Origin of the sequence: Halocynthiibacter styelae (genome assembly GCF_016123485.1) — a bacterium.
GTDB lineage: Bacteria > Pseudomonadota > Alphaproteobacteria > Rhodobacterales > Rhodobacteraceae > Halocynthiibacter > Halocynthiibacter styelae.
The window spans coordinates 1-115,343 of the sequence record NZ_JADCKQ010000001.1; the positions used below are offsets into that span (position 1 = coordinate 1).

The following is a 115,343-nucleotide window of genomic DNA, read 5'->3' on the forward strand; positions in this document are numbered from 1 at the left end:
CCAGATGTAGGATATGTCTCCAGCCCATTTCTGATTGGGTCCAGTGGCTGAGAAATCCTGATCCAGTAGATTAGGCGCAATATTGAAGCGGTGATTGCTGTCAGTCGTGACTTTATTCTTGCGGGTTCGAACAACCTTGATCCCGTTCTCACGCATCAACCGCCCAACCCGCCGGTGGCCAACCTTTAACCCCAACGCCTGCAATTCCTCGGTCATGCGCGGGCGGCCATAGCTTTGCAGGCTAAGTCGGTGCTGTTCTCGAATATGAGCCAAAAGCACCATATCGTCCCGTTGAGTTTGGCTGACGGGGCGTGTTCTCCAAGCGCGAAAACCACGGGAGCTTACCTGCAAAACACGGCAGAGAAACTCGATTGACCAGATCTTCTTCCAGGTGTCGATAAAAGCAAACCTCATGCTCTTTGACCTGCGAAGAAGATCGTCGCCTTTTTTAACACTTCCCTCTCCTCGCGGAGCAGCCGGTTCTCTTTGCGCAGGCGGGCGTTTTCCTTTTCCACATCTTCATGCGGGCCAGACATCAAATCATCACTCTGGTGTTGCTGAACCCACTTGTTCAAGGTCGAAACCCCAACGCCTAAATCTGATGCAATCTGGGGGCGCGTCAACCCGCTGGTCGTCGCTATGCGAACCGCATCACGTCTGAACTCGTCGCTGTATCTTGGTGCCATGTCTTGTCTCCTTCATTGCGAATATCGCTCGAAAGAGGCCGGAACTAAATCGGGACAAGACCAGTGACAAGGAAGTGGATCAGGATTCCGAAGCGCAGGGCCAGCAGCTTAAAACTATGGAAGAGATCCGCGAATTGGCCAGCGCTTCAAAAAACAAAGAGGAAGGCCCGAAAATCCCCCAGAGCGACTATGCTAAAGCGTTTCGTCAGGCACGACAGGATACATTTGACATGCAGAATTCCAAGGACGTCGATATCGACTAAATCGTGCCAATAGCATCTGTCTTGCCTGTCAGATCACACAAGAAAAATTGCTTATTTTGACCAGAAATGGTATGATATTCACATGAAAGATAAAGACAAAATACCCACTGATACTGACATTGAAAAGATCCGCGAACGACGCCTTGAGGCGATGCATCTGCAGGAAATGGAGGGCAACCCTCTAAGCCCTGAACAAATCGCAATGTTTGAAATGTTTGAGGAAAAACGCTGGACCGAAGAGCAATGTATTGAGCACATCCGTCAACGTGCCCAAAAGCTCGCAAAGCGATCTGCTGCACCAAATGAGTGATCCGGAATATTGCTATCCGCCTGACCACACCGTTCTGCGGAACAAATGGGGGTTGAAGGATGCAGAATTCCTGAACGAAATCGAACGCGAACTGGTCGCCACCCGCACGACGCGCGGCATGCCTGAGGGGGATTTTGACCTGAAGCATCTGCAGGCCATGCATTTTCGGATGTTTCAGGATATCTATGATTGGGCCGGTGAAATCCGGACCGTTGAGATCAACAAAGGCGGCGATCAGTTTCAGTTCAGGCGCTTCATTGAAACCGGCATGGATGATGTTCATCGTCGCGTTGTCGCTGCTGATTATCTGAAAGGCAGCACGCCCGACGCGTTCTCAGAAACCGCTGGAGAGCTGATCGGTGACATCAACCACATCCACCCATTTCGGGAGGGCAACGGCAGAACCCAGATGCAATATCTGAAGCAACTTTCCGAGAAGGCCGGGCATGATATCGACCTGAAATCAATTGACCGCGATGCGTGGATCACAGCCTCCCGCCAATCCCATCAGGCAGATTACACAGGCCTGCAAACCTGTATCAGAGGCGCGCTGAAAACGGAGCCACTGCATTCGCCGAACATCGACCAGAAAGACTACGCAAAATCCCTCCGTCAGGCGCAAAGCGAAACACGCGATATGCAAAAGACGCGGGAACAGGACATCGAATAGATATGCGAAGTTCTATTGGAAACTTCAGCCGGACAATTAAAAGCGATGACCGAGGTATAATATCATCACACATTTCAATTGCATGATACTCTTTGGTATGCCTCTTGTTTGTCTGCGTCAGTCATCAGTGTTCCTGAGTGATTTTCCAGAAATGTCATTTCTTCCCTTTGAAGCTTGATATCTTCGTCAACTGACCAGACGAGAAAACCGCAATAGATCGGCAAGCGTTCATAGCTGGCACGAAAATCTATAGCAGCGTACAAACCTTCTGGGTTTCTATACCACGTGACTTTTGTATTTGTTAGATGGGTAAGTCTGCCATATTTTTCTCGAATTGCTCCCCAATGTCGCGAAAACTCTTCCAGAGATACGCTATTTTTTTGCCGCTCTGTGAACATCGCATAAGCCGCTTCATACTGCTCTACCTCACGAAGCTGAAAATAGGAGTTATGAACCGTAATCGTGCGTTCAATTAGTTCACTTTCAATTTCTTCCTGAGCGAGAGCTACCTGTAGAAACAGTGTAGTCAATACCACCGACAGAGTTGCGAGAAGTCGAATCTGGAACACTTTCATATTTTACTTCTGATTGCTCCTAATCCAAATGATATCATTATCCAAACCACTGCGACCAGAATAGCCATAAGGGTGGGGAAAAACTCCGGCAAAATATAGGCCGAAAGAATGGGCAACGATACTGCAGTAAAAATAAGCAGCTTTGTGTCCCTGAAGAAAAGATTCGCAGCAATACCCGCGATCATTATAAGTGAAAGATATTCGAGGTGGCTATTCTCTCTATAGGCCAGAGTGAGAAGTGATGAAATATGGACCACGGCAACAAGTATCGCCGCAGTCAAACCCCATAGTACCCATTTGAAGGCGTTATTCATGATCAGAGCAACGAGTCGTTTGCTGTATCAAAGATTTCATACGAATTTTGATACCATTCATAGTCTGCAACAAGTTCTGCAGGCCCCTCAATAACGCCTTGTATGAACGCATCTCCCTCTCCAAACGTAACCAGTGAATAGCTATAGTCTTCATCAGTCAGATCATCTGGGGTGTTGTCATATCGTTGGATCATCCGGCCAACATACCCATGTGCTAGAACGTGTTCATTTTCAATTGTATAATTCACAACGATATCAGATTGATTGGGGTTTGGATTTTCGACAACAAAAGAAGATACAAAATTGGTGTTGCCATCCAAAATTGTCAGATTGCCAACATCGTTGACTGTGCCATTGATTGTTGCAGCGCTATCATCACCCGGAGTGGGATTTGCAATTAGGGCATCCTCAAGTGCAGCCAAACCATCGTGGCTAAACCTCAACGCATCATACCCGTTGAGTGGAACGGATACGGAAGAATCGTAGTCATGATAGAACATGCTATCAGTCGAGTATTCCTCTATTCCGGGCTGGACTGGAATTGCGAAGCTAGGCAATCTGTCGGTGTTCGGCTCAATAATCATTAGTCCATCAGTTAAATCTATTCCTGACGAAACTAATACATCACCGCTATTGATCACATCTGCCTCTGCGTAGTTGCCTGCCTCATCAGTGAATACAAATTCATCTGCTGTAGTGCCATTTGCGAGCATCATCGCTTCCGCAATTGTGTGCCCTTCCTGCACCAAAGTTCTTGCTTGGAGGTGGCTCTCAGTAACTTGCAGGGCAGTTTCAATTCTGGCGTGCGTAATAGATACCCCATCATCATATAAGGCTACATGCTCTAAATGGATGTGCGCTTCGGAATAGAAATCGAGCTTTGCCTGTATTTGCTCTGATGACAGATCGGCCCAACCAAGCGATGAAATTATTTCTTGTTGACTGGTATAAGCAGTTTCAAGATTGGCCCCATGCTCAATGATATATTCTTCAGCGATGAGCAGAGTAACTGGCCCGCTGATGCTTGCACTACCGCCAGTAATAATGGCTGTTTCAACATATTGGATGTCCACAATTTCAACACTTGGTTCTGGATTGGACGATCCTCCTGCACCACCAGATGATCCACCTGAAAATGAACCACCATCGCCTCCTTCACCACCATTGCCGATACCACCACCACCAGCTACAATTGTACCAAGGAAAGTAGATCCGTCAGGTAACGTATCCCCTGGGCTATATGTAACGCCATCAATGACCGTTGTGTCGGAACCTCCGTTCCCGCCACCGCCACCTTCTGATGGTGCTCCATAAGAGATTTTATTATTCAATGAAAATAGAAAGTTTCCAAACATAGCGCCCTCGTATGGATTGATCTCTCGCGGGCAAATAGCTGGCTATCAGTTGGCATTGAAAACGTAAATTTTTGCTCACGTCAAGGTAGTATTTTCTTCCTTAAATGTCGGCTGGACACCTTCAACCGCCCACAGTCTTTTTTTATCGTAACAGTTTTTGTGACATTCATTTTTCCGTCTCTGCGGATGTAATGTGCCTGCAAGTGAGGGAAGCTGTCAGCAAGTGTGGGAAGCAAAGTTCGTGGATTAATATTGTGTCCTATCAGACTGATAATCCAGAGCTGCTCACCTGATCTCCATTCACTAAATGTGAGTGGTACTCTGTTTTCAATATGTTTCGCTGCCGTCTGATCATTCAGGAAGGCCCATGTCACAACGCCGTACTGTCCGGATCCTTCAAAAAACTTGTACTGTTTATGACGTATTGGCGGCAATAACATCGTATTGATATCTGCCAGAATGTAGTTGCGGTGAACCGGGCAGACCGACATTGCCTTACACATCGAGGCCAAGGCTTGGTTTTCGTCCATAGTTTTCTCATTTAAATTAGTGGCTTGTATTAAACATCATATAGCGTGCAAAGCGGGCTGACATGTGATGCGGATTTTCGAATCTTTTCATGGGGAGCAAAGGCTGTTTTGTGTCTTCCTGTCTACCGTTAACATGTTGCTAGTTTAGAAGGCCGGTGTGTTTCTCTTGCGGTCAGTAATGTGGATTCGAAGCAGCACAGTGAAAATGTGCTCTTTCCGCAGAGCGCAGATACCCTATGCGGGACCCACGCTCGCTGCGTTCGGAGATAAAAGCTTTACACTAAATGCGGGCGGCCTACGTAATATCGAAGTCGATTCCACGTTGCCGATCTTGTGTCGGGGAGCGGTGAGGTGGTGGGTGATCAGGACTGTGCATTCGCATCATGCCGGAGATATTTGTTGCCAGTATCTGCCGCTCTTTTCGATGCCCTTGCTTTTTCCGGTCAATCTGCACCTGTAGTTGGCGACGTTCTTTCATTTGTTCCCGGATCATAAAGTCGCGTTGCTTCTGATCACGCCGGGCCGCTTGCAGGGCTTCCTGTTCATTGCGTTTCCGGATCGCCTGATGGGCTCCTGTCAGGCGGTCAAACATGCCGCGCAATCCCGTATTCAGGCGGTCAGAGCGTAGTCTTGTTTCCCGAACCCAGCGTTTTTCTTGTCCGGCCTGCAACTTTTGCCTTTCTTCGCGGTGCATCTGTTTCAACTCAGCATGGGCATCGTTCAGGGGCTCCATATCCTTCGCCTGCCGCTCTGTCGCTTGCGCGATATATCCCTGCATCTGCGTGGTCACTTTGGTGCGGATTGTGGATGTTGCCTCAGAAACTGAGGGCAGATCTTCGGATGATTCCAGTTTTGCCCTGACTTCTCTGGATTTCAGGCCTGTCCATTTCGCAATCGAGTGAGGTTTGCCATCAATATCAAGCGCAACAAAGCCACGCCGGTCTCCGCGTGCCAAAAAATACCCGCGCTCTTCCAGCGCATTTCTGAAACCTTGCTGCGTATCGCTGCCCGCCCATGCCTGCTGAAACACCTGCCTGATTTCACGCGGATCAAGCCCCTTCCGCTTTGCCTGCTGCCATTCTTCCAGCGTGAAATTCAGCGGATTTTTATAGCCGTAAGTCGCCAGTCCATCAGGTAATTCCCAGCCATGATCCAGAAACAGATCACGCGATACATCCCGCAGGGCCAGCTTATAGCGCCCCATGTGGATCGCTTTCAGATCTTCAACACCAATGCGCGACCAGACCACATGGGCATGCCTGCGGCCTTCTTTTTCATGTGTGACAATGGCACGGGGCTGCCCCTCCAGACCGAGAGATTTCTCCACGCGATCTGCAGCGTCCAGAAACTCCTGTTCACTGGCGACGTGATCCTGTGGCGGGTTCAGGCTCAGGGAAAACATGAATTTCCGGCACTTGGTTGCTTTTGAAATCGCATGCATTTCAGCAAGCGCACCATGCAGATCGTCTGATGAGAAATCCCGCAGCTCCAGACAGGAGATATGGTCATTGTCGCGCTCATTCATCAGGTGATCAGCCAGAGCCTTCGCGCCGCCACGGTGAGAGGCCTTCAGGATCATGATTTCACCCCCAGCGCGTCCATGATCGTCGTCCGCATCCATGCGATTTCAGCCACCGCGCGTTTCAGATCTTCTTCAAGTTCCGCATCAACGATCAGCGTACCTTGATTCAAGTGTTTAGCGATCTGATTGAGATTATTGGCCTGCCGCGTTTGCCCCAACCGCACGAGCACTTCCGCCAGCAGTTGCTGTTTTGCATCCGGTGCCTTCCGCCGCTGACGATACTTTGGGGCATCTGCGTTCAACACCACCGACTTGATATAAGAGGCCAGCGGCATAGACCCAGCCTGCGCTTCAATCTGAGCGCGTTCATCAGCCGTCAGGCGCAGGGAAAACGGGGCAGGACGCGGGGCTTTGGGGTTGCTCTGCACATTCATGGCCGAGGCCCCCGCAGATGTTGTTTGTGGGGTTTGAGAACCTCATTCCAGTTCTCTAATTCCTCAAACAAAGTGTTCGAACATACTTGCTTTCTGTCCGCCACAAAATCCCATCTGAATGATTGACGTTAAATTTTTTTCAATTCACATATCGCATGTGGGTGCCTTGCATGACATTTTGTCTGCTTTTCCGTGGAAAACCTAACCTCCCCTTTGTCTGGTGTTTCTGGTGCAGATCTGACCGAAACTCATGGGATGGGACTGTCTTTATCGCGCAGGCGCGTTGGAGAATGTGGGGCTGATCCGGGCGTCGGTGTAACCCGCCATGATCGCCCCCCAAACGCAGCCATGCCCACAATCACACCCGCGGTGGCTGTCTTGTTCAGGCTATGAAATCCGAACCTAGTTTTGTCTTGTTGCGACCGCGTCTAATTCAAAACGACAGCTTTCTGACAATGGGGACATCGCTGCAAGTTCGGGCGCTACATTGAAGATCATTAACGCTGAAATATTGGCCTGGGTTTCGCTGATCAGACTTATGGAGAATGTCGTTCGTGTTGCTATTCCTCCTTCATCAAGATCTGCCCCCACAGCCTGCCATGAGTTCGTTCCCGATGATCGCCAACCGCTGTGAAACCCACTGTCCGAGATCAACTGCCCCGGCGTAAATGGCGCCTGAATCTGTCTTAGACCACTGGACAGATAGCGATTGGAAAATGCACCCGCCTGAGGTGTAGCAACCGCGGGGCAGCCCGTCGCCCTTGTGTCTTTCAGTGCGATGCTCCAGTTTCCGGAACTGCCTGACGTGACGGACGCCGTGGAGATTTCAGGAACCTCGGCTTGCTCCAGGGCACAGTGTTGCATCGCGGCGGTTAAATCATCTTCCATCCAGCGTGGCTCGCCTACATAGTTAAAATACAAAGCGGTTTCCGCACCTTCCGGCGCCGCCAGTCCATGGGATCGTTGCACATAGTCCATGGACTGGCCTGTCTCCCCAGTGGTAATCCCTGAATCACCACAGAAGAAATAGGGTGTATTGACTTCCTTACAAGCTACGGGCCCTGGTCTTTGTGCCGTTAAATCCAGTGTCTCGCAGTGACCCGACGGATGCGTTTTCTCATGCTCACGACAGATTTCATTGGCCTGATCGACACCACGCAGCCATTGGCCTGTATTCGCGGTTTCGGTCTTTGCGTTGGGATTGACAATAAGCATCAAAGCGGCCGCATTGGGGCGCACGTCAGCCAGATTAAACAGAAGATTAAGATCATATGTAGAAATTTCCGTCTCAATGCGAACCGCACTTCCACTATAACAGGTATAGTATTCAGCTTTGGCTGGGAGAGTTCCCAAGAGGGTCAGGAATGCGGTGGCCATCATTGGATTTTTCATAATATTCACCTTTCAATCAATGGTCTGGAAGCAGTGAATGGCTTTGGCGCAGCATATCAAAGCCCGCAATGATGGCCTCTGGCGCATCCGATCTGGCGCAGAACTGCCCGCTGTCACCTGCGAGACAGACGGTGTCGGCTGGTGGTGTGCCTTCTGCATGCCAGGTGACTGCATCCCGCCCATCCGCATCAATGGCAATCACGCCACCATTCCCTGCACGCACAGGCGAGCGATAGCGCCACCCTTGCGGGAGCGCAAAGCTGTCGCGGTATTCGGAATTCGCGTAGTAACAGTGTGCCTCAGTACAGGCGGGGGTAAACCCTTCGCCAATGATCGCAGCTTCGCTGTCGGATATTGGGGCTTGTGACCCCGCGCGCCGCATTTCAATGGAAATGCTGGCGTCATCATGGCCAAGGGGCAGGGTTCCCGCAAAGACATCCCCAGACGCATCCACGCTTAACAGACTGGCCAAAGCACCTTGCGGGGTGTCCAGCTGCAACCGGATCATATTGATCCCGCCGGACGGTTTCATGATCACATGTATATCCGCCGTGCCGTCACCGATTTCACCCGCTGCCAGTTGCATCACCGGCCCCGTGGCGCGTGCGCCCTGTGGGAGGTGATCCAGTGACAGGTGCAACCAGGGACGCTGGGTGCTTTCATTGATGATTTCCCATTCCCCCTGGAGTGCGCCGTGTTGTTCATCTGGCGTTTCCGGGATGTCTGAGATCACGCCTTCTGGTGATGTCTGGCCGGCATCTGGCCGCAGCATAATATGCAGAAGTTTCGGATTTTGACGATGGCCCAGAACGGCCTCCCAACTGTCCGTATTTTTCACCGGGCGCATGGCACCGGAATATTCATCAGGATGATTGCCAAGGCTCACCCAGCCATAGGCCGGTGTGCCATCCGCGTTCACCTGCGTTGTGACAGAAATATCGACGTCCTCATCGACAGGGAGGTTGGCCGGATCAAGCGGGGTTCCGATGGTCACGCGCGCCTCGCTGAATTGTTCATTCTGAAGGGAAGATGCAAGATTGACCTGACCGATCTCATTCATTGTTGCGCGATCAACAACTGTCCAGGCCCCGGTAAATACGGGGACAATTTCTGAAGGCGTGCCATCTTCGCCCATGTAAAGAGAATGGTGATCGCGGACCATCAGCTGATTTTTATGGTCGCCGGCACGCAATTCACGCATCCAGGTGTTCATCAGGTTTCGTTGTGCATGCGTATAAGCATTGGCGTTTCTTACAGTGCAGATGCGGTCTGGCTGGCTGACGTCACCGGCCCGGGCTTCGCAATCCAGTATTTCATCAGACATCATTGCTATTGGGTTTACCACGACCCATTCGCCATTGGTCACATTCACCAGTTCCAGACTCAGGCGGCCATTCACAGCCCCTGTTTCCATCAGGCCAAAGTTCTTCAGCACTGGAATATCGGTCAGGCCAAGGGATTCAAAATTGAAGGTGCAGCGTTCGTCATAACAAATATATACGGCGTCCAGGATTGCACGATTTCGTCGTGCGCCGGCATCTGCTGTGGCAGGCAGACCGGCGTGGACGTCTGCGGGCAGGGCCGGGCCTTGTTCAGGGGATATCACAGCGGTGGGCTGCATGAGCGCATGCATTTTCAGCCAGCCCTGCAACAGATCCTGTTGCTGCACCAGCGCCGGATCCGGCATGTTTGTGATACACATCAAATGTGCGGGTTCACCGGTGGCCGTCTCGCCGGTTTCAGCAAGTCCTTTACAGGTGGAATGCCCCAGATGCAGAAGGGATCCTGCCGGATCCGCCATTGACGGGTTTAACTCAAGCGTACCGTTTGAAGCTTCGTGGTGGAATGCCACATAGGGAACACCGCCTTTCAGGACACCACTGCGATGCAATGTAACGCCCTGTAGAACAGGCATTGGAAAGCCGTCTTCAAAACCAGGAATGTGTTGGGAACAAGCCGGGGCGACACAGTCAAACCCGATTTCGGTGGTTTCAAATTCCTCCCAATAGGCGATGTTGTTGGCCATCCCGGGATGTGAATTCCGGTGTTCATCTCTGATGCCCATTGCAGTATCGTCCGAGGTTGTCGCCCTGCGGCCAGTATTGGTATTTGCGGGCGGAGCAACCGCATCTGCGTCATCTTCCTGCACGACGGCGCCCACGTTGATCTGCCCGAGATCAACCAGCTGCTGATCCCCGTTGGCGTCATAATAACTATAGCTCAGGTCATATGCGCCATCGGCATTCGGCAGAGGCAACATCGGACCTGCAGGTGTGTCGAGACTTTGCAGACTAAAGCGGCCCAGTTCGGTGCCGTCCTGGCTGAGGATCAACTGGTTACTCTGATAGACATGCCCCGTAACCGAAACAGGCAACTGACCACCGGTCTGACCATTGCGCACGCCCGTCCAGCCGACTTGCGGCGCCTCAGTAAATTCCACCGGGAACACGGCGATCGGTGCGTCATAACCTTTCTGAACCCGGATCTCGTAGGTTCCGGCACGTTCCGGTGCGACCAGCCAATGGGGGGTGACGCCGATGGGATCACTGCCGAACCGCGTTTCCCAATCGATGCGTTCTTCCGTAGCTGGGTCAATCAATGCGACCGTATAGTCGGCATTTGGCTGAAGTGGTGCCGTCGCGTTCAGGTAAAAGACATTTTCGGTGCCCATGGCATACGGCCCGTTATTGGGCATTGTGAATCCGGTCGCGTGGGCTGTGAAAGGCACATCGATGGTTTCACTTTCATTCGCAGGGCTGACCTCCAGGCTGCCGTGGCCCTCTGCCGATATTGCTTCGATCAGCCAGACGCCATCTGGCAACTCTGTGGGCAGTGCCGTCAGGATTTCAGCCGCATCTTTGCGCGACCCGATGATTATCACATCGCCCGTTTCTGTGTTGGTTGCGCGATAAGTCAACTGACCTGGCCGGGATGTCCCTTCGGTTGTCGAGATCCGGACATTCAGTGAAAAGACACCACTGCTGGCCTCTTGCACCGGTGCCGGGGCTGCGATGTTGCGCAAAGCATTCCCCAGACCATTGGCATCGCCCGCATCAAAATACTGCCCGCCGGTGTTATCGGCCAGACATTGCAACTGCGCGCGCGCTTCGGGATCGGTCACGTCAAAGCCAACCACATGTGCTGTGAAATTCACACCAAGGCGTTCCAATTCGGCGCCAACCGCACATGGATTTGCAGAACAGGTTTCCCGGCCATCCGACACAAGAACCACCGTTGCGCTGTCTTCGGTAAAGCGTAATGTTTCAGCCGCCAGGCGCACGGCATCCGACAGGGGCGTTTTTCCGCGCGGCGTAAGCTGGTTCACAATCTGGCCCAAAGCTGCACTGGACCCGGGCGCAGGTTCTGAGATCAGTTCGATATCTGAACAGTCCCCCTTGCGCCGGTGCCCATAAGCGATCAGGCCGGCATTCACATTGCCTGCGTCCCAATCGGCGGAAATGGTGCTGAAGGCATCACGCGCGATTTCAATTTTCGTGACGCCATCAATCTGCCCCCACATGGACCCGGAGACATCAAAAACGACCATAACATCGGTGTCGGCGGTCTGCGAAAATGCCGGGGGAACCAGGGCGGTGCAAAGACTAAGAGACAGGGGGAATATCGTGCGAAAGCTCAGTGGCATCGTGACCTCATTAAATACGTAACTCAACAAATACTGCATAATAGCATGTACTTGCGGTTTCTCAAAGTGGTGCGGGGAGGTGCGGGCAGCCAGGATTGTCTTGTGGCCCTGGCTGCCCGCACCGTAAATTAGTTCGTCATTTCAAAAGTGATATTAAAATTCTTATAGGTTTCATCATCAATCATGGTGCCTTCCCCGGATGCAGGGCTGGCCTTCAGAATGATGGCGTTTTGGTTCAGCTCATCCGTCATCATCAGGCGAACAGTCAGATCTTCCGGCCCGCCATAAACGGACCGGATTTCTTTGTTCAGATCTCCTCTGGCGCAATCCTCGCCTGCATCAAGCAGCGGGCAAATCGCAGGGAAAGTTCTGAACTGGCCGCTCAGGTTTTCATTGGTATCGTCAAGAATATCCAATGCGATAATCTGTTCGCCCCCGACGGACACAGTCCAGGTGCCCTGCATAGGTCCGCCAGGTTCAGCTTCACGCGTACGACCGATGGGTTCGCTCCCATCAGGTGCGGATGTCATCAAAACACCAATCACAGAGTCGGGGGAGGCAATCGCAAGTTCCGTACAACTGCCGCCATCCGACCGCCGTGTGCATGTTGGTTTCACAACAAAGGCCTGAACATCATCGCAATCGACAGCCATCAGCCCGGTGTCTGACGTGACAGTTTCACCGTCAGACACAACACCAATATAGTGGCTGTTCAGGGGGGATGCGTCACCAATCGCACCGCTGACAATATCGCTGAAAGATCCGTCATCCAGCACCGGCGAAAACGCGACCTCAAGCGCAATATCAAACCCGGTTTCGTTTTTGACGGACATCCCCAGATCACAGCGGTCCAGGGAATAAACGCCAGGGTCTTTCTCTCTGTTGGCCATTGAGGTGATCTCAAAAGTCAGATTTTCCGCGAGTGTCGGGGATGCAATCACTGATAAAACAGCGGCGTATTGGATTGCTTTCTTCAAGCGAACCTCCTGTAGGTACACGTTTTTTAAGGCCGGATTGACCCGAAATTGCAAATCACGACGCCTTGTGTCAATCTAAGGAAAACCATAGGTTTACGACTTTGAACGCGCCAGATTTTGACACGCTCTGTGAATACATACCCCAACAAACCAGTGTTGCAGGGGTATGGAACCTTGCGACTGAATACTATGCCGGCCTTGGCATTGACGGGCTGCTTTATGCGGATTTAAAGCCGCAAAAGCTTACGCTTATGACCAACCTTAGTCAGGATTGGACCACGCATTATACCGACCAGGATTACGTTAAGGTGGATCCGTTCTTCCGGTATTGTTGCAATAGTTATGCTGCATCAGACGTCGGGCGGGATTGCATTCCGCATCACAGCTATATGACCCCGGCTGAAAAGAGATTTATCCTGGATGCGGGTGAAACGGGATTGACGGCGGGCTTTGTCAGCCCATTGCGTGCGAAATCCCAAAATGGTCTGGCCGGGTGGAATTTCCTCAGTAGTTATGGGCGGGCGCATGTTAATAATCTTCGCCACAGGCATGAAAATGAAATGCGCCTGATCGGCCATTTGGTGCATCAGCAGATATCGCAGGTGAACCTGTCCGAAGCCGATGAGGCGGCGCAGTTGACCTCCAGAGAGACTGAGGCGCTTCAGTGGACGGCCCGCGGGTTGCGCACAGATATGATTGCCGCAAAAATGAACCTGCGCCCGGTGACTGTTGAGCTACATCTACGCAACGCCCGTACTAAGCTAGGTGCGAAAACCCGGGATCAGGCCGTGGCCATTGCGCTTGTCGCGGGGCGTATATCTTTGTGATGTATGTGTTGAAACCGGCCGGTGAAATTACATGTCGGGCAGGGCGAGTTTTACCCAGAAATCAACACCATGCGCAATTGTGGCATCATTGAAGTCGTACGACGGATTGTGCAGGGGCATTGCGTGGTTTCCTTCCAGACCGTTCCCCATCAGAATGAAGGCGCCGGGGCGATGTTCCAGAAATTCCGCAAAATCTTCAGAAAAGCCAACGCTGCCATAACTGTCATCTAGCGTCCCAACTGTCCGGGCCGCATTTGCGATGCGCTGTGTGGCGGTCACATCATTGACCAGCGGCCGGAATGATGTGGAATAATCAACGTCGCCCTGTGCGCCCTGGGCGGCACAGACACCTTCGACAATCGCGCGCATCCTCTGTTCAATCGTTGTGGAAACCGCATCTGAAAACCCACGACAATCGCCGCGCAGGGTCACATTGCCGGGCAGGATGTTGCGGGCACCGTCTGTCAGAAATTCAGTCACAGAGATCACCCCATGTTCCGAGGCAGGCAGCGAACGTGAAACAACAGATTGCAATTGCAGGACAATGGCAGATGCCGTCACGATGGGATCAACACCTTTGTCAGGCATAGAAGCATGCCCGCCTTTGCCCTGAATGCGGATTTCAAAGTTATCCTCAAACGCGCAGAAGGGGCCGGGCTGTGTCGCAAAGTGACCCGGGGCCATGCCTGGCATATTGTGCAGACCATAGATCGCCTTCATGGGAAAGCGTTCAAACAATCCGTCACGGATCATCGCTTTGGCGCCGTTTCCGTTTTCCTCATCGGGCTGAAAGATGAAATGAATGGTGCGTTTCAGTGTTGGATCTGCGGCCAGTTTCAGAGCGGCACCCAGCAGCATCGTGCTGTGGCCATCATGACCGCAGCCATGAAATTTGCCTTTTGTGACGGAACGCCAGGGCAGATCATTTGCTTCTTCAATCGGAAGCGCATCCATATCGGCACGAAACCCGATGGCGGTTTCATCCGGGCCACGGTTCAGTGTGGCAACAAGCCCTGAAACGCCCAGACCGCGGGTCACTTTTAGCCCGGCACTTTCAAGTGCTGCGGCGATGCGGTCTGGCGTTCGCGTCAGATCAAAGCCGGTTTCGGGGTGCGCATGCAAATCCCGGCGAAAAGCAGTGAGATCCATCATGACTGAACAGCCCCTTCCGACAGGATGATAAGCGGACGTTCAGCATTTTCCATGAGGCAGGCGCAAAGCCCGGCAGCACCTGATGCAGAGGTCGGAATGCCAAGGCTTTCCGCCTGTTTTACCGCCTCCGCCGCCTGGGCATCGCTGATGGTAACCCAGGCGTCGGCATAGTCCCGCAGCACTTCAAGGGCCAGCATAGACGGCGTTTTGCAATCAAGGCGTCCCATGTCAGACACCGGACCTTCAACCGTCAGAATACGGCCTGCGGCTGCGCTTTCTTTCAGGCAGGGGGCCGCAACAGGTTCGACAACAATGATCTTTGGCTGAACTGTCCAGGTCTCGCGAATGACCGCAGCAACGGCCGCCGCAAGACCGCCGACACCGGCTTGCAGGTAAACATGGGTGGGCCAGGTGCCTGAGGCTTCCAGCGACTGACGCATTTCTTCCGCGATAACGGTGTAACCTTCCATCACAAGGCGGGGTGGTTCAGTATACCCCGGCCAGGATCCATCCGCGAGATGGGTTGCACCGCTGTTTTCCGCGTCTTCAATGGCGGCGGCGACGCTGGCTTCGTAGTCATCGCCGGATCGCACGACTTCCGCGCCTTTGTCTTTCAGGCGCACGGCAAAATCTTCAGGCACGGTATGGGCAAGATGAATACGGGCCTTTGCACCAAAAAGGCGGGCACCTGCCGCAACTGCCATGCCGTGATTGCCGGCACTGGCACAGACAAATGTCATTCCGGAAGCAACATCTTTCACCGCATTGTCCAGGAAGGCTTCGGGCGCGATAGAATGGCCGACCTCTGCTTCGATCAGCCGGGCCACCGCATAGACACCACCCAGCGCCTTAAAGGCCCCAAGGCCCATCCGGTTGGTTTCGTCTTTGATCAGAAGCGAACGCCCCTGAAGCATATGGGACGTCAGGGGGCTGGGTTTATATGCAGGGCAGGCTTTCAGCAGTGAAAGAGCCCGTGAGGCGTCGGGTTTAAAAGCATGTGTCATGCCGAGAACTGTACCAATGCGCTGTGATGAATTATGATCGCTGAAGGGCAATTTGTGGGAAAGTTTCTCACACAGTGGGGGTCAGATATGAATTTTGATCAATATGACAGGATATTGCTGCGCCGGATGCAGCTTGACGCAAAACCAGGTCTTGAAGCCCTGGCCGCAGAAACAGGCTTGTCTGTGGCTTCTGTACAGCGGCGGCTGAAGGCGATGAAAGCGGCCGGGGTGTTGGTGTCGGAAGTTGCGATTGTCGACCCGAAGAAACTGGGGGTCGCCATGAGCTTTGTTGTCATGGTGGAAATGGAACGTGAACGCCAGGACCAGCTGGACGCATTTTCACGCCAGATCCAGGCAGAGCCGATGGTGCAGCAATGCTATTACATCACAGGGGATGCGGATTTTTGCCTGATCTGCACAGCCCGGGATATGGATGACTTTCAGGAACTCACAAAACGTCTGTTCTTTGACAATTCAAATGTGCGCCGTTTCCGGACATCGGTTGTCATGGGGCGTAAGAAAGTCGGGCTGAGAATCCCTGTAGACGACCCGGATGAGATATAGCCCTGTGGAGGGCACTGCAGAATGCAGTGCATCGGCGTGAGAAGCGTTTCACTTTGTATTTTCACTGGAAGTTATGGAGCGGGTGAAGGGAATCGAACCCAAAGCAATGGTGTCGTAAATTTAATCTCATAAAATCAGAGCATTAGAAAAAATTCATTGACCAAATCACCCAAATTTGGTTCACATTTCTGGTTCACATTGGTTCACAAGGCTATCGAAAATGACCGATTTTATCGTCAAACGCGGGCGAAAATATTACTACCGCCGCCGAATACCAATGAGCCTCGTGAGCAAGTATAATGACAAAACGCACTGGCATTTCAGCTTGGCTACTTCTGATCGGGTAACTGCGTTACGGATGGCTCGTGAACACGCTGTTGCGCATGATGCGGAAATATCCGCCGCCGAAACGGGCGGTCATTACCGCGTACATGCACCGGGTATGGTTGGCAAAGTTGCCCGTTCTATGGCGAAGACGGGTAAATATAGCGGTGTCCTCATTCCCGGCATGATGGAGCAAGCCCAGCTAAACCCTGACGCCAAATTCTCCGTAATATTTCAGCGCATGATCGCCGAAAAACCTCTGGCGAAGGCGACAATTGAATCCTTTCAACGCTCATCAGACCGATGGTACCAGATTAACGGTGATGATGATGTGAACTTCATTCAAAGAAAGCACGTCGAGAAATATAAGTCACTCATCATGCAGATGCCGTCCAGACCGCCGCATGAAATTCTTAAAATGTCTGTTTTCGACCAAATAAAGTGGGCTGCGAAGCACCCTGAAAAGGGTGTCTTATCTGCCAGGACAGTCAACAATCATTTGACGGCTATTCGTAGCACCCTGGATTTCGCGTATCGGAAAACCAGCGTGATTGAGGGTGAAGATAATTGGCGTAATCCTGTGTCCGGCTTTAACTTAGAGGTGGATGAGAAAACCGAAGACAATAAAAGAGCGTTCGAAGTGGAGGAAATTCAAGCGATACTGTCGCCGGAATTTTGCAAATACGCCTATACTGACGCACGGTATTGGATACCCGTGTTGGCATTTTACACCGGCGCACGACTTGACGAGATCGCACAAACAACGGTGTCGGAAGTGGGGCGTACCGACGCTGGCTGGTATATCACGATGGCGAATTTGGAAGAGAATACAAGAACATCCAAAAATGGCATAAGTTCCCGAACTGTCCCCCTGCATAATGCCGTAGAAAGACTTGGTTTCGCGCGATTTGTTGCGATGCGGCAGGATGGAGGGCATGAATTCCTGTTCGACCTTGATCATTTCAGAGGCTCTAAAAGAGGCTCCAAAGTCGCTACTGCGTTTCATCGATACTTCCGTTCCAAAGGTGGGGCGATGGATACGACACGCTTATCCATGCACAGCTTTCGGCATAGTTTCCGAGAACTGGGATTTGAATGTATGCCGCAATACGTTGAAGTCATGCAGGGTCATACGTTGAGCGGTGAAAGCCTGCGCCGATACGGAAAACGGATATATCACCGTCATGATGTGATGCGTCGTCACGTCGTTGACAAAATCGACTGGCCAGAAATCACAATAAAGCCGTGGTCCCCCCGGTAATGGTCTGCCCCACTTGAGTGGTCCAATTTGGATGTTAGGTTGACCATGTATAATCCAGGCCCGGCTGCCCACGGCCTGCAAAGTATTTTATTGGTTCACTAATATTGACCCGCGTGAAGGACTCATCCATTGATTGTGACCTGCATTACACCACAACATTAACGGGTCAAATTATGCCAACATACCTCGATGGTCTCTCTGTTCAATTTTACCGTGGCATCGGAGCGAAGACCCAATACATTGCTCCGTTCTCTGAAATGAATTTTTTTGTGGGTGCGAACAACGCGGGTAAGTCAATTATTCTAAACCTAATCAAAGATAGATTGCCCCATCAAGACATGAGGAAACACAAAGCCTTTACGACGGAATCAACCGAAACCTACCGTGGTCAAGAGGAAGGTTCTTTTGATGTAAACCTGGGTCTACACGTGGATACCTTTGTGCAACATGCGGCGGACCTAATTAAATCTGGTGCGGATAGAGAATATAGTAATGGCTACTTCATCGGTGGCGATCCGCGCGACAACCTACCAGATATAAAAAAAATTGCGCCACTGGTTGGTTTTTTGAATGTTGTTTGGTGCGATATCTCTTCATCAAACCCGCGCGGAATATTTCAAAATGAACAAGTTTCGTCTGAGCTTATCCAATGCTTCGGCCATCAAGAATGGAAGGAAATATGTAGGTGCCTCGGGGGCGTTGTTCCGCGTGAGACCAAAGACATTATAAAGGCCGTGCTCACCAGACTGTATTCACAATTGAAGTTTCATTACCCAGAACGCATGCTGATACCCGCCAAGCGGCAATTGGGTGCCGGGTCCGAAGATTTCGATGATCTATCTGGTAAAGGCCTGATCAAACATCTTTCCGAAATTCAAAACCCCGATTTCAATGAGCGCGAACGCAAAAATACCTTTGACAAGATCAACGAGTTTGTTCGTGTGGTGACCGGAAAACCTGACGCATTGCTGGAAGTTCCTAACCATCGGAAACACTTGCTTGTGCATATGGACAACAAGGTACTACCACTGTGGTCATTGGGAACGGGCATTCATGAAGTCATTTTAATTGCCGCGTTTTGCACCATTCACCAACAGAAGATCATGTGTCTTGAGGAACCGGAAATTCATTTACATCCTGTCCTTCAACGTAAATTGATCCGATACCTACAAGACCACACCGAAAACCAGTATTTCATAGCGACACATTCGGCGGCATTTATTGACACGCCGGGCGCGTCCGTTTTTCATGTGCACAATGATGGCGTACAAACCTATGTAAAACCGGCCATTACACAAGGTGATCAGCGAAAGATTTGTGATGAACTAGGTTATCGTGCTTCTGATATTTTACAAGCGAATGCTGTCATTTGGGTCGAGGGGCCTTCTGATCGAATATACATAAAACACTGGTTGAAGGCATTCAATGATCGCTTGGTTGAAGGTGTCCACTATACAATTATGTTTTTTGGGGGCGGATTGATCAGTCATTTAAGTGTGGATGACGACACTGCCATTAGCGATTTCATTAAGCTGCGGGACCTAAACCGGAATATCGCGGTGGTGATTGATAGTGACAAGAATGGATCGAGAGCACGATTGAAACCCGCAGTGCAACGATTAAAACAGGAAATGTCCAAGGACGGTGGTATTGCCTGGATTACCAAAGGTCGCGAAATTGAGAATTACCTACCTCATGATCAATTGCAAAATGCCCTAAAGAAACTTCACCCCAAAGTTTATGGGGCACCATCGAATGGTGGTGCCTATGATCATGCGTTTTACTTTGAACGAAAGGTGAAGAAGTCCGGTGAGGATAACGTATACAAAGTTGGCGACAAAGTTGGCGCTGCAACTATTATATGCAGTTCAACGGATGTTGTAGACTTTGATGTTCTCGACTTGAAGAAGCGGATCAGTGAATTGGCACAAATGATCATACTTGCAAATAATATGGACTGATACCCCTGTCATCTGCACCTACAATTGATGAAATCACTGTTGATACCCGGCGATCAATATTCATATGACTTTATCAAAATCGGTCGTTTGTGATTATCAGAACCTGGTCGCCGTGTGCCTATCATATCGCAGGTTAAATCATTCTCATAAACCCATCTTAAATCGAATCGTGCATCCCGGTATATGGGGGATGAGTTTTGAGACGGAGAGTAGATGAAGATCGGATATGCGCGTGTCAGTACGGGGGAACAGTCGGTTGAGGCACAGGTGGATGCCCTGAAAGCCGCAGGCTGTGAGAAGATATTCCGGGAGGTTGCGTCAGGCGCGAAGAATGACCGCCCGGTTCTGAAACAGGCACTGGATTACCTGCGCAGCGGTGAGGACACTCTGGTCACATATAAACTGGATCGTGTCGCCCGCAGTCTGCCGCATCTGATCGAGATCATGGAACATCTGAAGTCCCGTGATGTGGGGTTCCAGAGTCTGACGGAAGAGATCAACACCAATTCAGCCGGGGGCAAGCTGCTGTTTCATATCATGGGCGCGATTGCCGAGTTCGAACGTGATCTGATCCGGGAACGTACCAATGCCGGACTTCAGGCCGCCCGCAAAGCCGGTCGTGTCGGGGGCCGTCCGCGTGTGATGGATGATCACAAGATCATTGCCGCCCGGTCTCTGCTGGATCAGGGCACACCGGTGAAAGATGTGGCGATGGCGATTGGTGTGTCGGTGCCAACACTGTACCGCTGGCTACCCGGATCAACCCGGTAGGACGTCTTGCGCCTTCCTGGGGAAGTGACTACTGGGGCTGTTCCTGACGTTTCGAACACCTCCCATGATCACCCGCACCTATATTATCCCCGCTGCCCTGACACTCATCCTGGCCTTCAGTCTCTATCAGATGCTGAAGCCGGAACCGGGTGCAATGCAACTGCTGGCAGCGGACATATATGTGGTGGACGGAGACACGATCCGCGTCGGGGATGATAGTATCCGCCTTGATGGTTTTAACACCCCGGAAACCCGCTTTGCTGCATGTGAACGTGAAAGGGCGATGGGCATTGCGGCCCGGGATCGCCTGCAGGACCTGTTGAATACTGCGTCTGAAATTCGCATGGTTCTGACGTTGACCCGCAGCGGTACTCCCGCACGTGACAAATACCGTCGATTGATCGGCAGGTTACTCCTGAATGGACAGGACGTAGCAGATGTCCTGATCACGGAAGGGTACGCTGAACCCTATACAGGTGGACAGCGCCGAAGCTGGTGTCAGGGTTCGGAAACGTCCTGACAGCAAAATGCGGCTGATCTACTCTTGCGCAATACGATGACGAACCCCTATTCTCGCCTTTTATTTGCTGAACATCTGTTTGGGTTCGCCCCGCAAGAGGGAGAGTGGTCCAGTAACCGTGCGAAGCCCCTGGGCTGACCTGAGCGCCTGCGTGCGATCACTGACAGACGTCCTGACTTTTTTCTGCCTGTTGTCGTCTTGCGGTCTATTATTCTTTGCACACCATAACGCTTATCCGGATGAAACATCCAGTAATTGAAGTTGTGTCCATATTCGAGATTGTCCCGTTCACCTGCATATGTTTCACTGAGCCAATCAATATCCAGACGCAGTCTACGCGGTTGCAGGCCACGTCTGCGTTTCCCAAAGACAGTCGGTGTTTTACCTTTAAGGTTACGACCAACACCCCGATGTATTTCGCAGTTTAGGCGACCGTTGGTTATTCCGGGATGCTGATGTGCTTGCATCAACTGCAGTTCTGATTTTGAAAACCACTTCTGGGCATGAGAGTTTTCAATCTGTACCCACATTTTTTTCGGCCCGACACGGTGCAGAAACTTTGCCCACTGAACAATCGCTGCATCCGTGTCAAAACCTTCGATCTCATCGCCACACTGAGGCCCCATAAAGGCACTCTGGACGCGCTGAAGCTGTTTGTCATACTTCTGCCGCCCTTCACCCCGTGATGGCACCTTAAACAGTTCCAGCAGGCTTTTCTGGCTGTAGTCCAGAATGTTCATCAGGGATTCATCAACAGATTTATTTTTATAGATGGGATCGAACCTGATCCGTTGCCAGTCTTGCCGTACCGGAAATGCGTCATGTAACATGGCTTCGAACTTTTCCTGGTGAGGCACCCGTACGAAGAAATGACCGGTCAGGACCCATCCGCCAGCATCCGGAATATGTCCGTGCAGGTCATGCGTCATGTGATGAAACTTCTGCACGCTATACAATTGATCCGGATGACGCAGGTCAGGCTCGTATGAGCCAACCAGAACAACGCCATGTTTTTCGCCACTGAAATTCTTTATCACATTGTTCAGGTCATGGTTGGCCTGATCCAGGGCGTTTTCCAGATCACCTAGGTTTTCACTGAAATCAAAGATAATCGTTAGCAGGTACAGCTCATCCGCAGCAAAGGTATGGAGGTATCTGCCCATCAAAATATCGCTCAGGTTCATGACCCGATCATGGCGTTCGATTGGGCACCACATGACGGGTGATTTTCGCTGATGGGGATGTTGTTGGCAGAGTTCGAAAATCTCTGCCACTTCGGGATCATCCAGGTGTTTTTGCAGGGCGCGATAACTCTTCGTGTATGACGTCAATGCCGTATGAAGATATGGGCTTTCGAGAATATGTCGATGGTCGTCATAGATCAGTGTGGCGCAACCATTTTCGAATACGTTGCGCACCGATAGGCACCTGTCGATGCGGCCATCGGTGGCTTCTTCTCGTTTATCCGCAATTGCTCTGCCCTTCGCTGTAAGGGCAACCTTTCCGTTACTTCGAACCAGGTTCTGGTTCGTCTGATGCACTGGGGTATATTTCTGGCCCACGTTGTCTCCTTTTCTCCTGGGGCAAGGGAAGCTAGGTGGGGTGCGCCACTCGCGCAAGGGTAGCCGCGATGTTCCCCAACACCTCTCCAGGTGCTGGTATTTACAAATCGGGGGCGCTGTTGATTGACTTTAGGCTGACACCAGGAAGATCGAAGACAGACCCTAATGGGACGAAGGTCAGCCCCCAAGTCATAAGAAATAAGGTAAATATGTCTGATATATTGGCTAATGAGGTGTCACATGACCAAAAGACGAACAGTTACAATCAGAAATGTAGATGAGGATGTCCTGGCGCTGCTATCAGAGATCAGGGAGAAGGAACGCCGTCAACTGGCGGCAATTCTGGAAGATTGCGTTCATGCCTACTGGGCGGCGTATTATGACGCTGAGGAATAGCCTTGTGTTGTCCGTGGGTTCCTGCGGGTAGGCCGCCCTCGTTTACCAATGCAGCCATATTACCTGTAATGCGAAGTGAAAATAATTCCCCCCATGATGGATTTTTTCGGCGCAGACCTTCCCCTGTTGGCAGATTCTACCTACGTCAATGTAAAACGATCACGAAAGGAAAGTTCTGAATGCGTAATAAAATCTCCAATGAAAGCCTGACCGTATTGGAAAATCTTGCCACAAACCGTGAGGTCGAAGGCCTGACCGGGTCATCGTACAGGCGCATGGCACTGGAGGTTCTGTTGCAACTTGAGGATATGCCTGATGTCACCTCAGGCGATGATGAAAAATCCTATAGTATCGGGAAGATCAGAGAAACATATCCCAATGCCTATGCATCCTGGTCAGATGAGGATGACGCCAAACTCATCGACCTCCACGAAAAAGGGGTTAAGGAATCTGAAATTGCAACAGAAATGGGTCGCCAGATCAATGCAATCAGAAATCGAGTACTTAAGATCAAAGGCCGCCGGGCACGATGGGGTGGTGCTGCAGCAAAAGCTGCGTGATACAGTCTGCGGGGGACACCGGGGGCAAGCAATCGCCCCCGGTGTCCTGCTATCCGCGCTGGACATCTTTCACTGTCCAACCGGGGTTCCGGCGTGTGGCTTCGTACCGCGCATTGTCAGGAGATTTGGCCCAGATTGTAACCCGCTTCTGATTTGTCTTCTGTACCAGCACCACACTGAATTTCTGATCGCTCATGATGTTCCTTCCATATCTATTATTGCCAGTTGTTGTGGCAGTTCCAGTTCGAATGCATGCAATCCGCCTTCTTCCCCCTGCAGCCACAACTCACGTAATGCCGGAAGGCGCGATGAGACCCATTCACGACGCTCAGGTTCAGACATTGGCAACCATCGCTGTGCCAACCAGCCAGACATCGACATTTCAGGATGGGCTGCGATGACATTCAGTTCTCTGATCATGTCGTCGGTGGTGATCTGTGCTGCATTTTCACGCAACTCCGTATCCAAAGTTTCCCTACCTGCTGCCCCCAGTCCCCAAAAGGCGAAGTATAGTGAAACATGCGTGGCAATGAGAAACAGGATTACATATGCGAGGTCTTCGCTTCTGCTGCCTGCAGCACCATGGCGGATCAGGAAATCAAGGCTTTCCATGTATTCTGACCCGAGCAGAAAACCTTGCTGGATGAGCAGGATGGGTAAACTCCAGAAGAGTTTCCAGATAAACCCCAATCGACTGTTGCCCATGGCAGAGCCGACGAAGAACGTACAGATGGCAATGAAAATTTGTCGGCCTGACAGCAGACCATCCAGGTAAACTTCAAACATTCAGAGTAGGACCCTTATTGGTTATGGTTAAGTTGCTGCGTGTGAGGAGGCAGAAGAAACTTCGGGTTCATTGTCGTCGCGGCTACAACGGCAATGTCCCCGGGCATAGTGCAACCCAAACAGATCATTTGGTGTCACCTGGCCATCGGTCTCCGTCCATAGTGCAACAGCAACCCTCCGGCTGGGGACCACTGTCGCTTCTTTCATTCTCAGGATCGTACTCGCACTGGTGCCACAGCGTTTGGCCAGTTGCCCCAGGGATAGATCATTTCGCTTAAGGTATTCCGTTAAATCCATTTGTTCCTTATTCCGTTATTCGGAACGATTCGCAATATGGTTGTGCTCGGTAACAGCAGGTTCTTTTCAAATGTTCCATGTTGTGGAATGAAGGAGATATGAACACAGATGGATCACATACATTCGGGAAGATTCTTCAGGACGCCCGTGAAACCAAGAACCTGTCACTGGGACAGGCCGCGAAGCTGCTGGGGGTTCCCAAGACCTCTCTGTGGCGGTGGGAGAACAATGAAACCAAGGTGGATGCCCAGCGCCTGGTGGATATCGCAGCGGCTTATGGTCTTTCGGTTTCAGCCATTTTCGAGGGCAAGATCATGACAGCCCCGACGCAAACAGATTTTGACCGGCTGGGCATCGTGGTCGAACATATTGAAGGCATCATTCAGAACCTGAATGCCCGCCCGAAGCCCCAGGCAGTGCGCACAGCCGTGGTTGAGGTTCTGCGACTGGAGACATCCCGCGTTCTGGAAACAAAGGGCAGCACATTCGATCCGTCTCGCTACAACGGGCTGGTGGAAGGAATTTTCGGTACGTCATCATGAATGCAGTTGAGATCGAACAGGCTATCACTGAGCTGGCCGAACTTCCCTTTGATGTGGCAGAGTTCCCCTTCGCCTTTTTGGAATCCTTCGGAAACAAAGCCACGGCGATTAAGAAACTGCGTAGCGGAACGTCCAATAAGTCTGACATCGATGGGGTACTGCAGGCCAACCACATACACCTGAAAACCTGTGATGCGGGACAGGTGCCGCAAACCCTGTCTGATCTCAAAGGCAGCAAGGCGACCCAAACCAAACGCAACAAAGTGCGGTTCCTGCTGGCCACTGATGGTGAAACGTTCGAGGCCGAAGACCTTATCACGGGTGAAACCGTTTCTTGCATCTATGACGATTTCCCAAACCACTTCGTGTTCTTCTGGCCCCTTGCTGGCCTCAGCAAGACCAAACAACTCAGTGAATCTGAGTTTGATGTTCGGGCCACCCTGCGTCTGAACAAGCTTTACACCACTCTGCGGGCAGACAATCCTGACTGGGAAAAGCGCAGCCATGACATGAACCACTTCATGGCGCGGCTGATCTTTCTGTTTTTTGCTGAAGACACCGACATTCTGAACGGTGAAGACCTGTTCACCAACACCATCGAAACCTTGGCCAATGCGGATGGGTCCAACACCCATGAGGTGATCAGCGAACTCTTCCGCGCCATGAACACGGATTATCCTGATCGCGATGCAGCGAACCTGCCACGCTGGGCGACACCGTTTCCTTACGTGAATGGCGGGTTGTTCTCTGGCAGCACCGAGGTGCCAAAGTTCAGTCGCATCGCCCAACGCTATCTCACACATATCGGTCATCTGGACTGGACTAAGATCAACCCCGACATCTTTGGGTCAATGATTCAGGCTGTGGCGGATGAAGAAGAACGTTCCACCCTAGGGATGCACTACACCTCAGTGCCGAATATCCTGAAGGTGCTGAACCCGCTGTTTCTGGACGACCTGCGCGATCATCTGGATCAGGCCGGTGACAATCGTCAAAAGCTAAAGAACCTGCGCACCCGGATGTCGAATATCCGTGTGTTCGACCCGGCCTGTGGATCGGGAAACTTCCTTGTCATCGCATATAAACAGATGCGCGAGGTCGAATTTGAGATCAACAAACGTCGGGGTGAAGCTTTTGACAGATCAGAGATCAGCATCCGCAACTTCCGTGGCATTGAACTGCGGGATTTTTCGGCTGAGATCGCGCGTCTGGCCCTGATCATTGCAGAATACCAATGCGACGTGACTTATCGGGGCCAAAAGGATGCGCTGGCTGATTTCCTTCCCTTGGATCGGGAGAACTGGATCACTTGCGGGAATGCGTTGCGATTGGATTGGTTGAGTATTTGTCCGCCAACCGGGGCGGGCGTGAAAGTCAAATCCGACGATTTGTTTGAAACACCACTGGATCAAGCGGAGATTGATTTCGAGAACCAGGGCGGTGAGACATACATCTGTGGAAACCCACCGTACCAAGGTAGCGTAAATCAAACCGCTGAACAAAAAGAAGATATGAGGCGCATTTTTGCGCCAGTCTTCAAACGATATAAAGACCTTGACTACGTAGCCGCGTTCATGTTGGCGGCTGCAAGATACAATCGACTAACTGGCGCGTCGAGTGCATTGGTGACCACTAACTCGATCGTTCAGGGTGAGCAGGTTGCTATGTTATGGCCATTGATCTTTCAGCAACAGAACAAGGTTAGCTTCGCGCACAAGTCGTTCCTTTGGTCGAATCTTGCAAGTAATCAAGCTGCGGTGACCTGTATTATCGTCGGGCTGACGATCTCTGGCGGAGTGAGAACAATCTTTGATGGTGGAACATCTCGCTCAGTTGAGGTAATCGGCCCTTACCTCATCCCCTCGACAGATCAGATCGTACAGAAGCGATCAAACGCACTGCACAGTCTATCCAAGATGGACTACGGCAATAAACCAACGGACGGGGGCAACTTGATATTGTCCTCTGTGGAAAAAGACGAGCTACTTGAACAATACCCTCACGCTACCGACCTACTTCGAAAATACGTTGGTTCACAGGAGTTCATCAAAGGTATCCATCGTTACTGCCTATGGATAGAAGACCAACAGCTGACCTTTGCGCTGTCAATTCCTGAAATTCAGGCACGCGTTGAGAAAGTAAAATCGTTGAGGTCGCAAAGCCGTGGGACACAAGCTAACAAGGCTGCGGGGTCGCCACATAGGTTTGTCTTCACACCACACACTAGTGAAACTGCTATCATTGTGCCGCAGCACTTTTCAGAACGGCGAGAGTACCTAACTATTGGCTATCATGACGGAAGTCGTGTGGTCATTGCTAACTCAGCATCCGCTATTTACGACGCAAATTTGGTAGATTTTTCTGTTTTATCTTCCGCGCTTCATATGTCGTGGCTTTCGGCTATCGGAGGTAGGTTAAAGTCAGATTATCGATACTCCAACACGCTGGTCTGGAACACCTTCCCCGTTCCCAAGCTGACTGAGAAGAACAAAGCTGATCTGACCCGCTGTGCCGAAGACATCCTCTTGGCCCGTGAGGCGCATTTCCCTGCCACCATCGCAGACCTCTACAAACCCGATGCAATGCCCCAAAACCTCCGCGACGCCCACGAGGCCAACGACGAAGTGCTGGAACGCATCTACATCGGTAGACGCTTCAGAAACGACACCGAACGTCTGGAAAAACTGTTCGATATGTACACCAAAATGACCACGCAGGTGCCGTCATGACTAAAGAATCCCTAACGGTTCTAGACATGAATATGGGATTGCGTGACTCTTTGATCTCGGATCATCAGTTCTTTGTCGATCAGGCCAAGGCTCGTCTTTTTGATCAGTTCAACGATCTCAGTATCCAATCGGAATCACAAAAAATATCGCAGGAAACTTGGGAGCAGATTGAAGGTTTCTATGACCCTGATAAGCATGACTTACTGGAGTTTTCAGAGGTCGCAAATGATCAAGGATATGAGCGTTACAGGTTGTTAAGCGAGATGCGGGATCACACTCGTTTCAGTATTTTGGCTGCGCTATTCCATTCGTTTGAAAAGTCTTTGAAGGATTGGATCGCCCGCGACCTATTCACGGTTTTCAAATCTGAAGGGATTACGCGACGGGTCTGGGGGGCGACGCTTGAGGAATTGTATACCCTGTTGAAAGAAGGCGGGGTGAATGTGCGTGTGTCCCACATTTACAAAGACCTGCGGAATTATCAGTTGATTGTGAATGTCTATAAGCACGGCGAAGGGAGATCGCTGGACGATCTGCGCAATAAAGCGCCCCAATTCATTGTGCCTGACGATGAAGGCGGTTTTCATAGAAACTTCCCATTAGAATTTTTCGATCACAGCTACCTTAGGGTCACTGACGCAGACTTTGATCAGTTGACGGGTGCGATTGCGGAGTTTTGGAAGGAAATGCCGACATACATTCGAACCAGTGATTTTAAGAAGTTCCCGAAGTGGCTGAATGATGCTGCAAAATGACATTTGGAAAGATCGTTACATGACCAAATCAATTCCCTCCGTCTCTGTCACTTACGCCCAAAGCGGGTCTTCCACATCTTCGAATGAACTCGGGATGCGGGCGATGCAGGAACGGGCCTATGAACGCCGTGGTGAACAATATTTGCTGATTAAATCACCTCCCGCATCAGGTAAGTCCCGGGCATTGATGTTTATCGCCCTGGACAAGTTGCACAATCAGGGCCTGAAACAGGCGATTGTTGTAGTGCCCGAAAAATCCATCGGGTCGAGTTTCAACGATGAACCCCTGTCAAAATTCGGGTTCTGGGCGGATTGGTCGGTGGTTCCGAAGTGGAACCTCTGCAATGCGCCCGGCGGCGATGACGGCAAGGTTGGGGCAGTTGGAAACTTCCTGAACAGTGGCGACCAAGTGTTGGTATGCACCCACGCTACTTTCCGTTTTGCAGTTGACCGGTTCGGGGTCGAAGCCTTTGATGACCGTCTGATTGCCATTGACGAATTTCACCATGTCAGCGCCAACCCTGAGAACAAACTGGGTGCGCATCTGGGGGAATTGATTGCCCGTGATAAAGTGCATGTGGTTGCCATGACAGGCAGCTATTTCCGGGGGGATGCAGAGGCCGTTCTGTCACCTGAGGATGAGGCCAGGTTCGATCCGGTGACCTATACCTATTACGAACAACTGAACGGGTATGAGCACCTTAAAACCCTCGATATCGGGTATTTCTTCTATACGGGCAGCTATGCCGAAGACCTGTTGGCTGTCCTGAACCCAGATGAGAAAACCATCCTGCACATCCCCAATGTCAACGCCCGTGAAAGCACTGGCGACAAACACAAAGAAGTTGATGACATCCAACATGCATTGGGGGAATGGCAGGGCACCGATCCAGAGACAGGCTTCCACCTGATCAAAACCCAAAGTGGCAAAGTGATCAAAGTTGCCGACCTAGTCGAGGATGATCCCGCCAAACGGGATAAGGTGTCAGCGGCACTTAAAGACCCTAAGCAGAAGAACAATCGAGATCATGTTGATCTGATCATCGCATTGGGCATGGCCAAGGAAGGTTTCGATTGGATTTGGTGTGAACATGCCCTCACAGTTGGCTATCGCGCCAGCCTGACCGAGATCGTCCAGATCATTGGGCGGGCCACACGGGATGCCAAGGGTAAGACCCATGCCCGCTTCACCAACCTGATCGCTGAGCCTGATGCATCCGAAGGTGCCGTAACAGAGGCCGTGAATGATACACTGAAAGCCATCGCTGCCAGCCTGCTGATGGAACAGGTGCTGGTGCCGAAGTTTAACTTCACCCCTAAGACACCTGCATCTGGTCCTGTCGAGGGGTTTGACTATGGTGAAGGCGGGTATCAGGAAGGCGGTAAAAACGTTGGCTTTAATGAGGACACAGGCCAGTTTCAGATCGAGATCAAAGGTCTGGCTGAGCCCAAATCCGAGAATGCCAAACGCATCTGCGAGAATGATCTGAACGAAGTTATCACCGCCTTCGTACAGGACAAACGATCCATTGAACGTGGATTGTTTGACGAAGAACTGGTGCCTGAGGAAATCACCGTGGTTCGCATGGGGAAGATTATTAAAGATCGATACCCGGACCTTGAAGAAGGCGATGTGGAAGCCGTGCGCCAACGTGCCGTTGCTGCCCTGAACCTGACCCAACAGGCCAAGGCGACAGTTTTGGATGATGAGGGCAGAGAACCAACAACCAATACTGCCCTGATCGATGGTGTGCGTAAGTTTGCAATGGATGTACGTGACCTGGATATCGACCTGATTGATGCGATCAACCCATTCGGTGAAGCATATTCGATCCTGGCAAAATCCATGGATGAAGAAAGCCTGAAACAGGTTGCCGCAGTCATTTCAGCCAAGCGTACCCCAGTCACTCCGGATGAAGCGATCACATGGGCAAAGCGAGCAGCCCAGTTTAAGAAAGACCATGGCAGGGCACCGTCAGTGACCGCCTCCGACCCTTATGAACGCTTGATGGCAGAAGGGGCGACAGCCTTTATGCGGTTCCGAAAGGATGGTCGTTATGAATGATGATCTTGATGCGCTGGCAGGTGAACTGGCCGAGTTTGAAGTTGAAGACAAACCCGTCAAGCGTTCTCCGGTCGAAGAACGCTTGATTGCCGGTTTTGAGGATATCCAACGGTTCGTGGATGACGCTGGCCACCCCCCTCATAACGGTCCTGACAATGACATCTTTGAACGGCTATATGCAGTGCGACTGGAACGCCTGGCCGCAAACACCGCCTATCATGATCTTCTCGAACCACTGGACCATCAGGGATTGCTGAAAGTCCTCAATGCCTCGGATGATGACGATGAACTGGATATGGATGCCTTAGCATCCGAGTTGGAAGACCTTGATGGGCTTACCGATGATATTACCAATATCCGCCATGTACGTCCTGTAGCCGAACGTAAAGCTGCAGAAGATGTCGCCAGCCGCGAACGTTGTCAGGACTTTGAGAAATTCAAACCGATGTTCGAACAGGTGCAGTCTGAACTCACATCAGGTGTTCGTGCAACTCGCGCCTTTGAACGCAAAGCTGAAATCGAAGTAGGGCGTCTTTTTGTACTCAAAGGGCAGAAGGCATATGTCGCTGAGAAAGGTAAAGTCTATGTCAACGATAATGGCATGACCGAAGCACGGCTTCGTGTCATCTTTGACAATGGCACCGAAAGCAATCTGTTGATGCGGTCACTGCAACGTGCCCTGAACGAAGACAAAGCCAGCCGCCGTATCACCGATCCAAGCGCAGGCCCTCTGTTCGCCGACGCCTCCGTTGACGGCGACGAAGCTAGTGGGGTGATCTATGTGTTACGATCAAAATCGAACCTGCCTGTGGTTGCAGAGAAGCAAGACTTACTGCACAAGATCGGAGTCACTGGTGGCAGCGTCGAAAAGCGCATCGCCAATGCCAAACTCGACCCCACGTTTTTGATGGCGGATGTCGAGATCGTAACAACCTACGAGTTGTTCAACATCAACCGTGTGAAGCTGGAAAACCTCCTGCACCGCATTTTTGAAGCTGCAAGACTTGACATTGAAATCAAAGATCGATTTGGCCATCCGGTCACCCCTCGCGAATGGTTCCTAGTACCACTCTTCGCTATCGACGAAGCTGTGGAACGGATCAGGGACGGGTCAATCAAAGGTATGGCTTATGATCCGAAGAGTGCATCCCTGCGGTGAACAGGTGCGACTTACCTTGGTGGGACAACATGATGCCAGTGCGTGATGTTCTGCACACTAATTCAGTGTCCCACTATTCTCTAACCACCTGAAGAATAACATCTATTGCACCCCGCCCCCGGGCACCATCTGCCTTGCACCTCCGAACACACATGCGTTGGATCGCAAGATCAGGCGTGGCTCAATCATAGGCTTTGCATGAAACCGTAGAGTGCATCTCTTCGTTCACGGATGCGGCAACGAGTCGCCGAGAAAACATCCAGCACTTGCTGCTGATTTTCGAAGTCTTGATTTAGATGAATCTCTGTACAACACGCTGGACAAAACTGTATCACAATTCGTAACGAAACTGGTTCACATTTTAGCGCAATACGTGTGATTCACTTCACGTAAGTTGTTGAATTTATTGCATCAATGGGGGTTGGAGCGGGTGAAGGGAATCGAACCCTCGTATTCAGCTTGGGAAGCTGCTGCTCTACCATTGAGCTACACCCGCGTTACCTACGGAGTATGACAGCTACCAGAGAAGGTCAAGTAACCGCTGGCAAAATAAAAGCCCCCGAAACGGGGGCTTTATCTGTGTTATCCGCGACGTCTGCGACGGCGACCACCGCCTTCGCCACCACCGGTGTTGAAGTTCACATCCGGCAGGGTGACATGGGTTCCGAGGATCGGGAAAGGATCGGATGAATTCGGGATCGCACTGGCGTTGACGAAGTGGCTTTGGAAGCTGGGCTCAACTGCGGTTTCGATCTTGATGATATTGCGCACAATTTCCTCAATCTCGCCACGGGCGGCGACGTTCAGAAGTGCGATGCGCGCCCCGGTGCCGGCGGCGTTGCCCGCGCTTGTGACTTTGTCGATTTCGCAATCCGGGATCATACCCAGAACCATTGCGTGTTTCGGGCTGATATGGGCACCAAAGGCACCGGCCAGAACGACGCGATCCACCGTGTCAGTTCCGAATTTATCCATCAGCAGGCGTGCACCGGAATAAAGCGCGGCTTTTGCCATCTGGATCGCACGGATATCAGGGTTGGTGACAGAGATCACCGGGCCGCCATCCGCGGAACCATCCCAAAGCATGTAGGAATTGGTGCGACCATCAAGGAAACAGCGGGGCGTGCCAACTTGTTCGGCGGAGCCAATCAGGCCGGACGCATCCAGGATGCCCGCCATGCGCATTTCGGCCACGGCCTCAATGATGCCGGACCCGCAGATGCCCGAAATGCCGCTGGTGGCGACAGAGTCCGCAAAGCCAGGTTCATCAGACCAGATCTCAGACCCGATCACACGGAAGCGCGGTTCTTTGGTTTCGGGGTTGATTTCCACGCGCTCAATTGCGCCCGGGGCGGCACGCTGACCGGACGAAATCTGTGCGCCTTCAAAGGCCGGACCGGTGGGGGAAGAACAGGCGTAAACCGTATCCTTATTGCCCAGCTGAATTTCCGCATTGGTGCCCACGTCAACCAGAAGAACCAGGTCTTCGGATTTGTCCGGTGCCTCGGACAGGGTCACAGCGGCGGCGTCCGCCCCCACGTGGCCTGCGATAGATGGCAGGATATAGGCGCGGGCGGAGGGGTGGATGGTCAGGCCAAGGGTGGAGGCCCGGACAGACAGGGCTTCGGACGTGCAAAGCGCGAAGGGCGCCTGGCCAAGTTCATATGGATCAATGCCCAGGAAAAGGTGGTGCATTACCGGGTTCATTACAAAGACCACATCCATGATCTGATCTGTGCCGATTTCAGCTTCAATCGCGATCTGGGTGAACAGCGCATTCATACCTTCGCGCACCGCGCGGGTCATTTCGGCAGCGCCGCCTTCGTTCATCATGGAATAGCTGACGCGGCTCATCAGATCTTCGCCAAAGCGGATCTGCGGATTCATAATGCCAGAAGAAGCCACAACTTCGCCGGTGGTCATGTCACACAGATGCGCTGCGATGGTGGTGGACCCAAGGTCAACAGCCAGGCCGTACAGAGGCGTTTCGCTATAACCAGGCCAGACCTGAAGAATGGCAGGTTTCTCTGCGCCGGTGCCTTCTGTGATGCCGGTTGAGACCGCACAGGTGACTTTCCAATCGCCTTTGCGCAGGATCGGTTGCAGGGTTTGCAGAACATGAAGGTCGGCATCTACGCCTTTGATATCGAAGTTTTTCTCAAGCGCCTGACGCAGGCGTTCCAAGTCGCCGGACGGTTCGTGCATATCGGGTTCTTCAACCTCGACATAGTAACGGCGCACGGCGGGATTGATGGTGATGTCGCGGGCTTCGGCACGTTTGCGGACCACCTGACGGTGCACCTGACTGCCGGCGGGCACGTCGATGACAACATCGGACTGAATGGTCGCCTGACACCCCAGACGACGGCCCTTTTGCAGGCCGCGTTTGTCATCATAGCGCTGTTCAACCTTGTTGAACTCAGACAGGGCGTCATCCGCCACGGTCACACCATGTTTCGGGAACTCCCCGAAGGACGGTTCAACCTGACATTTGGAACAAATCCCACGCCCGCCACAGACGGAATCAAGGTCAACACCCAGCTGCCGCGCTGCGGTCAGAACCGGGGTTCCCTCTGGGAAATGTCCGCGTTTGCCGGAAGGGGTGAAAATGACGAGCGGATCATTGGTGTTTTCGGTGGTCATACTGGCCTGCCTGTAAGTCGCGTCTTTGTGCCAGCATACCAGGGCAGGCCGGGACAGACACCCCGCGGGCGGCATAATTCTGGTCGCAAACGGCGTATGAAGCGACTTTATGCAGATTTTGAGGTGCTATAATCCGCAGTTAAGGGTTTGCGATTGCGCAGGTGGCGTTGAACCAGTTGTTTCTGCCGCCGCCCGGATGGGATTGGTCGGGCGCTTCCCGGCATTGCCCCTGATTTGAGGTCGGGGAAAAGCGTATAAATTTCCTGGCGTGCAGCTTCGGGTACGGACTTCATGGCTTCGACACCGGTATACAGGCTTTCTGATGGTGAGCCTTCGGCAAATATGACCTCATGGCTGTCAAACAGAAGGTGGATATATTCAATCTCGCGAACATCCTGATCCAGATATATCCCGGGCAATTCTGTCAGCTTGATTGCGGCGACCAAAACATCATCTGTGCCGAACATGCGCTTTGCAATTGGTGAACTGATCAGCATCCGGTGCTGGCGGGAGACCAGAAGATCACACACAGGCAAGCCATTGCCCATAGCGCCTGCAGTGATACGAACAGGGCACAGATGGGGATGTGCCAGCAGTTCACAGGATGTCAGCTTTCTGCTCCCGATCCATTTCACAGGCTGCAACCCGCCGCCTTCTGTTTTTACAAGATCCCCCGGGATCAGTGTTTCGATACACTGCGGCCCAAACCGGGTTTCGATACGTGTACCAACAGTAAAGCAAGGCAATTGGGGCAGGGAAGCCGGGTCAAGGCCCGTGACATTCGTGTCTTTGACTGTTGTTGTGTAAGTGACCCCGACAGCAGGAATTTCGGACATGGCGATGACGCGGGTATTGTTATCAAGTTCAATACGCCAGACTTCAATGACATGGCCATTTGCGCCGGTATAGGTGGCTGTCCATTCCACATAGCAGGCATCACTGTCGACAAATGCCCCTGTGGCATCTGTGATTGTCGCGATCTGGGTCTGATCATCTGCGGTTTCGTTGGTGTTCGTGTCACCATCCAGCGTGGTGTCATCGTCATCAATAGTAACGGTCAGAAAATTAGCCGGGTCAGTATTTGACGCCACAAAGATGTCGTTCTGGTTTCCGCCCGGGCGGTTGCTGAATGCCGACAAGGGCATCGCCAGAAATGTTGCGATGATCGCCATCTGGATACCTGTAATTTACCGTATATACTGCCCGGGCGCCTTCTGGCGCCTCGTGATTAACAACAGCTTAACATATTCACAGTCATTCTGGCCAGATTAAATCACTGATTGCATTAAGTGATCTGGAAACTGGTTAAGGTGTATCGGGAAAAAAGGATGTTTTTCTGTCTTGTGATCAGATTGCAGATTGACCCTGTTTCCCTGTGCAGATACATCGTGACCATCTGTTGTACACAACAGGCCCGAGTGGCGGAATGGTAGACGCAGGGGATTCAAAATCCCCCGCTGGTAACAGCGTGTGGGTTCGAGTCCCACCTTGGGCACCAAACTTTGTCGGTCAACCCGACGTCAGCCTTGCTCTGTGATCTGTGCTTTGTTTTCCTGTAAAAAACAGGAAGGACAAAATATGCTCAGACGCCGGATTTTCACCGAAGATCATGATGTATTCCGCGCTTCGGTTCAGAAATGGGCAGATACTGAGGTTGCCCCACATGAAGCGCAATGGCGCCGGGACGGGCAAGTCAGCCGGGACGTCTGGAAATCTGCCGGGGCGCAGGGGTATCTCGGGATGTTCATGCCAGAGGAAGTCGGTGGGCTGGGGCTGACGGATTACCGCTATGATCAGATCCTGATCGAAGAACTGACGTGGCGCAGCCCGGGCTTTTTCGTGCCTCTGCACAACCGGATTGTCGCGCCTTATTTCCTGCATGTGGCGAATGACGCACAGAAGGCACGCTTTCTGCCTGGCATCATTTCCGGCGAGACAATCCTTGCGATTGGCATGACGGAACCATCCACCGGGTCTGACCTTGGTGCGATCCGGACAAAGGCTGAGGATAAGGGGGATCATTGGCTGTTGAATGGATCAAAGATATTCATTTCCAATGGGTTGCTGGCGGATGTTGTGGTTGTGGCCGCGCGTACAGATCCGGATAGTCCCCGTGCGATTGGTCTGTTTACCGTTGAACGTGGCATGGAAGGGTTCAGCCGCGGCCAGAAGCTTGAAAAACTGGGATTGCCCAGCCAGGACACGGCGGAACTGTTCTTTGACAATGTGAAAATTCCAAAGGAAAACCAGCTTGGTGGTGCCGCAAATGGGTTCGCCAATATGATGCGCGGCCTTGCGGAAGAACGTCTGACCGGGGCGATCGGGTTTCAGGCCCGGGCCGAACGCGCCTTTGCTGTCACGATGGATTATATCCAGGACCGCAAAGCTTTTGGCCGCCCTGTGGGCACGTTCCAGAATTCACGCTTTGTTATGGCGGGGCTGCGCACGAAACTGGATGCGGCGCAGGCCTTTGTGGATCATTGCGTATTGGAACATCTTGAAGAGGCGCTGAGCGCGGAACTTGCGGCAGAGGTGAAACTTCTGACGTCAGAGGTCGAATGGGAGGTCGTAGACGCCTGCCTGCAGCTGCATGGCGGCAACGGCTATATGCAGGAATATGAAATCTGCCGCCTGTTTGCCGATGCGCGGATTAGCCGGATCTATGCCGGGACCTCTGAAATCATGAAGGAAATCATCGGTCGCGGATTAGGTCTGGATGAACGACGCTGAGGAATTCTGCCCTGCGCTGGCGGTGCAAAATTTAAGCAACATTTCTGTGGTGTGACTGCGCACAAGGGATAACAGAAGAAAGCAAAGGTCTGAGATGAAATCAGAAAATGTGATTGCGCTGGTTACCGGCGGCGCGTCGGGTCTGGGTGAAGCCTGTGTACGCGAAATCGTGGCTGCGGGTGGAAAAGCCCTGGCCGTTGATATGAACGCAGAACGCGGCACGGCGCTGGCAGTTGAGCTTGGGGATGCGGTGATCTTTCATAAAGCCGATGTCACCTCTGAAGACGAGGTGAAAGCCGCCCTGGATGCCTGTGAGGCAACGCATGGGGCAGTTAATGCGCTGGTCAATTGCGCAGGTATTGCGATTGCGGCCAAGACCGTGGGGCGTGATGGTGCGCATCCGCTGAAAAGCTTTGGCATGGTGGTTGATGTGAACCTGAAAGGAACATTCAACACCTGTCGCCTGGCGGCCGAACGCATGCAGCACAACACGCCAGATGCTGACGGCAATACCGGGGTGATTGTGAACACGGCTTCGATCGCTGCATTCGACGGCCAGAAAGGCCAGCCGGCCTATGCCGCGTCCAAAGCAGGCGTTGCGGGTATGACTTTGCCAATGGCACGCGATCTGGCCTCTGTCGGGGTGCGGGTGAATTGTATTGCCCCGGGCCTGTTCCTGACGCCTATGCTTCAGAGCCTGCCGGAAGAGGCGCAGGAAGCGTTGGGAAAACAACCGCTGTTTCCCAAACGTCTGGGCAAACCGTCTGAGGTTGCCGAACTTGCGGTGTTCCTGATCAATCATGCTTATATGAATGGTGAAACAATCCGCGTTGATGGTGGCATTCGCCTGCCGTAATTCACGGATCTGACTGAACAGGGGAAAGGGGCGTGAGGCGCCCCTTTTTTGATGTTTTGGATGGTTGTTGGCATGTCAAAAACATCAATGTGACTGGCTTAAACCTATTTTCATCTTTCTCCCGGATGGTGGCGTTCACCTGGCCTGATGGCTGTCTCTGAATGAACCCGGGAGCAAAGAATGCGGCTTTTCAATTCGATCAAACTGTCTTTTAAATTGCCGTTGGTGATGTTTTCGCTGTGCCTGACATCGCTTTTGCTGATGACCTATATCGCCCTGGAACTTTCAAAGGGATCCCTTGAAAACCTGACAGAAGAACGGCTGAGTTCCCTGCTTGAAGGTCGGGCAAGTCATCTGGAAACCTTTCTTGAAAACGTTGAATTTAACCTGACCGTACAGGCCAGTAATCCGTCGCTTCTGGATGCGGTATTTGGTTTTAAAGGGGGCTGGCGTGAGTTTGAAGATCCGCAGGCTTATCTGCGGGAAACGTGGATCACGAATAATCCGCATGAATTTGGCGAACGCGACAGTCTGGCAGATGCCGGGGATGACAATAATTTCACCCGTACGCATAAGCGCTATCATGGGTTTTTCCGTACGCTAATGGAAAACGTCGGGCTTTATGATGTCATCCTGATCGATACCCAGGGGAACGTCATCTACACGGTTGAAAAAGAAGGTGACTTTGCCACGAATATTCTGGATGGAACTGCGGTAAATCCAAATCTGAAATCCATCTTTGAAACGATGATGTCTGAGGAAAACGCAGAAGCAGGGACGCAGTTCTTCGATTTTCAGATGTATGAAATTTCAGACGCACCCGCCGCTTTTTTCAGTTCGCTTATCAAAAGCCGCAACGGGCGCGTCGCTGCTGTCATGATTTATCAGGTCGGATCAGAACAGATCAATCAGGTGCTTCAGGCCCCGGATGGTCTGGGCGAAACGGGACAAACTTATCTGGTCGGGGAAGATGGCAGTTTACGGTCTGACCAGGTTTCTCCCCATGATGGTCGTGTGCTTGAGACGCGGATTGATACAGCGGCGGTTCAGGCTGTTCTGGCCGGGCAGTCCGGTTCAATTGTGCGGGAAACAGATCAGGGTCTGCTGCATGAAAACTACCTTCCTCTGTCCTTTCACGGGCATAGTTGGGGGCTTATTGCCGCGCAGTCGCAATCCGAATTTTTGCTGCCCTGGCTGGAAATGCGCCAGAACCTGGCCCGCAATGGCTTGATTGCGCTGATTGTTTTTACCGGGATTGCAATTTTCCTGGGCCTCTCTGTCGGACGCCCCCTGGAGAGAATTGATCATGCAATGCGCCGGATTTCTGCATCCAGGTTTGACACGGATGTACCGGCGTCTGACCGTGGTGATGAAATCGGCAGTATTGCCAAAACACTTGAAGAATTTCGCACCTCTCTGGAACTTGCAGCTTCGACCGCTGCAGAAGCACGGGTGAAAGGGACAGCCTTCACAGAATCCTCTGCGGCGATGATGATCCTGAATACCGAAGGTGAAATCGACTATACGAACCGCCAGCTTGTGGATTTCTTCACAACAGAGCGCAAAAATTTCAGCAGCCGGTATGCTGCATTTGACCCGGACGCACTTGTCGGGACGTCCGTAGGGTTACTTTGGGATGATCCCACAGATTTTGAAGCGATCTTGTCTGGCGCGACTGAATTACCGCTTCGGAAGTTCATGGATACAGGTGCGTTGCGACTGTCGGTGTTTGTGAATGCAATTCTTGGCGAGGAAGGCGAAAAAGCAGGTTATGTTGTTGAATGGGAAGACGTGACAACGTTCCAGATGAATGACGCCACCATCAACACTATTGAATCCCACCAGGTGAAAGCGGTGTTTTCTCTGGAAGGAATGTTTGAGACGGCGAATGAATTGTTTGCGCAATCTCTCGGCGAAGACATAAAAGCGTTTGCCGGGCAGCGGATTTCTGATTTACTGACAGTCCGGGAAGAACCCGGCCGGGATATCCTGGCTGAAGCGGCCCAGGGAAATACGGTAGCAGAGAAATTCCTGCTTCGCCTTTCTGAAAGCCAGGACGCATTGATCGAAGGGGTTGTCAGCCCTGTAAAAGATGCCAGTGGAAAAACTTTGCGGATCCTGTTGATCGGGAATGATATCAGTCAGGCACAGGCGGCGATTGAGCAGGCGGAACAGGAACGTTTGCGCATGTCGCAGGCCCAGGGGGAAGTCGTCGACGCTTTACGCAAGGGGCTAGGTCAGCTTGCCGATGGCGTTTTGACCGCCAAGGTCACGGACCGCTTTGATTCTGATTACGAACAGCTGCGGTCTGATTTCAATCTGGCGGCGGGGAACCTGTGTCAGGCCATGCTTGGTGTGGTTGGTAATGCGGACAGTATTCGCTCTGAGGCAACAGATATCAGTACAGCTGCCGAAGACCTGTCACATCGCACGGAAAAACAGGCCGCGACGCTTGAAGAAACCGCCGCAGCGCTTGATCAGATCACATCCAGTGTTCGATCTGCCGCCGAAGCATCTGATCGAACGAATACCGTCGTAAACAGTGCAAAAGAAAGTGCGGAAACCAGCAGCCTCGTGGTGAACGAAGCCGTTGCCGCAATGGGTGAAATTGAAACATCGTCAGAGAAAATCACAAAAATTATCAGTGTGATTGATGACATCGCGTTTCAGACCAACCTGCTTGCACTGAACGCCGGAGTTGAAGCTGCGCGTGCGGGTGAAGCAGGACGTGGGTTTGCCGTTGTTGCGTCTGAAGTGCGTGCGCTGGCGCAAAGATCTTCTGATGCTGCGCATGAAATCAACAATCTGATTTCAGCATCTGGTCAACATGTAAAACGCGGTGCTGAGCTTGTCAGTCAGACCGGTGATGAACTTCAGAAAATAATCCAATCCGTCGGAGATATCTCACATCATGTAGGGGAAATCGCGGTCTCTGCAAAAGAGCAGGCCTCTGGTCTTGCTGAGATCAATACTTCTGTGAATGAGCTTGATAAATTCACCCAGCAAAATGCTGCGATGTTTGAGGAAACCACCGCGGCAAGCCATGCTCTGACGCAAGGCGCAGAAGCTTTGTCTTCCGTTGTTTCACGTTTTGAAACCGGCAATGAGGTTGCGGAAGATACTGACCCCGGCATGTTTCGGAGTGGCCGGCCGGCAGAGGTGACATCAGGCGAAAACGATGTCCCAGTGCCACACCCTGAACCTGTAAGAACTGTGAACCGGCCGGTGACGGAAGGAAGCGCAGCAGTTGATCTGAATTCAATCGCCGCAGAGCCAGAGGACGCACCGGATGGCTGGGAAGAGTTCTGATAACTTACCTGAACAACCAGACCAGAGACGGGAGGGGAAAAATGGTGATCAAGGTATTGATTGTTGATGATTCAAGCGTGATGCGACGCCTGATCCGTCAGGCACTTCTGAAAGATACAAGGCTGGAAGTGGTCGGTGAAGCAAACGATCCGATCGAAGCAAGAAGTGCAATTAAAGTGCATAATCCGGATGTTCTTATTCTGGACATTGAGATGCCGCGCATGAGCGGACTTGAGTTCCTCGAACTTCTGATGCGCTTGCGTCCCATGCCTGTTGTCATGTTTTCCTCACTGGCCCGTAGTAGCCGGGATGCGACGATCAAGGCACTAAGCCTTGGCGCAGTTGATTGTATTGAAAAACCCTCTGCCGAGTCTGGCAACACGCTTGAAAAGCTGCCGGACAGCCTGGTTGCCGCTGCCAGTGCAGATATTGGTGCGTTGAAACGAACGAACAGGGTGTCGCGGCAGGTACAGAGCTTCCATTGGAATTCTAAACCCGTGCTGATTGGGGCCTCTACCGGGGGTGTGGATGCATTGCAGACAGTTTTTTCTGCCTGGCCGGAAAACTGCCCGCCGACCCTGGTGACCCAACATATGCCCGAAAACTTCCTGCGCAGTTTTGCCAATCGTCTTGATGAGCAACTGGAAATGAATGTGCGTGTGGCTGGCAACAATGAGGAAGTGAAACAAGGGGAGATCGTGATCTGCCCGGGAGGCGCTTTCCATCTGGAACTGGTCAGTGCGGTACCGGTTCGGGTGCGCCTTGTTGAAGGAGCCCCGGTCAGCGGTCATCGTCCATCGGTGGATGTCATGATGCGATCTGCGAAGGCTTTTGGGCCCGGATGTGTTGCTGCCATCCTGACAGGTATGGGCCGTGACGGGGCGCAGGGTTTGCTGGAATTGCGGCAAAATGGTGCGGAAACGATTGGTCAGGACGAGATGTCCTCTGTCGTTTACGGAATGCCCCGGGTGGCACAGGATGTTGGGGCGGTCAAAACGCAACTTCCTTTGGATGAAATCGGAGCAGCAATACTGGGGTGTTGCAGCAAGCGATCGCGGGCAAAGACGGGGTGAGTGACAAATCATGAAAAGAAATGAACACCGCCAGCACATTACACAGGGTCAGTTTGTGGTCGCCACGGGACCTGATGCGATCCTGACGACCCTATTGGGCAGTTGTGTTTCCACGTGTCTTTGGGACAGCGTTACAGGGATCGGTGGTATGAATCACATCCTTCTGCCGGATCGGCGCTTTGGTGAAGGTGCGGCACATGGTGAGGGAGTGAATGAAATGGAACTTCTGATCAACGGGTTGATCAAAGCGGGCGCAATCCGCGATCAGTTGAAGGCCAAGATCTTTGGCGGTGCACGTATGATTTCAATGTCTACAGATATTGGTGAAACCAATGCGGCCTTTGCGTTACAGTTTCTGAAAAATGAGGGGATTGAATGTATGGGGGCAAGCACCGGCGGGACAAACGCACGCCAGATTATGTTCTGGCCCGGCACCGGAAAAGCCCTGGTCCGGATCGCTGAGAGCAATCCGGTGGAAGTTGAAAAACCGACTGCACCACGCAATACCGGCGCAGAGATAGAATTGTTCTGAAATCAGTGCTGATACCGATGGAACAGATCAGTGGTTTCCTGAACCACTGAAACGACCTGATTCTTCCGCAGCTTTTCGTATGGCTTTGGATTTATTGACTGTTTCCTGATATTCCGCCTCGGGATCACTGTCAAAAACCACGCCGCCGCCAGCCTGAATATAAAGTTTCTTATCTTTCACCACGGCTGTGCGCAGGGCGATGCACATGTCCATGTCGCCATTGGCTGCGAAATACCCACAGCCACCGCCATAAACGCCACGCTTTTCGGGTTCCAGTTCATCAATGATTTCCATCGCACGCACTTTTGGCGCACCTGACACCGTGCCTGCGGGCATACCTGCGAAGAAGGCGGAAAGCGCATCCTGATCGTCACGCAGTTCACCCACGACATTGGAAACAATGTGCATGACATGTGAATAACGTTCGATAATGAACTCTTCCGTTGGCCGGACAGAGCCGACTTTGGCGACGCGGCCCACATCGTTGCGTCCGAGATCCAGCAGCATCAGATGTTCTGCCAGTTCTTTTTTGTCGGCCAGCAGATCCAGTTCCAGCGCTTTATCTTCTTCCGGTGTCGCGCCACGGGGACGGGTGCCTGCGATGGGGCGGATCGTGATTTCATTGCCAAACACGCGCACCAGAATTTCTGGGCTGGCGCCAACGACCTGGAACCCACCAAAGTTAAAATAGAACATGAAAGGCGACGGATTGGTGCGGCGCAGACTGCGATATAGCGCAAAGGGGGGCAGCGGGAAATCCTGGGTCCAGCGTTGTGCCGGCACAACCTGAAAAATATCACCGGCTTTGATGTATTCTTTGGCCTTGTTCACTGCGTCGAGATAACCGGCATGGGTAAAGTTTGAAGTCAGCGGTCCAAGTTCGGCTTCGCCCCCGAGATCACGGGTTTCGCCGCTGGCCGGACGTTCAAGGTCACGTACAGCGTCCATCACACGTTCCGCCGCCTGGGCATAGGCCGCTTTGGCAGACAGGCCGGAGGTGTTCCAGGTCGGGGAAACAACGATCACGTCGCCTTTCACGCCGTCCAGAACGGCAACCACGGAGGGACGCATCATCATGGCATCGGGCAGACCCAGCGGGTCGGGATTCACATTGGGCAGATGTTCCACATGCCGGATCATGTCATAGCCGAGGAAGCCAAAAAGCCCGGCGGCTGCGGCGGGCAGATCAGCAGGCATTTCAATGCGGCTTTCGGCGATCAGGGCGCGCAAACTGTCCAGCGGGGCCAGCGTTTCCGCAGTGAAACTATCTGCATCATAGCGGGCCTGGCGGTTGATGCGGGCCGTGTCGCCATGGGATTTCCAGATCAGATCAGGTTTCATCCCGACAATGGAATAGCGCCCACGCACTTCGCCACCGGTCACGGATTCCAGCATGAAACTATCGGTCCGCGCACCGGCCAGTTTGATCATCAGGCTGACAGGCGTGTCCAGATCAGCGGCAAGCCGGGCCCAGACAACCTGATTTTCCCCCGCATTCCAGGCTTTTTCAAAATCCGTAAAATCGGGTGTCAGACGCATGTCGGTTGTCCTTGTAAACTTGTGCGCTGGGGGCAGGGCAGCTGCCTTATGCGGCAGCTGCGGGTCTTTTGGTTACGGGATCTGTGTCAGCAGCCCGTTGATCGCGGCCTGGTTGCGGGTTGCACCGGCGGCATTCAGGCGCTCACGGGCCCAGGCTGCATAGGCATCCTGGGCGATGCTTTGTGTCAGCGCAGTCTGAATGCGTTCCTGCAGGGCAATGGTTTCAGGGTTTTCCATATCCGGATCTTTGACGTCGTTTACGAAGACCAGAAAGGTTGAACCGAATTCAGACAGCACAATATGTGTGCCTGCGCCCGTGCCAAATACTGAACGGACCATGTCAGACGGTACTGCATCAATAAAGCTGCGGCGTGTCAGATCGCTTTCGCTCATGCTTTCCAGGCCCAGATCTTCGGCAGTTGCGCCAAGGGCAATCTGCCCGGCAAGTGTTTCGGCATGTGCCGCAAGAACTGTGTCGGTTTCCTGTGTTTCCCAACCCGCGATCACTTTTTCGCGCACCTCATCAATTGGCAGAACAAAGGGTTCGGTGAACCCATCAAGACGCATAGCAAAAATGCCGCCGTCATCCAGGGTCATAACTTCGGGGAAGTCATCCTCGGTCAGGGCCGCCGCCGCTTCGCGGAAATCGACATAGGCGGCGATGCCAGCGCCCTGATCATCCGACCAGGAAATCGTGTTCAGAACCATATCGGTTTCTTCTGCGACGTCTTCCAGGGTTGCACCGCCTGCCAGCAGATCGTCGATGTCCGTTGCCAGCGCTTCGATCACGCGGCGTGCACGATCAGCGGCCAGGTCTTGGCGCAGGATCGGCAGGGCGGTTTCAAAGGTGGTGATGCGTTCTGGCAGAATGCCGTTCATGCGGAAAATCGCAGGGCCGAAGGTGCTGGGCAGGGTACCGGTCACGCCCGGGCCGTCGAGGGCAAAGATCGCTTCTGCCGTTTCAGCGTCCAGATCGGTTGCCAGAACATCGCCCATATCCAGATCAGACAGGTTCAGGCCACGTTCTTCAACCAGCGCATCAAAGGTGATTTCGCCGGATGTAAGGCGGGTTGCGGCAGTGTCTGCGTCTTCCTGTGACCCGAAAACCAGACGTTCCAGCAGGCGACGTTCTGCAACGATGAATTCATCGGCACGGGAATCATAGAGTTCCTGCAAGGCAGTTTCGTCGATTTCCACCGTATCGAACAACATTTCAGGCAGCAGCTGCACAAAGGTAATTTCTTTGGTACGCGGCGTTGTGAAATCGGCAGCGGCATTGGCTTCGTGATAAGCGGCCAGCTGTTCTTCGGTTGGTGTTGCCAGGGGGTCCGGCAGGTCGCCTTCGTCCAGGCGGATCCAGGAAATATCCCGACGCTGTGCTTCGTAGTTCAACAGGGCGTTGACCTGTGCTTCGCCAGCATTCAGGCCAGACACCATCGCAGCCTGCACCAGGGTGCGGGCAATGTCATCCCGGATTGAGTTTTCGTAATCCCGGGTGTTCAGATTGTTGCGCGACAGGGTTTCTTTATAGGCGTCTTCATCAAAGCTGCCGTCAAGCCCGGCAAACGCAGGGGTGCTGATAAGCTGATCCCGTACCTGCACATCACCAGCAGAAATACCCATTTCAGCCGCTTCATTGTCCAGGGCCGCATCAAGCGTCAGACGATCCAGAACCTGTTGATCCAGGGTCTGGCCGTAAATCTGGGTGTAGATTTCGTTTACTGACGCCAGTGTTGCCGGTTGTTGGGTTTCGGCTGCGACCTGACGCAGCTCGCCCTGAAGGGCGTTATAGTATTCCTGAACCGTCACGCTGCGGCTGCCCGCAGTGACAACGGCCTGGGAAGAACCGCCGAAGTTTGACAGACCAAAGCCGCCAAGACCGACGACAAGCATGACGATAATCGCCCAGACAAAGAATTTGGTAATCGGACCGGATTTTGCGCTGGCCATCTGGCTCTCCCTGAAAGTGTTGACGTGTTGTTAGACGCTTGCGCAGCGGGGGGCAAGCCTGTGGGCGGCTGCAGGGCGCTCACATCTGTGAAAGCCCTGTTCTTTTTGGTGGTTGTGGCAGATTTGTGCGCTTATCGCAGGGATTGCAGGCGCTGAAACAGATCACTGATTCCGCCCCGGTCCACATTGGCGAAAGCGATGCGCAGCTGACGTTTGCCTGCTGCGTCGCCTTCGGGGGTGAACATCGTGCCTGGCAAAAGCAGAACACCAGCGTCGCGGACAAGGCGTTTTGCCAGCGCGTCAGAGCTTTCTTCAAACGGGTGTTCTGCCCAGGCGAAATAGGCCCCGCAGCCCAGCAGGCGCCAGCCGTTAAGTTGCGGGAATCCCTCAGTAATTGCGGCGCGACGATCAAGGATTTCAGCGCGTTCCCCAAGCACCCAGTCCGTCAGGTTTTGCAGGCCCCATAGGGCGGCGATCTGGCCAAGCTGATTGGGGCAGATGGCGACGGTATCAAGGAATTTTTCAGCTTCTGCCAGACGGGCCGGGGAGGCAATGAAAGCGCCCACGCGGTGCCCGGTCAGGCGGAAGGCCTTGGAGAAGGAATAAAGATGCACCAGGGTTTTGTCCCAGTCGGGATCCTGAAACAGATCATGGGCGGCAGAGGTCACACCATCGCAACGGCTGTCAAAATCGCGGTAGGTTTCGTCCAGCAATAGGGTTAATCCGTGCCGTTCGCAAAGCGCATAAAACGCACGCAGCAGGTCTGCCGGATATTCCACACCGCCGGGATTGTTGGGGGAGACAAGCGCGATGGCTTTGGTGCGATCCGTGATCAGGGCTTCGGCCTTTGCCGGATTGGGCAGAAGACTATCGCCGGTGGCCAGCGGAACCGCGTGAACGCCCTGCATGTCGCACCACATTTTATGGTTGAAATACCATGGGGTTGGAAGGATGACTTCATCCCCTTCACCGGCAATGGTTGCCAGCACCGCAGCAAAGGCCTGGTTGCAGCCTGATGTAATCGCTACCTGATTATCCGCGATCTGTCCGTCATAGGCCTTTGACCAGCGTGTGGCGACTTCGGCGCGCAGGTCTTCATTGCCAAGGACCGGGCCGTAAAGATGGGCTTCATCAAGGTTAATGGCGGCATGTGCAATGGCTTGACGCAGCGCGAGCGGCGGGGGCGCAACGGGCGCGGCCTGACTGACGTTGATCAGGGGACGGTCATGGGTAAATTCAACGCCGTTCAGCCAGCGGCGGGCCTCCATCACCGGGGGTGAAAATGTGGCGGCCATGCGGGGATTAAGCGGTGAAACCATCGGTGCGTCCTCTGTCATTTTCAGGATTTGTGACAGGCGGGCGCGGGCGGCGCAAGGGGCGGTTTCAGGCGATGCACAAAGCATGCACATGTTATGCACATCTTATGCATATCGCATGCGCGCAGCGTTAAGCGCCAATTAACCTTGTCTGAAGCCAGATCAGCGCGGGATATGCCGCAAGCCATGTCCAGAAAAAACGGTTAAGACCGAAGAAACAGGCGTTGGACAGGTGGAAAAATGCGGCGATGGTCAGGGCAAGATAAAGCGCGGTTGCGTGAAAGAATGCCAGGGGAAAGGTGACTTCAAACAGCATGACCGCCCAGGAGGCTGTGAAGGTCAGGCCCGGTTTATGGGCAAGCGCACGCAGGTTTTCGCTAACGGGGTAGGCAGAGTAGGCGAAAACATCGGATAATGCGCGGCCGGTTCGCCATTCCAGATTCATGATCTTGATCTGGCCGGAGATGAAATAGGACAAGATCAGTTGCGCCGCGAGATAGGCCAGCGCCAGTTCCGCCCAGGCCGGGGGCGTAAGGTGCGCCAGCGTCAGGCAGGTCAGGATCAGAAAACCCATCTTATCCGCGCCACCATTATAGGGGCCCTGAAAATGGTGCAGCAGCAGGATTGATATCAGCAGAAGCAGGGTTAAAGTGAAGCTGCTGTTCAGACCGAGGATTAGCATGACCGCAAGCGTCGCGCGCAAGGAAAACAGCATGCGGGGCATATGGGGCAGGGAGAGATGTTCAAGGCTTGCCTGAAGGATCGCCCAGCCCAGCAGGATTTCTGTCAGGCGCAGGGCGATTTCAAATGTCATTGTCCCGCCCTTTGTGCTGCGCAGGATAAATGCCGGATGTGAAAGTGATCTGTTCCTGCAGTGTGCCGTCAATCCGGTCGATGAATTTCAGACGGAACTGCAATGTGGTCGCCTTATGGGGCATGTCCTGGCGCAACGGTTTCAGGATTTCACCGATGCTGTGGTCTGTCACTTCTGCTGTCAGCCGTTCGGAACAGCTGACCATAAACAGGGTTTCATTCCAACGCGGGTTCCAGATCATCCTTTGCAGGATCGTTATTGGGGAAAGATGTGTGGGACGGGGGCGGAAGGCCTGCCAGTGTTCATCAAGATCCGGGCTGCGCCATTCGATCCGCGGCGAAGGTTGCACAGCTTTGAAAAACCGCCAGGAAGGGATCAGCGCGGGCAGGGTCAGGCGCAGGGTATCAGTCAGGATCTGTAACACCGCGCCAGTTAAGGCGCAGTTGGTTAGAATTTGATTAAACCGCGTTTATGCCATCGCATCGCGATACTGGCTGAGGAAGGCCATGATCGGATGTTCAGATTGCGAGGTGCAGCCGGCATCGACAAGCAACGGTCCGGTGTCAAAACCGCCGCTTTCAAGGCCGCGCTGTACACTGTCAACAATTGGCCCATCCTCGGCAAAAGTGGTGGTGCGGTGTTGATGGATGATCTCGGCCTCAACCACATTTGGCGTGGCCTCGGGCAACCACCAGTCAACTTCGATCTTGGTCTGGTTCACGCTGACGGGCTTCCAGCGATAGGTGTTCACAATGCCGCCGGGATAGATCTGAAGCGCGAACAGCGGGAAGAACCACCAGGTCAGGAATTTATCGGTTTTGGCTGTGGGATCAGCGACATAGCTGTAGGATTTACGTTCATCCGGGCGGGCCGGGCTGACGTGACGAATGCCATAGCTGTGGCCGCGCGTGCGATAGGCGTCCGGATCCACGACGCCGGTTGTTAAGGTCTTATGCACCACGGCGCAGTGATAACATTCGTTGAAATTCTCAGCCACGACCTTCCAGTTGGCATTGGCCTGCCGTTCGGTGCGCGCGGCGTGGTGGTAGTTACCAAGGTTGGGCGCGTATTCCTGAATTTCGGGGATAGCTGCGGCGGCAATTTCCGCAAAAGGCCTCGCCTCCGAATCCAGATTCACAAGGATGAGGCCCATAAAGATTTCAAGCCGCACCTGTTTCAGCGGGTATTTATCCTTGTCGAAGCCGGGGAAATTGCCGCTGTTGGGGGCGGCGCGCAGCTTGCCGGTCGTGTCATAGGTCCAGGCGTGGTAGGGGCAGGTCAGTTTTTTGGTGCAGCCTTCGCCCTGCAACAATTCATGACCGCGATGGGCGCAGACATTGTGGAAGGCGCGGATTTCACCATCCTGGCCGCGCATCACGATTACAGAGCTGCCAGAGATATCTTCGACACGGTAATCGCCCGGATTGGGCAGGTCATTCACATGGCCAAACAATTGCCAGGAGCGACGGAAGATTTTGGCGCGCTCGCTGCGAAACAGCGCATCATCCCAATAGCTGCTGGCGGGCAGGGTTTCATAGACGCCGCCGTCAAATTGCATTTCGTCTTTCATCGCTGCCTCCCACGGTTGATGTGAAAAGGATAGGCGATTTATTTTGGAATTATATTTCACGCACGGCAAGTTTTGGTCGAAATCAGGAACTCTGATTGCGACGGGGCTGTGCCGTTTTTATGCGTGAGATTTCGTGATCAGCGCGTGATCAGATCCCGGTCAGCATGCGTGAAATCTTAACCGCATAGCGATCTGTCATACCGGATGTATAGTCAGCCATGGCGTGCAGGGCGGAATAGCTGTCGGTGATGTCACGCAGGTCCAGTTCGACCGCACGGGCAAGCTGGGTTTCGTAATCGCCCAGCTTATCCAGATCCCAGCCTTTGGCCTGCAGATCGGTGAAGACCGGCAGGATACCGTTCAGCACATTGTGGATTGTGGCGCGGCCCGAGACTTCGAGTTTGGTTTTGCGCGGGGCGGTGAACAGCTGGGTATTGGCCAGCTTTTTGATCGCGGCGAATTCAGCGGCTTTGTCTGATTCTTCCACAAGGCCCGAGGTGAACGTACCCGACATGATGGCAGTGTAATGGGTTTTGAACGCTTCGACACAGGCGGCAACGCCACCGCCGATGGCAAGGGCACGCAGATGGGCGATATGTTCGGCGCGGGTGTTGTTTGCGCTGCGGTCGGTTGCGAAATGCGATAGAGGGGTCAGCAGATCTTTCACATCGTCATAGCTGAGGTCGCCAGAGGTAAAGGCATCTTCCAGGTCCACGATATTATAGCAGATGTCATCCGCAGCTTCGACGAGGAAGACCAGCGGGTGACGGCGATACCAGCGGTTTTCATCTGTGCCCTCAGAGATCAGGCCAAGGGTATAGGCGATCTTGTGGAAGTGATCCGCTTCGGAATGAAAGACGCCGAATTTCTTCAGGCCACAGTAGGGATTGCCACCGGATTTCTCAGCGGTCTGAACATCGGCCGTGACCGGGTATTTCGTGAAAGCGCCAAGAACCCCATGCGACAGGCGCATGCCGCCGTCATTGCGGTACATTTCCAGACGCGAGATAATGCGGAAGCCCTGGGCGTTGCCTTCAAAATCGATGAATTCGGGTTTCAGGTGATTCGCTACATCTGTGAACAGGGGCGATTCTGTCCTAAATTGCGCGGCAAACCAGGCCCCGATGGCGTTTTCACCGGAATGGCCGAACGGCGGGTTGCCGATGTCATGGGCCAGACAGGCGGCCTGGATCATACCAGCGATGTCGTGACGTCCGCCCGGCGCGATATGTTTTTCATCCTCAAGCCATTGCCCGACACCCATGCCAAGAGATCGCCCGACACTGGCGGTTTCCACAGAATGGATCAGCCGGTGATGGATGTGATCATGATCATGCAGGGGATGCACCTGGGTTTTATTTGCAAGACGCCGGAAGGGCGCGGAAAAGGAAATACGGTCTGCATCAATGATATAAGGTTCGCGGCGAATGCCTTTCTGATCCTTCGGCTCAGCGCCATTGCGGCCCGCGTGAAGAAGTTGCGCCCAGTTCATCATTATACTGTCTTTCTGATGCGTAAGAAAAAAGCGCCCGCGAGGGGCGCTTTGAAATGGCTCAGTCTTTGCCCCGGTAAGGTTCGACATATTGCAATGCCATGTCCCAGGGGAAGAAGATCCATGTGTCCTGAGACACCTCAGTGATGAATGTATCCACCTGCGGGCGGCCTTTTGGTTTGGCATAGACCGTGGCGAAATGCGCCTTGGGATACATGGCACGCACGACTTCAAGGGTTTTGCCGCTGTCGACCAGATCGTCGATGATCAGCACGCCTTCACCGTCACCCATCAGATCCGCATCCGGTGCTTTCAGCACCTGCGCGTCTGACTGGGACTGGTGGTCATAGGATTTGATAGAGATCGTATCAACGGTGCGGATGTCCAGCTCACGCGCCATAATCATCGCCGGGGCCATGCCGCCACGGGTGATCGCAACACAGGCACGCCATGCGCCGTCATCCGGGCCTTTGCCGTCCAGACGCCAGGCCAGCGCACGGGAATCACGGTGAATCTGGTCCCAGCTGATGTGGAAACCTTTTTCATGGGGCAGGCGATGGTCGCTCATAGCTATGTCCTTGCTGACTGTGGCGCGGAAATTTGATTTCAGACGTCTTAACGCCTGTGGGGCTGATTTGTCGAGACTTCGTGGTCAGCCCGCAGCGATTTTCACACCAAGCGCCGCCAGAAGCCCGCCAAAGATGCGGTCAATGATGTGCTTCAGGCCAAGATAGGCATTGCGGGTGCGTTCAAGCGAAAACAAGCGGGCGACAAATGTGTTCCAGGTGAATTCAACGCAGAAGATCACACAGAGCAGGGCAAAGACCGACAGGGTGGTGGCGTCTGCGGGCAGGGTGCCGATGAAGACCGCGCCGAAAAACACGGCAGGTTTGGGATTCGCCAGCTGTGTGGTGAAGCCAAGGCGGAAAGCACGCAGGGGTGTCAGGCCCGTTGGGCTGGTGCTGTCTTCAATCGGATCAGCCGCGTGACGCCACATCTTGACCGCCATCCAGATCAGGTAAGCCGCGCCCAGGATTTTCAGAGCAATCAACAAAGCGGGTGCATATTCAAACAGCAGCGACAGACCAAAGACCGCAGCAACCGCCCAGAAAACCGCGCCGGCACCAATGCCCACGGCCAGGGCGGCACCGGTGCGCAGCCCCTGTTGCAGGCCGATACGCGCCGCCATCAGAACCGCCGGGCCGGGGCTTACGGCGGCCATGGTGCAAAGAAGGGCGGCGGCGAGGAAGGCGGCGATGCTCACTATTTACGTCCTGTCACAAGGTCGACGTCAGGTGCATCCACGGCTTTCATACCAACAATATGATAGCCTGCATCCACGTGCAGATTCTCTCCGGTCACGCCGGAACCGAGATCTGACAGCAGATATACGGCAGATTTTCCGACCTCTTCCTGGGTTACGTTACGTCGCAGCGGTGCGTTGAGTTCATTCCATTTCATGATGTAACGGAAGTCCCCAATGCCTGAGGCAGCAAGGGTTTTGATCGGTCCGGCAGAGATCGCGTTTACGCGAATCCCGTCTTTGCCCAGATCTTCGGCCAGATATTTAACAGATGCTTCAAGTGCTGCCTTGGCGACACCCATGACATTATAATGTGGCATCACCTGTTCTGCGCCATAATAGGTCAGTGTCAGCATGGAACCACCGTCTGTCATCAGCCTGGATGCGCGCTGTGCAACGGCTGTGAAGGAATAGACAGACACATCCATCGTCATGCGGAAGTTCTCAGGGCTGGTGTCGACATACCGTCCGCGCAGCTCGTTTTTGTCAGAAAAACCAATTGCATGCACAATAAAGTCAATCTTGCCCCACTTTGCTTCAACTTCACCAAAAGCGGCATCCATAGATTCCTGATCTGAAACATCGCAATCAATCAGAAGTTCCACGCCCAGCGATGCGGCCAGCGGTTCCACACGTTTGCGGAATGCATCGCCCATATATGAAAATGCAAGTTCTGCACCCTGTTCTGCACAGGCCTGGGCAATGCCCCAGGCGATGGATTTGTCGTTTGCGACGCCCATAATCAGGCCGCGCTTACCTGTCATCAGTCCTGCTGACATCTGTTCCCCCGGGGATAATCTGTGATTTGCACGATTTTTAAGCGATTGTTCACGTCCCTTCAACCCGAAGGAAAACAATGGCCCTGACGCAGATATCTTTTATTTAAAGAACTCTGTCACACTAAAATTGTCTGTTGTATTTGTCGGAAATGCAGTAATTGTTAACAAAGTCAATTAAATAGTGGGGGCATCAACCTGTCGACAAGTCCAGGTTGCGTCACTTCGCTGACGGGTTTATCGATTGCACCAAGTAAAAAATAAGAGGTTGAAATGACAGGCAGATCAGGAATTTTTAGCGGAGACAATCCGTTTGATCTGACACGCAGCTGGATGCTGGAGGCACAGGAAACTGAGCCCAATGATCCGAATGCGATAGCGCTTGCAACCGTTGATGACAAGGGAATGCCAAACGCGCGTATGGTTCTGCTTAAAGAAGTGGAAGACGATGCGTTTGTGTTCTATACGAATTTTGGTAGCCAGAAGGCACAAGAAATTGAAAGCGCGGGTACAGCTGCATTTGTCATGCACTGGAAAAGCCTGCGGCGTCAGATCCGTGTTCGTGGATTTGTCGAAAAAGAGGATGGAGAAAAGGCAGACGCATATTTTGCCTCCCGCTCGTTGCAGAGCAGGATTGGTGCATGGGCGTCACGTCAATCTCAGCCTCTGAAATCCCGCACGGAACTTATGGCGAATGTTGCCAAAGTGACAGCGAGGCAGGGTCCTTCTCCGAAGCGGCCTCCTTTCTGGGGTGGATTTCGAATAGTTCCGATTGAAATCGAGTTCTGGGCTGATGGTGCGTTTCGAATGCATGACAGATTCGTCTGGAAACGCGAGAGTGTTGATCAGATGTGGCAGGCTTCGCGGCTGAATCCGTGAATTTCACGTTACGTGAATGGTACAAATATAAGGAAACCAAGTTTTTCCCTTGCAAATTGAGTGCGATATGCATCAGATCGCCGCGTGAGGATGAAAAACTTTGATAAAAGTGTTGTGGGATGACCGAAATTAGTGAGCTGGGCGAGATCGTCCAGGGGAAAGTCAAGTGGTTCGACCCTGTAAAAGGGTTCGGATTCGTGGTGTCTGATAGTGGGGGGGCAGACATTTTGCTGCATGCAAATGTTCTGCGCAACTTCGGGCAAAGCTCTGTTGCTGATGCAGCTGGGGTTGAGATCCGTATTCAGAAAACCGCGCGTGGTGTACAGGCAACTGAAGTGTTGTCTATTGCACCGCCAGAAACGGATTCATTTACCGAACTTGAGGATGAAGAATTCCTCAGCATGGCCGGGTCGGTGGAAACGCCGCTGGAACCTGCGCGGGTGAAGTGGTTCGATAAAGCCAAGGGTTTTGGATTTGCCAATGTGTTTGGCCGCCCCGAGGATATCTTCATCCACGTGGAAATCCTGCGTCGCTCTGGCCTTGCGGATCTGCAGTCCGGCGAAGCCGTTGGTCTGCGCGTGATTGAAGGCAAGCGCGGGCGTATGGCGACAATCGTTTCAAGCTGGGAAACAGCTTTGCACGACACTGTTGCTGAGATCGAAGCCTGAAGCGACGGCAAATCAATATGCGATCTGATGTCTTCTGTCCGGGAGACCGGGCAGGACACCCGGGAAAAAGGACAGATAGAATGATGTCAGACGGTATGGTTTCCAGGCCAGTGGTAACACGACAAAAGCGGCTCTTTTACGGGGCCGCTTTTCTGCTGTTTGCGGGATCTGCTGGTATTGGTCTTGCTGACGAAGGTGCCGGTGGTGATGTGGCGGCCGACCTTATGGTTGAAAAGCCGGATGCAGTCATATGTCAGGATGACGTTGTCTGGCTGCGTGGGGGCTGGGGCAGGGCGCGTTTCCGGGTCGAAGTCGCGGATGAGCCGGCTGAACAGCAACTGGGACTGATGTTTCGGGAAGACATGCCTGCATCTTCGGGGATGCTGTTTGTTTACCCTGAACCACGTCCGGCCAGCTTCTGGATGGAAAACACCCTTATACCGCTGGATATGCTGTTTTTTGATGACACGGGTTCTTTGATCCGGGTGCATGAAAATGCGGTTCCTCTGGATCGTACGCCGCTGCCGGGTGGCGATAATGTCAAAGCGGTCCTGGAAGTGAGTGCGGGAATGGCGCGTGCTTTGGGGATTCTTGGGGTGGAAAATGAATCGCCTGGTGATGCTGTGATTGCCCATCCGTCTTTTGATTCCACGCGCACGGTGTTTTCCTGCGCCGGTGAATGATCAGAATACCGCGCTGCACAGGTCAGCTGGGGCATCCGGAAAAAAATGCGAATTTTTCTTCATTTTCTTCATTTTCGCTCTTTCCTTCCCCCGCTGTAAACTGTAGTCAAAGCGCAAGTCGGGGCGTAGCGCAGCCTGGTAGCGCGACGGTTTTGGGTACCGTAGGTCGCAAGTTCGAATCTTGCCGTCCCGACCATTTACCAGAAAAAGTAAAAGCAACTGACACCGGTCACAGATCTGGTTCGTCATGTTGTAATTGTCTTTGGGAATCTCCTCTGCGGGTTTCCCGGTTCCGGTAAGGTTAAAAAATTCCTAATTCCGAACCTGGACCCGTCAAAATATTTTTGAGTGCGTCCCACCGGCCTGATTTAAGAATCATTTCTTTCGCAAACTGCGAATTCCGGTTTCGGACGATCAAGCAAAGCTGATGAAGCTCCGTCTCTAAATATGCCGGGAAAAAGGTATTTTTGGATTGGCAATGCGCTGCTGCATTTTGGAAAGCCAGCATCTCAGCATAGAATTTGGCCGTTTCCGGGCCTGTGCCAAATTACGCCGGTCAATAACAAACCTTTGAAAAACTGAAAATTTATTCATTGACGATTATGGTTGGACTACGTCAATTAGTAGGCATCGAAATAATGGCTACCAGATATAGTGTATTTCCTTTGGGTCGTTTCTGACCTTGCTATGCTGGTAAAATAATAACGATCAGGGACGATTTACGATTTTCACATGTTTTGTGAAACCTCCTGCGCCAATGGCGCATTTTTCGTCATGCTGAACCGTATTCGCCTGAATTTTGTGGGGGACCGTGCGCGTGGATCTGTCTTTTTCGCCGTGCCGGACAAAAGTTAAAGAATAGTGCCAGGAGGCAATCAGGGACATGAAGATCGAGCGCAATTTCACCACAAGCGGACGCGATGCTTATGCAGCGCTGGAGTTTACCAAAACGACGTCTGAAATTCGGAACCCGGATGGGACAATCGTATTTCGTCTGGATGATATTGAAGTCCCTGAAAGCTGGAGCCAGGTGGCCTCTGATGTGATTGCGCAGAAGTATTTCCGTAAGGCGGGCGTGCCTGCGGCGCTGAAGAAGGTGCGTGAAAAGGATGTGCCGGAATTCCTCTGGCGGTCTGTTGCAGATGAAGACGCCCTGGCGAAACTTCCGGAAGAAGACCGCATTGGGGGGGAAACCACCGCAAAGCAGGTGTTTGACCGTCTGGCAGGGGCCTGGGCCTATTGGGGTTGGAAGGGTGGCTATTTCACCACGGAAGAAGACGCGCGCGCTTACTTTGATGAGATGCGCTATATGCTGGCGACCCAACGTGCGGCGCCGAACAGCCCGCAGTGGTTCAACACTGGTCTGCATTGGGCCTATGGAATCGATGGACCGGGGCAGGGGCATTACTATGTTGATTACAAATCCGGTAAGCTAACCAAATCCAAATCCTCTTACGAACACCCGCAGCCGCACGCCTGTTTCATTCAGTCGGTGAAGGATGATCTGGTGTCTGATGGCGGGATCATGGATCTTTGGGTGCGCGAAGCGCGCCTGTTTAAATATGGGTCTGGCACGGGCACAAACTTCAGTTCGCTGCGCGCCGCGAATGAACCGCTGTCCGGTGGTGGTAAATCTTCTGGCCTGATGGGCTTCCTGAAAATCGGGGATCGTGCGGCGGGCGCGATCAAATCCGGTGGCACCACGCGCCGTGCGGCGAAAATGGTGATCATTGATGCGGATCACCCGGATATTGAAGAATTCATCAACTGGAAAGTGCTTGAGGAACAAAAGGTTGCCTCTATCGTGGCCGGCTCCAAAATGCATGAAAAATGCCTGAATGGGATCTTTGCGGCGATCAAAGCCTGGGATGGCAAGGTGGAAGACGCCTATGATCCGAAGGTCAACGCCGGGCTGAAAGCGGCCCTGCGCGAGAGCAAGAAAAACGCGATCCCTGAAACCTATGTGAAACGCGTGCTGGATTACGCGCGTCAGGGTTACGACAGCATTGAATTCCCGACTTATGACACGGACTGGGATTCTGAAGCTTATGCGTCTGTGTCGGGTCAGAACTCCAACAACTCGATCCGTGTGACCGATGCCTTCCTGAAAGCGGTTGAGGATGACAGTGACTGGCATCTGACGAACCGGACGGATGGCAAGACCGTGAAAACCATCAAAGCCCGCGATCTGTGGGAACAGGTGGGCCATGCGGCCTGGGCCTGTGCGGATCCTGGCATTCAGTTCCATGACACTGTGAACGCCTGGCACACCTGCCCGGAAGATGGTGAAATTCGCGGTTCAAACCCGTGTTCTGAATATATGTTCTTGGATGACACGGCCTGTAACCTTGCGTCTATGAACCTGCTGACCTTCTATAAGGACGGGCATTTCAACGCGCGCGACTATATGCATGCGACGCGCCTTTGGACGGTGACGCTGGAAATCTCTGTGACCATGGCGCAGTTCCCAAGCCAGGAAATCGCGCAGCGCAGTTATGATTACCGTACCCTGGGTCTGGGCTATGCCAATATCGGCGGTCTGTTGATGAACATGGGCCTTGGCTATGACAGTGACGCGGGCCGTTCCCTTGGCGCGGCACTGACCGCGATTATGACGGGTGTGTCCTATGCGACCTCTGCTGAGATGGCGAGCGAACTGGGCGCATTTGCGAAGTATAAAAGCAATGCGAAACATATGCTGCGGGTGATTAAGAACCACCGCACAGCCGCCTATGGGAAATCAACGGGGTATGCCGGGCTTGAGGTAAAACCTGTGCCTCTCGATTATAAGAACTGCCCGATTGATGAGTTGGTTGAACTGGCGAAAGCCTCCTGGGATCAGGCGCTGGAACTAGGGGAAAAGCACGGTTACCGCAATGCGCAGACCTCTGTGATTGCGCCGACGGGCACCATTGGTCTTGTGATGGATTGTGACACCACGGGGATTGAGCCTGACTTTGCCCTGGTGAAATTCAAGAAACTGGCAGGTGGCGGTTACTTCAAGATCATCAACCAATCTGTTCCTGCCGCGCTGGAACTGCTTGGCTATGGATCTGCGCAGGTTGAGGAAATCATCGGGTATGCGGTGGGGCACGCCAGCCTTGGCAATGCACCGGTGATCAATGCAACCGCACTGATTGGTCATGGATTTGGCCCGACGGAACTGGATAAGATCGACCAGGCGCTGGAAACCGCGTTTGACATTCGCTTTGTCTTTAACCAATGGACCCTGGGCGAAGAATTCTGTCAGAAGACCCTGGGCATTCCAGCGGCGAAACTGAATGATCCTTCCTTCGATCTGCTGCGTCACCTGGGCTTCTCCCGTAAGGATATCGAAGCCGCAAATGACCATGTTTGCGGAACGATGACTCTGGAAGGTGCGCCACACCTGAGCGAAGATCACTACCACATTTTTGACTGCGCAAACCCTTGTGGCAAAAAGGGAAAACGCTTCCTGTCGGTGGAAAGCCACATTCATATGATGGCGGCGGCGCAAAGCTTTATCTCCGGTGCGATCTCCAAAACCATCAACATGCCGAATGATGCCACGATTGAGGATTGTCAGAAGGCCTATGAGCTGTCCTGGAGCCTGGGCGTGAAAGCCAATGCGCTGTATCGTGACGGATCAAAACTGTCGCAACCGCTGGCCGCGGCCCTGGTTGAAGACGATGAAGAAGCGGAAGAAATCCTGGAAAGTGGCAATCCGCAGGAAAAAGCTGCGGTGATCGCTGAAAAGGTGATCGAAAAGGTTGTGGTGAAAGAGATCATCAAATCGCACCGTGAAAAAATGCCGGAACGCCGCAAGGGCTATACCCAAAAAGCGATTGTTGGCGGCCATAAAGTTTACCTGCGGACTGGTGAATATAAAGACGGTTCCCTGGGGGAAATCTTCCTTGATATGCATAAGGAAGGGGCGGGCTTCCGCGCGATGATGAACAACTTCGCCATCGCTGTGTCCGTAGGCCTGCAATATGGTGTGCCGTTGGATGAATTTGTGGATGCTTTCACCTTCACCAAGTTCGAGCCTGCGGGAATGGTTCAGGGCAATGACAGCATTAAAAATGCGACCTCGATCCTGGATTATATCTTCCGTGAACTGGCGGTGTCTTATCTGGATCGTACCGATCTGGCCCATGTGAAACCGGAAGGTGCCAGCTTTGATGACATCGGTCGTGGCCAGGAAGAGGGCGTGAGGAACGTCAAGGAAGTATCTGAAACCGCAGCAACAAAATCGCTTGAAGTGTTGAAGCAGATTTCCTCTACCGGCTATCTGCGCAAACGGATGCCGCAGGAGTTGGTGGTGCTTCAGGGCGGAAATGTTGGCGCAATGATGCTGGACGGATCTGTCGATGCAGAGGCTGCATTGCAGACGCTTGTGCCGGAAACCACCACTGCACCTGCGGACAGCGGGGCCGTGCAGATGGATGCACGCACCAAGGCGAAAATGCAGGGCTATGAAGGCGATCCATGTGGCGATTGCGGGAACTATACGCTGGTCCGCAATGGCACCTGTATGAAGTGCAACACCTGCGGCGGGACATCTGGCTGTAGTTAAAAGAATACCCCGGCGCCGCAGGTGGTACCGGGGCTGATGTCGGAAATCGTAATTCTTTACGAAATTTCGAAATGCGTCGAAAAGTGAATGATGAAACTCTAGTGTCTGGACCAGAGATGGTTTGATGAAAATGAAGTAAAAACAATATCTAAGAAGGTTTTGAGGGGGCGTAGAACTTGAACTGGTTTCAATTCCGCCACTTCCGATCAACACGGAGCAGGTGCGCTTGCTCCATGACAATGACTGAGCCGCAGGCATAAAACAAACGAGCGGTAAATTAGTGAGTTCGGTCATTGAAACCTTGGGGTGCCCTTGTGGCGCCCCTCTTTTTTTTGCCACACCCAAAAACATGAGATTGAAGAACACCGTTCCTTTACATTCAGATGAGACAACGGCGTCATTTGCCTCGCGTTTGGCCTTCGCCAATGGTGTTCCAACCGTTGCAGATCTGTTGTTGGACGCAGAAGTGACGATGCCGCAATTCCTAAAGGGAGAGCGCAGGGCATTTGAGGCGCTGGAAGAACTTTCCGGTGTTGCGACTGATGATCTGATGCAACAGGCTTTTATTCTGGTTGCGCCGCATGTTTATGAAATCTTTGGTCACAGAATAGGTCAGCAACATCTCCTGCGGGGAGAAAGCCGAATTTGCCCAGCTTGCTTTCGTCAGGACACCCGGTCACAGGTAACATCCGACGCAATGATCTTAAGTTAAACAAAGACGAGACAATCCGTTACAAGGCAAGTAAATTCGACTGCGACATTTGCCCTCTCAAACAGCGATGCTGTCCCAGGGAGCCACAGCGGAAAGTTACACGCTCCATTTATGAACCATCTCGGGATGTCGCCCGCGCCCTGTCGCAAACGCAGCAATATGCCATCTCATGCCGACTGCGCAAAAAGGTCGAAATGTCGTTCGCCCACCTGAAACGCATTCACGGCTTAGAGCGGCTTCGATTGCGCGGCCCCTCTCGGGATCATGGCTTTGCCATAACCCTGCCGGCAACGCATGTGGCGCACATGATGAATTTATTCTCGCCGCAACCGCCCAGAACCTCAAAAAGTTAGCCAAGCTGGCACCAAACGCGAGGCAGGCCAGAGCCGTCCTGTGAAATAGAGGCGGAAGCCATTCATCCTGTGAAGCCGTCCCGCGAAAAACCCGAGTTTTTCAACAGAATGGGCTGTAGCGCACCTTTAGTTCGTGCCCTGGTAATTGGGCGGTGATCACTCATGCAAACTAGATAATGTAGATGAATTCTGCGCAAGTTATTGACTGGAAACACTTTTGTTATATCTGCAATATTCCTGAAAATTTTTTCATTTTACCTGAATAGTTGTTGGCGGGCTTATTCAACGTTGGCTTGTTAGGGAGGTGCGCCCGGGCCGTACAAGCAAAGACTTTCCATGTTCAAGTCCGTTACTGACCGCGGAATGCTGTTATTGGCGGTATCTGCGAGAGCAACTGATCTGATCTCTGGGTGCTGCCATTTGACAGAATATCTAACGCCTGAATTCGTTCAGGGGGCTTTTCTTTCATTGACCGGGTGCAAATCATCATTATTTAGTTGGAAACCAGGGGCTCATCAGAATGCACACTCACGCATGAACGGATATTAAATTTGGCACGTTGCGTCTTACACATTGGTTGGCACAAGACGGGTACGACGTCTATCCAACACATTGCATTCAAAAGTCGGGACAAATTGGAAAAACTGGGCATCCATTATCCCAGTTGGCATCAAAATCATGGTGCGGCTTTGGTATCGGCATTTCGGAATGACGAGGGATATTACTTTGCTGAGACATTTGTCCCACCTCCAGCAAAACATGTGTGTATTGCACATTCAGTTTGGGGGCGGCAGATGTTTGACAAGGCGATTGCGGAAGCCGACGGCAGGACGCTTTTGTTGTCAGGAGAAGATCTGACATTGCTTCATCAATCTGAAATTGATGCCCTGGCGACAGAATTGCAGTCTGGTTTTGAAATTGTAGATGTGGTCGCTTATGTGCGAAACCATCATGACTATTTGCATAGCACGGTGCAGCAGTTGGTTCGTATGGGTTTTTCAATTCCAAAGATATTGGAGATGGCAAAAGCTGCACCTGCAGATCTGGACAGCCTTCGCGTAATGAATCCTATTCCGGAATATGGTTCCAGATTACAGGGTTGGGTCTCTGCGTTTGGAGCGAACAATGTTCATATCCACAATTACGATCTGCTGCGCGGCTCTGGACAAGACGTTGTGAAACATTTTTTTGGAACGCACTTCGATGCCAGCGTAAAGTCAATTTTTTCGGAAAATTCGAAGAACACAAGCAACAAGAGCTTTTCTGCATCGGCCATTTATGCCTTGGATTCATTACATCAAGACATACCACTGATGAGGGAAGGAAAACCCAACGCAAAATTCCTTTTTAATGCGCAACGTTTCTATTCTCAATTGACAGGGCCGGCGTTCCTGGCAGGCAAGCAGTTTGAAGAGCATTGCAATAATGGGCGAGACAGAGACAGAGAAGATCTGGAAGAGCTACTTTCCCGAGAATCTTTGGATCGCATGTATCAAGACCCGCCAGCCTGGTCAGATTACCCGCAAATGCAATTGCCGGAAGATGTAGTGGATACACTTGCAAGTGTTGCTAAAGTCGCCGTTGGCAGTCAGGCCAGAGAAAAGTTTTTCGCGGCTTTAAACGCGTTGACAACTCGTCCTGATGACGACGTTGCTCTTGGAAACCTGCATGTGGCTTTGTTTAACTTAAATGATCCCGTCGGGCTGCGCTCTTGTGCAAGTTGGTTGGTGCGTCATGAGTACTTTTCTTTGGCACATCTTTATCTCCAGAAAGCGCAACAAGTTGGTGCAACAGCTGCTTCATTGTCGAAGCTGAAGGCCAAAGTGCGCATTCATATTCAAACGATTTAATAGCAGAGAGGCTTGTAGTCTTTTACTGATCCTCAGGCGGTAGACGATGACCTAAATCAGAAGACATGACACTTGCGACGTCGTTCGTGACAGGTTCATTTGTACCTGCCGAAAAGGGGTAATTTCGACATTCTGGTGTAAGATTTTGAAATTTCAAAGTTAAGATGTTGAAATAAATGACTATATTTATTTCGAATGATTTTTCGTGAAAAACTAGAGCTTTCTACAGATGAGCCTGATTGCGAAAAACTTCGGGGGCCGGTGGCCCCCTTTTTTTATCAGGTGACCGGCTTACCTGCGTGGGTCAGGGTAATCGACAGGGTTTTCAACGCAGCGATTTCAGCATCCGACAGGGCATCTGTGTCGCGGGTCAGTTCATGAAGCTGCACAAGGATCCCGGTGATTGCAGCCACTTCTTCTGCTGTGAAGTCACGATCACCGCGTGCAAAACTTGCGACGGAACGTGAATCCTGCAGTTCCAGGGCATGGACAAAGCCAAATTTCAGGCCATGTTCTGCAGCTTCCGTCAGAACGCCGGCCTCATCAGATCCGGCAAGATTTGCCCAGGTCTCTGTTCCGTTGTTTTCAAAACCCCAGCGCACCGTCGGATCCTGCATCACGAGCCCTTTACGCGTATAAATGTCGATCCATTCGCGGCTGTAGGTCTGGAACAGGAACATGGGCGTTGTAAACCGGATGTGCAGAGCAATCGCATAACCGGCGGGGCAGAGATCGTCCAGTGTGCGCAGGAGTGGCGAAATTGTTAATTCTTGGGACATTTGTCAGGGCTCTGCGTATTTTGGTTGCATAAAAGATGTGTTTACACCTATTCAGTTATCTATGGCATGTCCTGAAGGAAGGATAAACCTTCCCAAAGGGTAATGATTGGCGAGAAATTTCATTAGATGATAGATAAGGCAGACCTGGATTTCCTCACTACTCTTGCGCCGTCCGGGTACTACCTGGCGATGAGAGTAGGGTTTGCTTTTCCCGTCGCTGAGGCGAATACTCTGCCTTCTGAATGGGTTAATCGTTACACAAGCAAGGGCTATATGATGATGGATCCGGTTATCCGCTGGGTCTATTCAAATTCCGGTACCGTGCGTTGGTCCGATATACCTGTAGACGACCCAAGGTTGATTTTGCAGGATGCAAAGAAATACGATTTGAATTACGGCCTTGCGATCAGCTGTCAGGGTGAAGGCGAAGACGGGCAGCGCAGCTTTGGCAGTTTTTGCCGGTCAGATCGTGAGTTTTCGGATGATGAAGTGCGTATTTTGCATCAGATCATGGGGGAACTGCATGAAAGCTACTCTCCACCCAAAAACCTGACCAAAGCAGAGCTGGAAGTTCTGATCATGGTGAAGGACGGGTTGTTGATGAAGCAAATCGCCGATGATCTGGGGATTTCCCTGGGCGCTGTTAAACAACGTCTGAAAAATGCGAAATTCAAACTGCGCGCTAAAACAAGCAGTCATGCTGCAGCACTGGCAATTCAGTTTGGATTGATCTGAAACGCAGCGCGTTATCGTAAAAACCTTAATATTCTGTAAAAATAATTAGATTTTTCTATCAACCCAAGATGGATAAATCTGGTTAACAATTCTCCTCCAACTGGTTTTAATCAGTTCATCATAACAGGAGAATTCACATGAAAAATGTAACCTTTAACCTGACCTCTTTGCACAACCATAATGATGCGTTCTGGGGGTACCTTAAGTTGAGAAAGCACTTCTTTGTAGATCAGTTGGGCTGGGATATTCCACATGACAACCAGTTCGAAATGGATCAGTACGACACGCCCGTTGCCTGGTATTCACTGGTTCTGATGGATGGAAAGGTTGTTGGGGGCGCGCGGGTTATGCCAACCACGGCCCGCTGGGGACAGCACAGCTATATGCTGAAGGATGCTGTCGATGGCAAGCTTGTGGACATCCCGCCTGCGGTTCTTGAAGATGCAATTGAAAGTGATGGCGTCTGGGAATGTACCCGTCTTGTGATCAGCGATGAACTGAACACCCATGCTTTGCGTTCCGAATGTCTGTCCCTGATTGTGTCTGGTCTTGCTGAAACGGCCCGTTCGCAGGGGGGGCGTGAGTTGATGTCACTGTCGCCGCTGGCGTTGATGCGGGCTTTGCGTCAGCTCGGGTATGATGCTGGTCGCATTGGTGAACCTTACCTGAATCCGGGCGATGGCCGCAAATATGCGGTGCTGTCAATGCCGGTTGAACGTCGGGTGGATGAGAAAGCCGCCTGAATATTTTCTGTTCGGGGTTACAGGCTGTACGCAGAATCTTCCCGGCAAAGTCGGGAAGACAAAGTAATGAGTACCGGGTGATTTGCAGCAATGCAGACACCATTAAAGAAAGCGCCCCTGACATCAGGGGCGCTCTTTTTTACTTGCCGCGGGACAGGGCAGCAACGCCGGTGCGCGCAATACGGCCCAGGCCCAGCGGGCGCATAAGATCCGCGAAAGCATCGACTTTGTCCGGCGTGCCGGTGATCTCAAACACAAAGCTTTCCAGCGTGCTGTCGACAACCTGCGCACGGAAGATATCCGCCAGACGCAGGGCTTCCACCCGTGCATCACCGGTGCCATGGACGCGCATCAGTGCCATTTCACGCTCAACAGAGTCACCTTCAACCGTCAGATCGTGGACCTCATGCACAGGCACAATGCGGCCCAGCTGGGCTTTGATTTGTTCGATCACAGCAGGGGTGCCGGTGGTCACAATCGTGATTCGGGACAAAAGCCCTTCCTCATCAATCGCCGCCACGGTCAGGCTGTCGATGTTATAACCACGGCCGGAAAACAACCCGATCACACGGGCCAGAACACCGGCTTCGTTGTCCACGACCACCGCCAGAGTATGGGTCTCGATGATCTCAGAATTTGGGTCTTTCAGATCATAGGCGGACTTCTTGGAAGTGCCTTTTTTGATATTTAATGCAGACATTTGTAAGCCTTTCTTAAACCAGAACCGCGCCGGAAGAACCGATTGCGTCAGTTGCGGCAGCATCGCCCATAAGCATTTCGTTATGCGGCGCGCCTGATGGGATCATCGGGAAGCAATTTTCATGTTTCTCAACCAGACAGTCCATAATCACCGGGCCGTCATAATTGATCATTTCCATGATCGCATCATCCAGATCTTTCGGGTCAGACACCTGAATGCCTTTCGCGCCAAAGGCTTCGGCCAGTTTCACGAAATCAGGCAGGCTTTCAGACCAGGAGGATGAATACCGCTCGCCGTGCAACAACTGCTGCCACTGACGCACCATGCCCAGACGTTCATTGTTCAGGATGAACTGTTTCACCGGCAAGCGATACTGCATCGCAGTGCCCATTTCCTGCATGTTCATCAGCCAGGACGCTTCGCCCGCGACGTTGATCACAAGGCTGTCCTGGTGGGCGGCCTGAATACCAACAGATGCCGGCATGCCGTAGCCCATGGTGCCCAGACCACCAGAGGTCATCCAGCGGTTTGGTCCTTCAAAGTTCAGGAACTGCGCGGCCCACATCTGGTGCTGGCCAACTTCGGTACAGACGTAACGATCGTGGCCCTTTGTCAGGGCCTCAAGCCGTTCCAGCGCATATTGTGGTTTGATCACGGTTTCAGACGGGGTGTATGTCAGGCATTTCTTAGCCTTCCAGTCTGCAATCTGAAGGTTCCACTGGGCAACCGCGGCTTCATTAGTTTTGCGACCACGGGCTTTCCAGATTTTCAGCAGCGTTTCCATCGCGTGGCCAACATCGCCAAGGATCGGCAGATCAACATGCACAACCTTGTTGATTGAAGACGGATCAATATCGATCTGAACTTTTGTGGAACCGGGGCTGAACGCGTCCAGGCGGCCAGTGATCCGGTCATCAAAACGCGCGCCGATGGTGATCATCAGGTCACAGTCATGCATCGCCATATTGGCTTCGTACAGACCATGCATCCCCAGCATCCCCAGCCAGTTTTTGCCGGACGCAGGGTAGGACCCCAGACCCATCAGCGTCGATGTGATCGGGAAACTTGTTGCATCCACCAGTTCACGCAGCAACTGGCTTGCGCCTGGGCCGGAATTGATCACGCCGCCACCGGTGTAAAACAGCGGACGTTCGGCTTTTTCCATCAGTTCCGCCAGCTGGGTCAGTGCCTCGGCGTCTGCTTTTACCTGGGGATTATAATGCGCGGTGTTCGCTTTTGGCTTCGCAACATAGGTGCCAGAGGCAAACTGCACATCCTTCGGAATATCAACCAGTGTCGGGCCCGGACGGCCGGATGTGGCAACATGAAACGCCTGGTGAATGGTTTCCGCCAGCTTTTCCGTGTCTTTCACCAGCCAGTTGTGCTTGGTGCAGGGGCGGGTGATGCCAACAGTGTCTGCTTCCTGGAAGCCATCGGTGCCGATCATAAAGGTCGGGACCTGGCCGGACAGGACGACAAGCGGAATGGAGTCGAGAAGCGCGTCTGTCAGGCCGGTCACAGCGTTTGTCGCGCCAGGGCCAGAGGTTACAAGGACAACACCAGGCTTGCCGGTGGACCGGGCATAGCCTTCTGCCGCATGCACAGCGCCCTGTTCGTGGCGCACCAGAATGTGGCGGATGTCATTTTGCAGGAAAATTTCGTCATAGATCGGCAGGACAGCACCGCCCGGGTAACCAAATACGGTGTCCACGCCCTGTTCCTTCAGGGCCTCTACGATCATCTTTGCGCCGGTCATCTGGCCGGTGTCAGAACCACTCATCTTCTTCTCCATTCCTGCGGACCCTCCGGTCCGCCCGCTTAAGCGTAATAAAAAACCCCGGGCTTTTCAGGTCCGGGGCGCATGGTTTTAAATCTGGTTTCCGTTACCGGACCATGCGCCAATTCCCAACAATGACCACTAGAGCGAGCATCAGTTTTCTTCCCATCGGGTTTCATTACCTTGCGGGACTTTATGGCGCGGTGAAAACGGGGTCAACAGGCAAAATGCGTAATAAAGTGTCTCTGGACGAAAGAAATCTTTCCGAAAGTTGCGAATTTTGGAATTTACGGCGAATTTTCGCAAATTCAGGTCAGCTTTCGTGCCAGATTCTGACTGTACTCTGCTTCGCTTTGCCAGCAGGTCGCAATTTCAAACGCCAGAGAGGCTTTCTCTTCCGCAGCACTTAGCGTCACGCCCGGCAGGCGTTGCAGATCAAAAAAGGCGCAATCCACCCGGCTTTCGTCCCAGTCAATCAGGGCAGGGGGTAATCCATCTGCAATCAGCACATTGATTTCCCCCAGATCCCCGTGCACAGGCACCACAGGCTGATCCGCAATAGCAGCAAAGGCGCGCCGGATCTTTTGGCGTAGGTCATCGGGCAGGGCGCGCATATCCACATCACCGCCCACGTCCTTTGTCAGAAGGTCGGCACAACTGGCAAATCCCGGACGTTGGGGAAGTGCGCGGCTCGCCTGATGAAATGCAGTCAAAGCGCGGGAAATGTCGGGCATGTTTCCCTCTGCGCAGAGATGGCCGGACAAATAGCTTTCCAGCGTGAACCCGCCGCTTATATACGTGCCATTCGCTGACCTGTGCAGTTGTGGGGTACGAAAACCGGCCCGAGCCGCCAGCGACATCAATCCGGTCATCCAGTTGACCTGCGCCTCGGAGCGTCGGGTTGACTTAGCAACATAGAGTTTGCCGTCAATTTCCACCTTCCAGACCTCATTCCGAAACCCACCGGTAAGCAGATGCAGAATGGTGGCTGTGCCAAATCCGGATAAATCAGGAGGGGACGTCATGGGTGTGTATTTCGTTCTTCAAAGCGCGAGAATCGCAGTTTTCCGTTTGCGCAATTATTTACGGATGAAACGGCCCGTATGAACAGGAAAGGTGCATTGAAGGCGGGTTTTCGCTGTTTTCCTCAAGAAAAGAAGAAATTCCCATCTGTCAGTTTTGGTTATATTTTCTTACCAAAATATGCAAAGCCCTGTCGCGAAACAACGGGAACGTGGCGTTTTGCCCGAAATATAGGCTTTTCCGGAAGGCGAAGTCGTCGTAGGGTCACGGCACCTTAAAGTTCCGCACGGCGAATGTTGCGGGCGCAATTCAACGGGAGAGACGTTAATGGATCGTCGTTCATTTCTGAGAACATCTGCACTTGGTGGCACCGCTGCTGCTGCTGCTTCTACACTGGCCGCACCTGCTTATGCGACCGGCAACCGCACACTGACCATGGTTACTGCATGGGGCCGTGGCCTCGCTGGCGTTTTTGACGCGGCTGAGCGCGCTGCCAACTCTATCAACGCAATGTCCGACGGCAGCCTGACTGTTGAAATCAAAGCGGCTGGCGAACTTGTTGGCGCGCTGGAAGTGTTTGACGCTGTGACCTCTGGTCAGGCTGACATGTACCACGCGGCTGATTACTACTTTGTAGGTCAGCACCCTGCATACGCATACTTCACTGCGGTGCCTTTCGGCATGACCGCGCAGGAACTGTCCAACTGGTACTACCACGCCGGCGGCATGGAACTGCACGACGAGCTGGGCGAAATCTTTGGCCTGAAATCCTTCCTCGCAGGTAACACCGGCGCACAGGCTGGTGGCTGGTTCAACAAAGAAATCCAGACTGCTGAAGACTTCCAGGGGCTGAAATTCCGTATGCCAGGTCTGGGTGGCCAGGCGCTGTCCAAGCTGGGCGCATCTGTTCAGAACCTTCCGGGTTCCGAAGTGTACCAGGCGCTGGCATCCGGCGCGATTGACGGCACCGAGTGGATCGGCCCATGGGCGGACGAAAAAGCCGGTTTCCAGGAAATCACCAAGACTTACTACACTGCTGGTTTCCACGAGCCAGGCGCAGGTCTGTCCCTTGCAACCAACCGTGACGTTTTTGATGAGCTGTCCCCAGCGCACCAGAAAATCATCGAAATTGCATCCGCAGAAGCCAACCAGTGGAATCTTGCACAGTTCCTCGCGAACAACGGTGAAGCCCTTGTGCGTCTGCAGGCTGGCGGCGTGAAGACCCTCGAATTCCCTGACGCAGTCTGGGATTCCATGGCGACTGCAACCGGTGAAGTTCTGGACCAGTACATGGATGATGAGCTGTTCGCAAAAGTGCGCGCATCTGTTGAATCTTCCATGTCCGCATCTTCTGGCTGGCTGACAAAATCCGAAGGTGCATATCGCGCGCAGCGTGACCGCATCATGGGCTAAGCCCATATCGGCTGCTTAATTTGCTCCGGGCCTGTTTAACGGGCCCGGAGTTTTACAATGCTGAACCTGAGGATACAGGACAGCAAGACGCGCGGGACAACCGTGCACAGACTGCGGGGGACGGGATGCTCGACGGCATTACCTGGTTTTTTACCAACCTGGCCATGGCATTTTATAATCTTGGCTATGCGCTGACACATCCGGGCGGCTGGCTGTCCTGGGTGCCATATACCAACGGAAAAATGGACGATCTGGAAATCAAGCAATCCTTGATGCGCTTTATCTATTATGGCGGCTCGGTTGAATTTTTCTTCGTCATCTTTGCGCTTTTCCTGGTGCTGACAATCGTTGGCATTTTCCGCAACCCCTTTATGTGGCGCATGGTACGTGTGACCGAAGGTCTGGCAAACGGTCTGGGCCGTATTGCGGCCTGGGCTGGTCTGATCATGGTGCTGCAACAGATCATGATTGTGTTTATGCAGCGGATCTTTACCGCTTCCACAATCCCTTATTTCTTTGGCGAAGGTATGAACAAAGATGTCAGCTGGTGGGCTGAGATGTTGAAGTTCGAAAATGCCATTATCGTCACGCTTTGTGCGACCTACACCTTTGTGCAGGGCAGCCATGTGCGCGTCGATCTGGTCTATTCCGGCGTGAAATTCCGCACCAAACGTGTGATCGACATGTTCGGCGCGCTGATCTTCATGCTGCCTGCCGCAGTCCTGACCTGGATGTATGGCTGGTATTTCATGTGGCGCCATCTGGTGGTTCCGAAACCATCGGCCTCTGACAGTCTTGATAAACTGCTGAACAAAGCCCGCGCCATTCGCTGGAACGTGGAAACCATCGGTTTCAGCCCCTCGGGCTTTGACATGTATTTCCTCTTCAAGATCCTGCTGGTCGCGTTTGCAGGTCTCGTGTTTATCCACGGCTGGTCTTTCTTCTGGCGCTCTTATCTTGAGTTCCGTGAAGGGCCTGAAAGTGAAGGTAAATACCTTGACAGAGACACCCTCGGTGAGGGCGAAGAAGCCTACGAAGGCACCCATTAAGGCAGGATGAAGAGACATGTTTTTTGGACTTGATGGCGTAGAAGTCGGCCTGATTATCGTTTTCCTCAGCCTGTTTGCCGGGATTCTTTCCGGCTTTCCGGTGGCCTTCGCAATTGGCGGGGCCGGGGTTATTTCTTTTGCAATTATTGCGAGCCTGGACAGTTCCGGCCTGCTTGTACACGCGGCGGTGGACACCAGTTCCGAAGCCTATAAACAGCTGACAAATTCGGGGCTTCACCCGGATACGATCAGCCTGTTCAGGTATCCTGATCTGCCTACGATCGCAGAACCTGTGTTTACACGCGGCTGGGAAACGGCGCTTGATCGCAATATTTCCTTTATCGTCAACCGGATGAACGAACGTGTTCTGGCCGGTCAGTCGATTGAAACCCTGCTGGCGGTTCTGATGTTTGTTCTGATGGGCATCACTCTGGAACGTTCCAAGATCGCGAATGATCTGCTGACAACCATGGCAAAGGTCTTTGGCCCGCTGCCAGGTGGTCTTGCGGTATCTGTGGTTGTTGTGGGTGCGTTCCTTGCGGCGTCGACCGGGATTGTGGGTGCAACGGTTGTGACCATGGGCCTTCTGTCCCTGCCGACCATGCTGCGCAATAACTACAGCCCGGAACTGGCGACCGGCGTGATCGCGGCATCCGGTACACTTGGCCAGATCATCCCGCCGTCTATCGTGATTGTTCTGCTGGGCACGCTTGCGGGCGATCTTTACTCTGCCGCGCAGGAAGCCCGTGCACAGGAGGCCGGTTGTTCTGATGCATTGACCTATCTGGGCGAGGCTGCGGTTGTTTCCGTGGGCACATTGTTCCAGGCAGCACTTCTGCCCGGGATCCTGCTGGCACTGCTTTATGCGCTGTATGCCTTTGGCTATGCCATGTTCCGCCCACATCACGCGCCTGCTGTGCATATTGCCGGATCCGGTGGTGGCGCAACAACACGCGCGCATAGCCTGACCTGGTTCCTTGCGGTTCCGCTGGGCATCATCGGCTTTGCGATTGCAGCAAGCACATTCAACGTGTCTGGCTCCCAGGCGATCATCGTCGACAGCTATTCTGACGTTGGCGCAAGCGCGTCTCTGCGGACAAATGTCGGTGAACAATGTCAGGTGTCTATGATCGGTCTGCACGGCCAGGAAGCCTGGGATATCGCCCTTGCTGAACAGACAGCGATTGATGAGGCCGGTGGCACACAGCAATCTGTGGCGCTGACCCCTGAGCAGATCGAAGAAACCCGTCTTGCCAAGATCGCTGCAGCCGCACCGATCGGATCCGGCATTATGGCGTTTGTTGTGCTCTTTGGTCTGGTTCTGGCGTTTGCCCGCGGTGTTGAACTGCATGGCGATCGTAAGCCACTGATCATCGGTGCGATTGGCCTGTTGGGGATGCTGGCGGTGGACGCACTGTTCATCACGCCCGTGACTTCCCCTGGTGTTACCTTCCTCTGGCTGGTGATCCCGGGTGTTCTGGCGATCTATGGTGCGCGTGAAGCGGCGATTATGCTGGGCCGTAATGATCTGATCCGGGTGGTTTTCCCACCGCTGGTTCTGATCGTGGCGGTTCTGGGGTCCATCCTTGGTGGCATTACCAACCCGACGCCTGCGGCAGCACTTGGGGCAGGGGGCGCGATCATGCTCGCGGCCTTCCGCAAGCTGCAGGATCAGGGCGGCACGGGCCGTGGTGTTCTGGTTACCGCATTCGCAATCGTGGTCATGATCCTTGTGGGCGTGAACTTTGATCTGCGCATGGGCCGGGCCGAGGTACCGCTTGAAGATATGATCGCTTACGCTGTTGCGATGGCGGCCTGGATCACTGTGATCGTTGGTCTTCTCTGGGCGTGCTGGGTTCTGTGGCGCGGGGCGGTTCTGTCGCCTGTGGTGCGGGAAACTGCGAAAGTGACTAGTATGGTGTTCACCATTCTGATCGGTTCGCAGCTTCTGAACCTTGTAGTGATCTCCTTTGGTGGCGAACATTACATTCAGCAATTCCTGAAGAGCTTTGACGATGAATTCACCGTCTTCCTGATCGTGATGCTGGTGTTGTTTGTTCTGGGCTTTGTGCTTGATTTCCTTGAGATCATTTACATCGTGATCCCGATTGTCGGCCCTGTGATCTACGGCGGCACGATGGATCCGAAATGGGTGACCATCATGATCGCTGTGAATCTGCAGACAAGCTTCCTGACGCCGCCCTTTGGCTTTGCGCTGTTCTATCTGCGTGGCGTGGCCCCGAAGGAAGTCACCACAGGCCATATCTACCGTGGGATCATTCCTTTTGTGTTGATCCAGGTTCTTGGTCTCTGGCTGCTCTGGCAGTTCCCAAGCGTGGTCACCATCGTGCCCAACCTGATTGGGCACTGATCGGGTCAGATACCGTTGAAAATAAAAAGGCCGCCCTTCGGGGCGGCCTTTTCTTTTGGGGGCTTGCCGGAAAGGCTGTGAAGTCAGCCGCTCATCACATCGGGCAGGGTCAGTTTCGCCACCTGTTCGGCAATCGGATCGCTGGCCAGCGGGTGGTGTTCGAACTCTTCGGTAAATGCAGCGGGATCGTCCAGAGGTTCCCAGGTGCCATTGCGGTACACCTCAAGTGCCGGAAACTTCGCTTTGTAATCCATCTTCGGGCTGCCCGGCACCCAATAGCCCAGATAGACATAGGGCAGGCCGGCGTTGCGGGCGATTTCGATGTGATCGAGGATCAGCCAGGTGCCGGGGCTGAATTTTTCACGGTCCGGGTCAAAGAAAGAATAGACCATCGACAGCCCATCCTCCAGCACATCTGTCAGACAGACTGCCTTCAGCAGGTCTTCGGTGCCCTCAGGATCCGGCGTGGTATATTCAATGACGCGTGACCGGATTGGGGTTTCTTCAATCATCGCGGCGAATTCAAAAATATCCATATCCGCCATGCCGCCGTCGGCGTGCCGGGTTTCCAGATAGAGGCGGAACAGATCAAACTGTTCTTCCGTGGCCCAGGGCGCAGTCGCGCGGCGTGTCAGATCGGCATTACGTTTCATCACGCGTTTCTGGCTGCGGGTGGGTTTGAAATCATCCACCCGGATGCGCGCGGACATACAGGCACTACATTCCGCACAGGACGGCCGGTACAGCACGTTCTGCGACCGACGGAACCCCTGCCGTGACAGCGTGTCATTCAGCTGCATCGCACTTTCACCCTGCAGGGCTGTGAACAATTTACGTTCCACCCGCCCATCCAGATATGGACAGGGCTGTGGTGCAGTGACGTAAAACTGTGGCGCGATTGGCAGGGAATGGCGCATCTCTACAGGTATCTCCCCGGATGGTTCGTTAACCGAATGACTGAGCACACAGGATAGCCGGTGGTTATCTTCTATGTAGCAATTGAACAGAGCTTAACAAGAGCCCATTGAAACGCCAAGCATTTTGCCACGGCAGGGTTAAGAGGCCTCAGTTTGATCCGTGTTTTATACAAATCACCCGGACACGAAAAAACCCGCAAGGCTGCGGGTTTCATCTGGATTTTAGGCAGATCAGGCTTCGATTGGTTCGTCTTTTTCCAGGTCTGCTTCTTCTTTGGCACGACGGGCACGATCATCCAGGAAGTCATCAAATTCCGTTTTATCGCGGGCTTCGCGCAGGCGGATCATGAAATCTTCAAACGCGCGTTGTTCGTCTTCCAGGCGGGCAATGGTATCAGCCTTGTAAGTGTCAAAGGCGGTATTGCCGGAACTGTGGAAACCGTGTCGGCGTTTATGAGGGCGGCGGGAAGAGGCACAACTGCCTGAAAACATGCGTTTACTCCAGATCATATAAGCAAGAAGGGCAAGGCCGACGGGCCAGACAAAGATAAAACCAAGGACCATTGCTGCGATCCAGGCCCCTTTGCCCCGGTCATCAAGCCAACCTTCCGCACGGGAGAACCAGTTGCCGGAGCTCTCGGAAGGGGTGGCGGTTGCAGTGTGCATATTTCATCTCCGTTGTGGCGTTCTGTTGAATGTAAATCATGTTTACATCTTCAAGATTGGCACGACGGCGTCAGATTTCAAGGAAAAATGTAAAAGGGTTTTACATTTTCTGATTTATGACGTGAAATCAGACTGTTCTGTTTTTGTGATTTCTGATAGTACCGCAGGTCTGATTGCGAAAATATGGCGTGGCGTGCCTGCGGCGGCCCAGACAACATCAAAATCAGACAGGCGTTTGTCGAAAAATGTGGTGGGGGCAGTCAGATGACCAACAGGGGACACACCACCAATGGCAAAGCCCGTCATCTTGCGCACTTCACCCGCGTCTGCGCGCACCAGTTCTTCACCGGCAAGGGCGGATGCCTTTACCGGATCCACCTGATTGCCGCCAGCGGTGATAAACAGAAACAGCCCGCCGCTTTCTGCGCCCGCAAAAATGATGGACTTCGCGATCTGGTCTATTTCACAGCCTGCCGCCGCCGCTGCTTCTGCCGCCGTGCGTGTGCCTTCGGACATCTCGACAATCTCAACCACAACACCGGCATCTTCCAGTGCGGCGCGCACGCGTTTTAAGCTTTTGCTCATATCTGCTCTCCCTCAGTTGCGGGCAGGGAAACCGATTGCCGCAGAAATGGCAAGACGGCTTGACGATCCATCCGCTTCGCGCCCATTTTCAGGCATGAGTTTTGTATCCCGACTGACCCGCCACCCGATTCCCTTTGACACTGACCGCGGGGGCGAGGCGCTGGCGCTATTTCCTGACACCGACGCCGTGCTGCACCCGTTGCTTGCAGGAACCGGGGGCTGTTCGCCCTATCTTATGGGGTTGATGCAAAGGGAAAAAGACTGGCTGACTGATGTACTGGCAGGGGATCCGGATGCCGCCTTGCAGGCTGAATACACCCGCCTGCGTGAGATCCCCTGGGATCAGATGGCGGATGAGTTGCGCCGGGGAAAGCGACGGGTTGCGCTTTTGACCGCATTGGCAGATCTGGGCGGTGTCTATTCCCTGGAAGAAGTCACAGGCGCCTTAACAGAATTTTCATATCTCGCGACCGATCTTGCGATGAAAGCCGCATTGGCCCATGAAATCCGCCGGAAAAAACTGCCGGGCATGTCCGATGACGACCTTGCAACCGGCTGCGGCATGGTTGCGCTGGCCATGGGCAAGATGGGCGCCGGGGAGCTGAACTATTCCTCTGACATCGATCTGATCTGCGTTTTTGATGAAGAACGCTACACACCCGAAGATTACCATGACGCCCGGGCATCCCTGATCCGCGCGACCCGCAAAATGGCGGCAACCCTGAATGACCTGACAGGGGAAGGCTATGTGTTCCGTACCGATCTGCGCCTGCGCCCTGATCCCTCTGTCACCCCGGTCTGCCTGTCGATGGAAGCGGCCGAACGCTATTACGAAAGCGAAGGCCGCACCTGGGAACGCGCCGCCCATATCAAAGCCCATCCCTGTGCCGGTGATCTTGAGGCCGGCGCGCGGTACCTGAAGCGTCTGACGCCATTTATCTGGCGCAAACACCTGGATTTCGCCGCGATCCAGGACGCCCATGACATGCGCCTGCGCATTCGCGATCACAAAGGTCTGGGCGGGGCGTTTTCGCTGCCGGGGCATAATATGAAGCTGGGGCGTGGCGGCATTCGCGAGATCGAATTTTTCACCCAGACCCGCCAGATCATCGCCGGTGGGCGGGATCCCGATCTGCGGTCGCGCGAAACCGTGCCCGGGCTGCGGGCGCTGGTGGAAAAGGGTTGGGTGCCTGCGGAAGCCGCCGAACTTCTGATCACCCGTTACCGGGATTTCCGCGAAGTTGAACATCGCCTGCAAATGATCAATGACGCCCAGACCCACAGCCTGCCCACGTCGGATGAAGGGTTTCAGCGCCTGGCCTGTTTCATGGGCGAAAGCGATGTTGAGGCCTTTAAGTCTCGGCTGACGGCGGAACTGCAAGAGGTACATGACCTAACCGAAAGCTTCTTTGCTCCGGATGGTGTTAAGGCGAACAGCGGGCCGGAACTGTCAGAAACGGAAGAAGAAATACTGTCCCGATGGCCGGGTTACCCCGCGCTGCGCACCTCCCGCGCGCAGGAAATATTTGCCCGCGTGCGCCCGGAAATTCTGTCACGGATGCAAAAGGCCGCCGATCCCGCCGAGGCTCTGGCACAGTTTGACGGTTTCCTTGCGGGCCTGCCCGCAGGGGTTCAGCTGTTTTCACTGTTCGAAGCCAATCCGCAGCTGATCGATCTGCTGGTTGATATCTGTGCAACCGCGCCCGCACTGGCCCAGTATCTGTCAAAAAACGCCAAAGTGCTGGACGCGGTGATTGGCGGATCCTTCTTTAAATCCTGGCCCGGTGCAGAGGTTCTGTTCGCTGACCTGTCAGCTGCGCTTGCGGAACAGGATGATTACGAGGCACAGCTTGATCTGGCCCGTCGTCTGATGCAGGAATGGCATTTCCGCATCGGCGTGCATCATCTGCGCGGGCTGATCACGGCGTCAGAAGCCGGGCGCGAATACGCCGACCTGGCCGAAGCCCTTGTGCGGGCGCTCTGGCCGCTGGTGGTGGCCGAATTCACACACAAACATGGTATGCCTCCCGGCACGGCGCAGGGCGGCGGCGCCACTGTTATGGCGATGGGATCGCTTGGCGCACAGGCGTTGAATGCCCGGTCTGATCTGGATTTGCTGGTGATTTACGATGCGAAAGGCGTTGAGGAAAGCACGGGCAATGCCCAGGGCAAACGCGCCCTTGCAACCCGCCCATATTATGCCCGCCTGACCCAGGCCTTCATCACAGCCCTGACCGCGCCCATGGCGGAAGGGCGCCTGTATGAGGTCGATATGCGCCTGCGTCCTTCCGGGCGTTCCGGCCCTGTGGCAACCTCGATTGACGCCTTTGAAAGCTATCAGCGGGATGAGGCCTGGACATGGGAACATATGGCCCTGACCCGGGCCCGTGTGATTGCCGGCAATGAGGAACTGGGGGCACGTCTGGAAGGCTTCCGCCGTGATCTGATCAGAAATCACACGACAGATTTGCAGATCCTTCAGGATGTGGCCGACATGCGCCGGCGTCTGGCCGATGCCTTCCCGCCCGGGCGCGGCTGGAACCTGAAACGCGGGCCGGGGGCTTTGCAGGATATTGAACTGCTGGCGCAGCTTCTGGCGCTTGTCGGGCAATCCGATGCGCGTGACACCGAAAGTCAGATCCGCGCGGGGCAGCTTCTGTTGCAGGACGGCGAAGTTGACGATCTTATCAAGGCCCGCAGCCTCAACTGGGATCTGCGCATGGCGGAACGTCTGCTGACTCCGGGCGCACTGGATGAAGACGAAATTGGCGAAGGTGGACGCAATTTCCTTGTAAATGCCTGCAATTCTGTCGGAATTGACGCGCTGAAGTCGCAGATGGAAACGCATAAATCCCGCGTCGCGGCGATTTTCGACCGCGTGCTGACAGGAACGGGCGACTAAATCCCGACAACAAAGGACAGGCAGATGCAGGATCTCTCCGTGCTCGACCCAAAAGGTCTATTCAAAGATGTCTATATTATAGAAGGCATCACTGCGGGCGAATGCCGGTCTGTCTTTCTCGACTGGGCGATCTCGCGCAAAGATAACCTGGATGAGAAATCTGCGCTTCAGGCCCTGCATGACATCTATGCCCTGGCAGAACCCGATCACCCGATGTCAGAGGTTCTGCGCGCCGCTCTTTCTGCCGGTCAGAAAAAGCCCCGGCGGCGTGGTGGGGCCATGGCCCGTGTGCGCCCGCCGCTGGAAGAATAAAACAAGGCTTTCCGCGCCGGTTCGGATCAAGTAAGAGGTGCTTATGACTGATATTTCCTCCTCCGAGTCCCGCCCCGTTCTGCGTATGAAACCCAAGATGGACACGCGCCGCATCCGCTTTGGCGCGCCCTGGGTCTGGGCCAATGAACTTGTGCTTGACCGCCGCAGCAAAAAGCTTGTGCCGGGCACGATTGCCACGCTTGAAGACAATGACCGCAACCCGCTTGGCACTGTGGCCGTGAACACCGGGTCCAAGATCGTCGCCCGTATGCTGGATCGTGATCCGGATGTGGCGATTGATGCGAAATGGTTTAGTAACCGCGTGCAACGTGCTGTTAATATGCGTGAAAACATGTATGACGCGCCTTTCTATCGCCTGATCCACGCTGAAGCAGATGGATTCCCCGGCGTGATCGCAGACCGCTTTGGTGACACGATTGTTGTCCAGCCAAACGCCGCCTGGGCTGAGATGCATTTTGATCTGCTGAAAGATGCCCTGGCCTCTATCGACGGCGTCAAAAACATCGTCAAAAACGCCGCGGGCCGCGCACGTGCCACCGAAGGCCTGGATGATGTGTCCGGCGTTGTGCTGGGCGAAGTCTCTGGCCTGATCCCCGTTGAGATGAACGGCGCAACCTATATGGCGGATTTGCTGGGCGGTCAGAAAACCGGCCTGTTCTTTGACCAACGTGAAAGCCATGCCTTTGGCGCGCGCATGTCAAAAGGCGCAACCGTTCTTGACGTGTTTTCCCATGTTGGCGGCTTTGGTCTTGCAGCGCTTGCCGGTGGTGCGAAATCTGCTGTCTGCGTTGACGGATCCGCGCCTGCACTTGAATTGGCACAAAAGGGTGCCGAGGCGATGGGCGCGTCTGATCGGCTTGAGATCCGCAAAGGCGATGCCTTTGATGTGATGGAAGACATGGTTGCGAATGGCGTGAAATTCGACGTGGTCATCTGTGACCCGCCAGCTTTCGCACCGTCCAAACCCGCCCTTGAAAAAGGCCTGCGCGCTTATGAACGTGTGGCACGTCTGGCGGCGCAACTGGTGGCCCCGGGCGGCTATCTGGGCCTGTGTTCCTGTTCCCATGCGGCCGATGCGTCACGTTTCCGCGAAGCCTGTGATCGCGGTGTTGGCAAGGCTGGCCGTCAGGCACAGCTGCTGCACACCGGATCTGCCGGGCCGGATCACCCACAGCATCCGTCACTGGCGGAAAGCGGCTATCTGAAAGCGATGTTCTGGCGTCTGGACGGCTGATGCGCGCACTGCTGGATGCCTGCGTGCTGTATCCGACAGTGATGCGCGAAGTGCTGATTGGCGCGGCGGAACAGGGGTTGTATGAACCCATCTGGTCCGCCCGCATCCTGGAAGAATGGGCGCGGGCGGCAGCACGTGTCGCGCCTTTAAGCGAACCCATTGCACGCGGCGAAATCGCCTTGCTGTCCTCACAATGGCCCCGCGCGTCTGTGCGTGTGGATCAGGGGCGCATGGCGCGGTACTGGCTGCCGGATGAAAACGATATTCACGTTCTTGCGGCAGCATCCGAAGCCTCAGCAGATCTGATTATCACCATGAATGCAAAAGATTTCCCCCAACGCATTCTCGCTGAAGAAGGCCTGTCCCGCCAGGATCCGGACGGGTTTGTTGTCAGCCTGTTTCACGCCAACCCCGGTGTGATGCAGGAGATCGCGGGTCGCGTGCATGCAAAGGCCGAAGCCTTGTCTGATCAGCCCTGGGACAAACGCAAACTCTTCAAAAAGGCCCGCTTGCCAAGGTTTGGCAAAGCTGTGTCCAGTCAGGCCTGATCAACCCGGGCCCAACGTGCTTCAAGTTTTTCAAGTGCTGCGATGCGCTGACCTGTTTTCGGGTGGCTCAGAAACCAGGCCGGCATGGCGCCGGCGTTGGATTTGGTCAGGGCTTCCAGTTTGGAAAACAAAGACTTTTGATGCGCAACGCCAATGCCGGATTTATGCAGCAGCGCCGCAGCCCAGGCATCGGCCTCGTATTCATCATCCCGTGACAGGCGCGCCAGCAGCAGGTTCATTACCATTCCGGCAATCCAGGGGCCAATCACCGGAATAATTCGGTTGAACACCATCGCTAAAGCCGTGCGCATGGCGTTTTGCCCTGAAAAATCAATGCTGCGGCGGCGGGCATGGCCAAGGGCCACATGGCCCAGTTCATGGGCGATCACGCTGGCCATTTCTTCGCCGGTGACTTCACCTTCTTTAAACTTGCGATAAAACCCACGCGTGATGAAAATCCGACCATCGGGTGCGGCAAGCCCGTTCACCGGATCAATTTCATAGATGAACACCGGAATATGTGGCCGGTTCATGGAACGGGCCATCTTACGTGTCCAGATCTCAAGCGCCGGATCATCCAGCTTTGTTGAGTTTTTGGTCAGCGTCCGCCGCATCCGCCAGACAGAAAACCGGTATATGACAATGCCCGTAAACAGGGCAAACAGAAGGGGGGTAAAGCGGTTCATGGCTTATATATGGGGGCAGGGTGTCAACGTGACAGTTCTTTCATGCCACGTTCAATGCCTTTCAGGGTCATGGGAACCATACGGTTTTCAAAGATTTCCTGAATCATGCGGATGGATTGGGTGTAACGCCAATGCGTCTCTGGGATCGGGTTGATCCACATATGTGATGGCCATTGTTCGCGTGCGCGTTCCAGCCAAACCTGACCGGGTTCGTCGTTCCAGTGTTCATTTGCACCGCCCCGATAGGCGATTTCATAGGGGGACATAGATGCATCGCCCACGAAAATACATTTATAGTCAGCCCCATAGGTGCGCAGGATGTCATGGGTGGACATCTGTTCATTCCAGCGCCGGGCATTGTCACGCCAGACACCTTCGTACAGGCAGTTGTGGAAGTAGAAATATTCCAGATGTTTGAATTCATTGCGCGCGGCGGAAAACAGTTCTTCCACAACTTTGATGTAAGGGTCCATTGAGCCGCCCACATCAAAGAACATCAGCACTTTCACCGCGTTGCGTCGTTCGGGCCGGGTTTTGACATCGAGATAGCCGTTTTCCGCCGTGGCCCGGATCGTGCCATCAAGGTCCAGCTCATCCGCCGCCCCGTCACGCGCCCATTTGCGCAGGCGTTTCATGGCGACTTTGATGTTGCGGGTGCCAAGTTCAACGCTGTCATCCAGGTTCTTAAATTCGCGTTTGTCCCAGACCTTCACCGCGCGCTGATGGCGGCTTTCGTTCTGACCAATGCGCACGCCTTCGGGGTTGTAACCATAGGCGCCAAAGGGCGATGTACCCGCCGTGCCAATCCATTTGTTGCCCCCCTGATGGCGCCCTTCTTGTTCTTTCAGGCGCTCTTTCAGGGTTTCCATCAGCTTATCGAACCCACCCAGGGCTTCGATTTCAGCCTTTTCCTCGGCGCTCAGGTGCTTTTCAGCCAGTTTTTCCAACCAGTCCCCGGGGATATCCACCGCTTCCATCACCTGATCCAGGCTGATGTTTTCAATCCCGGAAAAGCTTGCAGAAAAGGCCCGGTCAAACCGGTCAAGATGGCGTTCGTCTTTCACCATCACGGTGCGGGCGAGATAGTAAAACCCTTCGGGATCATAGATCGTCAGCCCGGCTTTCATGCCTTCCAGAAAGCTCAGATATTCCCGCAGGGACACAGGAACACCGTTTTCACGCAGCTTTTCAAAGAAGGGCAGAAACATTTACAGGATCCCGGAACGATCAACGCCAATGGTGATCAGCAGGCCCAGGATCATGCCCAGAATGCAAAACAGCCCGGTCAGCCAAAGCTTGTCAATCCGCGCGCCGTTCATGCGGTTCGCACGACGCAGCCCCAGAAAGGCACCAATCAGGCCAAAGAAAATGATGAACATCAGCTGTCTCCGCTAGTGACGGCGGCTGGTGCAAGATTATCAATCTCGCGCAACCGTCTTTGTATTGTATCCATGCTGCCGTAACCATAACGGCCCCAGGCAATGGCGTTCTGCCGCGTCTCACTGGCCTGTTCTGCCTGGCCCAGCATGTCCTGGGCGCGGGCTTTCAGCATCAGCATGGACGACAACAAAATCGCATTCTGCGCCTTTTCCACCACCGGGCGCGCGCCGTCAATCAGATCAATCACGCCCGCGGCATTCCCGGCTTTCAGGGCCGCAAATGCCAGGCGCTGCGCCACATGGGCGGTCTGCAATTCGGATCCGGGCAGGGCAGCATAGATATCGCCTGCCGCCAGCAATGCTCTGGTCGATCCCGTGTGATCACGACCTGCCAGAAGACGCCCCTGGGCGTAATGACCAAAGGCCTTCAGTTGCGGGCTGAGATTGCGGTTTTGCGCGATGGCAATCGCAGTTTCCGCTGCCTGCAGACGCCGGGCGGCAGAGGCACTGGAATACAGCGCCGTTTCAATGGCCTGATTCCAGTCGACAGGGGCAATTTCGGTGTTGCCGCGCCCGGCCTCAAAGCTGCCTTCGGGGTTAATGCGTTCCAACAGCGACGGCAGGCGCGCCGCCACCTGTTCGCGTGACATGCCAGACCGCAACAGCGGATCATAGGTCAGGCGCAGCATCAGCATGTCAAACCGGGTCAGCACCACGTGGAAATTGTCATCGTTGAACACGCTGTCATTCAGCCGCCAGAGATCATTCAGCGGCCCCAGAGCCTGGGCAAGTTCTTCATGCAGGCAGTCGCGCACATCCTGTGGGGCCTGGTTTTCCGGAATGAAGATCGCCACATGTTCACGTTTTTGCAGCGCCGCCCAGGATGTCCGTTCCTGCGCGCGTTGGCGCTGATATTCCTGCCAGCTGCTGACACCGGGCACAACGATGCAAACCGCAGTGGGCACGGCCCGGCGGATCACGCGGGCGGGCAGGAATTCGACAGTGATATTGGCCCGCGCTTCACCTGAAATCTGGGAAATCTGCACACCGGCCTCGCGCCGCAGACGGGCCAGAAGTTCGGACAGGTCGCGTTGGTTTACTTCTGACTGCGTGCCCGCCATGCGCAAAGTGACCGGACCTTCGAACCGGGTGAAAACCGGCAGGGCCTCGCCATTTTCAAGGCGGAAGGTCAGATCAAGAAAATCCTGCGCCAGTGCCCGGTTCGAACGTGTTGCTGTGGCGGTGGTTGCGCCCTGAAACATCCGCATCGCGGGCAGGGTGTCGGGCGCGGGGCTGATGGCTGGGGCCGTGACACAGGCCGACACTATAAGAGGAAGCGCAAGGCTGCCCATGATATGTCTGAAATCTGCGATCTTCATAGGCCTGCCTCCCTTATTGTTCTTATATAGGTGTGTCGGGGATGATTGCGATCAGCCTCGCTGATATTTGATGAAATCCGAAAGCACACCGATGCGATCATAAAGCTTGCGGGCGTTTTCGTTGAAATCCTGGGTCAGCCAGTAGACAGAAGGCGCACCGGCTTTGTCGGCCTCGGCGTAAACCGCCTCAATCAGGGCGCGGCCGATCCCCAGACCACGCACATCCGCATCCGCCCAGAGATCCTGAAGATAACAGGTGTTCTCAATCTTCCAGCCGTGGCGGTGATAGAGGAAATGGGTCAGACCCACAGGTTTGCCTTTATGTTCAGCGATCAGACAGGAAAAATCCTGCGGATCATCGCCGAGAAGTCGCGCGAAAGTAGACTGATAGATTTCCTCTGGCAGTTCCGTTTCATAAAACGCCAGGTAGTCTTTCCACATGCGACGCCAGTCAGTCTCGTCAGAGGTCAGAAGGGGGCGGATCACAAGTTCAGTCATATCGGTTACCTCTGGCTGCGGGCCATGAAGGCCAGGCGTTCAAACAGATGCACATCCTGTTCATTTTTCAAAAGCGCCCCATGCAGACGGGGCAGGGCGGATGTGGCATCGGATTTCAGATCTTCGGCGGACAGATCTTCTGCCAGCAACAATTTCAGCCAGTCCAGAACCTCAGATGTCGAAGGCTTCTTTTTCAGACCGGATTGTTCGCGGACCTCATAGAATTGGGTCAGCGCCTGGGTCAGCAGACTTTCCTTGATGCCCGGGTGATGGACCTCAACGATCTTGCGCATGGTGTCCATATCCGGGAAACGGATGTAGTGGAAAAAACAGCGGCGCAGGAACGCGTCTGGCAGTTCTTTTTCATTGTTGGACGTGATGATCACCACCGGGCGGTTTACGGCCTCTACGGTTTCGCCAGTCTCGTACACATGGAACTCCATCTTATCGAGTTCCTGTAAAAGATCGTTCGGAAATTCGATGTCGGCCTTGTCGATCTCATCAATCAGCAGCAAAGATTTCTGTTCCGCTTCAAAGGCCTGCCACAGCTTGCCCTTGCGGATGTAGTTCTTCACATCATGAACACGTTCGTCCCCCAGCTGACTGTCACGCAGGCGCGAAACCGCGTCATATTCATAAAGGCCCTGCTGCGCCTTGGTGGTGGATTTGATGTGCCATTCCAGCATCGGCAGCTTCAGGGCATCAGCCACCTGTTTGGCAAGCTCGGTCTTCCCGGTGCCCGGTTCGCCTTTCACAAGCAAGGGGCGTTGCAGCGCCACGGCCGCATTCACCGCCACAGTCAGATCGTCGGTGGCAACATAAGAATCGGTTCCGGTGAATTTCATAATCTCAGGCCTTCTGTTCGCCGGGCAGGGCAGTGCGCCGGGGGAATTTCGCGCGACAATAGCAGAAGCAGACGGCACGACAACACCTCAACCGGGGCTAACTCAACTTCCTGGAACTGTTTCTAGACAAGCTGAACTGATCGGTGTAATGCAGACCCCAGAGAGAGGGAGCCGGAAGGCGGACTCGGGACCTGGGGGAAATGACGCACCCCCGATCACTGGCGAGTTATGCCCCGGCCATAATTGATTAACGGGAGCGGGTATGAAAGCTGAAGTTTTCCTGCCAGAGGATTATCAACCGGCTGAAGATGAGCCGTTTATGAATGATCGCCAACTGGAATATTTCCGACGGAAACTGATCGCCTGGAAAGATGATATTCTGGAAGGCAATAAAGACACAATTGAAGGTCTGCAGGACAATACACGTAACATCCCTGATGTTGCGGATCGTGCATCTGAAGAAACTGATCGTGCGCTTGAACTGCGCACACGGGATCGGGAACGTAAACTCGTCAATAAAATCGACAGTGCGCTGCGGCGTATTGAAGAAGGCGAATTCGGCTATTGTGACAAAACCGGGGAACCCATTTCCCTGAAACGTCTCAATGCCCGTCCGATCGCGACCATGACCCTGGAAGCCCAGGAACGTCACGAACGTCGCGAGAAAGTGCATCGCGACAGCTGATCTGCTGTGACAACAGATTTAAAAAGCCGGCCTCGCGCCGGCTTTTTTATTGGCGATTGATCTGTGTCAAACCGTGTATCTGTTAACTATGTTTCTTCCAGAGGTTGAGCGCGGGGATGCGCGAAATCTTATGAGGACAGAATGAAAGCGTTAAATATTGTGGCCGCTTTGCTTGGCGGTTTGGTGAGTACCTCTGCGATCGCTGCAGGGGATCCGGAAAAAGGTGAACAATTGTTTAGCCGCTGTGTGGCCTGCCATGTGATCATCGACAATGACAATAATCTTCTGGTGGATGGGGGCATCACAGGCCCGAACCTCTATGGGGTGATTGGTCGTATTGCCGGAACTGAAAACGATTACCTGAACGGCGGACCACGCCTGCCGGTTGGGATGTTTACAGATTCCATGAAAGACGCGGGGGCCGCGGGCCTGGTCTGGACGGAAGAAAATCTTGCGGCCTTTGTTGCAAACCCGATTGGGTTTGTGCGGGAATACACCGGAAATGACCGGTCTCGCGTGAATATGAGTGTTCGTTTCCCGCAGGGGGGCGAAGACATCGCAGCCTATCTCGCGACATTTACGCAATAAAAATTGCGCCCGGATTGATCCCGGGCGTTCTCTTATGCGGCCAGTTTTACCCAGACCGGCACGTGATCGCTGGGTTTTTCATACCCGCGGATTTCTGAATCGATCTGGCAGTCTTCCAGAAGATCGGCGCAGTCTGACGACAGCAGGAAATGATCAATCCGGATCCCGTCGTTGCGGTTCCAGGCCCCGCGCTGAAAATCCCAGAAGGAATAGGTTTCAGGTGCTGCGTTGCGTGCGCGCAGGGCATCCGTAAACCCAAGGTTCAGCAGGCGACGCCAGGCCGCGCGGCTTTCCGGGCGATACAATGCATCTTCTGTCCAGTTTTCCGGATGTTTCGCATCTTCGGCCTGAGGGATGATGTTGTAATCGCCCGCCATCAGGAAAGGTTCTTCAAATTCCAGCAGCTGGCGGGCGCGGGCTTCCATCCGTTCCATCCAGGCCAGCTTGTAATCATATTTCGGCCCGGGCACCGGATTGCCATTGGGCAGGTACAGCCCACAGATCCGCACGGCTTTTTCGCCCATCACGGTCGCTTCGATCCAGCGCGCCTGTTCATCACTGTCGTCGCCCGGCAGGCCGCGACGGATATCTTCCAGCGGCAGCTTTGAGAGGATCGCAACCCCGTTGAAGCTTTTCTGCCCATGGGTTTCCACCTGATACCCCATGTCTTCAAAATGCTCGCGCGGGAAGTTTTCATCGACAGATTTGATTTCCTGCAGGATCGCCACATCCGGTTTGCGCATCTCGAGCCAGTTTGTCAGGGCGTTCAGCCGGGCTTTGATGCCGTTGATGTTATATGTGGCGATGATCATGGCGCTCTCCTTATGTCTTTCCTGTTTCGCCGGGTTTGGCCGCTATTGCAAGGGGTGGGGGAAGTGAACCCGCGGTTAAAGGCACGTGCGCCTGATATGCATAACATGTGCATAGGATGTGCATGGATTGTGTATGCGATATTCTGGTGTTTTGGTCTGTTTCAAGCACTCACAGCCCTGTGTGCATGCGTGAACAGACCTCACGGTTCTGTGTCTTGAAGGTGATCTGAAGCACCCCCAAATCAATCACATCGGAAGCAACAAGACTTCCACCGAAATGAAACAACATCCAGACCCTTGAAAGGTTAACGCTATGAAAACTGTAATCGCATCCATCCTCGCCCTGACTGTTGCTGCTCCTGCTTTTGCGGGTGCCAAAGATGTTGAAGCTCACTTCGCCCAGGACAACACCGGTATTGAAAGTGTTGTTGTTGAACGATCTGCCCCGGTTTCTGCAGAAGCTGTTGAAATCTTTGAAAACCTGGCGGCTGAAGCTGGCACCGGTATCGAGACCCAAGCCAACCCATCCGTTGGCGCAACCCTGTCCTCCAAGGGTGGTGTGAACCCGGTAGCCGCCGCATGGTTCGCAGGCCAGCTGGCATCTGAGAATGCATCTGACCGGTAAGGTTAAAGGTTAATAACTTTGATGAAACAAAAAGGCCCGGAGAAACCTCCGGGCCTTTTTGTATTGACATAAGGGTATTGAAAATAAAAAGTTTTCCGGTTTTCCGGTTTTCCGGTTTTCCGGTTTTCCGGTTTTCCGGTTCGGGGTTCGCTAAGTCGCTACTTTACATGGAAAAACTTGTGCCACACCCGCAAGCGCTGGTCGCATTTGGGTTCTCGATGGTGAAGCGCGCGCCAATCAGTTCATCAGTGAAATCAATCACCGCATTGGCGAGAAACGGCAGAGAGACAGAGTCAATCACAACCTTCTGTCCGTCGCCTTCCAGCACCAGATCATCGTCAGACGCGTCATCCAGCTTAATCTCATACTGAAACCCGGAACACCCCCCGCCTTCTACGGCAATACGCAGCGCCTGGGGCGCGTCAGCGGCCTCATTGATTTCAGCCAGACGCTCATATGCGCGTTTTGTCACGCTCGGGGGCAGTGTCAGGGACATTTTGGACCTCAGTTCGCGGTATCTTTTTACTTCTTCTTTAATATAAGGGTGTGGATAACTGGCGACAACAGCGAGATCGGGCAAAATGACATTAAAACCATATGCTTCGCATCCGGATGCAAGCAAAGGACGCTTGTTTGCAGAGGAAGAGAGCGCATTTCGCTCTTGTTTTCAAAGGGATCGTGATCGGATCATTCACGCATCTGCCTTCCGGCGTCTGAAACATAAAACCCAGGTTTTTGTTGAACATGAAGGCGATTATTACCGCACGCGCCTGACCCATTCGATTGAGGTCGCCCAGGTCGCCCGTACAATCGCCGGCGCTTTGGGGCTGAACACAGAACTGACCGAAGCCGTCGCGCTGGCCCACGATCTGGGACACACCCCCTTTGGCCACACCGGCGAAGACGCGATGGAAGAGATGATGGCGCCTTTTGGCGGTTTTGATCACAACGCACAGGCCCTGCGGATTGTGACATCTCTGGAGCGGCATTACGCGAAATGGGACGGGTTGAACCTGACATGGGAATGCCTGGAAGGGATCGCCAAACACAATGGACCGGTCACAGGTGATCTGCCGTATGCGCTGAGTGATTACAACGCGTTACATGATCTGGAACTCGGCACCTGGGCCTCTGCCGAAGCCCAGGCTGCAGCGATTGCCGATGACATTGCTTACAATCATCACGACTTGCAGGATGGTCTGCGTGCGGGGCTGTTTACGATGGAGGACATCGCGGAACTGCCTCTGTTAAAGCCCTGCTTTGAAGAAGTTGATGCGTTGTACCCCGATCTTGATCAGGATCGTCGCCGTCATGAAATCCTGCGCCGGTTCTTTGGTATTCTGGTGGGAGATGTGATTGACGTTGCCCGTGCCAACATTGCCACACTGAACCCAAAATCTGTGGAAGACATCCGTTACGCAGGCCGGGGGATGGTTCTGTTTTCAGACACCGTTTTCGAGGATCTGAAGATCGTGCGCGAATTTCTCTTCACCCGCATGTACCGGGCCCCAAGTGTTGTGGAGATGCGTAAGAAGGTGACGCAGGTGGTGAAGGATCTGTTCCCGTATTTCCTTGAAAACCCACAAGAGCTGCCCGACAACTGGCAACGTGACATCTCTGATCCCGCAGACAAGGTGATGCTGGCCCGTCTGGTCGCTGATTATGTGTCCGGCATGACGGACCGATTTGCGTTAACCGAGCATGCAAGGTTGATAGATTAGCCCGCGAAGATCCCGATACTTTTTAAGTGACAGGAGCGCTCATTGTTTCACAAACTATTCAGACGATCACAGGTTTCCGCGGGCAGTGCGGACAGGAAAACTATGGAGCTGGCACTAAAAGAAGTTTGTGTACCAGCTCTGAGGACGTTGGGCTTCAAGGGATCGTTTCCTCATTTTTATAAAAACTCTGATGGTTTTGTTGAGTTGATCACTTTTCAGTTTTTCTCGGCCGGAGGGAGCTTCTGTGTGAATCTGGGTTACGTAGATTTCGAGGGGAAAAACGTCAGTTTGGGACAGGATACAGAGATATCGAAGTTGCGTGTCAGCTCTACGAAAGACTTCCGCAGAATGGGTGCGGTAGCCGATGGGGACCGCTGGTTTTGCTTCGGTTCGACAAGTTATGGAACGCGCAGAGGTCAGCCCTTTTCCGTTAAAGAACTGGCGGAACATTGCAGTGCGCTATTCAAGACAGATGCTGAAATCTGGTGGCGCAGCAAGAAAGATGCTGAATGCGAAGCTGTCGCAACCGACATTGACCCCACGCCCTGACATGTTAAACCACGGCTAACTGATAAAGGACGCCTAACATGAACCTCTTTGCTGATATTCGTGCGCTTGTGATTGATTGCCTGGATGCAATGGTTGCGGAGGGTGCGCTGCCTGCTGGTCTGTCTTATGACAATGTCACCGCAGAGCCGCCCCGCGATGCAGCCCATGGCGATATGGCGACCAATGCGGCGATGGTTCTGGCGAAGGCTGCGAAATCCAAGCCACGTGATATTGCCGAGGCTCTGGCAGCAAAGCTTGCCGAAGATCCGCGCGTGACCTCTGCTGAAGTGGCTGGTCCGGGGTTCCTGAATCTGCGTCTTGATGCGGCGATTTGGCAGGGACTGATTGGTAAAGTTCTGGAAACAGGCACTGATTTTGGTCGTTCCGACATGGGTGCGGATCAAAAAGTAAACGTGGAATATGTTTCCGCCAACCCAACCGGGCCGCTGCACGTAGGTCACACACGGGGCGCGGTTTTTGGCGATGCACTGGCGTCCTTGCTGGATTTCACAGGCTTTGACGTGACCCGTGAATATTACATTAACGATGGCGGTGCGCAGGTGAATGTCCTCGCCCGGTCCGTCTATCTGCGGTATCTCGAAGCCCACGGTCAGGAGGTTGCGTTCGAAGACGGAACCTATCCTGGTGATTATCTTGTGCCGGTCGGGCAGGCGCTGAAAGACAAAGTTGGCGATGCCTGGGTCGGTCAGCCCGAAGACGTCTGGCTGGAAGAAGCGCGTGAATTCGCGACCGAAGCCATGATGGATCTGATCCGCGCCGATCTGAAGGCGCTTGGCGTTGAAATGGATGTTTTCTATTCCGAAAAATCCCTATACGGCACCGGCCAGATCGAAGCCGCGATTGATCGTCTGCAAAACGATGGCCTGATCTATGAAGGCGTGCTTGAGCCACCAAAAGGCAAGAAGCCGGATGATTGGGAACCGCGTGAACAGACGCTGTTTAAATCCACGGAACACGGCGATGATGTTGATCGCCCAGTGAAGAAATCTGATGGCTCCTGGACCTATTTCGCGCCGGATATTGCCTACCATTACAACAAGGTAGAACGTGGGTTCGACCTTTTGATCGACGTCTTTGGTGCCGATCACGGTGGCTATGTGAAACGGATGAAGGCGGCTGTGTCTGCCCTGTCCGGTGGCAAGGTGCCGCTGGATATCAAGCTGACGCAGCTGGTGAAACTGTTCAAAAATGGTGAGCCGTTCAAAATGTCCAAACGGGCGGGTACCTTTGTCACCCTGCGCGATGTGGTTGATCAGGTTGGACCTGATGTGACCCGTTTCGTGATGCTGACCCGGAAGAACGACGCACCGCTGGACTTTGATTTTGACAAAGTGCTGGAGCAAAGCAAAGACAACCCGGTATTCTACGTACAATATGCCCATGCGCGGGTGAATTCTGTGCTGAAGAAAGCTACAGCAGCAGGCGTGCCTGTGGATAATGCAGCGCTTCAGGCGGCAGATTTGTCTGCTCTGGATCACGAGGCAGAACTGGCCGTCGCTAAGAAAATCGCATCTTTCCCACGTCTTGTGGAAACGGCTGCGCGTACGAATGAACCACATCGTGTTGCGTTTTACCTGTATGAGCTCGCGTCAGATTTCCATGCGCTTTACCACATGGGCAAAAACGACGAAGGGCTGCGTGCCTTGCAGGAAGGCAACATTTCGCTGTCTCAGTCGAAAATCGCGCTGGCCCGTGCAGTTTCCGTTGTTATTTCTGCCGGCCTTGGTATTCTTGGCGTCAAACCGGTAGACGAAATGCGTTAAAGCGGGCCCGACAAGAGGTCTTTGCACTCGCTGCCGGAGGTTTGAGGCAGAGAGTTCCGCTTATGTGAACCCGGGAAACACCGGGGCAGGGCGGACGGAAAGGCAAGTTTATGTCGGGATATGATTACCCTGATTCCGCAGAGCATTTTACCCATCATCCGGGACTGCAGGGCGTACGCCGTAAAGTAACGCCGCGCAGAGTCATGCCGCAGCAACAACATATTCATCCGGCTCATGGTGGTCCGCAGGCGCATTATGCAGACCCTGGTTATGCTCCGCAGATGGCGGCGCATGGTCCTTATGCGCAACAGCAGTTTGCACAGCCTCAGCCCGCCGCCCCGCAATATTATGCAGAAGATCCGGGCTATGCGCCTGTTGATCCTGTGCCTGCGCAGGCTGCGGTTCAGTCTTCGCCGGTTTACTATCTTGGCGCGCTGCTGTCTCTGGGGCTTGTCGCTGCTGCCGGTGTCTGGGGCTATCAGCTTGCGATGCGTGATGTGAATGGCATTCCGGTTGTGCGTGCGCTTGAAACAGAAGGGCGCATTCAACCGACAGATCCTGGTGGTCGTCAGGCCGCGCATCAAGGGCTTGCGGTAAATGAAGTTCAAGCCAATGGCGAAGCAACGGCAGCCGCCGATCAGCTGATCCTGGCCCCACCGCCGATTGATCTTCTGGATGGTGATCAACCGATTGCCGCGATTGTGCCCGCGTCCATTTCCACAGCACCTGCATCCCGCAACAGCATTGAAATCGCTGTCGCAAATGCCGTTTCTCAGGTCGAAGGGCAGGCCACAAGCGCCGAGAATATCGAAGGGCGCATTCCTGCGTCTGTGCCAGGTGTGTCCCGTTCCCCGGTTCCGGGCCTGCGTCCGGCGCTTGATCTGAACAGTTATAATCGTCAGCCCGTCGAGGTTGCAGCCGCGACGGATGCAGCTGCAGTTCAGCTGGCGGCGGCGGCCTCTGTGGATGCAGATCCGTCCAGCATTGTCCCTGGCACTTTCCTTGTACAGCTGGGCGCGTTTGACAGCGAAGATATTGCCCGCAGCCAGTGGGATTCCATATCTGCACGTTATGGTGACTTCTTTGAGGGAAAACAGCGCGTTGTTCAGATATCTTCACGTGGTGGACGTGACTTTTACCGTCTGCGCGCCGCTGGATTTTCCACAATGTCTGATGCGCGTCAGTTCTGTTCAGAAGTCATCGCACGGTCAGGCAATTGTATCCCGGTTGTCGTACGCTGATGGCCCTTTCACATGACACGGGGGCTTATATCTTCGGTTGCGAAGGTCTGACCCTGACCCAATCTGAGGCCGCGTTTTTTAAAGAAGCGCGGCCTGTTGGTTTCATCCTTTTTGCCCGAAATCTGGATAATCCTGATCAGATCCGGCGTCTGACCTCTGACCTGCGCGATGCCGCGGGTCATGACGCGATGGTGCTGATTGACCAGGAAGGCGGGCGGGTTGAACGTATGGCTGCGCCGCATTGGTCCAGCTGGCTGCCGCCGCTGGATCAGATCGCGCTGGTTACTGCTAAGCAGGGTCGTGAAATGGCTGTGCGGTCAATGTACTTACGCTATCAGGTGATTGCAGCGGAACTGCTGGCCAGTGGCATTGATGTGAATTGCGTGCCTTGTTCTGATGTGATCCGCGATGAAACCCACGCTGTCCTGCGCAATCGCTGTTATGGCGAAGCCGTTGATCTGGTTGCCGAAGTTTCCCGCGCGGTGGCGAAGGCAAATCTTGACGCGGGCGCATTGCCTGTGATGAAACATATGCCGGGGCATGGGCGTGCGACGCTTGATAGCCACCTGAAACTGCCCCATGTCGCGGCCAGTTCTGATGATCTGCAGAATGTGGATTTCGCGGTGTTTAAGGCGCTTTCTGATCTGCCTTTGGGCATGAGTGCGCATATTGTTTACGAAGCCCTGGGGCAGACCGGCCCTGCAACAACGTCGGCTGAAATGATCCGCCTGATCCGCGAAGATATCGGCTTTCAGGGCCTTCTGATGACCGATGATCTGTCGATGGAAGCCCTGTCCGGCACGCCGGGTGAACGCAGTGCTGCGTCGATACAGGCCGGTTGCGATGTGATCCTGCACTGCAATGGTGAATTGTCCGAGATGGAAGATGTTGCCGCCTCTGCCGGTCGTATGAACGATCGCGCGCGGAACGCCGCGAGTGCAGCGATGGATTTGCGCAGGAATGGCGTCCCCGTTGACATTTCGCAGACGATGGCTGAACTTAACACGCTGATTTAATCCCTTTCTCTGCGGAAGCTTTTATGGCCGAACAGAACACATCTCTTTTCGATCAGAGCGATGCAGATCGCGTCGCCCGTCGCCTTGCGGCGGAGGCTTTGATCGTTGATGTGGAAGGGTTTGAAGGCCCGCTTGACCTGTTGCTGACCCTGTCACGCACGCAAAAGGTGGATCTGCGCCGGATTTCTGTGCTGGAACTGGCGCATCAGTATTTGACCTTTATTGAAACCGCGAAAGAACTGCGGATCGAACTGGCGGCGGATTACCTGGTGATGGCCGCCTGGCTTGCCTTCCTGAAATCACGCCTGCTTTTGCCACCGGACCCCAGTGAAGAAGGCCCTTCCGGTGAAGAACTTGCCGCACACCTGGCCTTCCAGTTGGAACGCTTGGAAGCCATGCGCAAATCTGCAGCGCGGCTTATGGCACGCGACCAGAAGGGCCGGGATTTCTTTGTGCGCGGGCAGATCGAAACTGTGGAACGTGTGCGCAAAGTGGCCTATACGGCGACGCTGTTGGATCTGATGCAGGGCTATGCCCGTCTGCGGACCCGCGATGATTTCCGCCCCTTTGTGATGGATCGCGATGCGGTTTTCACGATGGAACAGGCGCTGGATCGTCTGCGCAGTCTGATCGGTTATTCGGGTGACTGGACAGAACTTGTCAATTACCTGCCCGAAGGCTGGGCAGAGGACCCTGAAAAACGCCGATCCGCCACGGCTGCGACTTTTGCCGCAAGCCTTGAGCTTGTCAAAGAAGGCAAAATTGAATTGCGTCAGGGGGATGTTTTCGCCCCCATTCAGATCAGGAAACGATCCGATGAACGATGAAATAAGTGACATGAACATTCCGGCCCAAAAAGCTGATCGAAAAGAGAATTCTCTATTTGAAGCCCCACCTGAAGCCGAACAGGAACGCATGGTGGAAGCCTTGCTGTTCGCCTCTGCAGAGCCTCTGACCATCAAGGAACTTCAGGGGCGTTTGCCGCATGGTTGTGATGCGGCCGAAGCGATTGCTTACCTGCAGAAACGCTATGAAGGGCGCGGTGTGCGGATTGTGCGCACGGGCGATGCCTGGGCCATGCGCACGGCACCTGATCTGTCGTTTCTTATGCATAAGGAAGTGGTCGAAACCCGCAAACTGTCACGCGCGGCGATCGAAACCCTGGCGATCATCGCCTATCATCAGCCTGCCACCCGGGCAGAGATTGAAGAAATCCGGGGGGTTTCCGTTTCTCGTGGTACGATTGATCAGTTGCTGGAAATGGAATGGATCCGTATTGGCCGCCGTCGCATGACACCTGGTCGCCCGGTGACTTTTGTTGTGACACAGGAATTTCTTGATCAGTTCGGCTTAGAAAGTGCGCGTGATCTGCCGGGCCTGAAAGAGCTGCGTGCAGCTGGCCTGCTGGACAACCGTCCGCCACCTGGTCTGATGCCAGGACCGATGGGGGATGAAAGCGAAGTGATTGACGATGAGGATCACGAACAAAGTGAATTGTTTGAGGATGAGTAATCTGTATATTAGATCTGTTCCCCGGAGGTTGATGGTATGAATGCAAATATGATTTTTCGCCTGCTGCTGCGCTTCGGTCCGCAGTTGTTTGCGCAGTTCAACAAGCGTCGCAATACGCAACAGGACGGTGATGTGGCGCAGCCAGGTCAACCAAATCAGCCACCTGCACCAAATGGCCAGAATCTTCAACAAAGCGCCCGTATGCTGCAACGCCTGATGCGGATGTTCCGGATCTAAGCTGTTTCTATGTTCTGCACCTGACGCAATCGGGCGATTGTTGCCTCCAGCGCGCCCAGAACGGCAAGCCCGGCAGAGAGATACATGCAGCCTTTCAGTCCGGCCCATTCAAAACCGGGCCGGAAAACCAGGGTCGCACCAAAGACGCTGAGATACATGATCATCGAATTCAGCCCCAGGATTGCGCCGCGTTGTGACGGATCAATTGCGGTCAGGCGGGACACAGTCAGCGTCAGACCCGCGTGCTGGAACATGCCCCAGAAGAAAACACCCACCAGCAAACCGGTATAGTACAGATCAACTGTGGTCAGGGTTGCATAGAAAATCGCAAGACAGCTGAAGACAGCGATCAGCCCGCGACGCGGACCTACCTTGTCAAGATATGGATCAGCCAGCATCGACAAAGCAAACCCCAGACCATAGGACAGGGTCAACAGCCCCGCATCGCTGACCTGAAGGCCCATGTTGCGTTCCAGATGCGCGCCCAGGTAGTTGTAGATCCCGTAGAACCCACCGCCCAGCATCAGCACCGCAAAGAGACCGGGGATGACTTCGGGCAGGCGCAGGGCACGCAGAGGTGATGTCACCTGCCCACGTGCAGGCGCTGTTTCAAGGCGCAGACGGGTGATGCCCAACGTTGCAAAGGCCAAACCGACTGCCAGCAACACATAAACCATGCGCCAGCCTGCAAAATCGGTGATCCAGGCAGACAAGGTGACACCGCCTGCCATGGACAGCGTCCACCCGGTTAACACGCGCCCTATAACCTGTGCTTCCCGTCCTTTAGGCGCCAGATGCGCAGCCAGGGCATAGGTTGCGGGCAGGGCAACGCCTGCGGCGAGACCGGCGATCGTCTGTGCTGCGATCAATATGAAAAGAGTGTTTGCAAGCGCAGTGACCGCCAGAGCCAGGGTCATGATCAGAAGTGCCACCTTCAGTGCCCGGTCTGCGCCGAAACGATCCACCAGCGGGGCAAAGATCACGGCAGAAAAGGCCACTGCCAGCCCATACAATGCCATGGCCGAAAGAACATCGGTTGCTTCTGTCAGACCGATGCCCATGGCGACGGCTGCAGCGATGGGGGACAGCACAAGAGAGTTAGACCCGACAATGCCAACGGTGCACATCAAAAGGGTCACAGGGGAACGCAGCATGATCTCGCCTTTACTGAACGTGTTTCGAGATGTTATGCCTATGCCCGAATAAAATTCGGCAACAGGGGTATTTCGCATGAAGCAGGAAAAAACAGATAATCTTCAGCCAGGCGGTGTGTCAGCCCCACGCTTTGATGCGATTGACCGAAAAATATCCGCCGCGCTGGTGAAGGACGCCGGGCGCAGTTTTGCGTCGCTGTCAGAGGAAATAGGCCTGTCGGCAGCGGCCCTGCATGAACGGGTGAAACGCCTGCGTGCGAATGGGGTGATCCGGAGGACGCAGGCGGCACTGGATGGCGCGAAGATCGGCAAGCCCTTGCTGGCCTATATCCATGTGACCACAGCTGGCTGGGGGATTACGCCGGGGCTGATGAAGATCGCGCAATTGCCCGAGGTTGAAGAAGTGCAAACCGTGACCGGGGACATCAGCGTGATTATGAAAGTGCGCGTGTCCCATTCCCTGGCGTTGCAGGGTTTGCTGGCGCGGCTTTACAAGTTGAAAGAAGTCCGCGCCACCAGCAGTCATGTTGTGCTGTCCACCCACCAGGAACGTCCTGTGCAGGCAGAAATTACCGAAGATCTGGGCAGTGAAGTGGCTGTGGGGATTATCCCAGAGGTTTGAAATGTTTGGACAGTTTCAGACCCTGGCCCTGGTAGTTGGATGCAATACCCGCGCCATAAAGGGTTTCCGGTTCTGACGCCATTTTTTCATAAACCAGACGCCCGACAACCTGACCATGTTCCAGGACAAAGGGGGCTTCGTGGCAGCGAACTTCCAGCACGCCACGCGACCCGGCACCTCCGGTTGAGGAATGGCCAAATCCCGGATCAAAGAAGCCCGCGTAATGCACGCGGAATTCACCAACCATGGCCAGATATGGCGCCATTTCGGCCGCGCAGTTCGGTGGAATAGTCACGGCTTCGCGGCTGACAAGGATGTAAAATGCACCGGGATCCAGGATAATGCGGCCATCATTCGTGTGGATGGGCTCCCAGTAGTCTGCCGGGTCGTAATGGGCGATATTATCCAGGTCAATCACGCCGGAATGGGGTTTTGCGCGGAAGCCGACAAGATTGCCATTTTCAGGTTTCAGATCGACCGAGAACCCCAGGCCATCACTGATCAGCGCATCACCGGATACCAGACGATCTTCAGCGTGAATAGCGCGCAGATCATCATCTGACAGAACAGATTGTCCCTGCCGAAACCGAATCTGGTTCAGTCGCATTCCCGGACGTACAAGAACGGAAAAACTGCGTGGGCAGATCTCAGCGTAAAGCGGGCCGGAATACCCGGCAGGGATACGGTCAAACTCTGCGCCGCCATCGGTGACAACCCGGGTCAGCAGATCAAGGCGACCGGTAGAAGATTTCGCATTGGTAACGGCGGTGATGTCATCTGGCAGGGCAAGGCCTTCCATCAGCTCAACCACGTAAACGCAGCCTTTTTCCAACACGACGCCCGGTGTCAGGGCGATTTCATGCATCTCAAATTCGCCAAGACGATCTGCAACTTTATTCCCGGCACCTGCAAGGAACGATGCCCGTACGCGCCAGGCCCGCAGCCCAAGACGCAGATCAAGAGAGGCAGGTTGCACCTGGCCATCCACATAGGGTTGTGTTGCTGTGATCTGCCCGGCTTCAGTCATGCGCTGAATCAGGTGATCAGGCAGAACGCCAATTCTGCTGTCGTTTGTATCAGGTGACAGAGAAGCAGAAGCCATGGGCGATATCCTTTCAGAACAGTCTGATCTTGCTCCGCCCGGGCGGAATCAGCGCCAGAATAAACAAACGGCCCGCTACCACAAGGGCAGGGGCCGTTTTGTTCGTGGTCGGGCTAGCAGGACTCGAACCTGCGACCTTCCGTCCCCCAGACGGACGCGCTACCAGGCTGCGCCATAGCCCGAACTGACACCTTACATAGCGGTTTTATGGCCGGGGGCAAGATGGAAATTTCGAAAAATAAGATCAGCGACCGGCCATACGGTTGCGCAGGGTTTCAAGGCGGGTCGTTGCCACTTCAAGCGCCGGGCCAGCGGATACAAGCATTGGAAATGCCGTGTTCAGAATGACCGCCAGCACCGGTTGTTCGCGAAGAAAAACAACATCGTTAGCCGGGTCTTCGGGAACTGCTATTGTTTCGATTGCCGCAGGGATGGCTGCATCCGGGATATTTTCGTCCGATGCTTCGGTATCAGCGATCTGGGCTGAGGCCAGATCTGTCTGGTCTGGATCGGACAGTGCTGGGGCGGGAGCGTCCTCTGGTTCTTCGGATGTCCCGGCCGATCCGGTTGACAGAACAGCCGTGTCCCCCGGGGTTTCGGACAGGGGGACTTCTCCAGTGGCAGCGACTATTTCATCGGGAGCGGGTGTTTCAGGGGGCGTTGGTATCTCTGTTTCAATCGCGGCATGCGCGGGAAAATCTGATAGTTGATCGTCAGCGACAATCTGGTTTTCCTGCACAGGCGTTTCTGGAACAGTCGGTTCCATCAGCGAAAACAGATCTGGTTCATCGGTCACATGACTGACCTCTTCAGAATGAACATCCGGGCGTTTCACTGGCTTTTCAGACAAAGCAACAGCTGCCTCTACCGGTTTCTCGACAGAGAGAGGCGCAGGATCAGGTGTCCCTGGCAGAGGCAACTGCGCCGGTTCGGAAACTTGTTCTGGCAGTGATGTTTCCGGCGTATCAACGGGGGCATTTAGCGGAGATTCGTTGTTCACGATTGCGTCTTCGGATGCTTCCGGAATGACCGGAGATTCGATCGTAGCATCAGGGTGAAGATCAGCCAATGCAGGCTCCGGCTGTGATTTCGTGGTTGTGACGTCCGATTCCTGCTGGTCGGATACAGTTTCTTCCAGAGGGCGGGACAAGGCCTGCACGACCTTTACCCCATCTGTTTTCAGAAACCGGGCAGCGTCTTTGATCGACATATTGTCTTCATGCAGCAACTTTTTGAGGCCGCCAAGCAAAAGCATGTCAGCGGGCCGGTAATAGCGTCGACCACCCGCACGTTTCACAGGGGAAACCTGCCGGAATTTACTTTCCCAAAATCTCAGAACATGGGCAGGTGTTTCCAGCCATTCTGAAACTTCTCGTATTGTGCGGAAAGCATTGGCCGACTTTGCCATAATTCATTGTCCGTGTTCAGGAATTTCCGCCCCGTTCTACACGGGATTTCATCAGATGCGAAGGGCGGAATGTCATCACGCGGCGCGGATGAATCGGAACTTCTTCTCCGGTCTTCGGATTGCGCCCAACGCGTGCGGACTTGTCGCGTACAGAAAATGTACCGAAGGAAGAGATTTTTACAGACTCACCTTCGACCAGCGCATCAGAAATTTTTTGCAAAATGGATTCGACAAGCTCGGATGATTCATTTCGTGACAAACCGACTTCGCTAAAAACGGCTTCGTTAAGATCCATTCGCGTTAAAGTGTTGGTGCTCATGATTTTTCCTTGTAACCCACATTCTCTCGCAGACAGTTTATGTCGCGCTGAAATTCAAAGTCAACATGTGCACTGGGTAGTTATTTTGCAAAAAGCCAGCAAAGAGCTTTTTAAAGTGCAAAAGATTCAGCCGCAGGTTTGTGGGGTTTTGGCTGTCACCACCGAAGCGCGACAGCACCCCAGGCAAGACCGCCACCGATGGCTTCTGTTACCAGAAGGTCACCCTGCTTAATCTGACCATTTTCATGACCAACAGACAGGGCCAGCGGGATAGAGGCGGCAGACGTGTTGCCATGATCCTGAACCGTTACGATGACTTTATCCATCGGCAGGCCCATTTTCCTGGCCGTGCCCTGAATAATGCGGATGTTTGCCTGATGCGGAACGATCCAGTCGACGTCAGTTTCAGCGACGCCCGCTTTCTCAAGCGCCTTGTGGGCCGTTGATGTCAGCTTTTCGACAGCCTGACGGAACAGGGGATTGCCCTGCATACGCAGTTTACCGGAGGTGCCGGTGGTGGAAACGCCGCCATCGACATACAGCATCTGGCGATACCGGCCATCTGAATTCAGATCACAAGCCAGAATGCCACGATCATCGGATGTGCCCGCGCATTCCTGTGCCTCCAGGACCAGCGCGCCTGCACCATCGCCAAACAGCACGCAGGTCGAACGGTCGGTCCAGTCCATAATGCGCGAAAATGTTTCGGCACCAATCACGATCACACGTTTGGCCTGACCAGAAACGATCAGCGCATTGGCATTGGTCAGCGCATAGACAAACCCGGCACACACCGCCTGAACGTCATAGGCAAAGCCTTGTTCCATGTTCAGTTCATTCTGCACCATTGTGGCAACAGAAGGGAACGTCAGATCCGGGGTAGAGGTTGCGACAACAATCGCGTCGATATCGGAAATATCCAGACCGGCGTTCTGTAGTGCATGGCGTGCTGCAATGGTCGCCAGTTGCGAGGTGGTTTCACCTTCGGCGGCAAAATGCCGGCGTTCAATCCCGGAACGCGAGCGGATCCATTCATCGCTTGTGTCCAGCGTCTCTTCAAACTCTGCGTTTTCAACGACGCGCTTTGGCAGGTAATGCCCGACACCACGGACCACGGCTCTAATTGTCATTCGGGTTTACCCGTTATTTGTATTGGTTGATTGCGCAGCATCATCAGATGCTTTCACGTTAGCTGTTTCATCCTGGCGTGACGGGGTCACAGATGCAACCCGCGCGGCCAGCTTTTCGGAAAAGCCGGATTCGCCAAGGGTGAAAGCCAGTTTAATCGCGGCCGAAATACCTGTGGCGTCCGCAGACCCATGGGATTTCACAACAGTGCCATTGAGACCAAGGAAAACGCCACCGTTGACCCGACGCGGGTCAATGCGTTTTTGCAGGCGCTTCAGCGAGGTCAGGGCAAAAAGGGCACCAAGGCGTGACAGAGGTGAGTGTTTAAAGGCACTCCTGAGCGCACCACTGATGAAGGATGCTGTGCCTTCGCCGGTTTTCAGGGCGATATTGCCGGTATACCCGTCGGTGACAATCACATCAGCCCGGTCAGACGGGATGTCGCCGCCTTCCACAAAACCAACATAGTCGATATTGGCCTGGTCCGCGGCGTCAGTAATCAGCTCATTGGCGGCTTTCAGCTCAGCCCGGCCTTTATGTTCTTCAGTCCCGACATTCAGCAGGCCAATGCGGGGGCGCGAAAGGCCCAGGCCGTTACGTGCATAAGACGCGCCCATCAGCGCATATTGCAGCAGGTCATGTTCATCAGCGCGAATATCTGCGCCCACATCCAGCATGACATTAAAGCCGCCGGGGTTGGTAGAGGGCCAGAGGCAGGCAATCGCCGGGCGATTCACACCAGGCAGTTTGCGCAGGCGGATCATCGACAAAGCCATCAGCGCCCCGGTGTTGCCACAGGAAACCGCCACGGCCGCTTCGCCATTGCGGACTGCGTCGACAGTGGACCACATAGAGGTCTTCTTGCCGTTTCGCATCACATGACTGGGCTTTGCGTCCATCGTGACAACATCTTCCGCATGGCGCACTTCCACCACATCCGCCAGATGACGTTTCTTTTTCAGAAGCTTTGTCAGTGTGGGTTCATCACCATGCACGATAAACCCGATATCCGGGTTCTTTGCAGCGGATTGCGCGATACCGGCAATCACGGCAGCAGGGCCGCGGTCTCCGCCCATGGCGTCAACTGAAATGATGATACGACCGGATTTATCTGCGGCAGGGGCGTTGCTGGCTATATTTTCTGATGACAGATCTGTCGTCATAGTCAGGCTCCGGTTCGCATGCTCTCCGGGAGAAGCAGTCAAGAAAAAGGCGCGGCCTGCAAATCAGGGCGCGCCTGTAATCTCAGATGATCTTATGCAGCGTCTTCGCCGTCAAGATCAATTTCGTCAGCCTGAGCGACAACTTCACGGTCGTCGTACTGGCCACAAGCGCCACAAACGTGGTGTGGGCGCTTCAGCTCACCACAGTTCGGGCATTCTGCCGGGTTACCCGCTACAAGCGAGTCATGGGAGCGGCGTTGGCCCCGGCGTGACCGGGTGATCTTACTTTTTGGGACAGCCATGTCACAACCTCAAGTTCGTGGGGCGTGTCAAATAGCCCCTGTTAAATCTGGTGCTTCGGGATCTGCCTGTCTGTGACTTTGCCACAGAATAAGCCCTGAAACGAAGCCGGGAACATAGAGAGATTTCCCGGTTGTGCAACCCTTTACATGTAGAAATGCCCTGCGTACAGCCGCCTTTTCGCAAAGAAGGGTAAAAAAATGTCAGCTTTCGCCTGAATCACCGCTTTCGATCTTGTTTTTCAGCCCCTGAAGCGCAGCAAATGGGTTCAGATCTGCATCCTGCAAAGGTGCAACACCTTTTGGCGCAGCCTGTATCGGGGCGGATTCTGTACCAGCACCAGCCGCGCGCGGATACAATGGCAGCGCAAGTGCCAGGGCTTCCGTCATGATTTCACCCACGTCAATGGTCGCGCCCAATGGTTCCTGGGTTTCATCCGGGTCCATTTCGGTTTCGCTGTCCTCATCAGGTGTTTCGTAATTGGCAATAAAGCGCCGCGTGACTTTTTCATCAATCCGGGTCTTCACCGGGGCCAGTGTCGAAATGCAGGGTTGTTCAATCGTTGCCCCCAGTTCGGCTGTCACGACCCAGTCTTTCTTACCGGCCGCTTTGATCGTGCCTTTGAAACGCAGTTTGTTCAGGCTGATCAGCCCCAGAAGCTCTGCAATCGGGGTGCATTCCGCTGCACCTGGTTTCAGTTCAAATGTCAGTTCCTGACTGCTTTTCAAAGCCCGGGTTTCATAGCTGTGGCTATATGGGGGCTGTTGCGCTGTGTCATTCATCCGCTCATCCTTCGCTCATGCGGCTGGCAAAGCTTGCAGTGCGCCGCGTCATTCGCTAAGTCCGATAAAAGGCAAATCTCTCTTATGCAAGGGCTGTGCACCGCACTATAGCCCTGAAATACACAGAGAACGGAATAAAAACGCCCGACAGGGGCAGGGAACAGCGGAAGATATATGATGGCAGGGCTCAGAAAATTGATGAAACCCCTGGTGGCTCTGGCTTTTGCGGCTGTGCTTGCCGGTTGTAGTGCGCAGTATCGCAATCACGGCTATGCACCGATGGAAGGCGACCTTGAACAGGTTCTTGTTGGTGTTGATACCCGTGAAACCGTTGCCTCTGTCGTTGGACGTCCGACGTCTGCGGGCCTGCTGGAAAGCGGTGGCTGGTATTACGTGGAAAGCCGCTGGCGCCAGTTTGCCTGGAAAGCCCCCGTGGAAATTGACCGCGAAGTTGTAGCGATCAGCTTTGATGGCGATGGTGTTGTGGAAAATGTCGAACGCTTTGGTCTGGAAGAGGGCAATGTCGTGGTTCTGTCGCGCCGCGTCACAGACACCAACATCAAAGGCGTGTCCTTCCTGCGTCAGCTGTTTGGTAACTTCGGCAACTTTGCTGCGGATCAGTTCCTCGGCGACGGATAATTTCGGTCAGATAAAGAATGCAGCCCCGGCCAATGTGCCGGGGCTTTTTGTATAAAATCCTTGCATCGTCAGCTTTCCGTCACATCTATAGGATAAGTTACCGTTTAAAAGGTTCCGAAAGGCAGAAGATGCTTCGCTTAAACAAAGGTCGCTATATCGCCCGTGAGGGACGAAGTCTGGCGGATGTGCAGGCCGCACAGGCCCTGCGACAGCGTTGTTTTCGCGATGATGCGCCGGACGCAGATCATTTTGACGACATCTGCACACATATCCTGATTGAGGAACGCACCAGCGGCGATCTTGTCTGTTGTTTCCGCATGCTGCCGATCCGGAATGGCAGTGAAATTAACCTGAGCTATTCTGCGCAATATTATGAATTGTCAGGGCTTTCCGGATTTGATGGCCCGATGATTGAAATGGGGCGTTTCTGCATTGATCCGGCCTGGACCGATCCGGATATTCTGCGTGTCGCCTGGGGCGCGATGACCCGGTATGTCGATGAAAACGGGGTTGAGATGCTGTTTGGCTGTTCTTCCTTTCAGGGGACAGAGGCTGCGGAATACTACGATTCCTTTGCACTGCTGCGCGATCGCCACCTGGCCCCGAAACGGTTTCTTCCCCGCGTGAAAGCCCCGGGTGTCTTCCGTTTTGCCGAGCGTCTGCGGCGCAAGCCCGATGCAAAACGTGCCATGAAAACCATGCCGCCGCTGCTGCGCACTTATCTTGTGATGGGGGGCTGGGTGTCTGATCATGCGGTGGTTGATCCGGATATGAACACATTACATGTGTTTACCGGTCTGGAAATCCGCGCCATTCCCCCGGCGCGCGCCCGTCTTTTACGCATGGGGGCAACCTGATACGTTGACCTTTCTCATGGCGCAGGCTAGCTGCATGTCATGGCACGTACACCTCTTCTTCAGCTCTCCGATATTTCCCTGACCTTTGGCGGGGATCCGATTTTTGACAACCTTGATCTTGTGGTTCAGCCCGGCGACCGTGTGGCGCTGGTGGGGCGCAATGGATCGGGTAAATCCACGCTGATGAAGATCATGGCAGGGATTGTTGAGGCCGACAAAGGCCTGCGCGTGGTGTCGCCCGGTGTGTCGGTTGGCTATATGGAACAAGACCCGGATCTGTCAGGCTTTGAAACCCTTGGTGACTTTGCACTTTCTGATCTTGAACCATCCGAAGCCTGGCGCGTCGAAATGGCCGCTGAAGGGCTGAAGTTTAACCCCGATACACCGGTTGCAACGGCTTCTGGTGGGGAACGCCGGCGTGCGGCTTTGGCGAAACTTCTGGGTGAAGCGCCGGAACTGATGCTGTTGGACGAACCGACAAACCACCTTGATATTGAAGCAATCACCTGGCTTGAAAATCAGTTGAAAGAAACACAATCCGGCTTTGTTCTGATCAGCCACGACCGCGCATTTTTACGTGCGCTTTCCCGTGCAACCCTTTGGGTCGACAGAGGAATGACGCGTCGGATGGAAAAAGATTTCTCCCATTTTGAAGCCTGGCGCGACAAGACCTGGGAAGAAGAAGACATTGCGCGCCACAAGCTGGATCGCAAGATCAAATCCGAAGCCCGCTGGGCAGTTGAGGGCATTTCCGCGCGCCGCAAACGCAACCAGGGCCGGGTGCGTGCCTTGCAGGAATTACGTGCTGAACGTTCTGGTCAGATTCGCCGTCAGGGTGTGGCTGCGATGGAACTGGATGCCGGGACCAAATCCGGGCGTAAGGTGATCGAAGCGCAGGGCATTTCCAAGTCGTTTGAAACCAAAACGATCCTGAAATCTTTTGATCTGCGCATCAACCGCGGGGATCGCGTGGCTTTGCTGGGCCCAAATGGGGCAGGCAAAACCACGCTTCTGAAGATGTTGATTGGCCAGATGCAACCTGACAGCGGTTCCATCAGCCAGGGCACTGGCCTTGAGATGGCATTCTTTGATCAGACGCGCGACGGCCTGGATGGCGACAAAAGCCTTTGGGATAATCTGTCTCTGGATCCAACGCTTGGTGTTTCTGGACGCTCTGATCAGGTGATGGTGCGCGGTGCGCCGCGACATGTTGTGGGTTATCTGAAAGATTTCCTTTTTGATGAACGCCAGGCCCGCGCGCCCGTGCGGTCCCTGTCCGGCGGCGAAAAAGCCCGGCTTTTGCTGGCGCGTCTGATGGCGCGGCCGTCGAACCTTCTGGTGATGGATGAACCGACCAACGATCTGGATGTGGAAACGCTTGATCTGCTGCAGGATCTGCTCGACAGCTATGATGGCACAGTGATCCTTGTATCACACGATCGGGATTTCCTGGATCGTGTTGCTGCCACAACCATTGCGATGGAAGGTGACGGCAAGGCAACGATTTATGCCGGGGGCTGGTCCGACTATCAGGCGCAACGGGCCGAGGGACAGGGCGAGGAAAAATCTGCAAAAGCGAAAGCTAAAGCAAAGCCCAAAGCAGAGGCAAAACCTGCCGCGCAGCCATCCCAGAAAAAACTGTCCTACACCGAACAGCATCGTCTTGATGCGCTGCCGGCAGAGATAGAACGTCTGGAAGCCGAGATCGCGAAACTGACGGTGTTCATGTCTGACCCGGATCTGTTCTCAAAAGAGCCGGTCAAATGGCAGAAGGCTTCAGAGGCCATGACAGAACGCCAGGAAGCCTTGTCTGCGGCAGAAGAAGAATGGATGGAACTGGAAGAAAAAGCCTCTTCCTGATCTTGAGCTTCTCTGAACACAACGCACGCCTGATATGCATAAGTTGTGCATAGAATGTGCATGCTTTGTGCATATGAAATTCATGAGTATCTGAAATAGCTTTTCCCGTTTTCCTCTTACCGGAAATATCCCGGGGGTGTGGGGGCTGGCCCCCACTAAAAGTCGCTACTAACAAAAAGGCCGGAACATCTGCTCCGGCCTTTTTATCAGATCGTATCTGATCCTTATTCCTCAGGGATCAACCCGCGCGGGCTGAAACGCAGGATCAGCAACAAGACAATCCCAATCATCATCAGACGCATATGCGGCGCATTGTTGATCAGGTGATCTTTCAGCCAGACACCATCCGCCAGCGGCCAGGTGACAAATTCCATCATCCAGAGACCCAGCTGTTCGCCCCAGTCCCAGAGCAGCAGGATCAGGAAACCACCCAGGATCGCACCCCAGTTGTTACCAGATCCCCCGATGATCACCATCACCCAGATCAGGAAGGTAAACCGCAGCGGCTGGTAGGACGTCGGGATCAGGGTGCTGTCCATGGTCGCCCACATGGCACCGGCCAGACCACAGATGGCAGAACCCAGAATAAAGATCTGCAGGTGGCGGCGGGTGACATCTTTGCCCATGGCTTCTGCGGCGACTTCATTGTCACGGATCGCACGCATCATACGGCCCCAGGGGGAATTCAGCGCCTGTTGTGACAGCCACATGAGGATCGCCAGAACCACAACGAAAAGCCCGGTATAGCAAAGCTTTACAAAGACAGTAGAGGCCAGGATCGGGTCATTGATGCCGAAGGTCTGGGCGGTGTTCAGGAAGCTTTCAGAGGCCTGAAGGTCGACTTCATAAGGCACAGGACGCGGGATGCCGACGACGTTTTTAACGCCGCGCGACAGCCAGTCTTCATTCTTCAGGATCGCGATGATGATCTCCGCAATGCCGAGCGTCGCAATCGCCAGATAATCGGACCGCAGACCAAGGGCGGTTTTACCGATGATCCAGGCAGCACCAGCCGCCATTAAAGCCCCCATGGGCCAGGCCAGAAGCACCGGCAGGCCCAGACCGCCAAGATAGCCGGTCGCGGCAGAATCGACAGATTCAATCGCAGAAACAGCTGGATCAAAGAGGAAGCGGAACAGGAAAAAGCCCACGACCAACAGTCCGATCAGGGCAAGGTTACGGGATTTGCCCGGGGTCATGCGTTTCATCAGTTGCACGGCACCCAGAATGGTGGCTGCTCCAATGAGCAGGGCAACAACAACACGCAGCCCGCCAGCGGCGATGGCTTCCGTCGTGGGGGGCATGGAAATCAGCACGGTGGACAGCGCACCAAGGGCAACAAACCCCATGATGCCGACGTTCAGAAGCCCGGCCAGCCCCCATTGCAGGTTTACACCCAGCGCAAGGATTGCGGAGATCAGGCCAAGGTTCAGCAGATACAGGGCCGCGTTTGGCCCTTTGACCATACCGGTGAGGATAAAGACCACGCCGATGATGGCGAACAGCGCGATGTTCTTGTAATTCATGGTCATAGCGCTTTCCCCTTAAACAGACCGGTGGGACGGAACAGAAGCACGATAATCAGGATCGTAAAGCTGACCGCAAATTTGTAATCAGTCGACAGAAGCTGCACGAGGCTGGAGGGTTCCAGACCTTCGGGCGCGAGGTAACCCAGCACTTTTTTGAAAGCATAGGTGATTGTGACCTCGGAAAATGCAATCACAAATCCACCGGCAATCGCGCCCAGCGGATTGCCCAGACCACCAACAATGGCAGAGGCAAAGATCGGCAGCAGAAGCTGGAAGTAAGTGAAAGGTTTGAAGCCTTTGTCAAGACCGTACAGCACCCCCGCAGTGGTCGCCAGCGCGGCAACAATGATCCAGGTGATCATCACCACACGTTCCGGATTGATGCCAGACAACAGCGCCAGATCCTCATTGTCGGAATAGGCACGCATGGATTTTCCGGTACGGGTTTTGTTGAGGAACCAGAACAGCGCCGCAACAACCACAATCGCGGTAACAATGGTGATGCCCTGGGATGTCTTGAACGCAAGACCTTCAGACAGGCCGGTCGCGTTCTTGAAATCACGGGCCTTGATGATGAAACGTGCGCCGTCAGAGAACCGCTGATCATTCGGGCCGATGATGAAACGCACGATACCGTTCATCACAAACATCACGCCAAGCGAGACGATCAGGAAGATCACAGGTGCGGCTTTTTGTTTGCGGTAGAACCGATAGATCGTGCGATCTGTCACAAGCAGCAGCGCAATCGTCGCCAGAATGCCAAAGGGCAGGGCAAGCAGGGCGGTTGGCAACGGGCCAAGGCTGACGCCCCAGCTTTGCAAAAGCCAGGTGACAAGGATTGTCGCCATGGCCCCAAACGCCATTGTGTCGCCATGGGCGAAGTTTGAAAAACGCAGGATCCCGTAGATCAGCGTTACCCCAAGTGCGCCCAGGGCAAGCTGGCTGCCATAGGCGATCGCCGGGACAAGTACAAAGTTTGCAAGCGCGACAAGCGCGTTAATCAGATCCATTCATTCTCTCGCAGTCCTGGCGCGCAGGAAAACATCTGACGCCTTCAGGTTCAGAGTCTTTTAACGCATTGCCGGGGGCTGCGAGAAGAGGAAATTTACCGCTTTTGGCTTTAGTCGATGATTGCGTCGCCACAAACACCGTAATCATTGCCCGCATGTGGACCCTGAACCGCAAGATCATAGTCATGCGTGTCAAAATGCACGACAAATGTCATCACATCCTGGTCTTCGATATGCATGAACGTCAGGGAATTCACGCCAGGAAAGATCATCGCATCGCCGTCGATTTTATCCGTGTGAATATAGCCCTGATCTGCGCCACCGGCACGGGACAGTGTAACTTCGGAACCATCGCGATCAGACACGCAGGTGATTTGAAAATCATCACCGGTGAGGGGGCTGGCATGGGCGGCGGTGGTCAGACAGATCGCAGTTACAGCGAGAAGATATTTCATAGTTAATCCTGCTCAGATCGTTAATTCAAAATAAGAGAGCCGGAAGAAAAGTTCTTTCCGGCTGAATTTGTAACGGGATACCTGGAACATACATGGCAACGCGAAAGGCGTTTGCTGCACTCAATACAGCTAGGCTGCAATTACGGCGGAAGTTGTCTGGAGGAAAGGCCAGAGAGAGGTATTTCCTGAATATTCAATCAAAAATACAACACAATAGCAGGTTTCCGTTGGCTAAAAATCTGCCCGCAGGTCAGCCATCGCCAAATGATCAGGGTATTTAAGGGAATCTGATTCTCCCCCGGGGCAGAGTAAATCTGAGGGAGAAACAGAGTGCGGCAGATCAGACGTCACAATTCCCGTGATCGTTTCCCGCATGCGGGCCCTGAACGGACAGATCATATTCATGGGTGTCGAAATGCACGACAAAGGTCATCACGTCATCGCCTTCGATATGCATAAATGTCAGGGAATTCACACCGGGGAAGATCATCGCATCACCGCTGATATCCGTGGTTTCAATAATCCCCTGAAACGATGAACCCATCCGGGTCAGGGTAACGTCTGAACCATCCCGGTCAGATGTGCAGGTAATCGTGATGTTCTCACCGGTTGGCGCAAAAGGGTTGGCCCATACAGGTGTTACGGTTGCTGTGCCGAGAAGCGAAAGCAGCAGAAAGTTTTTCATATGTATTTCCAGTCATGCAAGCAGTTCGCAGAGCAGATGTTCTCTCTGCATATCAGAAGATCAGAGCCCGTCTTACGCTGACCGGATGACTCATGACTGTCAGGCACTGTGGTGATCAGCTACCTGGGAAATGTGGCATAATTATTGTGGTGCTATGGTCCGAAAATGGCTGATTGCGTCAGCGTGTCTGATTCCGGAATAAGCAATGGAAAGCCGTGTACCTTCCATTGCTGTTTTTTTAGCCGCCAAGGAAGCTTTTGCGCACTTCCGGATCCGCCAGAAGGGCCTGACCAGTGTCGGTGAAACGATTGCGCCCCTGAACCAGAACGTAACCTTTGTCCGCAATTTCAAGCGCTTGACGGGCGTTTTGTTCTACCATCAGGATGGAAATTCCGGTGCGGGCGACTTCGATGATGCGGTCAAACAGCTCATCCATCACGATAGGCGATACACCCGCTGTCGGTTCATCCAGCATCAGAACGGTCGGCTTTGTCATCAGCGCACGGCCAACGGCAACCTGTTGACGCTGACCACCGGACAGTTCACCCGCGGGCTGGTTACGTTTGTCACCCAGGATCGGGAACAGCTCATAAACCTGTTCGATCGTGTCGCGGAAGTCATCCGTGCGGATGAACGCGCCCATTTCCAGGTTTTCTTCAACGGACATCGAGGTGAAGATATTGTGGGTCTGCGGCACAAACCCCATGCCTTTGGCGACGCGGTCTTGTGGGGAAAGCTTTGTGATGTCTTCACCATCCAGGCGAACAGCACCTTTGTTCAGGTTCAGCATACCGAATACAGCTTTCATGCCGGTGGATTTGCCGGCACCATTCGGCCCGACGATCACGGCAATCTCGCCCTTGTCGACAGAGATCGTGCAGTCATGCAAAATGTCCGGTCCTTTGCCATAACCGCCGGTCATGCCGTCGCCGATGAGGAAAGGTTCGCTCATGCCTGGACCTCTTCTTTTGTCTTATTCTTCAGACCAGTGCCAAGATAGGCCTCGATCACCTGTTCGTTGGCTTTGATTTCATCCAGTGTGCCTTCGGCCAGGACTTTGCCTTCAGCCATACAGATCACAGGGTCGCAGATGCGGCCGATGAAATCCATGTCGTGTTCGATCACGACGAATGTGTAATTACGTTCGCGATTCAGGCGCAGGATGGCGTCGCCGATGGTGTTCAGCAGGGTACGATTCACGCCTGCGCCGACCTCATCCAGGAATACAATCTTTGCATCCACCATCATGGTGCGGCCAAGTTCCAGCAGTTTCTTCTGACCACCAGAGATCTGTCCCGCTTTGTGATTGGCCAGATGTTCCACTGTGAGGAATTCCAGCACTTCATCGGCCTTTGCACGCAGGGCGCGTTCTTCATTGGCGATGCGTTTGCGGCCAAACCAGGTATTCCACAGCGTTTCACCGGATTGCGCGCCGGGCACCATCATCAGATTTTCGCGGCAGGACATGCTTTCAAATTCATGGGCAATCTGGAACGTGCGCAGAAGGCCTTTGTGAAACAGCTCATGCGGGGGCAGGCCAGTAATGTCTTCACCCTTCATGGTGACTTTGCCATCGCTTGGTTGAAGAACGCCCGCGATCACATTGAAAAGGGTGGTTTTTCCGGCGCCATTTGGGCCGATCAGACCGGTAATGGATCCCTCGTCGATACTCAGGCTGGCACCATCAACGGCATAAAATCCGCCAAAGTTTTTCTGAAGCCCCTCTACGGTGATCATCCCGCAACCCCTTATTCCGTCGTCCGGTTCTTTCCCGGCACAGTCAGTAAAAACAGCCCGGAACACGGTCCGGGCTGTTTCAGATCTTTATCAGATCAGATCAACGATATTCAACGGTTACGTTTGCGCCGTCCTGAACTTCGATGATGCGGTAAGAACCACCGCTTTCGCCACCGCCGATCAGCTCAACTGCGGAACCACCAACATAGTCGATGTCGCCGCCGTTGCGCAGGATCTCAAGACCTTTGGCCAGTTCACCAGGGTAGATTTTCTCACCAGGTGCGTTTGCCATGTCAAAGATCTTGCTGCCGTAATCCGCAGGGGAGGAAGAACCAGCGGCTTCCATCGCGAACATGAACAGCGCAGCTGCGTCATAGGTTTCGGAGGTGAAAGAAGAGGTGCTGTCAAAGCCGTTTGCTTCGCCGATCACCGCCATACGTTCCGCAGAATCGCCACCAACGCCAGCGATCAGACCAAAAGAACCGTTCAGATCAGGGCCAACGTTTTCAGGAAGGCTGTCACCGATCATGCCGCCTGGCAGTGCGAACTGCTCATACGCGCCGGAATCGAGAGATGCGTTGATGATGCCCAGACCACCCTGGTCAAGGTAACCGGCAACAACCAGAATGTCGCCGCCAGCAGACGCGAGTGCGCCGATTTCAGCGGAATAATCTGCTTTGCCGTCTTCATGTGCCGCAGAGATGGTGATCTCGCCGCCAGCAGCCTGGTAGGCAGATGCGAAAGATTCAGCCAGACCTTTTCCATAGTCGTTGTTGGTATAAGTCAGGGCCGCAGATTTGAAACCACGTTCCATCAGGATGTCGGACAGGATCTGGCCTTCACGCGCATCAGACGGTGCGGTGCGGAAGAACAGGTCATTGTCTTCAGCGGTGGACAGGGCGGGCGATGTTGCGGAAGGTGAAATCATCACCATGCCGTTCGGGATCGCCACGTTCTGCAGAACCGCGCCGGTCACGCCGGAACAGTCAGCACCGATCAGGCCGGAGATGCCGTCAGAAGAGATCAGCTTTTCGGCGTTGGAAGTCGCGAGGCCGTTGTCGATACAACCGGAATCAGCACGGATGCCTTCAACCATGTGACCATCAAGAATGCCGCCAGCCGCGTTGACTTCAGCAATCGCAGCTTCAGCACCACCAGCCATATGCGGGGACAGGGTTTCAATCGGGCCGGTGAAGCCAAACAGAATGCCCAGTTTCACAGCACCATGGCCGTCAGCATAAGCCGCGCCAGCACCCATAATTGCGGTGGCAGCAGTCGCCATCAGCAGCTTTTTCATGTGTCTCTCCCTAATGAGGTTTTTTATTGAGGCTGATTTTAGCCAAACATAATCAAAAGGAAACCCCGTGGGCTGCGATTGATCAGAATCGGCTGAAAATATGGGGCTAATTTCTCTTTAAGCTTAAATCAAATGTCAGATTTATATGAGGAAATGTCGAATATTATAATGCTGGTGAAATGACGTCGGGCCCGCTGATGAACAGGGGCCCAACGTAGAATAAGTGATTCTCAGGTTCAGATGCTCAGACGTACCGAACGGCTGCCGCGTTCGCGGTAAGGCGTGGTGTTGTAGTGCGAACGGTAGCATTTGGAAAAATGGCTTGGGCTGGCAAAACCACAGGCCAACGCCACATTGATCACACTCATATCGGTCTGCATCAACAGGTTGCGCGCTTTTTGCAGGCGCAACTCCATATAATAACGCTTGGGCGACCGGTTCAGATAGCGACGGAA

General features: G+C 53.7%; 106 protein-coding genes, 4 tRNA genes and 4 pseudogenes (1 of these 114 running past the window's edge). 55 read left to right on the plus strand and 59 right to left on the minus strand.

The window, feature by feature from the left end; all coding sequences use genetic code 11:
- Positions 1-686, minus strand: a pseudogene (locus H1D41_RS00005) (IS3 family transposase); the annotation flags it as partial.
- Positions 687-760: 74 nt separating this feature from the next.
- Here H1D41_RS00005 and H1D41_RS00010 point away from each other — a divergent pair.
- The 3 genes from H1D41_RS00010 to H1D41_RS00020 all read left to right on the plus strand — a co-directional run bounded on the left by H1D41_RS00010 (position 761) and on the right by H1D41_RS00020 (position 1,929).
- Positions 761-949: a hypothetical protein gene (locus H1D41_RS00010; protein ID WP_228846985.1), complete on the plus strand. Its 189-nt coding sequence runs from the start codon at positions 761-763 to the stop codon at positions 947-949.
- 82 nt (positions 950-1,031) lie between these two features.
- Complete coding sequence (locus H1D41_RS00015) at positions 1,032-1,259, plus strand: hypothetical protein (protein ID WP_228846986.1); 228 nt, start codon at positions 1,032-1,034, stop codon at positions 1,257-1,259.
- Positions 1,252-1,929: a Fic/DOC family protein gene (locus H1D41_RS00020; protein WP_228846987.1), complete on the plus strand. Its 678-nt coding sequence runs from the start codon at positions 1,252-1,254 to the stop codon at positions 1,927-1,929. Before H1D41_RS00015 ends, H1D41_RS00020 begins: the two co-directional genes overlap by 8 nt.
- A 74-nt stretch (positions 1,930-2,003) precedes the next feature.
- On the opposite strand, the gene H1D41_RS00025 is transcribed toward H1D41_RS00020, so the two are convergent.
- From H1D41_RS00025 to H1D41_RS00065, 9 genes are all read right to left on the minus strand, one after another.
- The gene (locus tag H1D41_RS00025; protein WP_228846988.1) at positions 2,004-2,504 is read right to left on the minus strand and encodes a DUF4019 domain-containing protein; all 501 of its coding nucleotides are present in this window, start codon (positions 2,502-2,504) and stop codon (positions 2,004-2,006) included.
- Entirely contained in the window at positions 2,501-2,818 is a 318-nt protein-coding gene (locus H1D41_RS00030) for a hypothetical protein (protein ID WP_228846989.1), read from the minus strand. Before H1D41_RS00030 ends, H1D41_RS00025 begins: the two co-directional genes overlap by 4 nt.
- 2 nt (positions 2,819-2,820) lie before the next feature.
- Positions 2,821-4,173, minus strand: coding sequence for a hypothetical protein (locus H1D41_RS00035; RefSeq protein ID WP_228846990.1), 1,353 nt, complete (start codon positions 4,171-4,173; stop codon positions 2,821-2,823).
- Positions 4,174-4,253: 80 nt separating this feature from the next.
- Positions 4,254-4,703, minus strand: a complete 450-nt coding sequence (locus tag H1D41_RS00040) for a toxin-activating lysine-acyltransferase (protein ID WP_228846991.1) — start codon at positions 4,701-4,703, stop codon at positions 4,254-4,256.
- A gap of 295 nt (positions 4,704-4,998) precedes the next feature.
- A complete protein-coding gene (locus H1D41_RS00045) occupies positions 4,999-6,324 on the minus strand; it encodes a relaxase/mobilization nuclease domain-containing protein (protein ID WP_228846992.1) in 1,326 nt (441 codons plus the stop codon).
- Entirely contained in the window at positions 6,279-6,659 is a 381-nt protein-coding gene (mobC, locus tag H1D41_RS00050; RefSeq protein WP_228846993.1) for a plasmid mobilization relaxosome protein MobC, read from the minus strand. The genes H1D41_RS00045 and mobC overlap by 46 nt, the downstream gene beginning before the upstream one ends.
- Before the next feature lie 402 nt (positions 6,660-7,061).
- Positions 7,062-8,051 (minus strand): hypothetical protein, encoded by a 990-nt coding sequence (locus tag H1D41_RS00055; protein WP_228846994.1) that lies wholly within the window; start codon positions 8,049-8,051, stop codon positions 7,062-7,064.
- Between the two features lie 16 nt (positions 8,052-8,067).
- Complete coding sequence (locus H1D41_RS00060; RefSeq protein WP_228846995.1) at positions 8,068-11,694, minus strand: vWA domain-containing protein; 3,627 nt, start codon at positions 11,692-11,694, stop codon at positions 8,068-8,070.
- A gap of 128 nt (positions 11,695-11,822) precedes the next feature.
- The gene (locus H1D41_RS00065) at positions 11,823-12,671 is read right to left on the minus strand and encodes a hypothetical protein (protein WP_228846996.1); all 849 of its coding nucleotides are present in this window, start codon (positions 12,669-12,671) and stop codon (positions 11,823-11,825) included.
- Between the two features lie 101 nt (positions 12,672-12,772).
- Between H1D41_RS00065 and H1D41_RS00070 the strand changes: the two genes are divergently transcribed.
- A complete protein-coding gene (locus H1D41_RS00070) occupies positions 12,773-13,498 on the plus strand; it encodes an autoinducer binding domain-containing protein (protein WP_228846997.1) in 726 nt (241 codons plus the stop codon).
- 27 nt (positions 13,499-13,525) lie between these two features.
- On the opposite strand, the gene H1D41_RS00075 is transcribed toward H1D41_RS00070, so the two are convergent.
- The gene (locus tag H1D41_RS00075; protein WP_228846998.1) at positions 13,526-14,650 is read right to left on the minus strand and encodes an amidohydrolase; all 1,125 of its coding nucleotides are present in this window, start codon (positions 14,648-14,650) and stop codon (positions 13,526-13,528) included.
- The gene (locus H1D41_RS00080; RefSeq protein WP_228846999.1) at positions 14,647-15,654 is read right to left on the minus strand and encodes a pyridoxal-phosphate dependent enzyme; all 1,008 of its coding nucleotides are present in this window, start codon (positions 15,652-15,654) and stop codon (positions 14,647-14,649) included. Before H1D41_RS00080 ends, H1D41_RS00075 begins: the two co-directional genes overlap by 4 nt.
- Positions 15,655-15,741: 87 nt before the next feature.
- On the opposite strand from H1D41_RS00080, the gene H1D41_RS00085 reads away from it, so the two are divergent.
- From H1D41_RS00085 to H1D41_RS00105, 5 genes are all read left to right on the plus strand, one after another.
- The gene (locus H1D41_RS00085; protein ID WP_228847000.1) at positions 15,742-16,218 is read left to right on the plus strand and encodes an Lrp/AsnC family transcriptional regulator; all 477 of its coding nucleotides are present in this window, start codon (positions 15,742-15,744) and stop codon (positions 16,216-16,218) included.
- Positions 16,219-16,438: 220 nt separating this feature from the next.
- The gene (locus H1D41_RS00090) at positions 16,439-17,803 is read left to right on the plus strand and encodes a DUF6538 domain-containing protein (RefSeq protein WP_228847001.1); all 1,365 of its coding nucleotides are present in this window, start codon (positions 16,439-16,441) and stop codon (positions 17,801-17,803) included.
- 173 nt (positions 17,804-17,976) lie between these two features.
- Positions 17,977-19,764, plus strand: a complete 1,788-nt coding sequence (locus tag H1D41_RS00095) for an AAA family ATPase (protein WP_228847002.1) — start codon at positions 17,977-17,979, stop codon at positions 19,762-19,764.
- Positions 19,765-19,977: 213 nt separating this feature from the next.
- Positions 19,978-20,535, plus strand: coding sequence for a recombinase family protein (locus tag H1D41_RS00100; protein WP_228847003.1), 558 nt, complete (start codon positions 19,978-19,980; stop codon positions 20,533-20,535).
- 64 nt (positions 20,536-20,599) lie between these two features.
- Complete coding sequence (locus H1D41_RS00105) at positions 20,600-21,055, plus strand: thermonuclease family protein (protein WP_228847004.1); 456 nt, start codon at positions 20,600-20,602, stop codon at positions 21,053-21,055.
- Between the two features lie 47 nt (positions 21,056-21,102).
- Here the strand turns inward: H1D41_RS00105 and H1D41_RS00110 are convergent, their stop codons facing one another.
- Positions 21,103-22,617 carry a hypothetical protein gene (locus H1D41_RS00110; protein WP_228847005.1) on the minus strand — a complete coding sequence of 505 codons (1,515 nt, stop codon included), beginning with the start codon at positions 22,615-22,617 and terminating at the stop codon, positions 21,103-21,105.
- 240 nt (positions 22,618-22,857) lie between these two features.
- Between H1D41_RS00110 and H1D41_RS00115 the strand changes: the two genes are divergently transcribed.
- Positions 22,858-23,013 (plus strand): hypothetical protein, encoded by a 156-nt coding sequence (locus tag H1D41_RS00115; protein ID WP_228847006.1) that lies wholly within the window; start codon positions 22,858-22,860, stop codon positions 23,011-23,013.
- A gap of 179 nt (positions 23,014-23,192) precedes the next feature.
- Positions 23,193-23,573: a GcrA family cell cycle regulator gene (locus H1D41_RS00120; protein ID WP_228847007.1), complete on the plus strand. Its 381-nt coding sequence runs from the start codon at positions 23,193-23,195 to the stop codon at positions 23,571-23,573.
- A 192-nt stretch (positions 23,574-23,765) separates the two neighbouring features.
- On the opposite strand, the gene H1D41_RS00125 is transcribed toward H1D41_RS00120, so the two are convergent.
- Positions 23,766-24,359 (minus strand): hypothetical protein, encoded by a 594-nt coding sequence (locus H1D41_RS00125; protein ID WP_228847008.1) that lies wholly within the window; start codon positions 24,357-24,359, stop codon positions 23,766-23,768.
- Between the two features lie 395 nt (positions 24,360-24,754).
- Between H1D41_RS00125 and H1D41_RS00130 the strand changes: the two genes are divergently transcribed.
- The 5 genes from H1D41_RS00130 to H1D41_RS00150 are packed head-to-tail and all read left to right on the plus strand — an operon-like array spanning position 24,755 to position 31,906.
- Positions 24,755-25,198 carry a helix-turn-helix domain-containing protein gene (locus H1D41_RS00130; RefSeq protein ID WP_228847009.1) on the plus strand — a complete coding sequence of 148 codons (444 nt, stop codon included), beginning with the start codon at positions 24,755-24,757 and terminating at the stop codon, positions 25,196-25,198.
- Positions 25,195-27,927 carry a class I SAM-dependent DNA methyltransferase gene (locus H1D41_RS00135; protein ID WP_228847010.1) on the plus strand — a complete coding sequence of 911 codons (2,733 nt, stop codon included), beginning with the start codon at positions 25,195-25,197 and terminating at the stop codon, positions 27,925-27,927. Before H1D41_RS00130 ends, H1D41_RS00135 begins: the two co-directional genes overlap by 4 nt.
- Positions 27,924-28,682 carry a hypothetical protein gene (locus H1D41_RS00140; protein WP_228847011.1) on the plus strand — a complete coding sequence of 253 codons (759 nt, stop codon included), beginning with the start codon at positions 27,924-27,926 and terminating at the stop codon, positions 28,680-28,682. The genes H1D41_RS00135 and H1D41_RS00140 overlap by 4 nt, the downstream gene beginning before the upstream one ends.
- A 19-nt stretch (positions 28,683-28,701) precedes the next feature.
- Positions 28,702-30,747 carry a DEAD/DEAH box helicase gene (locus H1D41_RS00145; RefSeq protein ID WP_228847012.1) on the plus strand — a complete coding sequence of 682 codons (2,046 nt, stop codon included), beginning with the start codon at positions 28,702-28,704 and terminating at the stop codon, positions 30,745-30,747.
- Positions 30,740-31,906 carry a GIY-YIG nuclease family protein gene (locus H1D41_RS00150; protein WP_228847013.1) on the plus strand — a complete coding sequence of 389 codons (1,167 nt, stop codon included), beginning with the start codon at positions 30,740-30,742 and terminating at the stop codon, positions 31,904-31,906. The genes H1D41_RS00145 and H1D41_RS00150 overlap by 8 nt, the downstream gene beginning before the upstream one ends.
- Positions 31,907-32,328: 422 nt before the next feature.
- Here the strand turns inward: H1D41_RS00150 and H1D41_RS00155 are convergent.
- The 3 genes from H1D41_RS00155 to H1D41_RS00165 form a co-directional block, all read right to left on the minus strand.
- Positions 32,329-32,402 (minus strand) — tRNA-Gly (locus H1D41_RS00155).
- A gap of 86 nt (positions 32,403-32,488) precedes the next feature.
- Positions 32,489-34,549, minus strand: coding sequence for an ASKHA domain-containing protein (locus H1D41_RS00160; RefSeq protein WP_228847014.1), 2,061 nt, complete (start codon positions 34,547-34,549; stop codon positions 32,489-32,491).
- A gap of 107 nt (positions 34,550-34,656) precedes the next feature.
- Positions 34,657-35,721 (minus strand): Hint domain-containing protein, encoded by a 1,065-nt coding sequence (locus tag H1D41_RS00165; RefSeq protein ID WP_228847015.1) that lies wholly within the window; start codon positions 35,719-35,721, stop codon positions 34,657-34,659.
- A gap of 240 nt (positions 35,722-35,961) precedes the next feature.
- Between H1D41_RS00165 and H1D41_RS00170 the strand changes: the two genes are divergently transcribed.
- From H1D41_RS00170 to H1D41_RS00195, 7 genes and pseudogenes are all read left to right on the plus strand, one after another.
- Positions 35,962-36,047: transfer RNA gene (locus H1D41_RS00170), tRNA-Leu, on the plus strand.
- Positions 36,048-36,127: 80 nt separating this feature from the next.
- Positions 36,128-37,279: an acyl-CoA dehydrogenase family protein gene (locus H1D41_RS00175; RefSeq protein WP_228847016.1), complete on the plus strand. Its 1,152-nt coding sequence runs from the start codon at positions 36,128-36,130 to the stop codon at positions 37,277-37,279.
- Positions 37,280-37,373: 94 nt separating this feature from the next.
- Complete coding sequence (locus tag H1D41_RS00180) at positions 37,374-38,135, plus strand: SDR family NAD(P)-dependent oxidoreductase (RefSeq protein ID WP_228847017.1); 762 nt, start codon at positions 37,374-37,376, stop codon at positions 38,133-38,135.
- A gap of 1,200 nt (positions 38,136-39,335) precedes the next feature.
- Positions 39,336-40,271: pseudogene (locus H1D41_RS18530) on the plus strand (HAMP domain-containing protein); the annotation flags it as partial.
- A 258-nt stretch (positions 40,272-40,529) separates the two neighbouring features.
- Positions 40,530-41,228, plus strand: a pseudogene (locus tag H1D41_RS18535) (methyl-accepting chemotaxis protein); the annotation flags it as partial.
- A gap of 257 nt (positions 41,229-41,485) precedes the next feature.
- Positions 41,486-42,517 carry a protein-glutamate methylesterase/protein-glutamine glutaminase gene (locus H1D41_RS00190; protein ID WP_228847019.1) on the plus strand — a complete coding sequence of 344 codons (1,032 nt, stop codon included), beginning with the start codon at positions 41,486-41,488 and terminating at the stop codon, positions 42,515-42,517.
- Positions 42,518-42,527: 10 nt separating this feature from the next.
- A complete protein-coding gene (locus H1D41_RS00195) occupies positions 42,528-43,049 on the plus strand; it encodes a chemotaxis protein CheD (protein WP_228847020.1) in 522 nt (173 codons plus the stop codon).
- Positions 43,050-43,076: 27 nt separating this feature from the next.
- Here H1D41_RS00195 and trpE read toward each other — a convergent pair whose 3' ends face one another.
- The 10 genes from trpE to fabI form a co-directional block, all read right to left on the minus strand.
- Positions 43,077-44,588, minus strand: a complete 1,512-nt coding sequence (gene trpE, locus H1D41_RS00200; protein ID WP_228847021.1) for an anthranilate synthase component I — start codon at positions 44,586-44,588, stop codon at positions 43,077-43,079.
- A 72-nt stretch (positions 44,589-44,660) separates the two neighbouring features.
- The gene (locus H1D41_RS00205) at positions 44,661-46,538 is read right to left on the minus strand and encodes a SurA N-terminal domain-containing protein (RefSeq protein WP_228847022.1); all 1,878 of its coding nucleotides are present in this window, start codon (positions 46,536-46,538) and stop codon (positions 44,661-44,663) included.
- Between the two features lie 131 nt (positions 46,539-46,669).
- The gene (locus H1D41_RS00210) at positions 46,670-47,857 is read right to left on the minus strand and encodes an aminotransferase (protein WP_228847369.1); all 1,188 of its coding nucleotides are present in this window, start codon (positions 47,855-47,857) and stop codon (positions 46,670-46,672) included.
- Between the two features lie 127 nt (positions 47,858-47,984).
- A complete protein-coding gene (locus H1D41_RS00215) occupies positions 47,985-48,668 on the minus strand; it encodes an HTTM domain-containing protein (RefSeq protein ID WP_228847023.1) in 684 nt (227 codons plus the stop codon).
- On the minus strand, positions 48,658-49,092 hold the full coding sequence (locus tag H1D41_RS00220) for a hypothetical protein (protein WP_228847024.1): 435 nt from the start codon (positions 49,090-49,092) through the stop codon (positions 48,658-48,660). The genes H1D41_RS00215 and H1D41_RS00220 overlap by 11 nt, the downstream gene beginning before the upstream one ends.
- 45 nt (positions 49,093-49,137) lie before the next feature.
- The gene (locus tag H1D41_RS00225; RefSeq protein WP_228847025.1) at positions 49,138-50,238 is read right to left on the minus strand and encodes an aromatic ring-hydroxylating oxygenase subunit alpha; all 1,101 of its coding nucleotides are present in this window, start codon (positions 50,236-50,238) and stop codon (positions 49,138-49,140) included.
- Between the two features lie 148 nt (positions 50,239-50,386).
- Positions 50,387-51,733 (minus strand): dGTP triphosphohydrolase, encoded by a 1,347-nt coding sequence (gene dgt, locus H1D41_RS00230; protein ID WP_228847026.1) that lies wholly within the window; start codon positions 51,731-51,733, stop codon positions 50,387-50,389.
- Between the two features lie 58 nt (positions 51,734-51,791).
- Positions 51,792-52,298, minus strand: a complete 507-nt coding sequence (gene gpt, locus H1D41_RS00235; RefSeq protein WP_228847027.1) for a xanthine phosphoribosyltransferase — start codon at positions 52,296-52,298, stop codon at positions 51,792-51,794.
- Positions 52,299-52,382: 84 nt separating this feature from the next.
- Positions 52,383-52,994, minus strand: coding sequence for a LysE family translocator (locus H1D41_RS00240; RefSeq protein WP_228847028.1), 612 nt, complete (start codon positions 52,992-52,994; stop codon positions 52,383-52,385).
- Positions 52,994-53,812: an enoyl-ACP reductase FabI gene (gene fabI, locus H1D41_RS00245; protein ID WP_228847029.1), complete on the minus strand. Its 819-nt coding sequence runs from the start codon at positions 53,810-53,812 to the stop codon at positions 52,994-52,996. Before fabI ends, H1D41_RS00240 begins: the two co-directional genes overlap by 1 nt.
- A 270-nt stretch (positions 53,813-54,082) precedes the next feature.
- Between fabI and pdxH the strand changes: the two genes are divergently transcribed.
- From pdxH to H1D41_RS00285, 8 genes and pseudogenes are all read left to right on the plus strand, one after another.
- On the plus strand, positions 54,083-54,688 hold the full coding sequence (gene pdxH / locus H1D41_RS00250) for a pyridoxamine 5'-phosphate oxidase (protein ID WP_228847030.1): 606 nt from the start codon (positions 54,083-54,085) through the stop codon (positions 54,686-54,688).
- A gap of 119 nt (positions 54,689-54,807) precedes the next feature.
- Positions 54,808-55,356, plus strand: a complete 549-nt coding sequence (locus tag H1D41_RS00255; protein WP_228847031.1) for a cold-shock protein — start codon at positions 54,808-54,810, stop codon at positions 55,354-55,356.
- A gap of 80 nt (positions 55,357-55,436) precedes the next feature.
- Positions 55,437-56,039 (plus strand): DUF192 domain-containing protein, encoded by a 603-nt coding sequence (locus H1D41_RS00260; protein WP_228847032.1) that lies wholly within the window; start codon positions 55,437-55,439, stop codon positions 56,037-56,039.
- A 119-nt stretch (positions 56,040-56,158) separates the two neighbouring features.
- A tRNA-Pro gene (locus H1D41_RS00265) sits at positions 56,159-56,235 on the plus strand.
- 687 nt (positions 56,236-56,922) lie between these two features.
- A complete protein-coding gene (locus H1D41_RS00270) occupies positions 56,923-60,594 on the plus strand; it encodes a vitamin B12-dependent ribonucleotide reductase (RefSeq protein ID WP_228847033.1) in 3,672 nt (1,223 codons plus the stop codon).
- A 280-nt stretch (positions 60,595-60,874) separates the two neighbouring features.
- Complete coding sequence (locus H1D41_RS00275; protein WP_228847034.1) at positions 60,875-61,306, plus strand: TniQ family protein; 432 nt, start codon at positions 60,875-60,877, stop codon at positions 61,304-61,306.
- A gap of 5 nt (positions 61,307-61,311) precedes the next feature.
- Positions 61,312-61,703, plus strand: a pseudogene (locus H1D41_RS00280) (transposase); the annotation flags it as partial.
- A 591-nt stretch (positions 61,704-62,294) separates the two neighbouring features.
- Positions 62,295-63,509 carry a hypothetical protein gene (locus H1D41_RS00285; protein ID WP_228847035.1) on the plus strand — a complete coding sequence of 405 codons (1,215 nt, stop codon included), beginning with the start codon at positions 62,295-62,297 and terminating at the stop codon, positions 63,507-63,509.
- A 278-nt stretch (positions 63,510-63,787) separates the two neighbouring features.
- Here H1D41_RS00285 and H1D41_RS00290 read toward each other — a convergent pair whose 3' ends face one another.
- Positions 63,788-64,288, minus strand: a complete 501-nt coding sequence (locus H1D41_RS00290) for an autoinducer binding domain-containing protein (RefSeq protein WP_228847036.1) — start codon at positions 64,286-64,288, stop codon at positions 63,788-63,790.
- A 126-nt stretch (positions 64,289-64,414) separates the two neighbouring features.
- Here H1D41_RS00290 and H1D41_RS00295 point away from each other — a divergent pair, with 126 nt between their 5' ends.
- The gene (locus tag H1D41_RS00295) at positions 64,415-65,023 is read left to right on the plus strand and encodes a helix-turn-helix transcriptional regulator (RefSeq protein ID WP_228847037.1); all 609 of its coding nucleotides are present in this window, start codon (positions 64,415-64,417) and stop codon (positions 65,021-65,023) included.
- A gap of 137 nt (positions 65,024-65,160) precedes the next feature.
- Positions 65,161-65,766 (plus strand): acyl-homoserine-lactone synthase, encoded by a 606-nt coding sequence (locus H1D41_RS00300; RefSeq protein WP_228847038.1) that lies wholly within the window; start codon positions 65,161-65,163, stop codon positions 65,764-65,766.
- Positions 65,767-65,905: 139 nt separating this feature from the next.
- Here the strand turns inward: H1D41_RS00300 and ilvN are convergent, their stop codons facing one another.
- The 3 genes from ilvN to H1D41_RS00315 form a co-directional block, all read right to left on the minus strand.
- Positions 65,906-66,466 (minus strand): acetolactate synthase small subunit, encoded by a 561-nt coding sequence (gene ilvN, locus H1D41_RS00305; protein WP_107495826.1) that lies wholly within the window; start codon positions 66,464-66,466, stop codon positions 65,906-65,908.
- A gap of 13 nt (positions 66,467-66,479) precedes the next feature.
- Entirely contained in the window at positions 66,480-68,246 is a 1,767-nt protein-coding gene (locus H1D41_RS00310) for an acetolactate synthase 3 large subunit (protein WP_394355369.1), read from the minus strand.
- A 305-nt stretch (positions 68,247-68,551) separates the two neighbouring features.
- Entirely contained in the window at positions 68,552-69,268 is a 717-nt protein-coding gene (locus tag H1D41_RS00315) for a phosphotransferase enzyme family protein (protein ID WP_228847040.1), read from the minus strand.
- Between the two features lie 325 nt (positions 69,269-69,593).
- On the opposite strand from H1D41_RS00315, the gene H1D41_RS00320 reads away from it, so the two are divergent.
- From H1D41_RS00320 to H1D41_RS00330, 3 genes are all read left to right on the plus strand, one after another.
- Positions 69,594-70,679, plus strand: coding sequence for a TRAP transporter substrate-binding protein (locus H1D41_RS00320; RefSeq protein ID WP_228847041.1), 1,086 nt, complete (start codon positions 69,594-69,596; stop codon positions 70,677-70,679).
- Between the two features lie 125 nt (positions 70,680-70,804).
- Complete coding sequence (locus tag H1D41_RS00325; protein ID WP_228847042.1) at positions 70,805-71,728, plus strand: TRAP transporter small permease subunit; 924 nt, start codon at positions 70,805-70,807, stop codon at positions 71,726-71,728.
- 16 nt (positions 71,729-71,744) lie between these two features.
- Positions 71,745-74,099 (plus strand): TRAP transporter large permease, encoded by a 2,355-nt coding sequence (locus H1D41_RS00330; RefSeq protein ID WP_228847043.1) that lies wholly within the window; start codon positions 71,745-71,747, stop codon positions 74,097-74,099.
- A gap of 83 nt (positions 74,100-74,182) precedes the next feature.
- On the opposite strand, the gene H1D41_RS00335 is transcribed toward H1D41_RS00330, so the two are convergent.
- From H1D41_RS00335 to H1D41_RS00345, 3 genes are all read right to left on the minus strand, one after another.
- On the minus strand, positions 74,183-75,016 hold the full coding sequence (locus H1D41_RS00335; protein ID WP_228847044.1) for an arginyltransferase: 834 nt from the start codon (positions 75,014-75,016) through the stop codon (positions 74,183-74,185).
- A 231-nt stretch (positions 75,017-75,247) separates the two neighbouring features.
- On the minus strand, positions 75,248-75,682 hold the full coding sequence (locus H1D41_RS00340; protein WP_228847045.1) for a DUF2852 domain-containing protein: 435 nt from the start codon (positions 75,680-75,682) through the stop codon (positions 75,248-75,250).
- Between the two features lie 114 nt (positions 75,683-75,796).
- Positions 75,797-76,267, minus strand: coding sequence for a YbaK/EbsC family protein (locus H1D41_RS00345; protein ID WP_228847046.1), 471 nt, complete (start codon positions 76,265-76,267; stop codon positions 75,797-75,799).
- A 94-nt stretch (positions 76,268-76,361) separates the two neighbouring features.
- On the opposite strand from H1D41_RS00345, the gene H1D41_RS00350 reads away from it, so the two are divergent.
- From H1D41_RS00350 to H1D41_RS00365, 4 genes are read left to right on the plus strand one after another with little or no spacing between them, the layout of a single operon-like run.
- Positions 76,362-79,169 carry a [protein-PII] uridylyltransferase family protein gene (locus H1D41_RS00350; protein ID WP_394355376.1) on the plus strand — a complete coding sequence of 936 codons (2,808 nt, stop codon included), beginning with the start codon at positions 76,362-76,364 and terminating at the stop codon, positions 79,167-79,169.
- A gap of 24 nt (positions 79,170-79,193) precedes the next feature.
- Complete coding sequence (locus tag H1D41_RS00355; RefSeq protein WP_228847048.1) at positions 79,194-79,481, plus strand: hypothetical protein; 288 nt, start codon at positions 79,194-79,196, stop codon at positions 79,479-79,481.
- Positions 79,482-79,524: 43 nt separating this feature from the next.
- Complete coding sequence (locus tag H1D41_RS00360) at positions 79,525-80,736, plus strand: RSP_2647 family RNA methyltransferase (protein ID WP_228847049.1); 1,212 nt, start codon at positions 79,525-79,527, stop codon at positions 80,734-80,736.
- Positions 80,736-81,284: an RSP_2648 family PIN domain-containing protein gene (locus H1D41_RS00365; protein WP_228847050.1), complete on the plus strand. Its 549-nt coding sequence runs from the start codon at positions 80,736-80,738 to the stop codon at positions 81,282-81,284. Before H1D41_RS00360 ends, H1D41_RS00365 begins: the two co-directional genes overlap by 1 nt.
- Here H1D41_RS00365 and H1D41_RS00370 read toward each other — a convergent pair.
- Genes H1D41_RS00370 through H1D41_RS00395 form a run of 6 tightly spaced genes read right to left on the minus strand, consistent with a single transcriptional unit; the run spans position 81,275 to position 86,071 of the window.
- On the minus strand, positions 81,275-81,970 hold the full coding sequence (locus H1D41_RS00370) for a M48 family metallopeptidase (protein ID WP_228847051.1): 696 nt from the start codon (positions 81,968-81,970) through the stop codon (positions 81,275-81,277). The genes H1D41_RS00365 and H1D41_RS00370 overlap by 10 nt on opposite strands.
- Positions 81,971-81,993: 23 nt before the next feature.
- Positions 81,994-83,178 (minus strand): vWA domain-containing protein, encoded by a 1,185-nt coding sequence (locus tag H1D41_RS00375; RefSeq protein ID WP_228847052.1) that lies wholly within the window; start codon positions 83,176-83,178, stop codon positions 81,994-81,996.
- Entirely contained in the window at positions 83,179-83,349 is a 171-nt protein-coding gene (locus tag H1D41_RS00380; protein ID WP_157946829.1) for a hypothetical protein, read from the minus strand.
- Entirely contained in the window at positions 83,349-84,728 is a 1,380-nt protein-coding gene (locus H1D41_RS00385) for a DUF2927 domain-containing protein (RefSeq protein ID WP_228847053.1), read from the minus strand. Before H1D41_RS00385 ends, H1D41_RS00380 begins: the two co-directional genes overlap by 1 nt.
- Before the next feature lie 51 nt (positions 84,729-84,779).
- Entirely contained in the window at positions 84,780-85,226 is a 447-nt protein-coding gene (locus tag H1D41_RS00390) for a GNAT family N-acetyltransferase (protein WP_228847054.1), read from the minus strand.
- A 5-nt stretch (positions 85,227-85,231) separates the two neighbouring features.
- Positions 85,232-86,071 carry an AAA family ATPase gene (locus tag H1D41_RS00395; protein WP_228847055.1) on the minus strand — a complete coding sequence of 280 codons (840 nt, stop codon included), beginning with the start codon at positions 86,069-86,071 and terminating at the stop codon, positions 85,232-85,234.
- 262 nt (positions 86,072-86,333) lie between these two features.
- Here H1D41_RS00395 and dksA point away from each other — a divergent pair, with 262 nt between their 5' ends.
- Positions 86,334-86,756 (plus strand): RNA polymerase-binding protein DksA, encoded by a 423-nt coding sequence (dksA, locus tag H1D41_RS00400; RefSeq protein WP_107495844.1) that lies wholly within the window; start codon positions 86,334-86,336, stop codon positions 86,754-86,756.
- Between the two features lie 141 nt (positions 86,757-86,897).
- Complete coding sequence (locus H1D41_RS00405) at positions 86,898-87,344, plus strand: c-type cytochrome (RefSeq protein ID WP_228847056.1); 447 nt, start codon at positions 86,898-86,900, stop codon at positions 87,342-87,344.
- A gap of 32 nt (positions 87,345-87,376) precedes the next feature.
- Here H1D41_RS00405 and xth read toward each other — a convergent pair whose 3' ends face one another.
- Entirely contained in the window at positions 87,377-88,156 is a 780-nt protein-coding gene (gene xth / locus H1D41_RS00410) for an exodeoxyribonuclease III (RefSeq protein ID WP_228847057.1), read from the minus strand.
- A gap of 313 nt (positions 88,157-88,469) precedes the next feature.
- On the opposite strand from xth, the gene H1D41_RS00415 reads away from it, so the two are divergent.
- Positions 88,470-88,781, plus strand: a complete 312-nt coding sequence (locus tag H1D41_RS00415) for a hypothetical protein (protein WP_228847058.1) — start codon at positions 88,470-88,472, stop codon at positions 88,779-88,781.
- A gap of 163 nt (positions 88,782-88,944) precedes the next feature.
- On the opposite strand, the gene H1D41_RS00420 is transcribed toward H1D41_RS00415, so the two are convergent.
- Positions 88,945-89,271 (minus strand): HesB/IscA family protein, encoded by a 327-nt coding sequence (locus H1D41_RS00420; protein ID WP_228847370.1) that lies wholly within the window; start codon positions 89,269-89,271, stop codon positions 88,945-88,947.
- 91 nt (positions 89,272-89,362) lie between these two features.
- On the opposite strand from H1D41_RS00420, the gene H1D41_RS00425 reads away from it, so the two are divergent.
- The 8 genes from H1D41_RS00425 (at position 89,363) to H1D41_RS00460 (ending at position 96,841) form a co-directional block, all read left to right on the plus strand.
- The gene (locus tag H1D41_RS00425) at positions 89,363-90,502 is read left to right on the plus strand and encodes a deoxyguanosinetriphosphate triphosphohydrolase (protein ID WP_228847059.1); all 1,140 of its coding nucleotides are present in this window, start codon (positions 89,363-89,365) and stop codon (positions 90,500-90,502) included.
- Between the two features lie 102 nt (positions 90,503-90,604).
- Positions 90,605-91,051 (plus strand): DUF4304 domain-containing protein, encoded by a 447-nt coding sequence (locus tag H1D41_RS00430; protein ID WP_228847060.1) that lies wholly within the window; start codon positions 90,605-90,607, stop codon positions 91,049-91,051.
- Positions 91,052-91,089: 38 nt separating this feature from the next.
- Positions 91,090-92,835: an arginine--tRNA ligase gene (argS, locus tag H1D41_RS00435; RefSeq protein ID WP_228847061.1), complete on the plus strand. Its 1,746-nt coding sequence runs from the start codon at positions 91,090-91,092 to the stop codon at positions 92,833-92,835.
- A 110-nt stretch (positions 92,836-92,945) separates the two neighbouring features.
- Positions 92,946-94,076 carry an SPOR domain-containing protein gene (locus H1D41_RS00440; RefSeq protein WP_228847062.1) on the plus strand — a complete coding sequence of 377 codons (1,131 nt, stop codon included), beginning with the start codon at positions 92,946-92,948 and terminating at the stop codon, positions 94,074-94,076.
- Entirely contained in the window at positions 94,076-95,092 is a 1,017-nt protein-coding gene (locus tag H1D41_RS00445; protein ID WP_228847063.1) for a glycoside hydrolase family 3 N-terminal domain-containing protein, read from the plus strand. The genes H1D41_RS00440 and H1D41_RS00445 overlap by 1 nt, the downstream gene beginning before the upstream one ends.
- Before the next feature lie 23 nt (positions 95,093-95,115).
- Entirely contained in the window at positions 95,116-95,919 is an 804-nt protein-coding gene (locus tag H1D41_RS00450; RefSeq protein WP_107495853.1) for a segregation and condensation protein A, read from the plus strand.
- Entirely contained in the window at positions 95,909-96,604 is a 696-nt protein-coding gene (gene scpB, locus H1D41_RS00455; protein ID WP_228847064.1) for an SMC-Scp complex subunit ScpB, read from the plus strand. The genes H1D41_RS00450 and scpB overlap by 11 nt, the downstream gene beginning before the upstream one ends.
- 36 nt (positions 96,605-96,640) lie before the next feature.
- Positions 96,641-96,841 (plus strand): hypothetical protein, encoded by a 201-nt coding sequence (locus tag H1D41_RS00460; RefSeq protein WP_228847065.1) that lies wholly within the window; start codon positions 96,641-96,643, stop codon positions 96,839-96,841.
- Here H1D41_RS00460 and H1D41_RS00465 read toward each other — a convergent pair.
- Positions 96,838-97,995, minus strand: coding sequence for an MFS transporter (locus H1D41_RS00465; RefSeq protein WP_228847066.1), 1,158 nt, complete (start codon positions 97,993-97,995; stop codon positions 96,838-96,840). The two genes, H1D41_RS00460 and H1D41_RS00465, sit on opposite strands and share 4 nt — an antisense overlap.
- A gap of 76 nt (positions 97,996-98,071) precedes the next feature.
- Here H1D41_RS00465 and H1D41_RS00470 point away from each other — a divergent pair, with 76 nt between their 5' ends.
- On the plus strand, positions 98,072-98,617 hold the full coding sequence (locus H1D41_RS00470; protein ID WP_228847067.1) for an Lrp/AsnC family transcriptional regulator: 546 nt from the start codon (positions 98,072-98,074) through the stop codon (positions 98,615-98,617).
- On the opposite strand, the gene H1D41_RS00475 is transcribed toward H1D41_RS00470, so the two are convergent.
- The 8 genes from H1D41_RS00475 to H1D41_RS00510 form a co-directional block, all read right to left on the minus strand.
- Positions 98,601-99,719, minus strand: a complete 1,119-nt coding sequence (locus tag H1D41_RS00475) for a 2'-deoxycytidine 5'-triphosphate deaminase (RefSeq protein WP_228847068.1) — start codon at positions 99,717-99,719, stop codon at positions 98,601-98,603. The two genes, H1D41_RS00470 and H1D41_RS00475, sit on opposite strands and share 17 nt — an antisense overlap.
- A gap of 105 nt (positions 99,720-99,824) precedes the next feature.
- Positions 99,825-99,901, minus strand: a tRNA-Pro gene (locus H1D41_RS00480).
- A 62-nt stretch (positions 99,902-99,963) separates the two neighbouring features.
- Positions 99,964-101,127, minus strand: a complete 1,164-nt coding sequence (locus H1D41_RS00485; protein ID WP_228847069.1) for a MerR family transcriptional regulator — start codon at positions 101,125-101,127, stop codon at positions 99,964-99,966.
- A 16-nt stretch (positions 101,128-101,143) separates the two neighbouring features.
- On the minus strand, positions 101,144-101,446 hold the full coding sequence (gene ihfA / locus H1D41_RS00490; RefSeq protein ID WP_228847070.1) for an integration host factor subunit alpha: 303 nt from the start codon (positions 101,444-101,446) through the stop codon (positions 101,144-101,146).
- A gap of 155 nt (positions 101,447-101,601) precedes the next feature.
- Positions 101,602-102,576: a beta-ketoacyl-ACP synthase III gene (locus H1D41_RS00495; RefSeq protein WP_228847071.1), complete on the minus strand. Its 975-nt coding sequence runs from the start codon at positions 102,574-102,576 to the stop codon at positions 101,602-101,604.
- Between the two features lie 6 nt (positions 102,577-102,582).
- Positions 102,583-103,737, minus strand: coding sequence for a phosphate acyltransferase PlsX (gene plsX / locus H1D41_RS00500; RefSeq protein ID WP_267473556.1), 1,155 nt, complete (start codon positions 103,735-103,737; stop codon positions 102,583-102,585).
- Positions 103,738-103,829: 92 nt separating this feature from the next.
- A complete protein-coding gene (gene rpmF / locus H1D41_RS00505) occupies positions 103,830-104,039 on the minus strand; it encodes a 50S ribosomal protein L32 (RefSeq protein ID WP_107495862.1) in 210 nt (69 codons plus the stop codon).
- A 201-nt stretch (positions 104,040-104,240) separates the two neighbouring features.
- Positions 104,241-104,819 carry a YceD family protein gene (locus H1D41_RS00510; RefSeq protein WP_228847072.1) on the minus strand — a complete coding sequence of 193 codons (579 nt, stop codon included), beginning with the start codon at positions 104,817-104,819 and terminating at the stop codon, positions 104,241-104,243.
- 198 nt (positions 104,820-105,017) lie between these two features.
- Between H1D41_RS00510 and H1D41_RS00515 the strand changes: the two genes are divergently transcribed.
- From H1D41_RS00515 to H1D41_RS00525, 3 genes are all read left to right on the plus strand, one after another.
- The gene (locus tag H1D41_RS00515; RefSeq protein WP_107496192.1) at positions 105,018-105,458 is read left to right on the plus strand and encodes an outer membrane protein assembly factor BamE; all 441 of its coding nucleotides are present in this window, start codon (positions 105,018-105,020) and stop codon (positions 105,456-105,458) included.
- Between the two features lie 128 nt (positions 105,459-105,586).
- Entirely contained in the window at positions 105,587-106,315 is a 729-nt protein-coding gene (locus H1D41_RS00520; protein ID WP_228847073.1) for a GNAT family N-acetyltransferase, read from the plus strand.
- Between the two features lie 39 nt (positions 106,316-106,354).
- Positions 106,355-108,175: an ABC-F family ATP-binding cassette domain-containing protein gene (locus H1D41_RS00525; RefSeq protein ID WP_228847074.1), complete on the plus strand. Its 1,821-nt coding sequence runs from the start codon at positions 106,355-106,357 to the stop codon at positions 108,173-108,175.
- 224 nt (positions 108,176-108,399) lie between these two features.
- Here H1D41_RS00525 and H1D41_RS00530 read toward each other — a convergent pair whose 3' ends face one another.
- The 8 genes from H1D41_RS00530 to H1D41_RS00565 all read right to left on the minus strand — a co-directional run.
- Entirely contained in the window at positions 108,400-109,707 is a 1,308-nt protein-coding gene (locus H1D41_RS00530) for a branched-chain amino acid ABC transporter permease (RefSeq protein WP_228847075.1), read from the minus strand.
- Entirely contained in the window at positions 109,704-110,714 is a 1,011-nt protein-coding gene (locus tag H1D41_RS00535) for a branched-chain amino acid ABC transporter permease (RefSeq protein ID WP_228847076.1), read from the minus strand. Before H1D41_RS00535 ends, H1D41_RS00530 begins: the two co-directional genes overlap by 4 nt.
- Before the next feature lie 110 nt (positions 110,715-110,824).
- Positions 110,825-111,169: a hypothetical protein gene (locus H1D41_RS00540; protein WP_228847077.1), complete on the minus strand. Its 345-nt coding sequence runs from the start codon at positions 111,167-111,169 to the stop codon at positions 110,825-110,827.
- Between the two features lie 340 nt (positions 111,170-111,509).
- Positions 111,510-111,854 (minus strand): hypothetical protein, encoded by a 345-nt coding sequence (locus H1D41_RS00545; RefSeq protein ID WP_228847078.1) that lies wholly within the window; start codon positions 111,852-111,854, stop codon positions 111,510-111,512.
- Positions 111,855-112,092: 238 nt separating this feature from the next.
- A complete protein-coding gene (locus tag H1D41_RS00550) occupies positions 112,093-112,806 on the minus strand; it encodes an ABC transporter ATP-binding protein (protein ID WP_228847079.1) in 714 nt (237 codons plus the stop codon).
- Positions 112,803-113,591, minus strand: coding sequence for an ABC transporter ATP-binding protein (locus H1D41_RS00555; protein WP_228847080.1), 789 nt, complete (start codon positions 113,589-113,591; stop codon positions 112,803-112,805). Before H1D41_RS00555 ends, H1D41_RS00550 begins: the two co-directional genes overlap by 4 nt.
- Positions 113,592-113,691: 100 nt before the next feature.
- On the minus strand, positions 113,692-114,888 hold the full coding sequence (locus H1D41_RS00560) for an ABC transporter substrate-binding protein (RefSeq protein ID WP_228847081.1): 1,197 nt from the start codon (positions 114,886-114,888) through the stop codon (positions 113,692-113,694).
- A 236-nt stretch (positions 114,889-115,124) separates the two neighbouring features.
- A protein-coding gene (locus H1D41_RS00565; protein ID WP_228847082.1) for a GlxA family transcriptional regulator crosses the window boundary here: on the minus strand, positions 115,125-115,343 show its final stretch. 783 nt of this gene lie beyond the right edge of the window; only the last 219 of its 1,002 coding nucleotides appear in the window; its start codon lies off the right edge, out of view — the gene reads right to left on this strand; its stop codon occupies positions 115,125-115,127.

Excerpts from the sequence above, each read along its gene's own strand:
- H1D41_RS00125 (WP_228847008.1), bottom strand. The coding sequence starts at position 24,359 with ATGTTTGAAGTTTACCTGGATGGTCTGCTGTCAGGCCGACAAATTTTC.
- H1D41_RS00320 (WP_228847041.1), top strand. The coding sequence starts at position 69,594 with ATGGATCGTCGTTCATTTCTGAGAACATCTGCACTTGGTGGCACCGCT.
- dgt (WP_228847026.1), bottom strand. The coding sequence starts at position 51,733 with ATGATGAACTGGGCGCAACTTCTTCACGCGGGCCGCAATGGCGCTGAG.
- H1D41_RS00350 (WP_394355376.1), top strand. The coding sequence starts at position 76,362 with ATGAGTTTTGTATCCCGACTGACCCGCCACCCGATTCCCTTTGACACT.
- H1D41_RS00430 (WP_228847060.1), top strand. The coding sequence starts at position 90,605 with ATGGAGCTGGCACTAAAAGAAGTTTGTGTACCAGCTCTGAGGACGTTG.
- H1D41_RS00355 (WP_228847048.1), top strand. The coding sequence starts at position 79,194 with ATGCAGGATCTCTCCGTGCTCGACCCAAAAGGTCTATTCAAAGATGTC.
- H1D41_RS00295 (WP_228847037.1), top strand. The coding sequence starts at position 64,415 with ATGATAGATAAGGCAGACCTGGATTTCCTCACTACTCTTGCGCCGTCC.
- H1D41_RS00535 (WP_228847076.1), bottom strand. The coding sequence starts at position 110,714 with ATGGATCTGATTAACGCGCTTGTCGCGCTTGCAAACTTTGTACTTGTC.
- H1D41_RS00120 (WP_228847007.1), top strand. The coding sequence starts at position 23,193 with ATGCGTAATAAAATCTCCAATGAAAGCCTGACCGTATTGGAAAATCTT.
- H1D41_RS00210 (WP_228847369.1), bottom strand. The coding sequence starts at position 47,857 with ATGGTTTCACCGCTTAATCCCCGCATGGCCGCCACATTTTCACCCCCG.
- H1D41_RS00540 (WP_228847077.1), bottom strand. The coding sequence starts at position 111,169 with ATGAAATATCTTCTCGCTGTAACTGCGATCTGTCTGACCACCGCCGCC.
- H1D41_RS00015 (WP_228846986.1), top strand. The coding sequence starts at position 1,032 with ATGAAAGATAAAGACAAAATACCCACTGATACTGACATTGAAAAGATC.
- H1D41_RS00370 (WP_228847051.1), bottom strand. The coding sequence starts at position 81,970 with ATGAACCGCTTTACCCCCCTTCTGTTTGCCCTGTTTACGGGCATTGTC.
- H1D41_RS00475 (WP_228847068.1), bottom strand. The coding sequence starts at position 99,719 with ATGGCTTCTGCTTCTCTGTCACCTGATACAAACGACAGCAGAATTGGC.
- H1D41_RS00215 (WP_228847023.1), bottom strand. The coding sequence starts at position 48,668 with ATGACATTTGAAATCGCCCTGCGCCTGACAGAAATCCTGCTGGGCTGG.
- plsX (WP_267473556.1), bottom strand. The coding sequence starts at position 103,737 with ATGACGACAGATCTGTCATCAGAAAATATAGCCAGCAACGCCCCTGCC.
- H1D41_RS00415 (WP_228847058.1), top strand. The coding sequence starts at position 88,470 with ATGAAAACTGTAATCGCATCCATCCTCGCCCTGACTGTTGCTGCTCCT.
- H1D41_RS00310 (WP_394355369.1), bottom strand. The coding sequence starts at position 68,246 with ATGAGTGGTTCTGACACCGGCCAGATGACCGGCGCAAAGATGATCGTA.
- H1D41_RS00270 (WP_228847033.1), top strand. The coding sequence starts at position 56,923 with ATGAAGATCGAGCGCAATTTCACCACAAGCGGACGCGATGCTTATGCA.
- H1D41_RS00165 (WP_228847015.1), bottom strand. The coding sequence starts at position 35,721 with ATGGCGATCATCGCAACATTTCTGGCGATGCCCTTGTCGGCATTCAGC.
- H1D41_RS00055 (WP_228846994.1), bottom strand. The coding sequence starts at position 8,051 with ATGAAAAATCCAATGATGGCCACCGCATTCCTGACCCTCTTGGGAACT.
- xth (WP_228847057.1), bottom strand. The coding sequence starts at position 88,156 with ATGATCATCGCCACATATAACATCAACGGCATCAAAGCCCGGCTGAAC.
- H1D41_RS00340 (WP_228847045.1), bottom strand. The coding sequence starts at position 75,682 with ATGCACACTGCAACCGCCACCCCTTCCGAGAGCTCCGGCAACTGGTTC.
- H1D41_RS00195 (WP_228847020.1), top strand. The coding sequence starts at position 42,528 with ATGAAAAGAAATGAACACCGCCAGCACATTACACAGGGTCAGTTTGTG.
- H1D41_RS00205 (WP_228847022.1), bottom strand. The coding sequence starts at position 46,538 with ATGGCCAGCGCAAAATCCGGTCCGATTACCAAATTCTTTGTCTGGGCG.
- H1D41_RS00105 (WP_228847004.1), top strand. The coding sequence starts at position 20,600 with ATGATCACCCGCACCTATATTATCCCCGCTGCCCTGACACTCATCCTG.
- H1D41_RS00150 (WP_228847013.1), top strand. The coding sequence starts at position 30,740 with ATGAATGATGATCTTGATGCGCTGGCAGGTGAACTGGCCGAGTTTGAA.
- H1D41_RS00450 (WP_107495853.1), top strand. The coding sequence starts at position 95,116 with ATGGCCGAACAGAACACATCTCTTTTCGATCAGAGCGATGCAGATCGC.
- H1D41_RS00345 (WP_228847046.1), bottom strand. The coding sequence starts at position 76,267 with ATGAGCAAAAGCTTAAAACGCGTGCGCGCCGCACTGGAAGATGCCGGT.
- H1D41_RS00425 (WP_228847059.1), top strand. The coding sequence starts at position 89,363 with ATGACATTAAAACCATATGCTTCGCATCCGGATGCAAGCAAAGGACGC.
- H1D41_RS00080 (WP_228846999.1), bottom strand. The coding sequence starts at position 15,654 with ATGACACATGCTTTTAAACCCGACGCCTCACGGGCTCTTTCACTGCTG.
- H1D41_RS00385 (WP_228847053.1), bottom strand. The coding sequence starts at position 84,728 with ATGAAGATCGCAGATTTCAGACATATCATGGGCAGCCTTGCGCTTCCT.
- trpE (WP_228847021.1), bottom strand. The coding sequence starts at position 44,588 with ATGCGTCTGACACCCGATTTTACGGATTTTGAAAAAGCCTGGAATGCG.
- H1D41_RS00550 (WP_228847079.1), bottom strand. The coding sequence starts at position 112,806 with ATGAGCGAACCTTTCCTCATCGGCGACGGCATGACCGGCGGTTATGGC.
- H1D41_RS00360 (WP_228847049.1), top strand. The coding sequence starts at position 79,525 with ATGACTGATATTTCCTCCTCCGAGTCCCGCCCCGTTCTGCGTATGAAA.
- H1D41_RS00175 (WP_228847016.1), top strand. The coding sequence starts at position 36,128 with ATGCTCAGACGCCGGATTTTCACCGAAGATCATGATGTATTCCGCGCT.
- H1D41_RS00115 (WP_228847006.1), top strand. The coding sequence starts at position 22,858 with ATGACCAAAAGACGAACAGTTACAATCAGAAATGTAGATGAGGATGTC.
- H1D41_RS00485 (WP_228847069.1), bottom strand. The coding sequence starts at position 101,127 with ATGGCAAAGTCGGCCAATGCTTTCCGCACAATACGAGAAGTTTCAGAA.
- H1D41_RS00520 (WP_228847073.1), top strand. The coding sequence starts at position 105,587 with ATGCTTCGCTTAAACAAAGGTCGCTATATCGCCCGTGAGGGACGAAGT.
- H1D41_RS00025 (WP_228846988.1), bottom strand. The coding sequence starts at position 2,504 with ATGAAAGTGTTCCAGATTCGACTTCTCGCAACTCTGTCGGTGGTATTG.
- H1D41_RS00325 (WP_228847042.1), top strand. The coding sequence starts at position 70,805 with ATGCTCGACGGCATTACCTGGTTTTTTACCAACCTGGCCATGGCATTT.
- H1D41_RS00395 (WP_228847055.1), bottom strand. The coding sequence starts at position 86,071 with ATGAAATTCACCGGAACCGATTCTTATGTTGCCACCGACGATCTGACT.
- H1D41_RS00375 (WP_228847052.1), bottom strand. The coding sequence starts at position 83,178 with ATGTTTCTGCCCTTCTTTGAAAAGCTGCGTGAAAACGGTGTTCCTGTG.
- H1D41_RS00030 (WP_228846989.1), bottom strand. The coding sequence starts at position 2,818 with ATGAATAACGCCTTCAAATGGGTACTATGGGGTTTGACTGCGGCGATA.
- H1D41_RS00140 (WP_228847011.1), top strand. The coding sequence starts at position 27,924 with ATGACTAAAGAATCCCTAACGGTTCTAGACATGAATATGGGATTGCGT.
- H1D41_RS00460 (WP_228847065.1), top strand. The coding sequence starts at position 96,641 with ATGAATGCAAATATGATTTTTCGCCTGCTGCTGCGCTTCGGTCCGCAG.
- H1D41_RS00380 (WP_157946829.1), bottom strand. The coding sequence starts at position 83,349 with ATGTTCATCATTTTCTTTGGCCTGATTGGTGCCTTTCTGGGGCTGCGT.
- H1D41_RS00315 (WP_228847040.1), bottom strand. The coding sequence starts at position 69,268 with ATGACGTCCCCTCCTGATTTATCCGGATTTGGCACAGCCACCATTCTG.
- H1D41_RS00045 (WP_228846992.1), bottom strand. The coding sequence starts at position 6,324 with ATGGATGCGGACGACGATCATGGACGCGCTGGGGGTGAAATCATGATC.
- H1D41_RS00160 (WP_228847014.1), bottom strand. The coding sequence starts at position 34,549 with ATGACCACCGAAAACACCAATGATCCGCTCGTCATTTTCACCCCTTCC.
- H1D41_RS00145 (WP_228847012.1), top strand. The coding sequence starts at position 28,702 with ATGACCAAATCAATTCCCTCCGTCTCTGTCACTTACGCCCAAAGCGGG.
- H1D41_RS00465 (WP_228847066.1), bottom strand. The coding sequence starts at position 97,995 with ATGCTGCGTTCCCCTGTGACCCTTTTGATGTGCACCGTTGGCATTGTC.
- fabI (WP_228847029.1), bottom strand. The coding sequence starts at position 53,812 with ATGTCAGCAGGACTGATGACAGGTAAGCGCGGCCTGATTATGGGCGTC.
- H1D41_RS00525 (WP_228847074.1), top strand. The coding sequence starts at position 106,355 with ATGGCACGTACACCTCTTCTTCAGCTCTCCGATATTTCCCTGACCTTT.
- H1D41_RS00085 (WP_228847000.1), top strand. The coding sequence starts at position 15,742 with ATGAATTTTGATCAATATGACAGGATATTGCTGCGCCGGATGCAGCTT.
- H1D41_RS00255 (WP_228847031.1), top strand. The coding sequence starts at position 54,808 with ATGACCGAAATTAGTGAGCTGGGCGAGATCGTCCAGGGGAAAGTCAAG.
- mobC (WP_228846993.1), bottom strand. The coding sequence starts at position 6,659 with ATGAATGTGCAGAGCAACCCCAAAGCCCCGCGTCCTGCCCCGTTTTCC.
- H1D41_RS00035 (WP_228846990.1), bottom strand. The coding sequence starts at position 4,173 with ATGTTTGGAAACTTTCTATTTTCATTGAATAATAAAATCTCTTATGGA.
- H1D41_RS00530 (WP_228847075.1), bottom strand. The coding sequence starts at position 109,707 with ATGACCATGAATTACAAGAACATCGCGCTGTTCGCCATCATCGGCGTG.
- H1D41_RS00495 (WP_228847071.1), bottom strand. The coding sequence starts at position 102,576 with ATGACAATTAGAGCCGTGGTCCGTGGTGTCGGGCATTACCTGCCAAAG.
- H1D41_RS00405 (WP_228847056.1), top strand. The coding sequence starts at position 86,898 with ATGAAAGCGTTAAATATTGTGGCCGCTTTGCTTGGCGGTTTGGTGAGT.
- H1D41_RS00060 (WP_228846995.1), bottom strand. The coding sequence starts at position 11,694 with ATGCCACTGAGCTTTCGCACGATATTCCCCCTGTCTCTTAGTCTTTGC.
- H1D41_RS00445 (WP_228847063.1), top strand. The coding sequence starts at position 94,076 with ATGGCCCTTTCACATGACACGGGGGCTTATATCTTCGGTTGCGAAGGT.
- H1D41_RS00040 (WP_228846991.1), bottom strand. The coding sequence starts at position 4,703 with ATGGACGAAAACCAAGCCTTGGCCTCGATGTGTAAGGCAATGTCGGTC.
- ihfA (WP_228847070.1), bottom strand. The coding sequence starts at position 101,446 with ATGAGCACCAACACTTTAACGCGAATGGATCTTAACGAAGCCGTTTTT.
- H1D41_RS00290 (WP_228847036.1), bottom strand. The coding sequence starts at position 64,288 with ATGTCCCAAGAATTAACAATTTCGCCACTCCTGCGCACACTGGACGAT.
- H1D41_RS00260 (WP_228847032.1), top strand. The coding sequence starts at position 55,437 with ATGATGTCAGACGGTATGGTTTCCAGGCCAGTGGTAACACGACAAAAG.
- H1D41_RS00090 (WP_228847001.1), top strand. The coding sequence starts at position 16,439 with ATGACCGATTTTATCGTCAAACGCGGGCGAAAATATTACTACCGCCGC.
- scpB (WP_228847064.1), top strand. The coding sequence starts at position 95,909 with ATGAACGATGAAATAAGTGACATGAACATTCCGGCCCAAAAAGCTGAT.
- H1D41_RS00135 (WP_228847010.1), top strand. The coding sequence starts at position 25,195 with ATGAATGCAGTTGAGATCGAACAGGCTATCACTGAGCTGGCCGAACTT.
- H1D41_RS00130 (WP_228847009.1), top strand. The coding sequence starts at position 24,755 with ATGAACACAGATGGATCACATACATTCGGGAAGATTCTTCAGGACGCC.
- pdxH (WP_228847030.1), top strand. The coding sequence starts at position 54,083 with ATGACAGGCAGATCAGGAATTTTTAGCGGAGACAATCCGTTTGATCTG.
- H1D41_RS00545 (WP_228847078.1), bottom strand. The coding sequence starts at position 111,854 with ATGAAAAACTTTCTGCTGCTTTCGCTTCTCGGCACAGCAACCGTAACA.
- H1D41_RS00095 (WP_228847002.1), top strand. The coding sequence starts at position 17,977 with ATGCCAACATACCTCGATGGTCTCTCTGTTCAATTTTACCGTGGCATC.
- H1D41_RS00180 (WP_228847017.1), top strand. The coding sequence starts at position 37,374 with ATGAAATCAGAAAATGTGATTGCGCTGGTTACCGGCGGCGCGTCGGGT.
- H1D41_RS00515 (WP_107496192.1), top strand. The coding sequence starts at position 105,018 with ATGAAACCCCTGGTGGCTCTGGCTTTTGCGGCTGTGCTTGCCGGTTGT.
- argS (WP_228847061.1), top strand. The coding sequence starts at position 91,090 with ATGAACCTCTTTGCTGATATTCGTGCGCTTGTGATTGATTGCCTGGAT.
- rpmF (WP_107495862.1), bottom strand. The coding sequence starts at position 104,039 with ATGGCTGTCCCAAAAAGTAAGATCACCCGGTCACGCCGGGGCCAACGC.
- H1D41_RS00100 (WP_228847003.1), top strand. The coding sequence starts at position 19,978 with ATGAAGATCGGATATGCGCGTGTCAGTACGGGGGAACAGTCGGTTGAG.
- gpt (WP_228847027.1), bottom strand. The coding sequence starts at position 52,298 with ATGAGCGACCATCGCCTGCCCCATGAAAAAGGTTTCCACATCAGCTGG.
- H1D41_RS00225 (WP_228847025.1), bottom strand. The coding sequence starts at position 50,238 with ATGAAAGACGAAATGCAATTTGACGGCGGCGTCTATGAAACCCTGCCC.
- H1D41_RS00300 (WP_228847038.1), top strand. The coding sequence starts at position 65,161 with ATGAAAAATGTAACCTTTAACCTGACCTCTTTGCACAACCATAATGAT.
- H1D41_RS00440 (WP_228847062.1), top strand. The coding sequence starts at position 92,946 with ATGTCGGGATATGATTACCCTGATTCCGCAGAGCATTTTACCCATCAT.
- H1D41_RS00075 (WP_228846998.1), bottom strand. The coding sequence starts at position 14,650 with ATGATGGATCTCACTGCTTTTCGCCGGGATTTGCATGCGCACCCCGAA.
- H1D41_RS00020 (WP_228846987.1), top strand. The coding sequence starts at position 1,252 with ATGAGTGATCCGGAATATTGCTATCCGCCTGACCACACCGTTCTGCGG.
- H1D41_RS00560 (WP_228847081.1), bottom strand. The coding sequence starts at position 114,888 with ATGAAAAAGCTGCTGATGGCGACTGCTGCCACCGCAATTATGGGTGCT.
- H1D41_RS00555 (WP_228847080.1), bottom strand. The coding sequence starts at position 113,591 with ATGATCACCGTAGAGGGGCTTCAGAAAAACTTTGGCGGATTTTATGCC.
- dksA (WP_107495844.1), top strand. The coding sequence starts at position 86,334 with ATGAAAGCTGAAGTTTTCCTGCCAGAGGATTATCAACCGGCTGAAGAT.
- H1D41_RS00390 (WP_228847054.1), bottom strand. The coding sequence starts at position 85,226 with ATGACTGAACTTGTGATCCGCCCCCTTCTGACCTCTGACGAGACTGAC.
- H1D41_RS00365 (WP_228847050.1), top strand. The coding sequence starts at position 80,736 with ATGCGCGCACTGCTGGATGCCTGCGTGCTGTATCCGACAGTGATGCGC.
- H1D41_RS00510 (WP_228847072.1), bottom strand. The coding sequence starts at position 104,819 with ATGAATGACACAGCGCAACAGCCCCCATATAGCCACAGCTATGAAACC.
- ilvN (WP_107495826.1), bottom strand. The coding sequence starts at position 66,466 with ATGTCTGCATTAAATATCAAAAAAGGCACTTCCAAGAAGTCCGCCTAT.
- H1D41_RS00190 (WP_228847019.1), top strand. The coding sequence starts at position 41,486 with ATGGTGATCAAGGTATTGATTGTTGATGATTCAAGCGTGATGCGACGC.
- H1D41_RS00330 (WP_228847043.1), top strand. The coding sequence starts at position 71,745 with ATGTTTTTTGGACTTGATGGCGTAGAAGTCGGCCTGATTATCGTTTTC.
- H1D41_RS00335 (WP_228847044.1), bottom strand. The coding sequence starts at position 75,016 with ATGCGCCATTCCCTGCCAATCGCGCCACAGTTTTACGTCACTGCACCA.
- H1D41_RS00470 (WP_228847067.1), top strand. The coding sequence starts at position 98,072 with ATGAAGCAGGAAAAAACAGATAATCTTCAGCCAGGCGGTGTGTCAGCC.